The 115,343-nt window shown below is 56.9% G+C and carries 77 protein-coding genes and 1 tRNA gene (2 of these 78 cut by a window edge); 26 read left to right on the top strand and 52 right to left on the bottom strand.

What is annotated here, in order from left to right:
• From IPN69_11365 to IPN69_11320, 10 genes are all read right to left on the bottom strand, one after another.
• Positions 1 to 31, bottom strand: the 5' portion of a protein-coding gene (locus tag IPN69_11365) for a hypothetical protein (protein ID MBK8811314.1). 446 nt of this gene lie to the left of the window's left edge; 31 of the gene's 477 nt are visible here — the first part of the coding sequence; the start codon lies at positions 29 to 31; its stop codon lies beyond the left edge, outside the window.
• Between the two features lie 8 nt (positions 32 to 39).
• Positions 40 to 1,560 (bottom strand): outer membrane protein assembly factor BamD, encoded by a 1,521-nt coding sequence (gene bamD, locus IPN69_11360; protein MBK8811313.1) that lies wholly within the window; start codon positions 1,558 to 1,560, stop codon positions 40 to 42.
• A 34-nt stretch (positions 1,561 to 1,594) separates the two neighbouring features.
• Positions 1,595 to 2,284, bottom strand: a complete 690-nt coding sequence (locus tag IPN69_11355; protein MBK8811312.1) for a ribulose-phosphate 3-epimerase — start codon at positions 2,282 to 2,284, stop codon at positions 1,595 to 1,597.
• 50 nt (positions 2,285 to 2,334) lie between these two features.
• Positions 2,335 to 3,006: a PASTA domain-containing protein gene (locus tag IPN69_11350; GenBank protein MBK8811311.1), complete on the bottom strand. Its 672-nt coding sequence runs from the start codon at positions 3,004 to 3,006 to the stop codon at positions 2,335 to 2,337.
• Positions 3,007 to 3,092: 86 nt separating this feature from the next.
• The gene (gene rsmB, locus IPN69_11345) at positions 3,093 to 4,355 is read right to left on the bottom strand and encodes a 16S rRNA (cytosine(967)-C(5))-methyltransferase RsmB (GenBank protein MBK8811310.1); all 1,263 of its coding nucleotides are present in this window, start codon (positions 4,353 to 4,355) and stop codon (positions 3,093 to 3,095) included.
• A complete protein-coding gene (locus IPN69_11340; GenBank protein MBK8811309.1) occupies positions 4,352 to 5,101 on the bottom strand; it encodes a hypothetical protein in 750 nt (249 codons plus the stop codon). The genes rsmB and IPN69_11340 overlap by 4 nt, the downstream gene beginning before the upstream one ends.
• Entirely contained in the window at positions 5,098 to 6,024 is a 927-nt protein-coding gene (locus tag IPN69_11335) for a methionyl-tRNA formyltransferase (protein MBK8811308.1), read from the bottom strand. Before IPN69_11335 ends, IPN69_11340 begins: the two co-directional genes overlap by 4 nt.
• 78 nt (positions 6,025 to 6,102) lie before the next feature.
• Positions 6,103 to 6,999 (bottom strand): hypothetical protein, encoded by an 897-nt coding sequence (locus tag IPN69_11330; GenBank protein MBK8811307.1) that lies wholly within the window; start codon positions 6,997 to 6,999, stop codon positions 6,103 to 6,105.
• Positions 6,996 to 8,570, bottom strand: a complete 1,575-nt coding sequence (pruA, locus tag IPN69_11325; protein ID MBK8811306.1) for an L-glutamate gamma-semialdehyde dehydrogenase — start codon at positions 8,568 to 8,570, stop codon at positions 6,996 to 6,998. Before pruA ends, IPN69_11330 begins: the two co-directional genes overlap by 4 nt.
• 127 nt (positions 8,571 to 8,697) lie before the next feature.
• The gene (locus tag IPN69_11320; protein MBK8811305.1) at positions 8,698 to 11,280 is read right to left on the bottom strand and encodes a hypothetical protein; all 2,583 of its coding nucleotides are present in this window, start codon (positions 11,278 to 11,280) and stop codon (positions 8,698 to 8,700) included.
• A gap of 197 nt (positions 11,281 to 11,477) precedes the next feature.
• On the opposite strand from IPN69_11320, the gene ggt reads away from it, so the two are divergent.
• Positions 11,478 to 13,232 (top strand): gamma-glutamyltransferase, encoded by a 1,755-nt coding sequence (ggt, locus tag IPN69_11315; GenBank protein MBK8811304.1) that lies wholly within the window; start codon positions 11,478 to 11,480, stop codon positions 13,230 to 13,232.
• On the opposite strand, the gene IPN69_11310 is transcribed toward ggt, so the two are convergent.
• From IPN69_11310 to IPN69_11295, 4 genes are all read right to left on the bottom strand, one after another.
• A complete protein-coding gene (locus IPN69_11310; protein ID MBK8811303.1) occupies positions 13,229 to 13,783 on the bottom strand; it encodes a hypothetical protein in 555 nt (184 codons plus the stop codon). The two genes, ggt and IPN69_11310, sit on opposite strands and share 4 nt — an antisense overlap.
• An 18-nt stretch (positions 13,784 to 13,801) precedes the next feature.
• Complete coding sequence (locus tag IPN69_11305; GenBank protein ID MBK8811302.1) at positions 13,802 to 14,347, bottom strand: zinc ribbon domain-containing protein; 546 nt, start codon at positions 14,345 to 14,347, stop codon at positions 13,802 to 13,804.
• Between the two features lie 86 nt (positions 14,348 to 14,433).
• Positions 14,434 to 14,910: a hypothetical protein gene (locus IPN69_11300; GenBank protein MBK8811301.1), complete on the bottom strand. Its 477-nt coding sequence runs from the start codon at positions 14,908 to 14,910 to the stop codon at positions 14,434 to 14,436.
• Between the two features lie 61 nt (positions 14,911 to 14,971).
• Complete coding sequence (locus IPN69_11295) at positions 14,972 to 15,334, bottom strand: hypothetical protein (protein MBK8811300.1); 363 nt, start codon at positions 15,332 to 15,334, stop codon at positions 14,972 to 14,974.
• Between the two features lie 196 nt (positions 15,335 to 15,530).
• On the opposite strand from IPN69_11295, the gene IPN69_11290 reads away from it, so the two are divergent.
• Both IPN69_11290 and IPN69_11285 read left to right on the top strand, forming a co-directional pair.
• The gene (locus IPN69_11290; GenBank protein MBK8811299.1) at positions 15,531 to 16,463 is read left to right on the top strand and encodes a hypothetical protein; all 933 of its coding nucleotides are present in this window, start codon (positions 15,531 to 15,533) and stop codon (positions 16,461 to 16,463) included.
• Between the two features lie 17 nt (positions 16,464 to 16,480).
• Positions 16,481 to 17,551, top strand: coding sequence for a hypothetical protein (locus IPN69_11285; protein ID MBK8811298.1), 1,071 nt, complete (start codon positions 16,481 to 16,483; stop codon positions 17,549 to 17,551).
• 275 nt (positions 17,552 to 17,826) lie between these two features.
• Here the strand turns inward: IPN69_11285 and IPN69_11280 are convergent, their stop codons facing one another.
• From IPN69_11280 to acnA, 6 genes are all read right to left on the bottom strand, one after another.
• Entirely contained in the window at positions 17,827 to 18,147 is a 321-nt protein-coding gene (locus IPN69_11280) for a YbjQ family protein (GenBank protein MBK8811297.1), read from the bottom strand.
• Positions 18,148 to 18,211: 64 nt separating this feature from the next.
• Entirely contained in the window at positions 18,212 to 19,486 is a 1,275-nt protein-coding gene (locus tag IPN69_11275; GenBank protein MBK8811296.1) for an ABC transporter permease, read from the bottom strand.
• Positions 19,483 to 20,172: an ABC transporter ATP-binding protein gene (locus IPN69_11270; GenBank protein MBK8811295.1), complete on the bottom strand. Its 690-nt coding sequence runs from the start codon at positions 20,170 to 20,172 to the stop codon at positions 19,483 to 19,485. The genes IPN69_11275 and IPN69_11270 overlap by 4 nt, the downstream gene beginning before the upstream one ends.
• Before the next feature lie 81 nt (positions 20,173 to 20,253).
• Positions 20,254 to 20,952 carry an HAD family hydrolase gene (locus IPN69_11265; protein ID MBK8811294.1) on the bottom strand — a complete coding sequence of 233 codons (699 nt, stop codon included), beginning with the start codon at positions 20,950 to 20,952 and terminating at the stop codon, positions 20,254 to 20,256.
• Positions 20,953 to 21,390: 438 nt separating this feature from the next.
• On the bottom strand, positions 21,391 to 21,990 hold the full coding sequence (locus IPN69_11260; GenBank protein MBK8811293.1) for a DUF2059 domain-containing protein: 600 nt from the start codon (positions 21,988 to 21,990) through the stop codon (positions 21,391 to 21,393).
• 81 nt (positions 21,991 to 22,071) lie between these two features.
• Positions 22,072 to 24,825, bottom strand: a complete 2,754-nt coding sequence (acnA, locus tag IPN69_11255) for an aconitate hydratase AcnA (GenBank protein ID MBK8811292.1) — start codon at positions 24,823 to 24,825, stop codon at positions 22,072 to 22,074.
• A gap of 360 nt (positions 24,826 to 25,185) precedes the next feature.
• On the opposite strand from acnA, the gene IPN69_11250 reads away from it, so the two are divergent.
• Complete coding sequence (locus IPN69_11250; protein MBK8811291.1) at positions 25,186 to 26,493, top strand: divalent metal cation transporter; 1,308 nt, start codon at positions 25,186 to 25,188, stop codon at positions 26,491 to 26,493.
• 39 nt (positions 26,494 to 26,532) lie between these two features.
• A complete protein-coding gene (locus IPN69_11245; GenBank protein MBK8811290.1) occupies positions 26,533 to 28,023 on the top strand; it encodes a mechanosensitive ion channel family protein in 1,491 nt (496 codons plus the stop codon).
• A 32-nt stretch (positions 28,024 to 28,055) separates the two neighbouring features.
• On the opposite strand, the gene IPN69_11240 is transcribed toward IPN69_11245, so the two are convergent.
• On the bottom strand, positions 28,056 to 32,141 hold the full coding sequence (locus tag IPN69_11240; GenBank protein MBK8811289.1) for a carboxypeptidase regulatory-like domain-containing protein: 4,086 nt from the start codon (positions 32,139 to 32,141) through the stop codon (positions 28,056 to 28,058).
• A gap of 406 nt (positions 32,142 to 32,547) precedes the next feature.
• Here IPN69_11240 and IPN69_11235 point away from each other — a divergent pair, with 406 nt between their 5' ends.
• On the top strand, positions 32,548 to 33,051 hold the full coding sequence (locus IPN69_11235; protein MBK8811288.1) for a hypothetical protein: 504 nt from the start codon (positions 32,548 to 32,550) through the stop codon (positions 33,049 to 33,051).
• 198 nt (positions 33,052 to 33,249) lie between these two features.
• On the opposite strand, the gene IPN69_11230 is transcribed toward IPN69_11235, so the two are convergent.
• The 3 genes from IPN69_11230 to IPN69_11220 form a co-directional block, all read right to left on the bottom strand.
• On the bottom strand, positions 33,250 to 34,209 hold the full coding sequence (locus IPN69_11230) for a hypothetical protein (GenBank protein MBK8811287.1): 960 nt from the start codon (positions 34,207 to 34,209) through the stop codon (positions 33,250 to 33,252).
• A gap of 293 nt (positions 34,210 to 34,502) precedes the next feature.
• Entirely contained in the window at positions 34,503 to 38,279 is a 3,777-nt protein-coding gene (locus IPN69_11225) for a PKD domain-containing protein (GenBank protein MBK8811286.1), read from the bottom strand.
• A 435-nt stretch (positions 38,280 to 38,714) separates the two neighbouring features.
• Positions 38,715 to 45,899: an InlB B-repeat-containing protein gene (locus tag IPN69_11220; GenBank protein MBK8811285.1), complete on the bottom strand. Its 7,185-nt coding sequence runs from the start codon at positions 45,897 to 45,899 to the stop codon at positions 38,715 to 38,717.
• On the opposite strand from IPN69_11220, the gene IPN69_11215 reads away from it, so the two are divergent.
• The 4 genes from IPN69_11215 (at position 45,889) to IPN69_11200 (ending at position 47,817) form a co-directional block, all read left to right on the top strand.
• On the top strand, positions 45,889 to 46,227 hold the full coding sequence (locus IPN69_11215; GenBank protein MBK8811284.1) for a hypothetical protein: 339 nt from the start codon (positions 45,889 to 45,891) through the stop codon (positions 46,225 to 46,227). The two genes, IPN69_11220 and IPN69_11215, sit on opposite strands and share 11 nt — an antisense overlap.
• Before the next feature lie 9 nt (positions 46,228 to 46,236).
• Positions 46,237 to 46,539, top strand: coding sequence for a hypothetical protein (locus IPN69_11210; GenBank protein ID MBK8811283.1), 303 nt, complete (start codon positions 46,237 to 46,239; stop codon positions 46,537 to 46,539).
• Positions 46,540 to 47,106: 567 nt separating this feature from the next.
• Positions 47,107 to 47,244, top strand: a complete 138-nt coding sequence (locus IPN69_11205) for a hypothetical protein (GenBank protein ID MBK8811282.1) — start codon at positions 47,107 to 47,109, stop codon at positions 47,242 to 47,244.
• A 225-nt stretch (positions 47,245 to 47,469) separates the two neighbouring features.
• A complete protein-coding gene (locus tag IPN69_11200) occupies positions 47,470 to 47,817 on the top strand; it encodes a hypothetical protein (GenBank protein MBK8811281.1) in 348 nt (115 codons plus the stop codon).
• A gap of 625 nt (positions 47,818 to 48,442) precedes the next feature.
• Here IPN69_11200 and IPN69_11195 read toward each other — a convergent pair.
• The 6 genes from IPN69_11195 to IPN69_11170 all read right to left on the bottom strand — a co-directional run bounded on the left by IPN69_11195 (position 48,443) and on the right by IPN69_11170 (position 64,633).
• A complete protein-coding gene (locus IPN69_11195) occupies positions 48,443 to 59,524 on the bottom strand; it encodes a hypothetical protein (protein ID MBK8811280.1) in 11,082 nt (3,693 codons plus the stop codon).
• A 255-nt stretch (positions 59,525 to 59,779) separates the two neighbouring features.
• Complete coding sequence (locus tag IPN69_11190; GenBank protein ID MBK8811279.1) at positions 59,780 to 60,211, bottom strand: hypothetical protein; 432 nt, start codon at positions 60,209 to 60,211, stop codon at positions 59,780 to 59,782.
• 57 nt (positions 60,212 to 60,268) lie between these two features.
• Complete coding sequence (locus IPN69_11185) at positions 60,269 to 61,324, bottom strand: carboxypeptidase regulatory-like domain-containing protein (GenBank protein ID MBK8811278.1); 1,056 nt, start codon at positions 61,322 to 61,324, stop codon at positions 60,269 to 60,271.
• Between the two features lie 628 nt (positions 61,325 to 61,952).
• Positions 61,953 to 62,948: a carboxypeptidase regulatory-like domain-containing protein gene (locus IPN69_11180; GenBank protein ID MBK8811277.1), complete on the bottom strand. Its 996-nt coding sequence runs from the start codon at positions 62,946 to 62,948 to the stop codon at positions 61,953 to 61,955.
• Positions 62,949 to 63,776: 828 nt separating this feature from the next.
• On the bottom strand, positions 63,777 to 64,181 hold the full coding sequence (locus IPN69_11175) for a hypothetical protein (protein MBK8811276.1): 405 nt from the start codon (positions 64,179 to 64,181) through the stop codon (positions 63,777 to 63,779).
• 56 nt (positions 64,182 to 64,237) lie between these two features.
• Positions 64,238 to 64,633: a helix-turn-helix transcriptional regulator gene (locus IPN69_11170; protein ID MBK8811275.1), complete on the bottom strand. Its 396-nt coding sequence runs from the start codon at positions 64,631 to 64,633 to the stop codon at positions 64,238 to 64,240.
• A 204-nt stretch (positions 64,634 to 64,837) separates the two neighbouring features.
• Between IPN69_11170 and IPN69_11165 the strand changes: the two genes are divergently transcribed.
• Together IPN69_11165 and IPN69_11160 are read left to right on the top strand one after the other, a co-directional pair.
• Positions 64,838 to 65,707 carry a hypothetical protein gene (locus IPN69_11165; protein MBK8811274.1) on the top strand — a complete coding sequence of 290 codons (870 nt, stop codon included), beginning with the start codon at positions 64,838 to 64,840 and terminating at the stop codon, positions 65,705 to 65,707.
• 426 nt (positions 65,708 to 66,133) lie between these two features.
• Positions 66,134 to 66,472, top strand: coding sequence for a YegP family protein (locus IPN69_11160; protein ID MBK8811273.1), 339 nt, complete (start codon positions 66,134 to 66,136; stop codon positions 66,470 to 66,472).
• 389 nt (positions 66,473 to 66,861) lie between these two features.
• On the opposite strand, the gene IPN69_11155 is transcribed toward IPN69_11160, so the two are convergent.
• The 4 genes from IPN69_11155 to IPN69_11140 all read right to left on the bottom strand — a co-directional run bounded on the left by IPN69_11155 (position 66,862) and on the right by IPN69_11140 (position 71,890).
• Positions 66,862 to 68,571 (bottom strand): insulinase family protein, encoded by a 1,710-nt coding sequence (locus IPN69_11155; GenBank protein MBK8811272.1) that lies wholly within the window; start codon positions 68,569 to 68,571, stop codon positions 66,862 to 66,864.
• 353 nt (positions 68,572 to 68,924) lie between these two features.
• Positions 68,925 to 70,193 carry an insulinase family protein gene (locus tag IPN69_11150; protein MBK8811271.1) on the bottom strand — a complete coding sequence of 423 codons (1,269 nt, stop codon included), beginning with the start codon at positions 70,191 to 70,193 and terminating at the stop codon, positions 68,925 to 68,927.
• Between the two features lie 73 nt (positions 70,194 to 70,266).
• Positions 70,267 to 71,085: a S8 family serine peptidase gene (locus IPN69_11145; protein MBK8811270.1), complete on the bottom strand. Its 819-nt coding sequence runs from the start codon at positions 71,083 to 71,085 to the stop codon at positions 70,267 to 70,269.
• 31 nt (positions 71,086 to 71,116) lie between these two features.
• On the bottom strand, positions 71,117 to 71,890 hold the full coding sequence (locus IPN69_11140; protein ID MBK8811269.1) for a GAF domain-containing protein: 774 nt from the start codon (positions 71,888 to 71,890) through the stop codon (positions 71,117 to 71,119).
• Between the two features lie 228 nt (positions 71,891 to 72,118).
• On the opposite strand from IPN69_11140, the gene IPN69_11135 reads away from it, so the two are divergent.
• Positions 72,119 to 73,834, top strand: coding sequence for a S41 family peptidase (locus IPN69_11135; GenBank protein ID MBK8811268.1), 1,716 nt, complete (start codon positions 72,119 to 72,121; stop codon positions 73,832 to 73,834).
• Between the two features lie 354 nt (positions 73,835 to 74,188).
• Here IPN69_11135 and IPN69_11130 read toward each other — a convergent pair whose 3' ends face one another.
• The 5 genes from IPN69_11130 to IPN69_11110 form a co-directional block, all read right to left on the bottom strand.
• On the bottom strand, positions 74,189 to 77,869 hold the full coding sequence (locus tag IPN69_11130) for a carboxypeptidase regulatory-like domain-containing protein (GenBank protein ID MBK8811267.1): 3,681 nt from the start codon (positions 77,867 to 77,869) through the stop codon (positions 74,189 to 74,191).
• Between the two features lie 290 nt (positions 77,870 to 78,159).
• Positions 78,160 to 79,116, bottom strand: coding sequence for a hypothetical protein (locus IPN69_11125; protein MBK8811266.1), 957 nt, complete (start codon positions 79,114 to 79,116; stop codon positions 78,160 to 78,162).
• Between the two features lie 107 nt (positions 79,117 to 79,223).
• The gene (locus IPN69_11120; protein MBK8811265.1) at positions 79,224 to 81,461 is read right to left on the bottom strand and encodes a VWA domain-containing protein; all 2,238 of its coding nucleotides are present in this window, start codon (positions 81,459 to 81,461) and stop codon (positions 79,224 to 79,226) included.
• A 763-nt stretch (positions 81,462 to 82,224) separates the two neighbouring features.
• On the bottom strand, positions 82,225 to 82,950 hold the full coding sequence (locus IPN69_11115; protein ID MBK8811264.1) for a hypothetical protein: 726 nt from the start codon (positions 82,948 to 82,950) through the stop codon (positions 82,225 to 82,227).
• A gap of 4 nt (positions 82,951 to 82,954) precedes the next feature.
• Positions 82,955 to 83,257, bottom strand: a complete 303-nt coding sequence (locus tag IPN69_11110) for a hypothetical protein (GenBank protein MBK8811263.1) — start codon at positions 83,255 to 83,257, stop codon at positions 82,955 to 82,957.
• A gap of 91 nt (positions 83,258 to 83,348) precedes the next feature.
• Here IPN69_11110 and IPN69_11105 point away from each other — a divergent pair, with 91 nt between their 5' ends.
• Both IPN69_11105 and IPN69_11100 read left to right on the top strand, forming a co-directional pair.
• Positions 83,349 to 84,287 (top strand): TOBE domain-containing protein, encoded by a 939-nt coding sequence (locus IPN69_11105; protein ID MBK8811262.1) that lies wholly within the window; start codon positions 83,349 to 83,351, stop codon positions 84,285 to 84,287.
• Positions 84,288 to 84,434: 147 nt separating this feature from the next.
• On the top strand, positions 84,435 to 85,163 hold the full coding sequence (locus IPN69_11100) for a hypothetical protein (GenBank protein ID MBK8811261.1): 729 nt from the start codon (positions 84,435 to 84,437) through the stop codon (positions 85,161 to 85,163).
• 103 nt (positions 85,164 to 85,266) lie between these two features.
• Here the strand turns inward: IPN69_11100 and IPN69_11095 are convergent, their stop codons facing one another.
• Together IPN69_11095 and IPN69_11090 are read right to left on the bottom strand one after the other, a co-directional pair.
• The gene (locus IPN69_11095) at positions 85,267 to 88,446 is read right to left on the bottom strand and encodes a S8 family serine peptidase (GenBank protein MBK8811260.1); all 3,180 of its coding nucleotides are present in this window, start codon (positions 88,444 to 88,446) and stop codon (positions 85,267 to 85,269) included.
• Positions 88,447 to 88,523: 77 nt separating this feature from the next.
• Complete coding sequence (locus IPN69_11090; protein MBK8811259.1) at positions 88,524 to 90,074, bottom strand: OmpA family protein; 1,551 nt, start codon at positions 90,072 to 90,074, stop codon at positions 88,524 to 88,526.
• 34 nt (positions 90,075 to 90,108) lie between these two features.
• Here IPN69_11090 and IPN69_11085 point away from each other — a divergent pair, with 34 nt between their 5' ends.
• A complete protein-coding gene (locus IPN69_11085) occupies positions 90,109 to 92,001 on the top strand; it encodes an ABC transporter ATP-binding protein (GenBank protein ID MBK8811258.1) in 1,893 nt (630 codons plus the stop codon).
• A gap of 281 nt (positions 92,002 to 92,282) precedes the next feature.
• Here IPN69_11085 and IPN69_11080 read toward each other — a convergent pair whose 3' ends face one another.
• Complete coding sequence (locus IPN69_11080; GenBank protein ID MBK8811257.1) at positions 92,283 to 92,723, bottom strand: SRPBCC family protein; 441 nt, start codon at positions 92,721 to 92,723, stop codon at positions 92,283 to 92,285.
• A 141-nt stretch (positions 92,724 to 92,864) separates the two neighbouring features.
• Here IPN69_11080 and IPN69_11075 point away from each other — a divergent pair, with 141 nt between their 5' ends.
• From IPN69_11075 to rpoZ, 3 genes are all read left to right on the top strand, one after another.
• Positions 92,865 to 93,743: a YicC family protein gene (locus IPN69_11075; protein ID MBK8811256.1), complete on the top strand. Its 879-nt coding sequence runs from the start codon at positions 92,865 to 92,867 to the stop codon at positions 93,741 to 93,743.
• Positions 93,744 to 94,026: 283 nt separating this feature from the next.
• Positions 94,027 to 94,662, top strand: a complete 636-nt coding sequence (gmk, locus tag IPN69_11070) for a guanylate kinase (protein ID MBK8811255.1) — start codon at positions 94,027 to 94,029, stop codon at positions 94,660 to 94,662.
• 50 nt (positions 94,663 to 94,712) lie between these two features.
• On the top strand, positions 94,713 to 94,922 hold the full coding sequence (gene rpoZ / locus IPN69_11065) for a DNA-directed RNA polymerase subunit omega (protein MBK8811254.1): 210 nt from the start codon (positions 94,713 to 94,715) through the stop codon (positions 94,920 to 94,922).
• On the opposite strand, the gene IPN69_11060 is transcribed toward rpoZ, so the two are convergent.
• Positions 94,873 to 95,541, bottom strand: coding sequence for a DUF4157 domain-containing protein (locus tag IPN69_11060; GenBank protein ID MBK8811253.1), 669 nt, complete (start codon positions 95,539 to 95,541; stop codon positions 94,873 to 94,875). The genes rpoZ and IPN69_11060 overlap by 50 nt on opposite strands.
• A 27-nt stretch (positions 95,542 to 95,568) precedes the next feature.
• The gene (locus IPN69_11055; protein ID MBK8811252.1) at positions 95,569 to 97,263 is read right to left on the bottom strand and encodes an electron transfer flavoprotein-ubiquinone oxidoreductase; all 1,695 of its coding nucleotides are present in this window, start codon (positions 97,261 to 97,263) and stop codon (positions 95,569 to 95,571) included.
• Positions 97,264 to 97,574: 311 nt separating this feature from the next.
• Between IPN69_11055 and IPN69_11050 the strand changes: the two genes are divergently transcribed.
• From IPN69_11050 to IPN69_11035, 4 genes are all read left to right on the top strand, one after another.
• Complete coding sequence (locus tag IPN69_11050; GenBank protein MBK8811251.1) at positions 97,575 to 98,147, top strand: hypothetical protein; 573 nt, start codon at positions 97,575 to 97,577, stop codon at positions 98,145 to 98,147.
• Between the two features lie 37 nt (positions 98,148 to 98,184).
• Positions 98,185 to 98,973 carry a DUF3142 domain-containing protein gene (locus tag IPN69_11045; GenBank protein MBK8811250.1) on the top strand — a complete coding sequence of 263 codons (789 nt, stop codon included), beginning with the start codon at positions 98,185 to 98,187 and terminating at the stop codon, positions 98,971 to 98,973.
• Positions 98,970 to 101,819 (top strand): hypothetical protein, encoded by a 2,850-nt coding sequence (locus tag IPN69_11040; GenBank protein MBK8811249.1) that lies wholly within the window; start codon positions 98,970 to 98,972, stop codon positions 101,817 to 101,819. Before IPN69_11045 ends, IPN69_11040 begins: the two co-directional genes overlap by 4 nt.
• Positions 101,820 to 101,967: 148 nt before the next feature.
• Positions 101,968 to 104,601 (top strand): hypothetical protein, encoded by a 2,634-nt coding sequence (locus IPN69_11035; protein ID MBK8811248.1) that lies wholly within the window; start codon positions 101,968 to 101,970, stop codon positions 104,599 to 104,601.
• Between the two features lie 456 nt (positions 104,602 to 105,057).
• On the opposite strand, the gene sucC is transcribed toward IPN69_11035, so the two are convergent.
• From sucC to smpB, 5 genes are all read right to left on the bottom strand, one after another.
• Positions 105,058 to 106,224: an ADP-forming succinate--CoA ligase subunit beta gene (gene sucC, locus IPN69_11030; protein ID MBK8811247.1), complete on the bottom strand. Its 1,167-nt coding sequence runs from the start codon at positions 106,222 to 106,224 to the stop codon at positions 105,058 to 105,060.
• Positions 106,225 to 106,365: 141 nt separating this feature from the next.
• A complete protein-coding gene (locus tag IPN69_11025; GenBank protein MBK8811246.1) occupies positions 106,366 to 106,971 on the bottom strand; it encodes a hypothetical protein in 606 nt (201 codons plus the stop codon).
• A 28-nt stretch (positions 106,972 to 106,999) separates the two neighbouring features.
• Positions 107,000 to 107,896, bottom strand: coding sequence for a hypothetical protein (locus IPN69_11020; GenBank protein MBK8811245.1), 897 nt, complete (start codon positions 107,894 to 107,896; stop codon positions 107,000 to 107,002).
• A 103-nt stretch (positions 107,897 to 107,999) separates the two neighbouring features.
• Positions 108,000 to 109,499, bottom strand: a complete 1,500-nt coding sequence (locus tag IPN69_11015; GenBank protein MBK8811244.1) for a leucyl aminopeptidase — start codon at positions 109,497 to 109,499, stop codon at positions 108,000 to 108,002.
• Positions 109,500 to 109,550: 51 nt separating this feature from the next.
• Entirely contained in the window at positions 109,551 to 110,012 is a 462-nt protein-coding gene (smpB, locus tag IPN69_11010; GenBank protein ID MBK8811243.1) for an SsrA-binding protein SmpB, read from the bottom strand.
• 169 nt (positions 110,013 to 110,181) lie between these two features.
• On the opposite strand from smpB, the gene IPN69_11005 reads away from it, so the two are divergent.
• The 3 genes from IPN69_11005 to IPN69_10995 all read left to right on the top strand — a co-directional run bounded on the left by IPN69_11005 (position 110,182) and on the right by IPN69_10995 (position 111,012).
• Positions 110,182 to 110,255: transfer RNA gene (locus tag IPN69_11005), tRNA-Gln, on the top strand.
• 62 nt (positions 110,256 to 110,317) lie between these two features.
• A complete protein-coding gene (locus tag IPN69_11000; protein ID MBK8811242.1) occupies positions 110,318 to 110,725 on the top strand; it encodes an acyl-CoA thioesterase in 408 nt (135 codons plus the stop codon).
• Positions 110,726 to 110,754: 29 nt separating this feature from the next.
• Positions 110,755 to 111,012, top strand: coding sequence for a hypothetical protein (locus IPN69_10995; protein MBK8811241.1), 258 nt, complete (start codon positions 110,755 to 110,757; stop codon positions 111,010 to 111,012).
• Between the two features lie 66 nt (positions 111,013 to 111,078).
• Here the strand turns inward: IPN69_10995 and IPN69_10990 are convergent, their stop codons facing one another.
• The 3 genes in view from IPN69_10990 to IPN69_10980 are tightly spaced (at most 22 nt apart) and all read right to left on the bottom strand, a layout consistent with a single transcriptional unit that may run on beyond the window.
• A complete protein-coding gene (locus IPN69_10990) occupies positions 111,079 to 112,731 on the bottom strand; it encodes a SpoIIE family protein phosphatase (protein MBK8811240.1) in 1,653 nt (550 codons plus the stop codon).
• 22 nt (positions 112,732 to 112,753) lie between these two features.
• Positions 112,754 to 113,278, bottom strand: a complete 525-nt coding sequence (locus IPN69_10985) for an RDD family protein (GenBank protein MBK8811239.1) — start codon at positions 113,276 to 113,278, stop codon at positions 112,754 to 112,756.
• Between the two features lie 17 nt (positions 113,279 to 113,295).
• On the bottom strand, positions 113,296 to 115,343 hold the 3' portion of the coding sequence (locus IPN69_10980; GenBank protein ID MBK8811238.1) for a protein kinase. Its footprint extends 523 nt past the window's final position; only the last 2,048 of its 2,571 coding nucleotides appear in the window; its start codon lies off the right edge, out of view; its stop codon occupies positions 113,296 to 113,298.

Genomic DNA, 115,343 nt, shown 5'->3' with positions numbered 1-115,343 from the left:
CGATCTGATTCTCAGGCGAGATCCCGTTCATCGATTGACTTACTTCTGTTTCGGTGTTTCCGCCGGCTTCTTGTCTTCCGATTTCGCCTGTGTTTCACACGGTACGACGACCGCAGTGAGCGTCTTCGGAACTTCACTCGAAGCGATCTGACCGAGATTCTCGATCACCCGGTCGATCACTTCGAACTTGCACTTGTCGAAGTCGCGGGTCATCAGCACTCCGTCCTTGTCGATCGTCAAGGGGTAAACTCCGAAAAGCTGATTTCGGAAATTTGCAAAAAAGGAGACCTTTTCGGGCGGCAGAACGTCTTTTCTGTTCGGGTTGGCTTCGGGAATCGTCGCGCCGATCAGGTTGAGCTGCTCCTTTGCCTTGTCAACAAATTCACTGTTCGGAAAGTCGCTGACCAGCCGCTGAAAATACCTTGCCGCCTGATCTGTTTCTTCCTCGACGAGATAGGTGACCGCGATCTTGAACAGCGCCTCATCCATAAAACTGAAACTCGGATACTTGTCCAGGATTTCGCGATATCGCGACTGCGCGCCCTTCAGTCCGCCTTTCTTCTGGTCGACCGACATCTTGTAATAGTAGTTGGCGATATACAGGTTATGCAGACCTAAATTGTCCTGAACCTCGGCGAGACGCAGCTCGACAAGCGGCCTGAGCGGTGAATTCGGATAATTCTGAATGAACGCCTTAAGTTTCTGTTCTGCGCGGCGCGCGTTCGGAATCTCGCGGTCGGGCAATCCGATGCGGCGCATCTCGGATTCGGCGATCTTCAGCAGAACGCGGTCGGCGAGCGGATGGGTCGGGAAGAACGTCAGCCAATCCTGGTAGCCGGCCGCCGCCTGGACCAACGCGCTCGTCGTTCCTTCAAGATAGAACGAGTCGGCGACGGCAAGCTTCGACATTGCCAGATATGGCGAGTCCGGATAGGTCGTGATGATCGTCTGGAAAAGCAGCCGGCCGACCTCGAAATTGCTTTTGCGGATCTCGCGCGTCGCGACGATGAACAACTCGCGATCGCGACCCGGCTGGACCGAACCGATCAGTTCTTCGTATTCGTCACGTTCCTTCCCGATCGGAATCAGCCACAGCAGTTTCTTGGTCTTTCGCTTTACCTCGCGCGTCTGACCGACCGTCGATTGCGTCGTCGAGCGCAACGCCGCGGTCTCAACAAGTGCGGCGTCAGATCTGGCTTGCAGTTCTTTGACACGTTCTTCGAGCTGGTCGACGTCGCTGATCTCATACTTTTCAGCGCGGTCGATCTTTCCCTTAAGGCTGTTGGCTTCGGACTGGACCGACGCGGCTTCTTTTTCGAGCCCGACCAGGCGTCCGAAGGGCGTATCGAGTTTCGCTTTGTCGTCCTTTTTCGTCTTGTCGTCCTTGCTGCCGTCCTTCAATGCATTGGCCGCGCTGCTCAGCGAACGCCGCATCGTTTCGAGCTTCTGACGCATCAGGTCGAGTCGCTGCGTCGGCGTCAGATTGTCCTGCGCGAACGCCGACATCGACAGACAAAAAAGCAATCCGATCAAAATCACTTTGCTAACTTTTGAAACCATAAGAATTAAGAAGACGTGACAACGCACGTCGATATCAAATCCAATCCGTACCGATCCCGATCAACTCCCGCGCCGAAGCGGTCGGATCGCCGGCACCGAAAACGGCCGAGCCGGCGACAATTATTTCAGCTCCCGCATCGACTATCCTCCGGATATTACCGGTATCAACGCCGCCGTCTATCTCGATCCGGACGTCCAGATCGCGCTCCAATATCATCGCCTTCAGCCGGCGAAGCTTGTCGATCGACGTTTCGATGAATTTCTGCCCGCCAAATCCCGGGTTGACCGACATCAGAAGGACGAAGTCCGCGTAGGGCAGCGCTTCTTCGATCGAAACCAACGGCGTTGCGGGATTGATTGCTATTCCCGATTTGCCGCCGGCCTCGCGAATCGCCACCAACGTCCGTTGCAAATGGACATCCGCTTCAACGTGCACCGAAACCATATTCGCGCCGGCCTTGACGAACTCGACCGCGTAACGATTCGGTTCGACGATCATCAAGTGACAATCGATCGTCATCTTTGTGATCCGCCGGATGGACTTCACGACGGGAAGTCCGATCGTGATGTTCGGAACGAATCGGCCGTCCATTACATCGACGTGCAAAACGGTCGCGCCGCCGGCCTCGATCGCCGATATTTCTTCCGCCAGGCGGGCAAAATCCGCCGAAAGCAGCGATGGCGCGAGTTCGAAAGCCGATTCCAGCGATTTCGTGGCGATCATCGATTTAACTACCTACCTTTGTTGCGCTAAAAAAACCAACGGTTGCCCAATTAGTTGTTGGGACTCCTCCGATCACGCGTGTCACCGCCGCCGGGATTCTTCGGGGTGGTCGGTTTCGGGGAAGCTGAAGGGCTTCCCTGTTTGTTCCCGGCCGGATTCGGCTCGCTCTTGTCCTTGTTCGAGTTATTCTGATTGCCGCCCCCGCCGCCATCGGTTGAGGAGTTTGAAGAGGTATTCGAGCCCTTGATGACGTCGCGAGTCGACGAACCCTTCTTCTTGCCCGTATTGCTGTTCGAATTCGAATCGCGCTTCTTCGGCTTGTCCGATATCAGTTCCTCGATCGTTTCCGAATCATCCTGAGTCTGATTGCCCTTTTGGATCGTCGCCGGTTTTTCCTCGCCCTCGGCGTTCGGCTTGCTGGTCACGACGAGGATCAGCTGGCCGGTCTTGACGGTGTCGCCGGGACGCGGGATCTGCTCGAGAACCGTGTTCGGCGCCTCCTGGGAATAACGGTCTGCGCGCTTCTTGATCTTCAGGCCGAGACTTTCAAGCTCGCGTTCGCTGTCGGCGAAATTCTTGCCGACGATCTCCGGCACCCGGACCTCAGACCCCTGAAGCGACATATAGACGACGCCCGACAGGCCGGCGACAAAAGCCACGCCGAGCACGATCACAGTGATCAGTTTTCCTATCGCCGAAGCGCCTTTTTTGATTAAACCCACCGCGTTTTACTCCCAAAATCAAAACGAAAGTCTAACATTTTTTGATCGGACAGACGAATCCGAATCAGACCAAACACCGCCGCCAATCACTTCTTTCTGAACATCGCAACGAAAAAACCGTCGATCCTGTCTCGAACCGGAAAGGTGCGCGCATAGCCCTCGGCGGTAATGAACTCTTCGGGAACGTCCGGGGCGACACGCTCGAAATCGGTGTTGCGCATCTCAAATTCTCCGCAAACCGCCTCGTTCTCTTCCCTCTCCATCGAACAGGTCGAATAGACCAGTCGACCGTCGCTCTTGACTACTTTGGATGCGGATTCCATTATCGCGAGTTGTTTGGCCGCGAGCGCGGAGATTTCCGCCGCGTTGATGAGATAACGGATCTCCGGGTTGTGCCTGATCGTTCCGGTGCCCGAGCAAGGCGCGTCAACCAGCACGACGTCAAATGCGCCGTCCGCAAAGGGCAGCGCAGCGGCGGCGTCGAAGCGAACGATGTCAACGAACCCCGCGCCCTGATTGCGACAGTTCTCGGCGAGCGTCGCGATTCGCTTTGCGCTGAGATCGCCGGCCGCGATTTGGTTCCGTTTTCCTTTCGAGTTTAGCGCGACAAGAGTCGTCTTACCGCCGGGCGCTGCGCAGACATCGAGAAACCGTTCGCCATCGTTCAATTGAACGGCGCCGGCGACGAACTGCGAACCGCGTTCCTGAAAGTAGATCTTGCCGTTCGCCGCCAACTCGCGCAGATACTCTGAACGGTTGGGAACATCGGGCCGCTCCAACGATGTTCGAACGGCGTCCGTCGATTTCAAGGTCCAACGGAACTCGACATCCGGCGTTTCGTTATTGAATCGGGCAAACTGCCCGGCAACGCCTTCGCCGAATTCTCCGATCCAACGCTCGAGCAGCCAGCGCGGATGAGACGTTTCGACACTCAACCGATCGAGTTCGTCAGCGTACGCCAACTCCGGCGGTTCTTTCCGGAACTTCCTCAGAATCGCGTTGACAAAACCCTTGGCCGACGTCTTCTTGGCTTTCACCGCCAGATTCACGGCGTCATTGACCGCGGCATGGTCGGGAACGCGGTCGAGAAATGAAAGCTGATAGAGCGCGAGCCGCAAGATCAACCTGACCTCGATATCGATCTTTCTCGCACCTGTCAACGCATCGATCTGGCGGTCGAGCATAATCTGCTTGCGCAGAACCCCGAGCACAAGTTCGTGACAAAGCCCTCGGTCTTCCGGCCCGAGGGTCTCCTCGTAGATCGGCAATAGCGCCGACGAATGTGCCGTGCCGAGTTCGATCTGCAATAGAATTTCAAAAGCGGCGGACCTTGCCGGAGCGATCTTCATTTTGATTTCATCGCCGCGGAATGGTCCTCGGCTTTTCCTTTTCTTAGTTTCTCGTCGACCGAAATCCGCTCGTCGAACACGAAACACTCGCCGTTCCAAAGGCTTTCCGCGGCCGGGATCTCCTCAAGATACCTGAGTATTCCTCCTTCCAGTTGAAAAACGTTCTCGAAACCGAGCCCTTTAAGATACGGCGCGAATTTCTCGCACCTGATTCCGCCCGTGCAGAACATTGCGACCAGCTTTTGTTTTTGAGGATCGAGATTCGATTCGACGAACGCCGGAAGATCGCTGAATCTCCCGGTCGCCGGGTTCACCGCGCCGGCGAATGAACCGACCTGAAATTCGTAATCATTCCGCGTATCAAGCAAGTACACGTCGTCGCGGCGAATCAGTTCGTTCCAGTCGCGCGGACTGATATGTGTTCCGTTTCCGAGCGCGAAGTCGACCTCTTTCCTCAGCGTCACGATCTCGGGCTTGATCTTCACCAATCGGCGGCGGAATGGATTATCGGAAAAGAACGAACTCTTGTAAATGATCGAGGTTCCGAAGACCTCGCCGACACGCTCGACAAATTGCGGAATCTGATCGGCGGGCCCCGAAACCGTCGCATTGAAGCCTTCTTCGGCGATGATGATCGTTCCGAGGATCGAATGACCGCGCATCGCCTCCATCAATCGAACTTTGATCTCGGGCAGTCCCGAGAGCCGGCGAAACTCGTAAAAAGCAATGATCTGAACGTCCGTCATCCGAGCTTTTCCCCCGCGGCGAGCCGAATGCCGTTCAGAAAGTCCCGCACGTCCATCCGTTTCTTGCCCTCGATCTGAAGTTCGCCGATCTTGAGCTGCGACCCGCCGCCGCATTGGACAACCAGATCGCCGGCTTTCGCGAGCACTATCGTCCCTGGGTCAGAACCGTCGGTTTCGGCGACAGCTTCCGCCGACCAGATCGTCAGTTTCTTTCCTGCAAGCCCAGTAAAACTGGACGGAAAGGGCTGAAAACCGCGAATTCGATCGGCGATCTCGACCGCCGGACGTTGCCAGTCGATCCGGCCGTCGTCCTTCGTCATAATCGGAGCCAGCGTCGCCTGAGCGGCATCCTGCGGACGCGGCTGGATGTCCCCGAACCGGCGCAGCGTTTCCGAAAGCAGATCGGCGCCGTCGATCGCCAAACGGTTCATCAGGCTAACGGAATTCTCACGCGCGCCGATCTCTGTCTCGCGTTGAAGCAGGATATCGCCGGTGTCGAGCCCCTCGTCCATCAGCATCGTCGTCACGCCGGTGACCGTCTCGCCGTTGACGATCGCCCAATTCACCGGCGCCGCGCCGCGATACTTCGGCAGGAGCGAAAAATGAACATTGACCGCGCCCAGCGGAAAGGCGCCGAGGTACGCCGCCGGCAGGATGCGCCCGTACGCGACGACGACCGCGATGTCCGCGTCGAGCGCGCAAAAGGCCGCAACGGCTTCCGGCGTGCGGATCTTCGTCGGTTGACGCACGTCGAGTCCGTGAGCGATCGCGACATCCTTGACAGGCGGCGCGGTGAGCCGGTTGCCGCGTCCCGACGGCCGGTCGGGCTGAGTATAAACCGCGACCAGCTCGTGTCCGTCAGCGATCAGGCGCTCGAGACACGGCACCGCCGCGTGCGGCGTTCCCATAAAAACGATCTTCATTATTTTCTTCGCAAAAAGACCAAACCGTCAGAGAATGCGTCGGCTACATTCTCTGACGGTCGGTTGTTCGTGAATCGCTCAATACCCGCAATGATAGTTCGAGCCTTCGAAGACCCGTTCCCATTTGCCGTTCTTCTTCGCATACGCGCTGAAGCCGGCGCCTTCGAACGACTGAATATACGTGAACACCTCCGCGAATCCGTCGGCGTTGTAATCAAACGCATCAAGCAACAGTTCGTTATAGACGCCGCTATCGAGGGCGGTAATGTCTTCGCTCATCACCTCGGATTCTTTGATCGCCCTGAATTCACTGTAGCCGAATTCATACTTCCCTTCGGCGTTCTTTTCAGCGATGAAGAAGAGCAATGCACGCTCCTTGGCGGCCTTCTCGACCCAAAACGAACCGACCAGTTCGGCCTTCCCGTCCGAGTCAAGATCAAGCGCGGTGAGGTTGTGATATCTCAGATTCTTCGCAACGGCGGCGGGAATTTCGTTCTTCGCAAACTCGGCGCGCACCAGGGTTTCGGCCTCCGCTCGCTCGGCGGCCGTCGGAAGCCGGCGAACTCCGGATCCTTTGACGATGGCGTTCGTCGCGAGGCCCATCACCATTCCCTTGAGTTTTGCCCGCGTCGACGCGACCGTGACCTCAGCGAAGTTCCTGGAGCATTCGGCCTCCGGACTTGAACTCCTGACCGTTACGATACCGGCATCCGCGGCGCCGAAAACCAGCTTGTACTTGGTATTCAGTTTATAGTATGCGCCGACGAACTTCTTGATCGTCGGCGCATCGTCGCCGCCGTCCGATAGGGGTAGAAGCGTTCCGCGTTCGATCTTGGCGATCGGTTCGAGCGATTTACCGTCATTCAGGATGGCAAAGATCGCCGGTGCCGGTTTTGGAACCGGTTTCTTTCTCTGTGCCGTCGCCGGCACGATCAGTAATCCGATTAAAGCGGCGATGATAAATGTTCGTTTCATATCTTTTTTGCGATCGATTTGCCCTGCATAAACTGGAGCAAATACTCTCGTCCGCCAGCCTTCGAATCGGTTCCCGACATATTGAAGCCGCCGAACGGATGAACCCCGACGAGGGCGCCCGTACACTTTCGGTTGAGATACAGATTGCCGACGTGAAACTCGCGTTTCGCGCGCTCGAGGCGCGCCTCGTCGGCCGAATAAACCGAGCCGGTCAGGCCAAACTCCGTGTCGTTCGCGATCTCGAGCGCGTGATCGAAATCACGCGCCTTGATGATCGCCAGCACCGGCGCGAAAATCTCCTCCTGTTCGATGGTCGATCCCGCTTCGACGTTGTCGATGACGGTCGGCTCGATAAAGAAACCTGTCTCATCGTTGCCGTTTCCGCCGGCGAGGATCACGCCGCCTTCTTCGACTCCGATATCAATGTACTTGAGCGTCGCGTCGAACGATTTCTTGTTGATGACCGCGGCCATATTCGAGGCGCCGTCGGTCGGCTGCCCGACCTTCAGCAATTTTGTCTGTGCGACGACCTTGGCGACCAATTCGTCGTGGACCTTTTCATCGACGATCAGACGCGAGCAAGCCGAACATTTTTGTCCCTGGTAACCGAAGGCCGCCTGAACGGCGCCGGTCGCCGCCGCATCGATGTCAGCGTCATCCGCCACGACAATCGCGTCTTTTCCCCCCATCTCGGCGATGACGCGCTTGATCCAGATCTGCCCCGGCTGTGTCTTGGCGGCCAGTTCGTTGATGTGCAGACCGACCTGTTTCGAACCCGTAAAGGAAATGAACCGCGTCTTCGGGTGGGCCACCATCGCGTTGCCGGTGGCGGCGCTGCCCGTAACGAAATTCACGACGCCCGCCGGCAAACCGATCTCCTCGAGGACCTCGATGAATTTGGCGGCAATCGTCGGCGAATCGGAGGACGGCTTGAGGACGACGGTGTTGCCGGCGACGATCGCTGCCGACGTCATCCCGACCATGATCGCGAGCGGGAAATTCCACGGCGGAATGACCGCACCGACGCCGAGCGGAATATACTCGAACGAGTTCGTCTCGGGCAATGGCGACGGCGTGATCGGCTGCGGTTCGGCCCAGCGGATCATTTCACGTCCGTAAAACTCAAGGAAGTCGATCGCTTCGGCAGTATCGCCGTCGGCCTCGGCCCACGTCTTGCTGGTCTCGAAGGACATCCAGGCTGAAAAATAATGCTTCCGTTCGCGCAGAATCGCGGCCGCGCGGAAGAGATACTCGGCACGCTCGGCGGCCGGAACGTGACGCCAGGAATTGAAGGCTTCGGCAGCGGATTCGATCGCGCGCCCAACCAAGTTTTCGGCATCGACATCGACCACCGAGAACACTCCGACGACCTCCGTCTTGTTCGCGGGGTTGACGCTCCGGAATTTCTCGCTGAGCGTGATCTTCTCGCCATTGATCCGGAACTGATATTCGCGGCCGAGTTCGGCCCGCACCTGATCGATCGCCGCGCGCATCGCTTCGGCATTGGCCGGAACCGAAAAATCAGTGAACGGCTCATTCTTGAATTCATCCAAAACACGTTGTGTCTGCATACTTGAAATCTCCTCGATAAATTATGTTGATGATAGAAAGAGAAACGCCGTAAAGCAAGTGAGCCCCGAAAATAAAAAAGCGCCGATCGGCCTGGCGATCAGCGCTTTTCGAGTTCGAAGCGAACGGTTATCTGACCCGCATCGCCGGATCGCCGAACAACGTCCACGAAAGCCGAACGTCGCGTCCGCCGACAAGGCTTTGTTTCGCGTCCTTGACGAGATCGCCGACACGCGGAATCGCGCCGACGCCGATCTGATTATAGAAGCGCGTCGCCATGATCTCCTGAATATCCGGAGTTGTTTTGCCCGAAGACGCCCACGCCACCACCGCGCCGCCGTTCGGCGCCCTGATCGCCGTTTCAGCGAACGAATCGAATCCCGGAGCGGTAAAATAACCGTTGAGACAGGTCAGCAGCGTGAAGATCGTCAGATTGTTCTGATTCGTCAACAAAGGGATGTCGTTGCGATGGTAGAAATTTGATGCCGCCCAGAAAATGGTCGAGCCGTGGCCCGAGTAATTTACGAGATAACGGCCAAGATTCAGGTCGGCGAGCAACATATTCCGCGCATTCGGGTCCGATCGAGGGATGAAGTTCTTCGGCCACGACGGCGGCAGTTGCTGCGAAACGCGGTTGTTGACCCCTTCGAAGTCGTAACCGATCGGCAGGTCCGAAACGAACAAAGCGCCGCGGTTATACGCATTCGTCACGCTCCCTTCGAACTGCGTCACCTTGGCAAGCATCAGCGCCACGTCGGCCGAACTGCGCGCCGGGATACGGCCGACCGAGATTTCACTCAGACCGTCGTTGTTGAAGTCGCAGAGGGCTTCGTCGCTACCGGTTTCCTCATAAAGCGTTTCGACGAGTTTCGTCGGCACGTAGCTGTTGAACGCGGCGTTGCCGTAGTTCTTCGGATCGTAGGTCGCGTCCCCGAGAAGCATGATGTACTGCGGCGCAGCTGCCCAGTTGTCTTCGGCGTACTGAAAAAACTCCGTCATCGCGCCTGAACTTTGAGCGCCGTAACTGAATTCGTCAAAGATGTCGGCCACGTCGACGACCACGACATTCAGCCCTGAGGACGCCCGATAGGTCGCCCAGTTCTGCGCCTCCGCCATCCAGTCCCGATGCGTCACGATGATCATATCCGCGCTGCCCGACGGACTTGCAAGTTGTGACGGGAAGTTCTGAACGACGGAAAGCGGCGCACGAACGGCGGATTCTTCAACAGCGTACAAAACGCGGCCGCGATTCGAGGGGATCGCCACGTCGAACGTCGGCCCGTTGCCGACCACGCTGAGGCCGAGCACCGCGTCCGGGCTGTCCGGCGCGGTCAGATCGAAGACGCGGACGTTGGCTGAGGCAAATCCCGTGAGTCTGCTCGTCCGGTAGTTCGCCGTATAAAATGAAAGCTGGTTCTGGTCGGCCTCGAACCGACGGGAATAGTCCACGGCGACCGTGTTGATCACCGAATAATCGTTGACGCCCGCGAGACCTTTCATCTGAATGGTGTTCGTACCTTGAACAAGCAAGGCGGTATCGATCTCAAACTGCCCGTTTCCGGCGTCCTGGCCATTGAAACTTATCGTCGACGGCATCAACTGGCCGTTGATCGTGATCTCGACGTTGTGCGGATTGACCGTCAATCCCTGAAGGCTGATACGAACCGTGCTCCTCAGAACGCTGTAATCGATCGCCGAGATCGGAAGGCTGTACGAAAGCGCGGACGTATTGCCGACCAGTTGGGCGCTAAAAAAATTCTCGGCATCGCCGTTCAGGATACCGTTGAAGTACGAGGCGCGCTCCCGCCGCGTCAGGGTCTGCCCAAATCCGCTTGATGCGACCGGTGAACTGATCGGACGCATTACGCGTGTTCCCATTCTCTTTCCGCCGCTTGCACCGACGATCAGATAATACGTCTGCGTATCGCTTTCCAGCGTGTCCATTCCGACGCCATAAAATTCGATGAAAGAGTCGCCCGCGCCGACCGTTATCGCCTGCTCGCGGCCCTCAAGGAAAAGCTGCCAGTTGCCGCCCTGTGAATTTACGTCAAAACCCGCGTTCTGGAGTTGGGCACGCGTGACGCGGTAAAGTCCGTTTTGCTTGGTTACGATCTTGACTCCGGGCTGTGAAGCGACCCAGCGTTGCGTCGGCAGATCGGGCGGGAAGATATTTTCGGAAAACTGTTTTTGAAGGTCGCCCGGAACCAGATTCTCCCGCAATTCTACCGACCGACGCTTACCGATGGTCTCTCGCAGTTCCGCTTCCGAACGCCCGGCGATCGGAGCGATGTCAGGGACCACCTGCGGGGTTATCTTTCCATAACGCGTGCGTTTGCCGTTGAGCTCGACCGTTTCGACGATGTAAGAATTTGAGAGCCCGCCGTTCGGGTCAAAAAACGTATAGTCGCCGATGTAGTTATCGGCCAGCCGCGTGCGGAGGTAGCCGCCCGGTATGATCTCGGATTCGACCAACTCCGAACCGTTCTCGCCATTTCGGTAAACATAAAACCCGATGACGCCCCGTTCACCTTCGGTTGACCAACGCAGAAAAACCCCGTCGCCATCGGAAACCGCGACGACATTGTTGAATTTCAAAGCTGTTTCAGGCCGCACTGTTTTGGGTGCCGGACGCAGGGCTTTCTGACCGAAAACCACGCCCGACGAAACCGCCAGAACAAGAACCAGACACATCGGAAAAATTACCTTTTTCATAACCTCAATTCCCGGCACTAAAATGCCAACCCCCAAAATGTTCGATACAAGTGTTTAACAATTCAATTCCAATTTACTTAATTAGCATCCATTACGCAAGATTTTTGTTCCCGAAAGAAATGATCAATCCAACGAATACTTCAAAAACCTCCGTGTTTTTTGAAAGTCCCGGCAGTTTCCTTTAAGGTATTAGCATTATGAAACCAAGTCCCGTCAGCCGTTTTTTGAATTTGCGTTTCCCCGTCGCCGCACTGTTGATCGGTTTGCTTTTGGCTAACCTCGTCATTCTTCCGCAGAAAGCCGTCGCCGCATTCCGCGAGCCGGTTCGGGCGAAGCACGGGATCGTCGCGTCACAGCATCAGCTCGCTTCAAGGGTCGGGGTCGAGATCTTGAAAAAGGGCGGCAACGCCGTCGACGCCGCGATCGCCGTGGCATTGACACTGGCCGTCGTTTATCCGGAAGCCGGGAACATCGGCGGCGGGGGCTTTATGCTGATTCGATTCAAGGACGGCAAGACGCGTGCGATCGACTACCGCGAGATGGCCCCGCAGGCGGCCGATCGAAACATCTTCTTGAACGAAAAAGGAGAACTGATCGACGGCGAGGGCGGATCCGAGATCGGATACCGCGCCTCGGGTGTTCCGGGAACGCCCGCCGGACTCGATATGGCGTTTCAGAAATTCTCGTCGAAGAAACTTGCCTGGCGTGAACTCGTCGAACCGGCCCGACGGTTGGCGCTCGACGGCTACGTCCTGAGCCATCGGCTTGCCGAGCTTTTCGAAGCGTACAGTGAAAGCCTCTCCAAGTATGAGGACAGCCGAAAAATATTCCTGAATGGCGGAAAATACTTCAACGAGGGAGATATCCTGCGCCAGCCGGAACTGGCCGCGACGCTCGCCCGTATGCAGCGGTTCGGCGCCAGAGAGTTTTATACGGGCCAGACGGCAAAGCTGATCGCCGCGGATATGAAGCGCCACAACGGGCTCATCACCGCCGACGATCTGAAGAATTACCGTGCCGTCGAGCGCGAACCGCTGCGCGGCACATATCGCGGCCACGAGATCATTTCGATGCCGCCGCCAAGTTCCGGCGGCATCGTGATGCTCCAGATCCTGAACACGCTCGAACGCTATGATCTCGCTAAATTCGGCCATAACTCGGCGCAGAAGTATCACGTGTACGCGGAAGCCTCGAGGCGGGCCTTCGCCGACCGCGCCGTGCATATGGGCGATCCGGACTTCGCGAAGGTTCCGACGGCGCAGCTCATCGACAAGAATTACGCGCTGAAGCGCGGAGAAACCATCAATCTCACGCAAGCATCCAAAAGTTCGGAGATCGGGGCCGGCGAGGTGACCTTTTCCGAAGGAATGGACACGACGCATTTCACGGTCGTCGACGCCGGCGGCAACGTCGTCACGAACACCTATACCATCAACGATCTTTACGGTTCGGCGGTAACGATCAAGGGGACCGGGGTTTTGATGAACGACGAAATGGACGACTTCGCGGCGCGTCCGGGAAAACCGAATATGTTCGGTTTGATACAGGGTGAGAACAATTCGGTTCAGCCGAAAAAGCGTCCGTTGTCGTCGATGACGCCGACGATGGTGTTACGAAAGGACGGTTCGTTCTGGTTCGCCCTCGGTGCGCGCGGCGGACCGCGGATCATCTCGGCGGTAACGCAGACGGTGATCAACGTCATCGACTACGGGATGAACATACAGGCGGCGATCGATACCCCGCGGATCCATCACCAATGGTTTCCGGACGAGATCATCTACGAGCCTTTCGGGATGTCGCCGGACAGCGTCTCTCTGCTTTCGGGATTCGGGCACAAGTTCGCCGCGAAACCGATCAACATCGCTTCGGCGACGGGAATAATGGTCGATGAAGACGGTGTCAGACTCGGTGCGATCGACTCGCGAAGCGATGGCGAGGCTGTCGGCTATTAGTCTTTGATCTCTTTTTCGAGGAGTTTGGTCGTGGTTTCGGTGACGGGGTTCGTAACCAGATCGGCGGTTTCCTTCCATCGGCCCGGTCCTGCCGGTTCAAGTTCCGAAACCGGAACCGATGACTGCGGCGGCAGCGAACCGCGCGCGAATGAAGCATTCAGCTGTCCCGGCATCGCGAAGTCCGCCGATTCCACAAGCGAGTCCTGAGAAATCGGGGATTCGAACATTGCGGCGTAAATGATCCGCATCAGGCCGCCCATAAAACTCAAGATCGCGGTGATCGGAATGACGTACGGGGAAAGCCCGAACGCCGGTATCAGGATCGCGACGACGGGCAAGACAAGCAGACAACCGACGATCATCAACATTGCCCCTTGCTTGATTCCTTTCTTCCGTGGCGAATCGATCTTGTTCGATGTCTTGACAAGGTGGCGAACCGAAGCGCCGCCCGCGGCGACGACCTCAGCGACGCCTGTCAGCGAGAATCCGCAACCCGAACAAAACCGGATCAGATCGCTTGCCTGTTTCTTGCCGCATACGGGACAGAACATAGTGCTTTTGGTTCAGAGTCAGTTGGTTTCCTTGAAGATCTTGGTCGTGCCTTCGGTAACACTCGTCGGCTGCAGTTCGTTCGTATCGCGCCAGCTTCCGGGGGCCGGCGGAGCATAGGCGCTGACCGGGATCGATTGCTGCGGCGGCAGAGCATTCGGCGCCCGTTTGCCGCCGAGGAACTGCGCGGACGTCGCATCCGGTTGATAAGCCGGCACTCCGACGTTCAGTTTCATCTCCTTCGGCAAAAACATCCACGAAAGCAATATCAGCAGGAACGAGCCGAAAAATCCGAGGATCGCCAGCGAACCCGCAACTTCTTCCGGCGCGCCCGTGACGCCCGCCAAAGGAAGCAGGATCATCACCAGAACGACGAACCAGATCGCGGAGAACTTGAATCCGTTCTTGCGGCTTAACCACTTCGTGTTCGCGTTCAGGGCGCCCAGTTGCGGGAGCGTGCCGCCGTTGGCGACGACTTCGGCGACAAGATCAAGCGGCATTCCGCAGCGCGAGCAGAATCGCGTGTCTTCCGAAATCTGTTGTTGGCCACATCGTGGACAATGCATTGTTTTCTCCCGGGAATAGTTTTCTCTTGCCGAATCGCAGAAAAGCTTAACGCATTCTTGCACGAAAAAGTTTCGACTGCAAAGCACTAGCGCCGCGGCAGTTTGTCATCGGAAAAAAGGCGAAAAACGCCGTATGCGCGGCCAAGATAATGATCCGAACGGGCGATCGTGTCGAGCAGGATGTCGAATATCGAACGGAGTTTCTCGGGTGCGGGGATCAAACGCCGCAGGTCGGCGTCATCACCGAGAAAAGCAAAGCCCCGGACGCGCGTCGATTCGACCTCCGCGAGATACTCCAGGACCAGACCGTTTGTCGCGAGCATCTCCGGCAGCGTCCATTCGAACGGGTCGTCCCACAGTTTCGCGGTTATGCCGCCGAACGTCGATTCGACCGCCGCCGCGGAACGAAGGACGTATTCGCCGCACGAATTGATGGGAAACAAGGCTTCGGTCGCCCGCGGCTGCCAATAGAGTTTTCCTTCCGGAATCATCGAGACCAGATCGCAAGTCCGCAGGTGCAGTTCCCCGAAACGCCGTTCAAATGTATCCAGAAAATCGCGCATAAAAGAAAGAACGACAAGATTCTACCTTGCCGTTCTTCGTTTGTCATTGGAGTTCAGCGCGTTATCGCTTCCTGAAGCGCCGCTCGCTCTCGATGATTCCGAGGCCGTAGTTCTTTCCGTTCCAGTTCAAACCGTTCTGGAGTTTACCCTTGACGCCTACCTCGGTTCCCTTCGACGGCACACCGTTCTCGGTGAAGACCCAGATCGAACCGGTGCCGTCGTCGATCTTGTAAACGCCGCCACGGACCTTCGTAAAAGGAATGTTGATTCCGTACGCGTCGCGGACGACACCGGCGACGACCACTTCCTTGTTCTGGTACTTCGACGGATTCGCCTCGATGTCCGCAATGCTCTTTCGATCCGGACAGGCAACCGTCAGCAACCCGACCGCAAACAACAACCCGACGATCAATAGTTTTTTCATCTTTTCTCTCTCGTTCCCCTCAAAAATTCAACAGTTCACGGGATCGCTTTGTCCCGAAGATAAAGATTCGCAATCGCCGCAAAAGTTTGCCAACATTTTTGCGATGCACCGCATCTCAACCCGCGTTTTGAGAATATCGCGGGCTCTGCTATATTCCAGTTTTATTTAGACTTTCGAGGAGAATTTAAACGACATAATGAAGAAGTTCTACGGATTCGCGCTGACGGCGATTCTCGCCGCATCCTTTGCGGTTTCGGTCGCGGCCCAGAAGCCGCTTTCAAAAGACGAATCGTTTCAGCAGATCGCGAAACTATCAAATACGAAAAAGCCCGAAGACCGCGAAAAGGCGTATCAGATGGGCAAGGAATTCCTGACGCAATTCGGCAAGGACGCGGATGACAAGGTCAAGAAGATCAAGGCGTATGTCGAGAATTATCGCCTCGGCGAGTTCAACAAGGCCGTCGATGACGTCAAAATGGCAGACGCGCTGAAATACGGCAAGGACATTCTCGCCGACGAACCGGAAAACAGCTACGTCACGATGAATCTCGGTTATTGCGCACTGGATACGCTGACGAACAAGCAGGACAGATCCTTTGCGGCGGAAGGGATCGCGTATTCAAAACAGACGATCGCTTTGTTCGAGGCCGGCAAACTGCCGAAAGACTTCAAACCGTTCAAGGATCAGGCCGAAGTCACGGCATTGATGTATTACGCGATCGGAACGTTTTCGGTCGAGTCGGACCTGAAACAGGCGGCCCAGAGCTTCCAAAAGGCGACGACCTTCGAGTCACAGGTCAAAAGCAAGTCGTATCCGTATTACATCATCGCGTTTTATTACGAGCGGCTATATGAAGCGGCCGCGGCCGATTTTCAGAAGAAATTCGCCGGCAAACCCGAGGACGCGGCGATGAAGGCCGAACGCGCGGCGATCGATGTTTTGATCGACCGGATGATCGATGCTTACGCCCGAACCGTGAAACTCGCGGAAGCCGAGAACAATGCGAGCCTCGGAGTCTGGAAGGAGCGTTTGACCCAAATCTACAAATTCAGGAAAGGCGACGACAAAGGCCTCGCGGGATTCATCGGCGCGGTGCTTTCGACCCCGATGCCCGAGGTGATCCAATAACCGACAATCACGACGAAATGCACGCCGACGATAACATCGCGCTCGAAAAATTCCGCTTTTCGTCAAGCATCACCAACGACGTCTGGCATAAAAAGACTGACGCCAAAGCTTATGAATGGTGGTACTTCGACGCGTTGAGCGATGACGGGCGCGATGCAGTCGTCATTATTTTCCTCGACAACTTCATTTTTTCACCGCGCTACAATCGTTCGGACAACGACGGGAACCAGGCGCGGATTCCGGCGATCGCATTCTTTTATTATCGGGACGGAAAGATCCTTTACCGGGCCATCAATGAGTTCGAGCCGCACGAATTTGAAGCGGGCGACACCGAACCTCGCTGTCGGATCGGCGGAAGTTTCTTCGAATTAAGAACCGCCCCCTACGGCACCGGTTACCAGATCTCGATCAACGCCCAACTCTATAATAACTTCAAGCTTGAGGCCAACTTCGAGTGGCTGACCGTCGAGGGAGATTTCCGCCAGTCAGACAGCGTCGACGGCGCCCATCACTGGAACCTCGTCGCTCCGCGGGCAGACGTTTCAGGCAAGGTTTCGATAATCAGCGGGTCGGGAACACCGACCGACACGCTCCAGTTTCGCGGCACCGGCTACCACGACCACAATTACGACGACCGCTGGCTTCCGGCGACCGTTTCGGACTGGCAATGGGGTCGCGCGCATTTCAATGATGCGACGGCAGTCTTCTATCGCTACAACGAATGCCACAACGGCGGATGCGTCACAAAACTCCTGACGGTCCGGGACGGCGAACTTCGCGAGCGAAACGCCGAATTCAATGACTTCCATCAAAAACGCGACATCTTCGGGATCAAGTTCCCGCAGCGAATGACCTTTGTTACCGAGGACAGCGTGCGTTTGCGGGTCAAGCACATCAAAACCATCGACTCAAGCTTCTTCTATTTGCGGTTCCTGTCCGAAATGACGCTCACGCTGCGCGACGGGAAGCCGCGCAAGACGATCGGAATCACGGAGTTCCTGGCACCGAAGACCCTCAAGTACCGCTGGCTCGACTGGCTCGTCGATATGCGCATCGGCCGCGAAGGCAAAGGCGCGAAAATGGCCTGAAGGGATTGGGATTTGCGATTTGCGATTTGCGATTTGCGATTTGCGATTTGCGATTTCTGGGCTTTGATCTTTGGGCTTTGATCTTTGGGCTTTGGAATTTGGGCTTTGGAATTTGGAATTTGGAATTTGGGCTTTGGAATTTGGAATTTGGAATTTGGAATTTGGAATTTGGAATTTGGAATATCTGGAATCGCAAATCCCAAATCCCAAATCCCAAATCCCAAATCCCAAATCCCAAATCCCAAATCCCCAATCCCCAATCCCCAATCCCAAATCTATACCGGTTTGATCTTGACGGCGGTTCCGTAGGCGAGGACCTCGGTGCATCCCTGCGAGAACTCGGTCGAGTCAAAGCGCATTCCGATGATCGCGTCGGCCTCGATCTCGTGGGCGTGCTGAACCATCCGGCTCGTCGCTTCGCGGCGCGCGTTCTCGCAAACATGCGTGAACTCCTCGATGTTGCCGCCGACGATCGATTTCAGGCCGCCGACGATGCCGCGGCCGATTCCGGTGGCGCGAACGACGATCCCGCGCACGACGCCGCGATATTCGACGATCTCGTGGCCCGCGATCTCATTTCCGGTCGTAATGATCATTGTCTTGCCCTCCAATCCATATCCTGAATCTACATCTTCCAGACCGTCGCGGCAAGCCCGGAAACTATTCGTACCGCAACGCTTCGATCGGATCCAGGCGGCTTGCGCGATACGCCGGAACGACACCCGCGATGAAGGCGATGAAACCGATAAGAAGCATTATCAGGAGCAGCGACACCGGCCGGAACGCGACCAGATTGAATCCTTCGAATGACTCCAGAAAATACTTTGACGCGTATGCGTTGCCGGCCGTTCCGACGATCATCGCCCCGACGATTCCCGACGCCGCGCCCCAGAATCCGATCAGGATCGATTCCAGCGAAAAAAGAAAGAAAACCTTCGCGCGCCCCATCCCGAGCGCCTTCTGGAGACCGATCTCCTTTGTCCGTTCCATCACCGCGATGACGAGCGTGTTGATGATTCCGAATGAAGCCGCAAGCAGCGCGACGAAGGCAAAAAGGTTCATTCCGATCTGAAAGATGCCGATGGCGTCGTTCGTTCGTTTGCTCTGATCCGCGAATGTTTCTGCCTCATATCCTTTGGCGTCGAGTTTCTTCTTGATCTCTTCGATCTTGAGCGCGTCGGACGTGTTGAGTTGGAGCGTGAAATTGAAGATCCTGTTGTAGTTCGCCGAATCCTTTTGCTGCTCGTCGTAGATCGCCTTTTCCGTCTTCGAATCGATCGCCGAGAACATCGATGTCATCATTCCCTTGGTGGCAACGCCGACTATCTTCAGTTGCTTCGTTTTCATCGTCGCCGGATTCCCGGCCTTGTAACCGAGCGTGACCTCGCGGCCGATCAAACTGCCAAGGTCAGCCGACATCGCTTTCGCGATCCCGTACTGAAGAATTATCTGGTCGTCGCCACTGATCTGGCTGCCGGCCTCGATCTTTTGCACGATCCCGCGACCGAGCGCGTTGACGCTGGCCGCGTACTTCATCGAACCGTCAAGCGAAAGATATTCGGCCTGCACGCCAAAATTCGGCGACGCTGAACGGATCTCGGGAAATTCCTTCGCGAGCGCTTCGATCTGATCGACGCTGACGACCACAGAATTCGGGTCGAGTTCCTCGTTTTCCGGCTGCTGTTCGCGGTATTCTTTGACATCGCCTTCCGCCTTGTTCTTCGGCATTTCGAACTTACGCCGCACGAAAAGAATGTCGTTCCCTTCAAAATTCTTGATCTGTTTGTCGATATAGTCCTTGAGTCCGTCACCGAGCCCGTTCGTCAAGGTCAGAGTGAACGCCCCGACGAAGATCGCAAGAACCGTCAGGATGGTTCGCAGTTTGTTGCGCAAGAGATTGCGGTTCGCCGTGATTATGAGGTCTTTGAGTGTCATTTGGCGTCTCCCGAGCGCGTCTCGGCCATTATCCTGCCGTCTTTGAGTTCGATCTTTCGCGAGCATTTCGCCGCCAACTCCCCGTCGTGCGTGACGATCACGACGGCGATGCCGTTTTCCCGGTTGAGCCGAAACAGAATGCTCTCGACCATTTCGCCGGTCGCCGAATCGAGATTGCCGGTAGGTTCGTCCGCAAAGATCACGCGCGGTTCGGAAGCGAGCGCGCGGGCAATGCAGACGCGCTGTTTTTCACCGCCGGAGAGATCTTTTGCGGGCTTCTTCGCCTTGTCTTCGAGGCCGACTGCCCGGAGAAAGTCCATCCCGCTCGCTCGCCGTGCGTTCGTCCCGATTCCGCGTATCTTTAAGGGAAGCACGACATTTTCGAGGACCGAATCGCGGCCGTTGAGATAGAACTGCTGGAATATGAAACCGAACTTCTCGTTTCGAAACCGATTGAGCTTCCTTTCCGAAAACGTCGAGATCTCCTCGCCGTCGAACGTCAAGGATCCGCTTGTCGGGGAATCGAGACACGCGAGCAAATGCATCAGGGTCGATTTCCCGCTCCCGGATTTGCCGACGATCGCGAGACAGTCGTTGTCCGCGATCTCGACCGAAACGCCGTCAAGAGCGCGAAACTCGTCGTGTCCCTGGTGATAGATTTTTGTCAGATCTGTGGCTTTTAACATTTCATTGAACGATGATGCTCATACGTGAATGATTGAAGAAATGTTCGCCGCGCGTCCAACTTTCCGAAGTGACCAACGAAATCAGCCGGTTCGGCTGGTTATCCAATCAGGCAATTGCGCGATCCGTTCGAGCGTCGCGAAATTCTTGCCGCGAAGATCATTCTCCGCGACCCGGTCGTGAAACCACTCGGTCTCATAAGGAACGTGAACCGCAAGCCCGCCGATCTCGACAACCGGCAGAATATCGGAACGGAGCGAATTTCCGACCATCAGGAAGGCGGACGGAGCGATCCGGTGACGCGCCAGAATCCCGCTGTAGACCGCCGGGTGTTTTTCGGAGACGATCTCGACGGCGTCGAAAAAGTCTCCGAGTCCGGAGCGCGCGATCTTCGTCTCCTGGTCAAAAAGGTCGCCCTTAGTAATGACCATCAAACGATACTTTCCGGCCAAAGCCTCGACCGTCTCGCGGACGCCTTCGAGAACGTCGATCGGCGAGGCCATCATCGACCGTGCAAACCCGAGGATCTCGGTGATCTCGGATCCGGCGACGCGGCCTTCGGTCAGTTCGATCGCAGTTTCGATCATCGACAGCGTGAAGCCCTTGATCCCATAACCGAAGTGCGCGATGTTGCGCGACTCGGTATCGTCGAGGCGCTGCTCGATCCAATCAGGAGTGTGATACCGCCCCAAAAGCGTTTTGAATTTTTCCTTGGCTGAGATGAAGATCCGCTCGTTGTGCCAGAGCGTGTCGTCGGCGTCAAAGGCAATCGCAGTAATCATTTTTCTTGTTCCGGTTCGTCCATTCGGGCAATCATAACCGAACGAATTCTGCTAATCAAAGCAGTTGCAATGGTTTACCTAAATTGCCCGCGGCCGAAAAAAAAGTCTTGCCTTGGCCACCATATTTTGTGCTAAAATACTGAACGAACACAATACGTTAAGGAGGGCAAGCTTGATGTTTTGCTGGCATTGCAACCACGAATTAGAATTGAATTTTCAGACGACCGATCTTTCGTTCAAGTTTTATTATTGTTCGCATTGCGACAAATGGTATGAAATGAGAAAGGAAAAGGAAAGAGTAAACGGCGCGGTTCCGGTCAAGTTTTTCGAACTCGACTCGCGTCCGAACCTCCCGGTCGCGGCCTAGCCGCGGATCGCGTTTCAAATCAAAAAAGGTCAGACTGCCCGGTGCGTCTGACCTTTTCTTATTCTTGGCGGTCACTTTCGCCGTCTCGTGTCCTTTCGCATCGGTTTCAGCTGCTCAGCCGTCTTCCTAAGAGACTCTTCGCACTCTTCGTTTAGCTCACTGACTACTTCAAGAACCTTCGGGAGTATTATCTTCTGCGCCAACTCCATCGACTCGAGCATCAGTGGTTGCGCCGTTTTGAGGGTCTTAATTCCGGTCGGCGTGCCGTAAAACGCAATCAGGTCGCGAATCTCGTCCAATGTATAGAACTTGTCATAGGCGAGCATCGTGATCTCGTCGACCATTTCGTTGAAATTGACTCGTTCGATAAGGCGGTTCCTGAAAGTCTCGCGGTCCCTGCTCAGTTTTTCAAAGAGTATTTGCTCCAGTTTCTTCCGTTCGGACGCCGAAAGATCTTTTCGTTCGGCAACCACGGATTTGATGATCTCGTTTTCCGCCACATCCTGCTGGCGAAGGAAGGCCTGAATAAAATCGTTCGAATTTATGTGCGAATTGAGGATTTTAACAAGCTCTACAAGGTCGGCGCGTTTGTCCTCCGAAACCGTTGTTTGGGCGCCCGCCGCGATCGAACCGACGGCCAGCAACGCGATGATCAGAACTGTTCGTTTCATATAGCCCCTCCAAGCAAAGTCTTCTCGGATGATACCGCGTTTTCCACGATTTGTTGAGCAATGAGGCGCCGGCCTTCCGCCCTATGCCAGGAGTTGGCGCAGTACATACGGCAGGATCCCGCCGTTCTTGTAGTATTCGACCTCGATCGGCGTGTCGATGCGAAGCGTCAACGAAACGTCCTGCGTCGTCCCGTCCTCCCTGTGGATCCGCAGTGTCACGTCCTGGCGGGGCTTGACATCGGTTCCCTCGAGCCCAATGAGATCGAACGTCTCATCGCCGCCGATCCCGAGCGTTTGGGCGTTCTCGCCGTCTTTGAACTGCAGCGGCAAAACGCCCATTCCAACCAGATTCGAACGGTGGATGCGCTCAAACGACTGCGTGATCACGGCCTTAATGCCGAGGAGGCTGGTTCCCTTCGCCGCCCAGTCCCGCGAACTTCCGGTGCCGTATTCCTGGCCTCCGAAAATGATCATCGGCACCTTGTCCGAGGTGTACTTTTTCGCGATGTCGAAAAACGCCGCGACTCGCCCGCTTGGCCGATGGATCGCGTAGCCGCCTTCCTTCGGGGCGACCATCAGATTCTTGATCCGGACGTTGGCGAAAGTGCCGCGGAGCATAATATGGTCGTTGCCGCGTCGCGAACCGTAGGAATTGAAGTCGGGCGGCTGGACCCCGCGTTCCTGAAGATAACGGCCCGCCGGCGAATCAGGCTTGATCGCTCCGGCCGGCGAAATATGATCGGTTGTTACCGAATCGCCGAAAACCGCCAGGGCCCGGGCCCCGTGTACGTCTGCAAAATGACCGGTCTCCATCGAGAATCTCTTGAAAAACGGCGGTTCCTGAATATACGTCGAGTTTCTCTGCCATTCGTAGATCAACCCGACCGACGAAGGAATCGAATTCCAAAGCGGATTCTGCTCGGCAAAGTCGCTGTAGAGCCGGCGATAGGTTTCGGCATCGAACGCCGCCATCATTACTTCGGCAACCTCCTCGGACGTCGCCCAAATGTCGGCCAAATAGACGTCGTTGCCGTCCCGGTCCTTGCCGACCGGTTCCTTTGTAAGATCTTTGTTGACCGTTCCGGCGAGAGCATACGCCACCACGAGCGGCGGCGATGCAAGGAAGTTCGCCTTGATGTTCTGGTGAACGCGCGCTTCGAAATTGCGGTTTCCGGACAGAACCGACGCCGCGATCAGGTCGTTTTCGACGATCGCCCGCTCGATCGCCGGATGAAGCGGTCCCGAGTTGCCGATACAGGTCGTGCAGCCGTATCCGACGAGATTGAATCCGACCTCATCGAGATACTGCTGAAGCCCGGTCTTCTCGAGATACTCGGTGACAGCGCGCGATCCGGGTCCGAGCGATGTCTTGACCGCCGGCCCGACGCGCATTCCGCGCATCGCGGCTTTTTTGGCGACGATCCCGGCCGCGAGCATAACGCTCGGGTTCGACGTATTCGTGCAGGAGGTGATCGCGGCGATCAGCACGTCGCCGTTGCCGACCCCGACCTCCGTAGCCCGGATCTGCTTGTTGCCGTACATCGGCATTATGCGGTTGTCGTGATTCTCCCGGGTCATATCCACGTTGACCCGTTTGTTGAGTTCTTCCGCGGGTTTGGCGTAGCCGTTTTCGGCGACCGGTTTCGAGAACAGTTCGGCAAACTTCGAACTCAGGTTCGAAAGATCGATCCTGTCCTGCGGACGTTTCGGTCCGGCAACCGAAGGCACGATCGTCGCGAGATCGAGATCGAGCACGGCCGAGTAATCGACGTCGCCGGCGAGCGGGATCGCGAAGATCCCCTGCGCCTCGTAGTAATTCCTGATCGTCGCGATCTGTTCGTCAGTGCGTCCGGTCGCGCGAAAATAGTCGAGCGTCTTTTCGTCCGACGGGAAAAAGCCCATCGTCGCCCCATACTCAGGCGCCATATTGGCGATCGTCGCCCGGTCTGTGGCCGCCAGATTTCGCGCACCCTCGCCGTGAAACTCGACGAACTTCCCGACCACCTTCGCGGCGCGCAGCATTTCCGTGATGCTCAGGACGAGGTCCGTCGCCGTCACGCCTTCGTTGAGCTTTCCCGTAAGGTTAACGCCGACGACGTCCGGCGTCAGAAAATACACGGGTTGCCCGAGCATTCCGGCTTCGGCTTCGATGCCGCCGACACCCCAGCCGACGATCCCGAGCCCGTTGATCATCGTCGTGTGCGAGTCGGTTCCGACGAGCGTGTCGGGAAAGAAAACCCCGTCGCGTTCGAAAACGCCGCGCGCGAGATACTCCATATTGACCTGATGGACGATCCCGATTCCCGGCGGCACGACCTTGAACGAATCGAACGCCTGCGTTCCCCATTTGAGAAACCGGTAGCGCTCGGCGTTGCGATCGAATTCGATCTCAAGATTCACGCGATACGCGTCCTCGCTCGCGGTGAAGTCAACCTGGACGGAGTGATCGACGACGAGGTCGACCGGCACGAGAGGTTCGATCAATTCCGGATTCCGGCCCATTCTCGCAACCGCCGAACGCATCGCCGCGAGGTCAACGAGAAGCGGAACGCCGGTAAAATCCTGAAGCACGACGCGCGCGACGACGAACGGTATCTCCTCGGTCCGCTCGGACTTCGCCGCCCAGTTCGCCAACGCCCGGACGTTTTCTTCGCTGACCTTTCGCCCGTTGTCAAAATTCCGAAGAACCGATTCAAGGACGATTCGAATTGAGACCGGCAGCCGCGAGATTCGGCCGACGCCCTCGGCTTCGAGCTGCGGTAACGAGTAGTAAATGCCGTCGGCGCCTGATCCGGTTTTGAAGGTTCGCCGCGTGTTGAAGAGATTGTGTGTCATAGGTTTGAATCCGAGAAAAAAGTTGTCGTTCGTCAAACTGCAATTCTAGATTTCACTTAACGAAAACTCAAGCGTTAATTAGTTTTAGTAATTTTTTTCATCTGACCGACCGGACAGATTTCTCAGGCTAATTAATATCCCGGCAAGCCCTCGCCGGCGGCCGGGAATCCACGGATATCCGAAACCCAAGGCGTCCCGCGCAAAGCCGGAGACGGGCTTTGCGAATCGTTTGAAACAGGCTATAGTCAAAGTTCGGTCCGGGAATACTGACAAACTCAAGGCTTTTGGCCTGGCGACCTGAAACACGGTCGTTCCGCGGACTTTTCTTCAACATAATGAACGACGGCGATAGTAGTAAGAATGTTTCTGGCAAGGTTTTCTCCGCGAAAATTTGTCCAACGCCTGGCGCGCATTCCGGCGCGCATCCGTCGTAATCTCTCCAATTACAGGCTTGTCGCCTACATCGCCGTTCTCGGCCCCGGAATCATCGCCGCCAACGCCGGCAATGACGCGAGCGGCATCGCCACATATTCAACGGTCGGAGCCGGCTACGGTTACACGCTCCTTTGGGTCTTCATTCCGATGATGATCTCGCTGATCATCGTCCAGGAAATGTGCGTCCGGATGGGTGTGATCACCGGCCAGGGGCTCGCCGACCTCATTCGCGAGCAGTTCGGCGTTCGCTGGACGGCGCTGATCATGCTTGCGCTATTGATCGCGAATACGGGCGTCATCATCTCGGAATTCGTCGGCATCGCCCAAGCCTCGGAGCTTTTCGGAATTCCCCGCTACCTGACGATTCCGCTCACCGCCGGACTGATCTGGTGGCTCGTCGTAAAGGGAACCCAAAAACGCGTCGAACAGGTGTTCCTCGCGATGTCACTGGTCTTTCTCGGCTATGTAATCTCCGCCTTTCTCGCAAGACCCGTCTGGTCTGATGTCGGCACACAGCTTCTTGAACCGAATTTCGAAATGCATTCCGGTTATCTGTTCACCGTGATGGCGCTCATCGGCACGACGATCACGCCGTTTATGCAGGTCTATGTTCAGTCGTCGGTGGTCGAAAAAGCGCTCGACGAAGAAGATCTGCCGCTCGCCCGCGCAGATGTCGTCGTCGGAACGATCTTCGCCTGCCTGATCGCGGCGTTCATCGTCATCTGCACGGCCGCGACGCTCCATCTCCGCGGGGTGACGGAGATCGACTCCGCCGCGACCGCCGCCAACGCGCTCGCTCCGGTCGCTGGCGAATATGCACGATATCTCTTCGGAATCGGGCTTTTCGGTGCGGCGATGCTCGCAATGGGAGTCTTGCCGCTGGCGACCGCCTACAGCCTGAGCGAGGCACTCGGATTTGAAAAGGGACTCTCGCGTTCGTTTCGCGAGGCGCCGATATTTCTCGGGATTTTCACCGCGCTGATCGTCGTCGGGATGGTCGTCGCGATGATTCCGCATATCCCGCAGATCAAACTTCTTATTTTTACCCAAAGCATCAACGGCGTACTGCTGCCGTTCATTCTGGTCGCCATCGTCTCGCTCTCGTCGAATCGTGAGATCATGGGCGAACACGCGAATGGAGTCATCTTCAAGATCGTCGCCTGGCTCATCACGGCGGTCGTTTCCACCTTGTCGCTGATGTTGATTGGAAAAGTCATCGTTGATATGTTTTAATCCGTTTACCCAAAATCCGGCGCGAATTTTCAAATTTTTATGGCGATTTCCGAACTCCGAAAAAAGACCTTCGTTCTGATCTTCTACGCCGGGATCATCACGATCCTGCTGCTCCTGACACCGTCCGACGAGACGGCTCGAAGTTATCTCGGCGCGCAGTTCCCCGAAATGGAAAGCAGCGGCGCGATGGCGACGCAGGTCGGTCAGACGATCGTCAGCCTGGTTCTCAATGTCCTCCATATCGTCAAGATATTCTTCTGGATGGCGCTCGTCATTATGTTCGTGCGCTACGTCAACTTCTTTGTTTTCAACATTTTGCTTCGGAACTCGACGCAAAGCGAGGTGTCGTCGCTGATAAAGTCGGTTGTTTCGATCATCGTTTCGATCGTCGCCTTTTTCATCATCTTCCAATCGCAGTACCCGAAGGTCGAACTTGCGCCGCTGTTTACCGGATCGACGATTCTTGGGATCGTCGTCGGTCTCGCGTTGCAGGACACGCTCGGCAACCTCTTCGCCGGGATCGCGCTTCAGGCCGACCAGCCGTTTCAGGTCGGCGACGTCATCAACCTTCAGAACAACCGCTGGATGGGCGTCGTCGAGCAGGTTTCGTGGCGCGGCGTGAAGATCCGAACGTTCCAGAACAAGATCGTCGTCATCAGCAACGCGGTGCTCGGTCGTGAATTCATCGAGGTCGCGCCGAAGGACAATCTGAACGCCCGGCTCGTCTTCTTCAACACGCTTTATTCGAAATCGCCGACAAAGACCATCCATTTGATCAGGGATGTCGTGTCCCGTGCCGAGAACGTTTCGCCGAAGTTCCGGCCGATCGTGCGGATCAGGAATCTCGGCGACAACGGGATTGATTACGAAGTGAAATACTGGCTCGAGGACTACTCGAAGTTCAACGATACGGACGCGCTTGTCAGACAGCGCATTTGGTACGCGTTTCAGAGAGAGGGTATCCATTTCGCGTTTCCGACGCGGACGCTTCATTTTGAGAAACAACCCTTCGAGCCTGATTCCGCCGAAATGTTCAGCGAGATCTTTCTGCGGCTTAACGAAGTGACGCTTTTTGCGCCGCTGACCGACGACGAAACGCGTCGCATTGCCGAAAAGGTCGTCTCGAAGATCTTCTCGCCGGACGAACCGATCGTGCGCCGCGGCCAGGAAGGCAGTTCGATGTTCATCATCCATCGTGGCTCGGTCAAGATCCAGATCCGCGAAGAAGGCAAACCGAAGGAGGTAATGAGGCTCGCCGAAGGCGATTTCTTCGGCGAAATGGCGCTCTTTACGGGTGAACCGCGGGCGGCGACGGTGATCGCCCTCGAGGAAACGGAGGTCCTCGAGATCACGCACGACACTTTGAAGCCGATCCTTGAAGACGACCCGGAATTGGTCGAGCGCTTCAGCGAGATCATCGAAGCGCGTCGCGCCGAACTCCACGAGGCTTCGACAGCGATCACGCTGTCGGGCGAGGCCGGAAAGTCAGGGGTGTTCGAATCGATCCGAAAGTTCTTCGGCCTCAAATGATTTCGCAATCAGGGCCGGGCTGCCGCACGATATCATTCGGGCGGGCCGTTCGCCACGAAGTCGAGGTCCGTGACATCGTCTGCCGCGCCGACTACGCGGCTCGGCACGGCAAACACGAATCGCTTCGAACTTACCGAAACGACGTAGACCCCGCCCGCCTCGAGCCCCTCGAATTTGTAGTATCCGAACGAACCGGTCACGACCGTTATCGGCTCCGTGAGACCGCCGCCCGCGATCGTCACCGTCGCATTCCTGATTCCCTGTCCGGCGGATGTCAGGACGCGCCCCGCGATCGAAACGTTGGCCGCGGTCGGCACGAGCGGCCCGGCACCGGTCCAGCGTGAAAACGACGTTAAACCCGCGACCGGGCCGATCACGTGGTTCACGGCATCGACGCAAGGCGCGAGACACATATCCGTGTCAAATCCGTTGCCTTCGCGTCGCCAGACCCGATAATTCGCCTCATTGCCGACGGCATCGACGGCCGGGTAAAAGAACCTCAACGTCGCCGTCAGTTCACCCGTTTCATCGATCTGCCAGTTGCGCGTCAGAGACTCGAGCGGATCAAAGCCGGTGAGTCCGGCATCGAACGATCTGATCGTCAGGCTAGAAGGATTCGCGCCGAGATCCGTGACGATCACTTCGACCGGCGCGTATCCGTTCTCTCCGATCGGGAACTTGAAGGTTTCCGGGCTCGCGCAAAAAATCTTTTCCAAGCCGCCGTTCACGTATTTGCCCTCGTCGTCAGCGGGCGTGATCGTCGCCGGACAACCGATCGAGAGCGTATGCGCGCCGGTCGATATTACGCCGCCAAGTGCGAGATCCTCGATAACGAGCACATTGCCGCCGAGCCACGAACCGTTCGAAAGCGCGATGTGGGCGTAGGTTCCCTCGGGCACGCCCGCCGCGCCGACCGAATAAAGATTCGGGCTTGTCGGTCCGGTATCGGTCGTCAGATTTCCCGCCAGATCGCAGGCCTCGACATAATAGGCGACGGCACTTCCAACATCGTTTCCGGGGATCGCGCAGTTGTACGGACCGCTGCCCGAACACGGGCTCGATGCGAAAGCCCCGCCGTTGACCGAGTATTTCACCGAGACCCAATCGATCCCGAGATCATCGGTCGCCGTCACGATCAGCGGAATGTCATCGACGGACGGCGTGGACGCCAGCGGTGCATATGTGATCGAAGGCAATTCAGTATGGATCCGCCAATTGTGGAATGCGGGCGTCGGGTCGATGTTTCCCGCGTTGTCGATCGACCTGACCTCGAACGTGTAAACGCCATCGGCGAGTCCGACGTAAGTGACCGGTGAGGTGCACGGTACAAACGCATCGGTTCCGAGACGGCATTCGAACGACAACGGCGCGTCGAAATTGCCGGCGGCGAACGGGTCGGTACCGCTGAAGGTAAATGTCGGCGACGAATCGTTGCTCGGGTCGGGAGGATAAGAATCGATCGTCGTCGTCGGCGGCAGGTCGTTGTCGGCGATCGTCACCGTTCGTGAGGTCGGGGATCCGAGGACAATTCCGGATGACGGATCGGAGATCGTCAGCGTCGCCGTTTCGGTTCCCTCAACCAGGCCATCGTCGACGATCCCGAAAGTTGCGGTTCCGATGACCGCACCGTTCGGGATCGTGATCGTCTGGCCGCTCAGCGTGTAATCGCCGGCGGTGACGTTCATTCCCGAGACGCCGAGACTGACCGTTTGGTCGCCGACTACCGCGGCCGAAGAATTTGCGGTAACGGTTATTTGAGTCCCCGCCGCCTCGCTTCCGTTATCTGAGCTGACCGACAGACTGACCGCCGGCGGCGTGACAATCCAAACAAAATCGTCAGTCACAACCGCTCCCGGAATCGTCAACGGCCCGGCTCCCTTGAAACTCGCGAGCGTCATCGAGGCGCTGGTCGCGGTTCCGCCCCACGATTCGGTCGTTTCGAAACTCCCCGTCGCCGAAACCACCTTGTAGGCGAATTCGTGATAGTTCGCCGATGTGAGATACCTGAAACCGTTGGTCCAGGTGTTGCCGAAAGCGCGCGAACCGCCGAGGTGGAGACCCGCGATCAGAAGTTCGTCAGCCTGCGTCGTGACGGGTGTCGCGCCGCTCGAGATGCTCGAAGCGCTCGCAAGATTATTCGCCGCGCCCGTGTCAAAAACGCTCGCCTGTTCCGACTTCAGACCGGCATACTCGAAAAGCGTGAGGCTCATCGACGAGACGTTCCCGCTCGCGGTGAGGGTTACGCTTTGCGGCTCAGCCGCTCCGGCGATCTTGTAGAAAACCACCGCCCGCGGGCTGCTCGACAAGGTATTCGCGACCGCGAGCTGCCAGCCCGCGGGCATCGTCGGCGTCCTGCCGGTGCCGAAGCGGCCCTCCGCGATGAGCAGATTGCCGGGAGTCGGCGCATAGGTGTAGGCAAGCGTCACGGAATTGACCCCGCTCGGCGTGATGTTGTTGGTGATCGCCTGGATCTGCTTGATCGGAGCAGTCCGCGTCGAATCCGGGTCGCGCGCCGTGACCACCGCCGCATACGGGCTGCCGGTTCTCGCTCCGGCCGGGATCGTGCCGGTGATGAGTCCGGTCGCGGAGTCGATGCTGAGCCCCGCCGGCAAGCCCGTGGCGCTGTACGTCAGCGAGTCATTGTCGGCGTCGGTCGCGGCGGCCGAAACGCTGATCGCCGCGCCTTCGGGATATGAAAGGTCGGAAAGGTTCAGGACGGGCGCCGAATTCAGTATCGTGATCGCCGCGGACGTACGCGGCGTACTGCTCGCGGTCCCGTCGGATGCGGTCGCGCGAACCGAAATGATGTCGCCCTTGTCGCCGTTGCCCGGAACCGAAAGATCGAGCGTCGAGCCGGTTTCGCCGATGATCGCCGAGCCGTTCCTGAGCCACTGATACGCGAACGTCAACGGGTTGCCGTCATCGTCGCGGGCATTGACTGTCGCCGTCAGAACATCATTCGTTTTCGGATCCGTCGGGCCCGCCGCGACCGAGGTCACGACCGGCGGCGTGTTGCCGCCCGCCGGAACCGAGATCTCAAAGAGCTTGCCGTCGTTCTCGGTCGGGACGCTGTCGTTGTCGACGGCGCGGTCGACGATCCAAATGTTCCACCTGCCCGAGCCGTTGCTGGCCGGCGCCATCGTCATTCCCGAAAGATATCTCAGTCCGGCGATCCCGCTCGCGTCGATGATCCGGACGAGCGTTCCACCCTTGGTAAATTCGTAGATCTTCTTGTTGGAACTCGGCGAATTCAGCACGCCGACGAGCAGCGTGTCGCGCGCCTCATCGATCGTAAGTCCTTCGGCGTCGATCGCGCCGTTGCCGATATCGAAATGGGTTGCGACATCGTCGCCGTCACCGAAGATGCCGTTGACCGGATCGATCCGGAAGACCTGCGGGTTGACCGGCGTCGTCTGGCCGTTGAGAAAGAACAGATGCCCCGTCGCCGGATCGAAGACCGGATCTTCCGTGTCCGGTGACGAAGTTCCGATGATCGGGTTGGTGTTGATCGTCCGCAGGCCGTCGTCGGCCGTACCGAACCGTCCGTCGGCGCCGGGCTGCACGAGATAGATCCGGCAGGTCGCGCTCGGCTGGTCCGTCGAAACGAACAACGTGTTTGTCACCGGATCGTAGTCGGCTCCGGTCGGTTCGTCATTCGTGATACCGCCCCAGACGAGTGTCGTCCCGCTATCGGTGACAGCTCCGTTCCGCGTGATCTGCCACATATTCACGCCGTGATAGCCCGCGCCCGTTGTCTCGTCGACCTCGGAGTCGACGACGATCAGGCGGTCAAGAGTCGGGTTATAGGCGATGCCGGCCGGGTCGGGGCTCGCGGGTGAGAACAGTGACGTGTCGATGGTTTGAACGAGGCTCGCGGTTACCGTTTCGGCCTCGCCGCCGTAAACCGGCAGTTGATCCGGAACCGGCATCGCCGACAAACTGCCGGCGCGCCGTCCGGCCTCCGCGCCGGCCCGCCAAGATCCTTGATACGACGCCGCCACAAGCGTCGAGATGAACGCGAGAACCGAAAAACCGATAATGATCGCTCGCACACGAAATCGGGATGAATTCGTCTTCGAAGCAACGCGCCGTCCATCCGTACCCTTTTCACCGCACATAACGCCTCCTTTTCGGCGAAAACGCCGAAAAAACGATCCGTGAAACACTTTTACCGTTAACGGGGCAAGTCTTGTGCCTCTGCGGGTTGATCGCTAAATTGTGCGCTGACAGGTTTTAGGCGGTTTTGCTTTCTCGACGGCATAGCCGTAAGCGGGAGAATTCACCCATTTCTGTCGGAGGATTGCGCGTGCGGCGACGCAGAAACTGAAGGCAAAGGCATCAAATGCCGCTGTGATCGAGTCCGGGACGAGCGAAGCAATCGGGTTATCGGAACACGCGATCGAACCGGTCAGAGTGTTTTTGCGAAACCGTTTGAGCATTTCGCGTGTTTAGTGCTGACGAAACAAACTGCTTCGCGATCCGGCGGAGCGTCCGATGGCGCACCGGATTGAATTTCAGCCTCGAATGGCTGAAAACGAAAGAAGTCCTGTTCTTCGTGTATCTTCGAGCGCTTCGTGGTTTCAAGATACAAACACGCATAGATCGATGTTTCCGTGTCGCGAGACCGGAATGCCTTGGCGGGATCCGGCGGAGCGTCCGATGGCGCAACGGATCGAATCTCAGCCTCGAATGGCTGAAAACGAAAGAAGTCCTGTTCTTCGTGTATCTTCGATCGCTTCGTGGTTTCAAGATACCCAAACGCGGGTATCGATATTTCCGGGTCTTGGAACCGTAATGCCTTGGCGGGATCCGGCGGAGCGTCCGATGGCGCAACGGATCGAATTTCAGCCTCGAATGGCTAAAAGCGAAAAAACTCCTCTTCTTCGTGCCTCTTCGCGCGCTTCGTGGTTTCAATCCAAATTACGTAATAGAAAATTTCTTTCCGGCGAAACCCGCCAAAAACCCGAAAAATGGCATTTCTTATGTTGTTTTTCGCGTATTTCGCGGGAAATTGCTTTTTATGCGTAATCTGGGTTCAAGATACCCAAACGCACACATCAATGTTTCCGGGTCGGAGGACCGGAATGCCTGGGCGGGATCCGGCGGAGTTTCCGTTGACGAAACGGATTGAATTTCAGCCTCGAATGGCTAAAAGCGAAAAAACTCCTCTTCTTCGTGCCTCTTCGCGCGCTTCGTGGTTTCAAGATGGCACGATTCGGAGTGCCTTCAAACGACGTCGTTGAGGAGAATGGCGGCGAATAGCGGGATCATTATCTCGTGATGGCCGGTGATCGAAAATCCTTTGCCGGCGCCGTTCGCGGTCGGACGGCGAACGACGTTCGTCAGCGGGCGGTAATGCTGTATGAAATCGAAATTTGCGGTAGTGATGTCGTTGAGTTCGTTCCCGAGATTGCGGACAACGGTCACCGCTTTCAGGAATATCTCCGGCAAAGTCACCGCCGAACCGATGTTCAAGTAAACCCCGCCGCCGTCCAACTCGCGGACGATCGAACAAAATAGCCGGAAATCCGTGTGCGACGATCCGCCGAGCGAGGCACCGTCGGCGTTCGGATGGAAATGGCCGATGTCGGCGCCGATCGTCAGGTGCGCGGTGAACGGAACCTTGTTTTCGTAAGCCGCGCAAAGCAGCGACGCCTCGCGATTCGCAGGTTGGCGCGCCGACAGCTCCCGGCCGAGCGCCTCGCCGAGTCCGATGCCGTCCTCGACCGCCATTTTCGCCGCCGCGTTCAGGATCTCGCCGGTTTCCCGCGCCGCACCGAAATCACCTTCGCCGAGGCTCGCATCGACGTCTTCCGACGTGAATCCGGCGACCGCGATCTCGGTGTCGTGAACGAGCACGGAACCGTTTCCGGCGATCGCCGAAACATAACCTCGTTTCATCAGATCGATGATCACCGGCGCAAGTCCGGTCTTGACAACGTGCCCGCCGATACCCCAGATCACGGGCTTTCCGAGTTCCACCGCGCGCCTGACGCGGGACGCGACCTCGCGCAGCGATCGCACGGCAAGAATGTCGGGCAGGCCACCGAGAAACCCGCGCAGCGAATCGCCGTCGCCGAGCGGTTCTGCAAAATCCTTGACGGTTACCTTGCTCGGCCGCGATGCGAGTTCGTAAGTTCTTATTTCATCGAGGTTTATCGGTTCGAATCGATCGTAAATAGACATCGCCCGAAATTATACCAGATTCCGCAAGCCGACTGGAGCGACTGGAGCGCAAGCGTCCCCGCACTGGCGCGCAAGCGTCCCCGCTTGCAATGAGCGCCGGAGTGCGGCGGCGGCGGCCGCAAAAAAGACCGGGACACTCCGCTTTTGGAATGTCCCGGGTTGATCGGACTGCACTTGCGCGGCCGGCTTGAGTGACAACCGCGGCTTTTTCGCGCTCCGCGCTCAGGCAATCTGGGAAGCTTGCGCTCCAGTCGACGCTTGCGCTCCAGTCCCGCTTGCCCTCCAGTCCCGCTTTATCTCGGAACCGCTTCGAAATTGAAGTCGGTCACGTTGTCGTCAAGCGTAATGACGCGCGTCGGATTGGCGAAGACATACCGTCTTGAGACGACCGAGACGATGTATGTCTCGCCGACCGGCAGTTCGTCGAACCGGAACGCGCCGAAGCTGCCCGTCTGCACGTACCGAGGTTCGCTCAGACCGCCACCGGTGATCATCACCGTCGCGTTGCGGATTCCCTGTCCGTCGGCCGAACGCACGCGGCCTTCGATCGAAGCGTTCGCCGCGGTCGGTGCGGCGCCGATCGGCGGATTGGCCGGTCCGAGAATCTCGAAGTCGTCGATCATAAATCCGTCAACGGCATAACCGCTCGCGCTAAACCCCGGTGCGACAGACAAAACGAACCGGAACGTCACGTCCGGCTGACCGACCAGAGCTGGTGCGCCGGTCGTAATGTTGTATGTCGCCAGAGTGTTGTTGGATGTGACCGTCCAACCATAGCGATCGGGAAAGATGCTGGCGTCGACGGGACATCCGGTCGCGGGACCGCGGTTATACCAGTTCGTCGCCGCCGGATCGGCATTGACTCCGAGCCTCGTCCAGGTTTGGCCTTTGTCGGTCGAGTACTGCAACTGGACGGCGAACGGGCCGTTGCAGAAAGCGATCTCCATACTTCTTCTGAACCGCAACGTGTACGCACTTGCCGAGGACGTAAAATTGTAGCTCGGGGTCTGAAGAACGCTGATATAATCGCCCGATGTCAGATCCGCATCGAGGTCGGTTTTCCAGACGTTGACCGGTGAATTGACCGTTACCAGAAAATTGCCCGGCACGCCTCGTTCCCATTTGTTGACGCCGCCTTTGGTCGACTGCGAACCGAAATCATTCGGGTTGACTTCAAAGGTGCCGCCATCGGTTGCCACGACATACGGCGTTCCGCGGTTGGGCAAGATGTGAATGTACTGAGTCTTTGTCAAGGCCGCCGCGCCGCTGTTGATGGTCAGCGTAACATTGAACTTACCAGCTGTCAGATAGGTATGCGTCGGGTTCTCGGAAGTTGAAAGCGAAGAACCGTCGCCGAAATCCCACGACCACGAGGTAGCTTTGTAACTATCACTCGTAAATTGGATGGATTTGCCAATGTAGCTGACTTGCAGGTCGGAATTGAAGATCGCGGTCGGGTCGGTAAAAATATCGGACGCAAACAGTCCACGCCCGTGCGTTGCCGCGATCACGTACTTGTCGCTCTGGCGGGTCTGGAGCATATCCACCCGGACGTTGGCGAGTCCCGAATTGCTTGCCCCCCAAACGGTTGAGCCGCCGTTGAGATTGTCGGTGCTCCAGACGCCCAATTCGGTGGCAATTATCGCCTGATCGCTGTTGTTTGGATTGAACAGCGCCCAGCGAATCGGCATATCGGGCAAATTGCCTTCAACCGATGTCCAACTTGTCCCGCCGTTCGTGCTTTCCCAAACGCTGTTGACACCATAGTTGCTGAATGTCGCCAAGAGGTGATTGTCATTGCCCGTCTCGACTTCGACGCTCGAAACATATGCGACGGGAAGGCCCGTGCTGATATTTGTTCCGACGCCTGCTCCATTCGCGCTATCTACCCGGACGACCCTTCCGCCATCGGTTCCAAAGAAAACCCGATTGGCGGTATTCGGCGAAACCTTGACCGCCGACACGCCGCCGGCGCCGAATGCGGCAATGCTAACGGTCGTAAATGTCGCTCCCGTCTGAGGATCGTCCCAGCGAAGATACTGACCGGCGTTCTTGGCGGCGTACATCTTGTTGTTGACATCGTCGTAGTCCGAGGGATTGATAAACTGCCCGCCGGATGCGGTGACATTCGTCCAGCTGGCGCCGCCATCGGTCGAACGAAAGAAATCATTGAAGATATATTGTGTGAATTGAAATTGCGGCTGATCCTGGTCAATATGGCAAAAAGCCCCGTCACCGCCGGTCACTTCCGTGGTCGGCTGCAGTCCGCTGTTGACAAACTGATGCGTGCCGTTATCCTGGGCGCCGGCAAGATAGTAGGGCGTTTGGGCCGTGGGACGCACCGCGGCAGAATAGAACTGTGCGGTCCGGTAATTCCGGTTTCGGTCTTCGATCGTCGGTGTTGCAGCATTCGCATTCGTCGTCCGATAGACCCCGCCGTCGTTCACGAAATACGCGACCGTCGAACTGCCGTTTTGGAAAACGATATTGTGCTGGTCGGCGTGAACATACTGGAAACCAAACCCGCCATACCAGTGAGCGATCTGAGTCCAGGTGCCGGCACCATCCGAACTCTTAAACAAATCAATTCCGCCGACAAAGAGAATGTCTCTGTTATTCGGGTCAACCGCAATCGCAAGATCATACCAACCCTGACCATTTGAAAAATCCGCCGCCGGAACGCCGGGATCGGCATCCGCCGGTTCGGTTCTTGAGGTCCAGGTTGTTCCTCCGTTGGTAGTTCTTAAGATTCCGTTGACGGTAGTCCCTAACTCAACAAGCGCGTAGACATAATTGGCATCGTTGGGCGCGCAAGCAAGTTCGATCCTTGAAGCCGTGATCGGAAGAGTTTGGGCGGCGGAAAATGTCGCACCCGCGGTTGTTGATTTGTGAATTGACCCGTCGAGCGAACTATAGACGTCTCCGTTGGCGGCAATTTCAACGTCATATGAGAAATTGCTCGTGGCCCCGGTGATCAAGAGCCCCGTGCCCAAGACCTTTGTGAAGGTTGTGCCTCCATCGGTCGAACGGCGCAAACCTGTGGATGTTGCAACAAGAACAACACCGGTGCTGTTGACAACGACTTTCTGGCAAAATCTGAAGTTCGAGTTATTGGTCGCGGCTAATTGAGACCAGGTTGCACCGCCATCGGTGCTTTTCCAAACCCCAAGTCCCTGAACGGCATCCAGATTGAAATAACCTTCTCCGGTCGTAAAATACATAACCAACGTATTAGATGGGTCATATGCAATGGATGTTACGGCAAGGTTATCGGCAAGATCGTTGACAGGATTCCAATTGGGCGTGGCGGAGTTGATGTTCGTCGTCTTCCATAAACCGCCGCTGACGCTGCCCGCAAATACGGTGTTGCCCGTTACGTCATTCGGGTCGACCATCAGCGCGCGGGTGCGTCCGCCGAGATTGTGAGGGCCTTGCTCCTTCCAGCTGACACCGCTGATCGGCGCAATGTTGCCGCGCATCAACTGATCTTTGTATTCCTTGGCGGCAAGCAATCTGTCACTCGGGACATACCCCAGCGCCGGATCCCTCATCATCGCGATGTTGCGTTTAACCGCTTCCATCGGGCCGTTGCGCTTTTCCGTCGATCCGTTTTCCTCGCGGTCGGCCGTCGACTCCAAGCGCCTGTCGGACAAGCGATCGACGGAATCGTCGCCGAGCGGAAATGGTTGTTGGACCTCGGAAACTTCCGTGATCGGTATCTTAAGGCGTTCTGCGACGGTTCCGCCGCCGAACAAGTCTTGTAATCCGTCTTTCTCAGTCACGTGTTCGCGGGGTTCGCGTTCTCGAACCTTTTTCGGGGCGACGGTCGACCCGCTCGTCCGCGCGGGATCCGGGTCCGAGACGCCCGCGACCTCTTTTTCCGTGTTTGGAGACTCAGGGATCGCGGGCCGTTCAATCGGGGCAGTCATCGTGCCGGCAGAATTTTCCGTTTCTGTTCCCGGCCGGCCGATGAAAACGATACCGGCCGCGAGGCCGCCTGTCACGGTCAATACAATTGCGATCAACACCAGCCGCAACGAGTTTCGGTTCGTGGAAATTGGTTCTTTCATTGTCTGTACGTTTCTCCGCCCAAGCATTCTGATTGGCGGCGCATCGAGACCGCTGCGGCGCTCTTGAGACTTGAATTTGGATTTGAAGCTGGCACACAGAAAACGTGTCGCCGGTGATTACGGAAAATACTACATTCGATTTGCTTTTATTCCAAGCGCAGACAAGCGTCCCCGCACTGGAGCGCAAGCGTCCCCGCTTGCATTGAGCGCGGAGCGCGAACGGCGCCGGGGATAGATTACGTTCTGTTACGCCGCGGCTTCACGGCGTATCCGCCGTTGCAAGCGGGGACGCTTGCGCTCCAGTCCCGCTTGCGCTCCAGTCCCGCTTGCGCTCCAGTCCCGCTTGCGCTCCAGTCCCGCTTGCGCTCCAGTCAAAAAAAAAGGCTGCCCGGATCGCTCCGGGCAGCCGTTTGGATCAAATCGCTCCGATCCCATTTATCTCGGAACCGCTTCGAAATTGAAGTCGGTCACGTTGTCTTCAAGCGTGATGGCACGCGTCGGATTGGCGAAGACATACCGTCTTGAGACGACCGAGACGATATATGTCTCGCCGACCGGCAGTTCGTCGAACCGGAAAGCTCCGAAGCTGCCCGTCTGGACGTACCGCGGTTCGCTCAGACCGCCGCCGGTGATCATCACCGTCGCGTTGCGGATTCCCTGTCCGTCGGCTGAAATCACGCGGCCTTCGATCAATGCGTTCGCCGCCGTCGGCGCGAGCAAGCCCGCGCTCCACGAGGAGAACACGGTGACACCGGTGAGCGACGCCGTGTGGGTCATCGAATCAACCGTTCCGCCGCCGACCTCGACAGTCGTCGCGCCGGTGCGCTTCATCACCTTGAACAGGCTTTCCGTTCCGGTGACGTCCGCCAGGAGCCACTGGTACGTGATGTCCGCCGTCAGGTCGCCGGTTTCCGTCACGTCCCAGTAACGCGAGACCGACTGCAGCGGATCCGCGTTCGCCAAAGGCGCGCCGTCGACGACCGCAACGGTCAGCGATGACGGAACCGTTCCGAGCGCCGTGACGTTCGCCGTGAACGGCGTGTACTCGGCCGGTGCGCCGAGCGGCAACGGGCCGTTTGCCGTCGTTCCTACCGGATAGGTGAACGCACCCGTCGTGCAGTATTGCTTCTCGACAGTTCCGATGACGTAGTTCGAACCGCCCGCGCCGGCAATGTTGCCGTCGCAACCGATCGTCAACGTGAACGCGCCCGTGTCGAGCGTACCGCCGTTCGGGCCTCCGAGATTGACCGCGCCGCCCACCGAGACGTTGCCGCCGAGGGTCGAACCGCCGACAACTTCAAGCCCGGTATACGTCCCCGCCGGAATCGCCGCCGCGCCGACCGTGTAAAGGAACGGCACCGTTGAAAACGGCGAATTGCTCGCGTTGCCAATCGCGTCGAACGCCGCGACGTAGTATGCGACCGAATCGCCGATGGACGCTCCCGGAGTGCCGCACGTCCAGTCGTTTCCGCCCGCCGGAACGCAGGTGATCGTTCCCGGCGCGCCGCCGTTGACCGAGTAGTACGTCGTCACTGCAACGACTCCGACGTTGTCCGTTACCGAAACCGTAAACACTCGCGGGCTGGTGTTCGTCGTCGCCGAAAGCGGCACGTACGGCGCGATCACGGGAGCGATGCCGTCAACGTTGTTGATCGTCAAAACGGCCGTTGATTGCATTCCGAGAACCGCGCCGCCACCGGCTGCGGAAAGCTGCAGATTGACGGTTTCCGCGATGTCGTCAACCGCATCCGAGCAAAGCGAGACGTTGAACGTCTTGCTCGTTTCGCCAGAGGCAAAGTTGAACGTGCCCGAAGTCGAAACATAATCGCCGCCGCTGCCGCAGGTTCCGGCCGTTGCCGAACCTCCCGAAACGGTTGCGTAATTCACCGAAACGGCGTTTGCGGTGCCGCCCGTGCGCGTCACGGTGATCGTCGCCGACGTGCCTTCGTTGCCGTTATAGGTCGCCGAATTGAACTGCAGCGTCGGGACGGTTTCGTTATCGATGATGTTCAAAACCGCCGTGTTCTGCGCGCCGAGAATGACCGGTGCCGTCGGACTCGTAACGGCCAGATTGACCGTTTCATTGCCTTCGAAGAGCGAGTCGGTACAAACCGTGACATCGAACGTCTTGCTCGTATCGCCCGCCGCGAAACTGAGCGTTCCCGAAGTTGAAATATAATCAACACCGGTCGTACAGCTTGCGCCGGCCGTTGCCGAGCCGCCCGGGACGGTCGCGTAATTGACCGAGAAAGCATCACCCGCCGCGCCGGTCCGATTCACCGTAATGGTCGCGACTTGCGGCGCCAATTGATCGCCTTGAGCGTTTCCGCCACTCAGATCGTCGTTATTGTTATAGGTCGGAGCCGAGAACTGAACCGTCGGCTGACCGTCGTCATTCGTGATCGTCGCGATTGCCTGATTGTCCGAGATCGTGCAATCAGTGCAACCCGAACTGTTCATAAAGAACGTTTCGTTCGATTCGAACATCGTGTCGCCGTTGACCGAAACGACCAGTCCCGGATACGTAGTCGTCGTACGGTTGACGTCCGCCGGGGCGGAGATCGCCGTCGTGCCCAGCGACGAATAGTCAGTGGGCGCCGTCGCCGTGCCGTCCGCGGTTGCGACCGAGAAACCTGCCGATACCTCCGAAGCGCCGGTGACGGCGATTCCGAACCCGAAATTCGTCGTTCCCGAATCGCCTTCGTTCTGCGAGACGTCCGCGATCGCGATCGTCGGCGCCGAATCGTCGTTGTTGATCGTCACGGTCGCGGGATTCGGCGTGCCAAGCGTCGCGCCGCCCGAAGCGATCGAGAGAGTCGCGCCGAACGTCTGCGAGAGCTCATAAACCGCGTCGTTGCAGATCGTGACGTTGAACGTCTTGTCCGCGGCGTCGCCGTTGGCCCAAGAGACCGAACCGCCCGTATTGACGTAATCCTGTCCCGGAGTCCCGCAAGCCGCAGTCCCGGTCGCCGTTCCGCCGCCGAGGCTGTAGTTTGCCGTCACCGCGCCGGACGACCCGCCGGTGCGCGTCGCCGTCAACGTCACCGTTGCCGTTCCCTCGGTCACCGAATAGGTACCCGAACTGAACTGGACAGTACCCGTCGGCGCAAAGTTCGCCTGTATCGTTGCACTGCCGCTGGTGAGTTCAACGTCGGTGTTCGCGGCGTTTGCGTCGGCAAACGTCACTCCGGCATCCGAGCTTGTCCAGTTGACAAAGGCGTATCCCGGATTCGCAGTCGCGCTGATCGCCTTCGGCACATCGCGCGAAACCGTCGTTGCTCCGGACGGCGTGGTCGCGCCACCCGCAACCGGGTTTGCATTGACCGTCAGCGTATAGGTCGGCAGCGGACACTTGCCGGCCGTCGAAGCATTGTATATGCCGAGGATGTCACCGGCCGAAAGCGCACTGTGGAATATCTCGATCTCATCCAGCTTACCGTTGGCAAACTCGTAGACCGGGAAAGTAGTATTTCTACGGGCACCGATCACGAGGCCCGTGGTTCCGCCGTTGATCGTCGCGAGCGGCGGGCTGCTCGAACCTACGACCGTGCCATTGAGGTAGAAGGTGATCGTCGAGCCCGAGCGGACGACGGCAACGTGATACCACTGGTTCGGGTTAAGGGTAATCGCATTGGAGAAATAATCAACGTATCCGGAACCATTCCAGAATGCGAAGTTGAGCTTTGTTCCGCCGCCCCAGCCGTCGCCGTAGCCAAACGTCCACATGGTGGGCGAACCGGTCTCGATACCCGCTGAGACGATACGCTGAATTCCCGCCGTGTTGACAGGGCTGATCCACGCGTCGATCGATAAATTGCCCGTTCCGAAGTCAAAGTCCGGACTGTCGGGCGTACTCTCGTAGTACTGATTCGATCCGTTCAGGCTGAACGCCTGTCCGACCTTGCCCGCTCCGTAGCCAGCACCGTTGACCGCGACCGCGTTATGGCCGAAGACGTCGTCGCCGTTGTTCTCGCCCTTGAACCAACTGGTCATACCAATCGGCGGCGCGTAGCAGACATCCGCGGTAAAGTTCGCCGTAACCGAGATGTTTCCGGTGACATTCGTATCCGTTCTTGGATTTGCTGTCGAGCTGTCACTCCAGTTAACGAACTGATAACCGCTGTCGGGCACTGCCGTAACAGCCGTGCCGCTTCCACCATAATTCACATTCTGTGACGTATTGCCCGTGAGCGAACCATTCGCCCCCGCCGCATAGTTCAGCGTATAGGTATTGATCGTCCACTGCGCGTAGAGCGTAATGTCTGCGGTGAACGTGTAGTTCGCGCCGTCGGCATACGCCGTGCCGCCGCCGCCCGCCAGCGTGTTCCAGCCGGCGAACGTGTAGCCCGTCCGTGTAAAGCCGTTCGAGGTCAATGCCGCGACCGTGTTGTAGTTGTTGGTCTGCAAAGCCGTCGCGCCGCCGTCGCTGCCGTTGCCGTTGAACGTCACCGTGTACGAGTTGATCGTCCATTGGGCATAGAGCGTCGTGTTGGCCGCAATGCTGAACGTCGCCGACGGAGCATAGCTCGTGCCCGAACCGTTCGCAGCCGTATTCCAGTTCGCGAACGTGTAGCCGGTCCGAGCGATCGTTCCCGTCCCGAGCACCGTCACGGTCGACCCCGACGCATACGGACTGTTCGGATCCGTTTGCGATCCCGTACCGCCATTGGCGTCATACGCCACGGTGTAGGTAACGATCGGAGTAATTTCATCCGCGCCGATGTCATATGCCGCACCGAACGGACGAGATTGGCCGTCGAAGTCGTTCGTTACGGAAGCAATGGTTGCCCCGGTATCGATTTCGGCTGCGCCCGTGGAAACATGCAGATCGTTCGCCGATGTGAACGGAACCGCACCTGTCGAAGACAAGGACGCGTTGTCGTTGGTCGCCGCCGGTGACAAAGTGCTCGTGTATGCCGCGAGCGCTGACAATGTCGTATAGAAGTTCGTTCCGGCGGTCGTTCCCGCTTGTCCCGCGCCGGCTCTCGCCACATCGGTACCAAAATAGTAAGAGTTGTTGTTCCACGTCAGGTTCATCGCCGACGTACCGCCTGACGGCAAGTATGCAGAAACGTTCGCGATCGACGTTGTTCCTCCGGTGATGTTGTTCGCAAAGATGTTATTGCGAATATCCATACCGGTCGATGCTGTACTGACAACACCAATCGCGGCAGTCAGCAAACTTGTCGTCGCTGTTCCGGAGCGAGCACCATACAGATTGACCGAGTTGTTGTAGATCTGGTGTCCCGTTCCCGCACCGACCCTCAGTCCAAAGATTCCGAATGTCGTCGAGAAAGCTGCGCCGCCGGTCATATCGCCGCTGACATTGCTGACAAAGTTGTTTTTCACCACCGCGTTGTTACCGGCACTAATATTGATGCCGGTTGCTCCGTAAGTACCTGTGTTGCTTGCGACAATGCCCTGAACATTATTCCTTTGAATCGTCGTTCCGCCGCTTGAATTCTCAATACCAATGACCGTTGGTCCACTGGTCGGGGTACCGTTTGACGAAATGCCCGAAACGGTGTTTTGGCTAATACTGTTGCCCGAAACCGTTGCACCGCCGTTATCACGAATGCCATAGGTTGTGAAAGTACTTGTCCCTGTATAACCGAGAGTTGTCACCGTATTTCCGCTAATTGTTGAATTTACTGTGCCCGTTGCAAACCAGATACCTGTATCGTTTTCACCATCGGCCGTGTTGAAGTTACCGACGGAATTGTTGCTAACAGTCGCACCGTCCGCACCCTGAACATAGACACCGACGTTTCTGATCGCGGTCGCCCCCGAATTATCGAGCTTGTTGCCCGTCACCAAATAGCCCGAACCGTTGCCCGCCTGAACTATCGCGTTGGCAAAGATACCGACAAACGCTGTGCGGATATCGTTGTTCTGAATCGTCAAATTGGTGAAATAACCTGCCAACGATCCGGCCGTATCCAAAACGGTCACTGCCGACGACGTATTGACGCCGTTGATGATGATACAGTTTTTCAACGTGTCGTTGGTGATCGGCGTCGTTCCGATCGAACCGAACCTTACCACCGACGGAGAGGTCACACTCGTATTGGTGATCGTCAGACTCCGATCAGTGCCGCCGGAGGTTGAACCGTCGATCGTCACGCCGCTTGCGCCGTTGATCCGAATCAACGCTGTTGAAGCCGCCGCTCCCGTGATGCTTCGTGCAGCAACGCTCGGTCTGATGAGAATCGTATGCGGCGAAGTAAATTGGTTCAGCGCATTCGTTCCCAGTTCACCTGTCAAATCACTCGTAATATTGATGGTGATATTTCCGGTAACTTCATTGTTGTTAATATATTCAAAAATGCCGCCTGCGTTGGTCAACGAAGTATATGTTTCACCCGTGCCGACATTGAACGAACCGCTGATCGCGGCAACAATCGTGTATTGACTCGGCGTAGTCGGCGGAGTCGTGACGCTGTTGACATTAGTTGCCGTAAAGCCGCCACTTGGATTTGCGCCGACATTGCCCGCTACGTCCTGCGCGACGACAAAGTATTGAATTACATCGCCGCTCATGACCGTTCCGCCACCGACGAGCGAGTAATCAATCGTACAAGTGTAGGTCGGACTGCTACCGCTGCATTGGGTCGAAAAATACGCTTCGGCATTTTTACGGAAATAGATACGCGGCGCAAGTGCGCCACCCGCTACGCCGCTCGCATCGGTAATCGTTGTCGTCAAAACTCTGTTTGAGGTGCTTGAAGTATTCAACAATGCCGTATAAGAAATTGAAGGAGCAACCAGATCAAGCAATGTGAATGCGCCTTCATCCGCGCCGACATCCGGCGTTGAAACATTGCGCGTGTTACCGTCAAAGTCGTCCGTGATCCCCGCAACCGGAATGCCGCCGCTTTCGAGTTGGGTCGGCGTTGCCGGGTTGATGTGCAGGAAATTCGCGTTTGTGCCGACCGTGCTTAAGAACGGCGGATTTTCGCTGAATGATGCCGAATCACGCGACGCAACACGGGCTTTGTACGCCGCGATTGTCTGATCGGAATTTGTAGCGTCGTTGAAAATCAGATTGGTCGCGCTCGGTGTTCCCGCGTAAAAACCGTTGTTGTTTGAAGCTGCGTTATAAGTCGTCAGCGTCGCCGAACTTCGACGATAGGCAACGGTCAAACCTGTTCCGGCGGCGGTCGAGGTATTCACGAGAACATTGTTACGCAGCGTAACATTCGGCGTTGACGAAGCGTTAAGCGCGCTCGATCCGAAATTTGTGCCGACACTCGAAGCGTTCAGATGAACTGTATTGAAATCCGCCGTAACGGTCGTGCCGCCAAAAATATTGATACCGTTCAGCGAATTAGTCGCGTTCAGATTCGGCGCGGTGATATCGCCGACAATGTTGTTTTGAAGATTTGTGGTCGTGCCGGCTTGAATGAAAATACCGTTTGCCGAACCGCCCGCGTTCGTGTTCGAGATGCCATAAACTTTGTTTCTTGAAAATGTTTGTGTTGTACCGCCGGTTGAAGACATTCCGACGACACCACCTGTTCCCGAACCGGTCAAATTGTTAACCGTATTTTGTGTAAATGTCTGAATTCCCGAACTTGTGTTGATAGCCGTAATTGCTCCCGCGCCCGAAATGTTGCTCACCGTATTGCCTGAAACTGTCGCCGATCCGGAAAAACTAACTGTCAATGCTGTGACTGCACCTGTTCCTCCCACCCAGTTTGAAAAAGTGTTACCGGTAACTGTTTTGACCGGCGAACCGCCATCGGTGCTCGCCCAACCGGCGATTGTTGTAGCTCCGGTGACAGTAATATTCGAGAAATTGTTATTATTGTTCTGTTCAGTAACTGTTGCGGGCGAGCTTCCGTTATTTGTAAAAAGCGTAACAGTTCCGCCAGCCCCAGTTTTATTGAAACCTGTAACTATAGAATTCCCGTTAACATTTTGTGTGCCATTGGCGAGAATTGTGTAATTTGCTGAAATGAATGTTACCGAACCTGTCGTGTTAACCGATAAATTTGTGAAAGTGTTGTTGTTTATCGTCGTATTTTGGGGCGCAGTTGTTTTGGATAAAAGAGTAATCGCACCGCTGGAAGCAACCGTGTGGGTAGTGTTATTAAAATCGTTGTTACTAATCGTGACCGAAAGAGTAGAATTGCCTCCTTCGTCGAGAATTCCGAATATTGGACTACCTACTGCCGCACTTCTAACAGAAATATTGTTGTTATTGAAAGTTCTTGTAATCGTACCTGTTGTCGGGAGAGTTCCTGTCGTTTGCGAGTAAATACCTCGCTCTGTGAATGCTCCGGTAACGCCGCCGACAGAACTGGCAATACTGTTAAAAGAAACATTTGAATTCAGCTGATTGTTTGTGAGAATTCCGTTTACCGAGCCGGAAACTGACGGATAGCTAGAAAACGCTCCGGTTGTTCCATAATTGTTAATATTATTTCCAGTCGGTGCGCTTGTGCCACCGATGTCCAGACCAGTGTCCATATTGGCTCCAGTTAATGCCCCAATATAAACGATCCCCATATTCACGTCGGTAATTGTATTTCCATAGATTTTTGTCCCGCTGTTTGAACCGGTAGCAGCTGTAATTTCAGCAGTAGTCAACGATGTGGCAGTATGGCGCACCGTACTGTAAATCCCAAATGTATTTTGGTATGTTCGATTAAGGTCAATCGTGTTGTTCTGAATAGTATTGTTCTGTGCGCCGTCGGTGGCCGTAACATAAAATAAGGCGACGCCGAACTCGGTCATATTGTTCGTACCCGCCGCCGTAGTGGTGTTCGCGGCATTTTCCTGCATCGTAAATCCCGAAATCGTAATCCAGTCCGCGCCAACGAGCTTGAAAATCGCATCGTTTAATGCGCCGACGGTGTGTGTTGTCGGTGCGGTGATCGTGTTGCCGTTGCCCTGTATGGTGATGGTGTTGGTCACACTCGAGGTCGTCAAAACGAGCGAGCCTGTCCCGCCGACGACATAGCCGCCTGCCGGAGCGGTCTGCGGATTGCCCGCCACCAGATTAAGCGTCACCGCCCCGCCGACCCCTTGGAGATTAAGGTCAGTTATCGCAGCTGCCAGATCCGTGTAATCGCCGGGAATGTTATATGTTCCAACCAACGGCACAAGTGCTTCATTGTCGACGGTCTTCGGGCGTGGAGTTTCCGTCTGATCGTTTTGATTATCGGTTTGAACCGGCCTCAAACCCGTGCTGACTGATTGGGCGAAAGTCACCACGCTGTCCCATTTGGATGCAAGGACGATTGAGGAAACCAATGTCAATAAAAGACCAATGACGATGACTCGGGCTGACTTGGACGAACGGTTGACGATGCTCATAAGAATTCTCCTGAATGCGAAAGCGCTGGGGCCGGGCGGCAAAATGGTATTGTGGCAACGGTTTGTTCAAAACCGGGCGGACGAAACTCCTGATTATTTATTAGTCGGAACGGGGCAAAACTCACCCCAAACAACCGGTAAAAGAAAAACGGGGGGAAATCCTTTGTTGTCCGGGAATTTTTTAATGTGCGGCAAAATTAACGCGATACGGCGCTGATGTCAAGCCGAGAACCTCCGTCCGAGGCCTGTGACGCGGGCTCGAATAGGCGAACGATTTGACCTGAAACAGGGGTTATCGAATTCCCTTCTCGCGAAGCACTCCAAATACACGAAACACATCCTGTTTTTTGCTCGTTTCGCAGGCAATTTCGGCCCTTCGAGAAACAGGTGGCTTCGTTCCAAGCCGACCGGAGCTTAAGCTGACTGGAGCGCAAGCTTCCCTGACTGAAGCGCAAGCTTCCCAGCTTGCCTGAGCGCGGAGCGCGAAACGGCCTCTGACTTTTGACGCGCCGGAGTGCGGAGTCGGCGGCGGCCGAAAAAAAGACCGGGACACTCCGTTTTGGAATGTCCCGGGTTGGTTGGACTGCGTTTGCGCTCCGGCTTGCGTGACGCGGGAGGCTTTTTCGCGCTCCGCGCTCAGGCAAGCTGGGAAGCTTGCGCTCCAGTCCCACTTGCGCTCCAGTCGGCAGCCCGGCTTGCGTGACGCGCGCGGCTTTTTCGCGCTCCGCGCTCAGGCAAGCTGGGAAGCTTGCGCTCCAGTCGGGAAGCTTGCGCTCCAGTCGGGGAGCTTGCGCTCCAGTCGGGGACACTTGCGCTCCAGTCCCACTTGCGCTCCAGGGCTTTTACGGGGTTACCGTCGAGAACGGGATCGGAATGTCGGTTCCGAGTCCGAAGTTCGTCGTCGTGTAACTGTTGTCCCAACTCGAGAGCACGTACCAGACGCCGTCGCGGTAGATCGCGAAGTCGGTCTGGCCATCGCCGTCGTAGTCGGCCGGGACCGGCACGTCAGTCGCGATTCCCCATAGTTGGTACTGCGGCAGTCCGTTCGAACTGCGGAGCACATACCATTGACCCTCGGACGGACGGAAGACCGCCGCGTCGGTTCTGCCGTCGCCGTCGTAGTCTCCCGGTACGAGCTTGTCGCCCGTCGTTCCGAAGTTGATCGTCGTGACCGCGAACGAATCCGACAGGATCCACCACGTACCGGCGCGCCAGACTGCGAAGTCCGCCTTGCCGTTGCCGTTGAAGTCGCCGGACGTTGCCTTGTCGCCGGTCGTTCCCCACTGGATGAACGTCGTGTTGCCGCCCGGATTCGAGAGGCTGCCGCGATAGAAGAACGTGCCCTGCGCGGCGGCGCGGAAGACCGCGATGTCGGCCTTGCGGTCGCCGTCAAAGTCGCCCACGACCGTCGGATCGTCGCCCGTCTGCCCGAAGAGCTCCAGGCGAACCGTGTTGTTCGAGCTGTTCAGGATGAAGAACTGCGCGACGTTCGCCGCACCCGGACGCCAGACCGAAATGTCGGTCGTGCCGTCGCCGTCGTAGTCTGCCGGCGTCAGGACGTCGCCTTCAAGCCCCCATTCGTACGAAAGGAGATTGTTGTTAGTCGTCCGGCGCCACCACCACTGCGACGTGCCGCTCGGGATCGTCCGGTAGATCGCCAGTTCGGACTGGCCGTCACCGTCGAAATCGGTCCGGTTGCCGATGGCGTTAACGATCCTCACCGTCGCCGGATTCGGCGTGCCGATGACGGCGCCGCCGGTCGGCGCGCTCAGAGACAGACCGAACGACTCGTTGCCCTCGTACAGGAAGTCGAGACAGACCGTCAGAACGATCGGTTTCGTCGTTTCGCCGGCGGCGAAGCTGACCGTTCCCGATGCCGTGATGTAATCGACTCCGGCGGTGCAGCTCGCGCCCGCGGTCGCCGTTCCGGTGGTCGTCCCGAAGCTCGCGCCGACGGCGTTGCCGGTCGCCCCGCTGCGGGTCGCGTTGACCGTCAGAGTGAGCGCGTTCTCGCGGACGTAATACGATTCCGCGCTGAGCTGAATGCTCGGTTGGCTGTCGTTCTCGGTGATCGTCACCGTCGCCGGGTTCGGACTGCCGATGGTCGCGCCGCCGGTCGGCAACGAGAGCGTCGCGTCGAACGTTTCGCTGGTTTCGAACAGGACATCGTCGCAAACCGCGACGTTGAACGTCTTGCTCGCTTCGCCGTCGGCAAGCGAGACCGTGCCGCCGGTGTTGACATAATCGACCGCGCCGCCGCACGAAGCGCCGCCCGTGGCCGTTCCGCCGCCGAGCGCATACGTCGCGCCGACCGCGCCGTCGGTGCCGCCCGTGCGGTTGACCGTCAGCGTGACGGTTCCGGCACCTTCGCCGACCGAAAACGTCGCCGAGCTGAACGCGAGCGTTCCCGGAACGAGGACCTTTTCATCAGCGCCGATGTCCGGCGTCGCGTCGCGCGTCTGACCGTCGATGTCGTTGGTCACGCCGGCGACCGTCGTTCCCTGGCTGATCACCGGGCTAACCGCCTGGAGATGCAGGTCGGTGACCGGATTGACGAACGCCGGATCGACGAACAGCGAGTTCGCGTCGTCGGCCACGGCCGCCTGCCAGAGCGCGAGGGTCGCGTAATCGGTGCCGGCTCCAGCCGCCAGAGAACCGCTGCGGAAGAATCCGGCGTTGGCGCCCGAGGCGAAGAACGCGTTGTAGTTCGAATCGAGATTGGCGAACGTCGTTCCCAACGTGCCGATCGCGTAACTCTTGGCGTTGACGCCGCCGCCCGATGACGTCTGCGTCGTGTAGAAAACGTTGTCGCGAAGCTCGACCGGAACGTCGCCCGCAAGCGCAATGCCGAAGCTCGGCATTTGGCTCGCCACGGCACCGCGGTCGCCGGTCATCGAGACGGAGTTGAAGTAAACCTTCGTGTTCGATCCGGTGACGCCCGCGACGAATATGCCCGCCGTGATATCCGGCGACGTCGAAGGCGCCGAAATTCCGGAGATCATATTGTTGACGATCGTGTTCGCGCCCGCCGGATCGCCGGCGATGGCGATGCCCGCGGCCGAGAATCCGGTCGTGCTGGTGCTTGCGATGCCGCTGATCTTGTTGCGCGCGATGAGCGCGTTGAAGACGCCGCCGCTGGTCGTCGAAGTGCTCGTGACGTTCTGGATGCCGGCGATGATGCCGATCGCATCCGCACCCTCGTCGGCGACGATGCCGCCGATGCTGTTCATCGTTACCTGGATGCCGTCCTGGAAAAAGAAGAATATGCCTGCTCTTCTCATACGGTCGGCGCCCGTCGCGCTCAAATCGTTCATTGTGATCACGTTTCCGGTGTTCGGATTCGCGGCCGAGATCCCGTTGTTGAAGATTCCGATGAACGAACGTTTGAACGAGCAGTTCTCGATGCGGTTATTGTCGTTGTCGGTTCCGGAATTGCCCGGAGCGACCGCTCCCATATGGATGCCGATCAGGGTCTGCGTCGGATCCTGGCCGAGAACGTTGACGTTGCGAACCGTGTTGTTCTGCGCGCCGTTGACGCTCGAACCAAACGCGATGACCGCGCCGGCCGTCGCCGTCGTGCTCGTGTTCTGAACCGTCAGCTCGCGAAGGGCGGCGTTGCCGCCGACCTGATTCGCGGTACCGCCGGTCGTCGAACCGTCGATCGTGACGCGGTCGGCGTCGACGAACCGCAGCAGTCCCGAAGCGTTCGCGCCGCTGATCGTACGCGGACCGCCGAAAGGTTTGATCGTCAGCGTGTAGCCGCCGACGCCTTCTTCGGTCAGCTGGTTGAGCGCCACCGTTCCGGTCTCTGCCGTCAGATCGCTCGTGATGTTGATCGTCAGATTGCCGGTCGCGACGCCGGCGTTGAGCGCCTCGAAGAGTCCGCCCGGGTTGGTCAAAGACGTAAAGTTTCCGCCCGTGCCGACGGTGTACGTGCCGGTGTACGGAAGCGAAATGATGTACGAACTCGGCGGCGACGGCGGCGTCGTCACGGTGTTGACGTTGACGCCGACAAAGCCGATGCCCGGATTGGCCGCCAGATTGCCGACGGTGTCCTGCGCGACGACGAAATACTGGATCGTGTCGCCCGGCGACCCGCTTCCGCCGCCGACCAGACTGAGATCGATCAGACAGTTGTAGGCGCCGTTCTGCGGCGTGCCGCTCGAAAGCGTGCAAGCCGTCGAGACGTAGCTCATATCCGTCGATTTCTTGAAATAGATGCGCGGACTGTTGCCGCCCGAGGCGACGCCGGTAAAATCGCTGATGTTCACCGACAGCGTTCGATTGCCGGTTGTCGAGGCGTTCGCCAGCGGCGTATACGTGATCAAGGGAGCCACGCCGTCCAGGAAGACGCCGTCAAACTCGTCCGCGCCGATGTCCGGAGCGAACGCGCCGCCGTTGACCGAACCCGTCGGTCCCGGACGCGTCTGTCCGTCGATATCGGTCGTGATGCCCGGAACCGCGACGCCGCCCGATTCGATCGAGGTCGGTGTCAGGCCCATATTCAAATGGAGATCCGAAACGTTGTTGACGAACGTCACGGGGATTCCCGAATAGCTCGCGCCGTCGCTCGACGACGCCGCTTTCCAGCCGGCGAACGTCTGATCCGCCGTCCAGAAACCGACGGTCAACGGATTGGCGTTGAGAACGTTGTTGTTCGAAGCGCCCGCCGGCCAGCCGGTCGCGCTCGTCGTCGCGCCGAGGTTGTTGGCGATTGCATAGTGCTTGCCGGTTCCTCCCGAACGCGTGTTGTTGAAGATGTTGTTGCGAACATCGACGGTCATCGTCCGCGCGGTCGCCGTAAAGTCGCCGCGCATAAAGCCCATCGTCGAATACGCGCCCGACGTGACGGTGCCTTCGATGTTGACCGTATTGTAGTAAATGCGATCGACCGGGTCGGGCGTCGAACCGTGATTTCCCCAGATTCCGGCGAAGATCGTGTTCGTCGTCTGACCGTTGCCGATCGAGATCATATTGTTCTGGATCGTCAGGTTGCCGGTTCCCGAACGGATGGCGATGCCCGTGACGACCGCCGGGAGCGTCGCCGACGTCGTCGTGCTCGCGTTGCTGAGGCCGTAGATCACGTTGTTCGAGATGACGGTGTTCGTCGCCGAACCGTGCGTGATGCCCGCGACGACCGTCGCAACGGCACCGGCGTTGATCGCCGAGATGTTCGAGATCCGGTTGCCCGAGATCGTCGAATTGATGCCCGGCAGGAACTGGATTCCCTGCGCCGCCGCGTTCGCGCTCGAAATGCTCGAAACCGCGCCGCTCGTGATCAGGTTGTTGATGATGTTGTTCGAGATCGTCGCCGTCGCGGTCGCGCTCGACGTCGTTCCGGTCTGAATCCCGCGGACGAATCCGGAAGTGCTCGTGCCGTACGACGAGAAGTTCTGGATCGTGTTGTTCGAGTAATTCGAAATCGCCGGGATCGACCCCGAAGCCTGATTGATTCCGGACGCGAACGAAGCGCCGGTCGTCGTGCCGTTAATGCCGGCGCGCATATTCTCGGCGGTCGAGTTTCCGATCGTGTTGCCGGTGATCGTCATCGAAGCTGCCGAACCCGAGATCGTGATGCCGAAGACGCCGCCGGCGACGGTCGCCGTCGGGCTCGACGATCTGAAGGCGCCGAACGTGTTGTTGGCGATCAGGACCGTTCCGAGCGACGACGAATTGATGCCGACGACCGAACCGCCGGTCGTGGTCGGTGTCGCGACGAGCGAGTCGAGTCCGGTCGTCGCGCCGAAGGTGTTCGGCGTGACGTTTCCGACGTTGACGTTGCCCGAAGTTATGCTCAAGCCGCACAGGACGCCGTTCGACGTCGAAGCGCCGCTCGATGTCGCGAGGCTGATCGAGGCGACAGTGTTGCCCTGGACAGACGTCGCCGAGTTCGTGCCGACGCCGAGGTTGATGCCGACGAAACGCGTCGCGATCGTGCCGCCCATCGTGTAAACGCCCGTTCCGTTGGCGGCGGCGTAACCGATGGTGTTGCCGCTGACGGTGTAGCCGGAGCCCGACGTCACGTTGATGCCGTTATGCGTCGAGGCGGTCGTGTATGTGCGCGGCGCCGTCTGGAAGATCTTGTTGTTGCTGATCGTCCAGCCGTCGTTGTTGCTGTTGATGTTCAGACCGTTCGACGCGCTTGAAGCGTTGAAGAAGTCCGAAATGTTGTTGCCGGTGATCGCGTTGCCGCTGTTGTCGATCGACACGCTCGAACCGAACGAGTACACGCCGTTGAGCGGAAGATTCGCCCCGGCGGCGGTGATGTTCGAATCGGTTACCGCGTTGTTGTCGTTTCCGGTCGTCGTTCCGGTGCCGAAGTAGATGACGCCGAAAGAGGCGTCGCCCGACCCTTGGGCCGTGATCTTCGTGACGGTGTTTGCCGTCGCGTCGTTGGCGAACTTGATCGTGCTCGACGCGCCGAGTCCGGCATTGCTGAACGTCAGCGAGTTGCCGCCGGTGTTCAGACCGTCGATGGTGACATTGTCCGCGCCATTGAGATCGACGAGCGCGCCGACGAACGAGCCCGAAACGGTCCGCGCGCCGCCGCCTGACGGGTTGATCGCGACCGACGAATACGAGGCCGAACCCGTACCGCTGGCGTTAAGGACCGCCGACGCGGCTTCGGTCGTGTTGCCGCAGATGTTGATTTGAATGGCTCCGGTGTGCGTTCCGGCGTTGATCGCGTCGAACGCCGCCTTGAGCGTCGCATAACCGGTCAAAGGAGCCGTGATCTCGACCGGCTGCATCGTCGAGCAAAACGCCGGATCGTTTTCAGTGATCGTCAGAACGGCCGTGTCCTGCATTCCGAGCACGCCGCCCGTCGGGCTCGTGAGCGCGAGGTTGACCGTCTCGTTGCCCTCGAAGACGCTGTCGACGCAGGTCGTCACGCTGAACGTTTCGGAGACGTCGCCCGCGACGAAGTTCAGCGTTCCGCTGTTGTTGATGTAATCGACTCCGGCGGTGCAGCTCGCGCCGCCGGTGGCCGTGCCGCCGGAAACGGTCGCAAAATTGACCGACACCGCATTTTCAGTTGCGCCGCTGCGCGTGACGGTGATCGTCGCCGTCGGATTTGTCCCGAGGTTCTCGGCCAGGCCTTCGGTGATCGTGTAGGTCGCCGAACTGAATTCCATCGAAGGCTGCGCGTCGTTGTCGGTGATCGTCAGCGCCGCCGTTGTCTGCATTCCGAGCGTCGCGCCGCCGGTCGGGTTGGAAAGCGTCAGGTTGACGGTTTCGTTCCCTTCGAAGAGCGCGTCGTCGCACACGGTGACATCGAATGTCTTGCTCGTTTCGCCGTTCGCGAAGTTGAGCGTGCTCGACGCGTTGACGTAGTCGACGCCCGCGCCGCAGGCCGCCCCGCCGGTGGCCGTGCCGCCGCCGGTCGCGTAATCGACCGACACCGCGCCCGCCGACCCGAGTGTCCTTGAAACCGTGATCGTCACCGTCGGTCCCGCTTCGCCGACCGAGTAGGTCGGACCGCTGAACTCCAGAACGCCCGGCGAAGGAAGTTCGTCCGCCCCTATCTCGGGCGGTGACAATCTCGTTTCGCCGTCAAAATCGTCGGTGACCGCCGCGATCGTAATGCCGTCGTTGGCGACGCCGCTGCCGGCCTGCAGATGCAGATCGTTGAGCGGATTGACGAACGTCGGGTCGATCTCCTGCGAGTTGGCGTCGTCCGCGACCGCCGTCTGCCAGAGGGCGAGCGTCGCGTAGTCGGTTCCGGCTGCGGCAACCAAGGAACCGCTGCGGAAGAATCCGGCATTGGCGCCGGTCGAGAAAAAGTCGTTGTAGTTCGAATCGAGGTTCGCGAACGTCGTCGTGACCATTCCGATGGCGTACGACTTGGCGTTCACGCCGCCGCCGGATGCGATCTGCGACGTGTAGAAGTTGTTGTTCTTGAGTTCGACGGTCGGGTCCGCACCGGTGACGGCGATGCCAAAGCTCGGCATTTGAGTCGCAACCGCGCCGCGGTCGCCGGTCATCGCGACCGAGTTGTTGTAAACGCGAGTCGAAGATCCGGTCGCGCCGATTACGAAGACGCCGGCGACGAGATCCGGCGACGTCGACGGAGCGGTGACGCCGGTGATCATATTGTTGACGATCGTGTTGGCCGTTCCCGCGCCGCCCGCAACCGCGATACCCGCGGCCGAAAAACCGACCGTCGAAAGGCTTGCGATGCCGTTGATCTTGTTTCTAGCAACGAGCGCTCCGGTCACTGAACCGGAAGTCGTGACCGTCGAATCGACGCCCTGCGTGCCGACACCGATGCCGATCGCGTCGGCGGACTCATTCGTCTCGGTCGCGATGCTGTTGTCGGTGATCTGGGCTCCGTTGTCGTTGAAGATCACGATGCCAACGCGCCGGACGCGATCGGTCGTCGTCGCCGAAAGATCGTTGAACGTGATTACCGTGCCGGTATTTTGATTCGCGGCGCTCGCGCCAGCCGAATAAATCCCGTAAATCGAGCGCTTAACCGTGCAGTTCTCGACCCGATTGCCGTCGTTGTCCGTTCCGGCCGTACCCGGCGAGTTGCCGCCAAGCAAAATTCCGCCAAGCGTTGTCGTCGGGTCCTGTCCGAGGACATTGACGTTCTTGATCGTATTGTTCTGTGCGCCGTTCGTTCCCGACCCGACATTGATCACGACCGCCGATGTTCCGGTGTTCGTGTTTTGGATCGTCAGTTCGCGAAGCGCAGGGTTCCCGCCCGCGACCTCTTCTTCAGCGAACATTGCGGCCGTCGATCCGTCGATGCGGACGCGGTCGGCGCCGTTCAGTTTGATCAAAGCGCCGGTGTTGGTTCCGGAGACCGTCCGCGGCGCGCCGCTCGGTTTGATGAGCAGCGTGTAGTTCCCGGCGCCGTCTTCGGCCCATTGATTGAGCGCGACGGTCCCGGTTTCAGCGGTCAGATCACTCGTCAGGTTGACGGTCACGTTGCCGGTCAAGACGCCGTTGTTGACCGCCTCGAAAAGTCCGCCGACATTTGTCAGCGAAGTAATCGTTTCGCTTGCGCCGACATTGATCGAACCCGAGTAGGCGACGGAAATCAAATACTGGTTCGGCGACGTCGGCGGAGTTGTGACCGTATTGACGTTGGTGCCGCTAAAGCCCGAGCTCGGATTCGCCGTGAGATTGCCGAGCGTGTCCTGCGCGACGACAAAGTAGCGGACCGTGTCGGTCGCGACGACGCCGCCGACCAGCGAATTGTCGATCGTACAGTCCCAGACACCGTTGTTGACCGTTCCGGTCGAAAGCGCGCATCCGGTCGAGGAATACGCTCCCGCGTTCTTGTTGAAATAGACGCGCGGCGCGTTTCCGCCGGTTGCAACGCCGGTGACATCTGTCAGTGTGACCGAAAGAACCCTATTGCCGGTTGAGGCGGTATTCGCCAAAGCCGAGTAGGAAATGCCCGGTCCGGCCAAATCGATGCCGCTATAGTTGCCCGCATCGGCGCCGATATCGACGGGCGTCAGCGATGCCCGCGTTTGACCGTCGAAGTCGTCAATTACGCCGACGTCGGCGCCGTTGCCTTCGGCGACCGTCGGATTGGTCGGGTGCAAATGAAGGTCGGGAGTCGGGGCGGTCGCGGCATTGAACTGCGGATCGACCGAAAAACTGTTCGCGTCGTTCCCGGTCGCTGACTGCCAGTTCGCCAAGGTCAGCTGGTCGATCAAGTTGAATCGACCGACGAATCCGCCTGTCCCGTTGGCAAACAGGATATTGTTATTTGACGTCAACCCGCCCGGAGCCGGCGCCGTTCCGCCGACCTGGATGGCATAGTGTTTGGAGGTAGCCGCACCGTTGCTGCGGGCGTTGAAAAAGATATTGTTCCGGAAATTACGCGTGTTCAGCGTGATCGAACTTTGAAAGGCAAAGGAATTCGCGGTTCCGGCGGCTACACCCGTTCCGCCGATGTAAACGCTGTTGTGATAGAAATTATCCGTCCCCGCGATCGTCTCGGCGATGCCGTTGATCTGCGGGCTGTTGGCGGTCATATTGCCGCCGAGCGCGACCATATTGTTCTGGTACGTCGTCAGGCCGCCCTGCACGTTGATGCCGTTGACAGTCGCCGTGGCGCTCGTCGTGTTCGGCGCCGAAATCGTGTGAATGAAGTTTCGCTGGACGTTATGTGTTCCGGTCGTCGCTCCGTTGTACTGCATCCCCGTCACCCAAACCGCCGCGGCCGGATCATTGTTGGCGAGGGAACGAACCGTATTCTGCGCGACGTTGTTGCCGATCGTCGCGCTGCTGTTGTCGATCCAGAGGCCGATCACCGAGGCCGCAGACCCGGTTCCGACGTTCGCCGCGCTCATCGATAAATTGCCGATCGTGTTGCCGGTCGCAACGCAGGCGCCGCTTTGGCAATAGAGACCGATCGTTCGGGACGAAGTCGACGCCGTGGTGTTCGTGATCGGTGCCGCCGCCGAACCGATCGTGTTGTTCAGAATCGTGTTCGTAACGGCGCTGGCGGTGAACGCGCGGATTCCGTAAAAGACGACGCTGCCTACGCCGCTGTTGTTCGAGACGATGCCGCCGACGTTGTTGTTGGAAACATTGGCAACGGCCGACGGGAAGTAATAGATGCCGAAGATCTCCGATGCAGAACCGTTGTTGTTGGTGATCGAAACCGACCCAGCGCTCGTCAAACTCCCGATAGTGTTGCCGGTCACGTTTCCGATGTTCGCGACGCCTGAATTGATGCTGATGCCGACAAAGGACGCGGTCGTCGACGTGCCGCCGACAATGCCAGACATATTGATCCCGGCGATCGTGTTGCCCTGAATGCTCGAAGGGGTCAGCGTTGACGCCGACGAGATGTAAATCCCCAAGAACTTGGATCCGGTACTGCTGCCGACGAAATTGGTCGTCCCGGTTCCGGCGGAGTTGGCGAAGCCGATGACGTTGCCGCTGATCGTATGTCCATCGTTTCCGGTCGAGCTGGCAGCCTGGATTCCGGCGAGGATCGCGCCGGTCGTTTGGGTGCGCGTGGCGGTTTGATAAATGCGGTTGTTGCTGATCGTCCAGCCGGTATTGCCGCCCCCGAGATAAACTGCGTTGGCCTGCGCCGCTACGTTGAAATAATCGAACAGATTGTTGCCCGTGATCTGGTTGCCGCTATTGTAAACGGCGGTAGTTGTCGTCGAGCCGTTGCCGTAGATCAATTTGGTCGGCAAATTCGCTCCGGCCGGGCCGATGTTGTTGTTGGAAATGATGTTGTTGTCGTTGCCCGTCGCGACGGCACCCGCGCCGAACCAAATGTTGCCGCCGTTGGTGGTCGTCGCCATCGTTGACGACCCGAGGATCGAGCTGTTGGTGATCGTGTTGTTCGTGGCGTCCGCCTGTAATCGTATCGTCGAGGTTCCCGATGAGGCTGAGACGGTCGTGTTGGCGATCGTCAGAGAATTGCCGCCGGTGTTCAATCCGTTGATCGTGACATTGTCGGCGCCGTTTAAATCGATCAGCGGACTGCCCGCCACCGTCGCGCCGGTGATCGTCCGCGCGGACCCGCCGGCCGGCGATATGGCGATGGAAGTGTATGAAGCCGCGCCCGAACCGCTCGCATTCAGTATGGCGCTCACGGTCGTTTCATCGGTATCCCCGCAGACGTCGATGCCGATCGTCCCGGTATGCGTTCCGAGATTGATCGCGTCGAACGCCGCTTTGAGCGTCGCGTACGCCGTCGGCGTCGTCGTGCCGCCGGATGATTCGATCTCGATCGGACCCGCCGTGTCGCAGGTTCCGATGGTCATCAGCGGCCCCGGATTGACCGGCAGTTCGACGCGTTCAGACGCACCGAAAAAGGCGGCAAAGCCCGAAAAGGCGCTGATCCGCGTCAAATTCGAGGCGAGCGCGACGGTCGCGATGATGGCCAGACAGATAGCGGTCGCAACATAGCGACGTGAATTCAAGAACGACGGCTTACGCATATAGAAAATTCTCCAAAGGCAACTACTTGTCGAAAAAAAGGACGGTTTCCGGCTCGAATCAACGGCCGGAGCAAAAAAACTGCGAACGGACTGTTCCGGAATCACCTCGTGCGGTTCAGGAAGAACGCGGCGGCTACCCGATTTTGATGACGATGCACAAAAGATAAGTTCAAATCCTAAGCGATGTCAAGCGGGTATCAGGACCTTTTAGCATCTCAAATGCAATGTTGGATTAAGTGCGTGGGATTTTCGATTTTAGATTTTGGATTTTGGATTTTGGATCTTGGATTTTGGATTTTGGATCTTGGATTTTGGAATTTGAAATTCTTGGAATTTGGAATCTGGAATCTGGAATCTGGAATCTGGAATCTGGAATTCTTGGAATTTGAAATTCTTGGAATTTGGAATCTGGAATTCTTGGAATCTGGAATTCTTGGAATCTGGAATTTGAAATTCTTGGAATCTGGAATTCTTGGAATCTGGAATTCTTGGAATTTGGAATCTGGAATTCTTGGAATCTGGAATTCGTGGAATCTGGAATTCTTGGAATCTGGAATTCTTGGAATTTGGGACGGCCTTGAACGGGCCGCCCGGGTCAGTGACATTGAATTGGCCGTCGGTTACAGGGTTACCTTCGAGAACGGGATCGGAATGTCGGTTCCGATCCCGAAGTCCTTCGTCGTGCAAAAGTTGTTACAACTAAAGAGCACGTACCAGATGCCATCGCGCAAACTCGCGAAGTTGTCACCGCTCTGAGTCAGCGGTGACATCAAGTCCGGTTACCTCGTCCTGGATCTCAAGGGTGCGCGGTGTGAAACTGTACCGCTTTGATTCGACACCCAAAACGTAAGTTTCGCCGACCCGAACGTCCTCGAACCTGAAATAACCGAAGGTCGTCGAACGCGCCGTTTGTGTAACACCTTGCGAGTCGGTCAACGTCACGGTCGCGTTTCTCACGCCGGCGCCGCCGGGCGTCAAAACGCGACCGGAAACCGCTGCGCCCGCCGCCGTCACGACGTCATTTCCGGTCAAAATTACACTCACCGAAGCGGAACCGCTGCCTGGGATGACGAGATCCCACTGAAATCCTCCGGTATAATCAACGTTGGTCGCCGGAATCCCCGAATTGTCAAAATTGTTAACAACCGCGTTGCCCAGCAAGCCGAACACGTCGGTGGTTGCGCCGAACGGCCTAACCAGGGTCGCGGTAGCGGCTGGATTGAATGCTCTGTACTGCGCAAAACCGGCGGTTGTGTCCGTAATGCTGTGGTGGGTGTTCGGGAACAGCAAAGTCGCGTTGTCGGTGCCGGCCGAACCGTTCACGTCAAAGTCCGCCCCATGGAAAAGGCTTATCGTGAGCGGGTTGACCGCGCTCAAGTTCGTGATCGACATCGTCAAAGTGAGCTTCCCGGTATTGACGGCTGCGCTTGTCAGATTCAGCGTATTTGTCGCGCTGAACAGGCCACGTGAACTAACGTTCGACCACGTGATGGTGCCGTTGGCACCGGCGCAAGTCGTTGTCGTGGGAGCGGGAAAAAAGAACTCCTGCGTGTCTCCCGATACCCGGAACCACCAGCCATCCTCAAACAGATAGTCCCCGGTGCCGACTCCGGTGAAGTTTGAGGTTTGCGTGGCGTCATAGTGCGACACCGTCGGGATGGTGTAGGTTGCACCACCCGCTGTGAGTGTACAGAGTTGGGCGTTGGCAACGCCGCCAAAAATCGCCAGGCACAGCAAAACGCCAAGCGAAAAGATCACTCCGCGACAAAACGTAACAAACGACCAAATACTTCTACTCATCATATTTCTTAACCCTCCCAAACCTACTGAATCGTGCTCCAAAAGGCTTACTCTGAACATATCAGCTGTTGAAACTCTGAAACAATTGAGTGGAATTATGTTCCAAAAAGCCTGAATGAGTCAATAATAAGTTCTCAATATAGTGCCTGGCCAAATGTTTGCCGGCTCGGTATCAATTCCGCAAAAAAGACGGCTCAGGACAGCCACGGTCAACCAAATCCCTCGATACGGACGCTCCGCGCCGCTCACAGACGGAAGCACTGACTTCACACCTGCAAAACAAAAAGCCCTCATCCCGAAAGATGATGGCTCTCTTGACTCCATCGCCAACGCAATCGCGCGGGTCGTGTGGACCGGAAAGGTCCCGAAATCGGCGACCGTGAGATTTCCCGGAGCGTCAACAACCTGCTCGGGAAGGCGCGCCGTGACCGAACGGTTATGATGTGCGTTTCGCCATCCTCCAGGTCCTTGAACGACTAATGACCGAACAACCCCGCAAGAGCGCGGCGCCGCCAAATTGCTGCCGGGTTCGACGTCGCTTCGATTACACGCCGAACGCGACCCAAAAAACAAGGCCGGACAGAAGACATCCGGCCTCACGCACACCGATGAAGTTGAACACCTTGCGTCAATCCACGACGAAGTCCAGATTTTCGATCGCTTGGTTGACCGTTATCAACTGCGGATCCGTCGCAAACCCCTTACCGACAACGCGGACGGTGTAGGTCTCGCCGGCAGGAACGCTGTCGAACCTGTAGTATCCGAACGCATTCGTCCGAACCGAAATCTGGCCGCCGTACTCGTCCGTGATAAGAACGGTCGCGCGCGAAACTCCCTGTGACTTGCCGCGAACGACGCGGCCGCCGACCGGGACGCTTGCAGAGGTCGGCGCGAAACACCCGATCGAGATGTCGTCGATCCCGACCCATTCGTCGTTGCCCGCGGCGTTGGCGGTCATAATCCGCAAAAAGATCAGATCCTGTCCGAGCGGAATATGCGGCAACGTTGCATATACGGAAGTTTCCTTGGTCGCCGTGTTCGGATCGGTCGCGTCTGGGATGAAGGCCTCGGGCAAGTTGATAAAACTCCCGGTGTCGCCGACCCGGTAGTGAAGAGCGACCGGTTGAACGGCGTTGTCGGCGGAACCGTCAATGTCCCGGACCTTGTAGCTGATCGAGACGAATTTCGTGTCCGGACAACTCTTCTTGTTGAGGCGGATGACGAGATGCGGAGCATCGGCCGTTCCCGAACCCTGAAGCGCAACGGTCGGATTCGCGATGCCGTCAAATTCCGCGACTCCGCCGGTGTTGTTGGTGTTCGGATTTGACTGATTGGCAATAACATCGACCGGCGTCGCGGCCCCGTCGGCAAGGATTGTCTGCGGGTCGGTTCCCGTCGATGCCGTAAGGTCGTCGCCGCGGTAACCGATGATCGACATCACATTGTCCCAATTGTCGTCGGTCGTGATCGAACTCGTGATCGACCAGTTCTGGTTGAACGGGTCGCTCGGCGACAAGAACCAGGAGATATTGTTCGCCAGCGTTCCGTTTGAAAACAAAAGAAACGCCGAGGCTGAAACGAGAACTGCCGCAAAAAACTTCAAACTCTTTTTAAACACACGCATAAAACACTCCCTATTCTGAAATCAAAGGGGCAAACGGGCAACAACTTCGAAAACTCTGTCCACTCGATAAAGTCCTAATTGTGCTGATCTTTCACAAAATACATTAGTTCGCCGCGGTTGTCGATTGTCGCGCCCCGAGGGTTTTGGATTCGAGAGTTCCGATTCCGGATTCGGGAGCTTTGGAAAACCGGGTTGAAGGAAAACTATCATCGTTCTTTAACGGATGGACACGGGCAGACGGGATACAGCGGTTTCGAAAGCCGTGTTCATTCGCAGACTAACAACTACGGGGTGCCGCTCAGCCCGCCGGCCTCGTCGATGGTTAGGGATACTTCGGGTTTTCGCGTCGTGCGGCCGCGGCAACGCGCCAACGCGACGATCAGCGAGTCAGTACCGCCTGCGTCAGCGGGCGGGCAACCGCGGCCGCACGACGCCTAAATCCCAACTCGGGAGCTTTGAAAAACCGGCCTGACGGTGGTCCCGGCGTTTCTGACACAGATGGACACCGATAAAACGGATGCAAGAGGATACTTCTAACTCAACTTTTCTTGAGATCCTTTTCAGACTCTCAAACTCTATTGATTGAAACAAATCCGCTCCATCCAACCAATCTGTGTTCTGCAGGAAATGCGATTTGCTTGCTTCAAGTCGGTTCTTCAAAGCTTCCAACCCGCAAAATCCGGTCTTTTCGTCCTTATCGGAAAAAGAAATGGTTCCTGCAAACCGTTTGCGGCCCGGGATTCGGAACAGGCCAGGACAAAAAAAGATCCGCGAACCGTCCAGCGGTTCGCGGATTCTTTCGACCGACCTCACGCAGCAGCCTTTTGCCTATTTTGCCGTGCGAAGTCTGAGTAAACCGTAGAACTGAAGATAACAGCTCATCAAAGCGGTCAGAATAAGGAGCGTCATCGGCAGGAAGCGAAGTGTTTCGGGGATCAGCGTACCGAGCGACAACTTGAAGAGCGAGCCCGTGACCAATCCAAAGCCCGCGATGAACGTCCGACCGACGACCCAGGTGCCGAAATCGATCTTATCCTCGGCCGGCAGGAAATAAGGGAGCACGACGAGCATCATCATCGTGATCGCGAAAAGGACCGCGTCAAGGCTGAATTGCCCGGCTATCCGGCCTAATTCGACCGCCAGAAAGAAAAGGACAAATGTCGTATCGACCGCGAAATGTTTATTGCCGGTCGTTTCGATATCGATATTTGCCGTCTGCGAAAGTTCCTTCATGATTCTTCTCCAAATCCAAGGTTGATGTCAGGTCCTTAATTCTTGTCCGGCGAAACTCAATCGCGTTGCTTGCTGAACTGCGAATATGCGACGCGAAAGAGTTCCGACAGCGCGTTTGCGGTTTCGGGCGTCAGATTCTTGTCGGCGCGCAGATGCGCTTCAACGATCTCGGGCGTCGCCTCGTGCGGGTAATAGACGACCGCCTCGACCTCGTCGCCGTTTCCCTGCTTTTTCATCACGCGGTCGACCGGCATATCGAGCCAGCCCGTGAGCCGCGCGATGTTGTCGGCGTCGGGTTTGCCCGTTCCGTTTTCGATTCGCGAAAGCGTCGAGGCCGAGACCGCGGTCACGTCGGCGACGTCGCGAAGGCTCAATCCGAGTTCTTCACGCCGGCGTTTGATCGCGCGTCCGAGCTCGATCGTGTTGATCATACTGTCGTTTTTGAATGCCATAACTTTTCTCTCCAACTGCAAAGCTCGAAATGCGTTTTGTTGCATCCGTCTCAAGTCTGTTGCAACGATAGCACAAGAGAAATTTATTTGCAACACTATGTTTCACGCTTGCAACAGAAATATTTCTTTGATACATTGTTTCACAGATGCAACACTCATTTGTTTGAGCCTGTTTGTCGGAAGCATTTTGGGAGAGAGATTGATATGACGACTGAACTCAAAACCGCAAAAACTCCGGTAGATCGCGCGATGGCGATCGCCGATCTAGGACTTGTAACGCGTGAGGGCGACCGATTCGTTGTTTCGGTCCCGCAGTTCTCCGACGCCGCCAGCGATTTCTACGTCTGGCGCGACGCCGATGCCCGGATACGTTGTTCGTGCCGGGCGGCTCAGGACTGCACCGATCTCCAGTTTCGGTGCGAACATATGCTGGCAGTGAAGTTCGCGATCAAGAACCGCAATTCTGAACCGACCTCAAAAAGGAGCCGTGCGGCATCCGGCGGCAACGTCGTCGACATCGCTTCCGGCAAAGCGCGCCGCGAGGAACGGCGGCCGCATTCCGCCGCGCCGGTCCCGGAGGAACTTTCGGATCTGTCCGCATTGCTCGCCCGAATGGATCCGGCGTGGTCGCACGCGATCCGCGAGGTTCGCCGGATCGGCAACTTTTTTGTCGTGACCGCGGCTGTGACGGTGAACGGGGTGACGCGCGAGGGTATCGGGACCGGCACCGTCAATGACGCGCACGGCGTCGAGACCGCCGAACGAATCGCACTCAAGCACGCGATCGTGAAGTTCGAGGCGTCGCTTCCGGGCATCCCCGAGATTCCGCCGGCGGCGATCCGCGTCTTCCCTTCGAATCCGATCGCGCGTTCGCTGTTTGACCTCGTGACCGCTAAACAGCTCGGAATGATCCGCGCGATGTCCCGCGAACTCGGCATCAAGGCCGACGAGGAATGCGAAAAGCTTATGGATTGCCGAACCGATGAACTCTCGAAACGCGCGGCTTCACGCCTCATCGAACATCTTCAGGAATTGCGAGATGCCGAAATGATGCCGATCCGCCGCGCGGGATAGGAAACAGATTCGCCGGACGCATTCCAAAATGCGTCCGGCGAGGCGGCTGATTGAGTTGTGAAAAACCGTCCGCTTTCTCCAAGAAGCTCTTGCCTCACTCACAACTCAATCGCCGCCAAGTTGATATTGGCGAGATCTGAGATTCCGGGATTCCGGAAGTTTGAAAAATCTTCCGCTTTGCCGCCCGGAGCGGCAAGTCCAGCGTCGCCTTGTCCGGTCGTCGAGGCACAACTTCGCGCGTTTTTCAAAACTCCCGAATCCCGATCGTACGTGAGCGTGCTCCGAAACCCTGAATCGGTTTGCTCCGACTGGCTCCAAGATTTGGATTTCCATTGAAAAATGTTATATTTGCTACGATTTGGGACGTTAAGAGCAGTTCCCGGATCTGCCCCTAAGTTCTAGATTACAAATTGGGAGAAGATTAATATGGCAGGAAAATTTGAGATCAAGCAATCAGCAAACGGAAAGTTTCACTTCAACCTGAAGGCCGGAAACGGTCAGGTCATTTTGTCGAGCGAAATGTATGAATCGAAATCGGCTTGCACGAACGGCATCGAATCCATTCGCAAAAACGGCGGCGACGCCAGCCGCTTCGAAAAGCGCAACAATTCGAAGGGAGAGCCGTATTTCATCCTGAAATCGGGCAATCATCAGGAAATCGGGCGCAGCGAATACTATTCATCCGATTCGGCTTGCCAGAACGGCATCGATTCGGTGATGAAGAACGCTCCCGACGCCGAAGTCGTGGACACCACCGTCGCTTAACGCTTCAAACACAATGGAACGAGGGCTCGGGATTTCAGCTTCCGGGCCTTTTTTCTTTGTCTACTCGACCGTTTCATATTCGGAACGGTCTCGCGTGCCACACGAAAGAATCGGCCGACCTAACGTATAGGCCGAGCCCAGAACATCCGTCGAAACCCCGAACGATCAGATCAATGTGCCGCCGGCCGCTTCGCTACGAACGATCTGAGCAAGGCGATGGCGTTGATGACCGACTTCGTGTCGCGCCTTGGGCGCGTATCCGCCGGCGGCGAAGAAAAGGATTTCGATGATCGCTCTCATATGAATTATTCGAGCTTTGAGCTATGAGCGATGGGCTGCGAGTCTGGATTAGTGCCCAAACTCGCCGATGGTCTGTTGCATCAGTATAACTAAGCGCGAACACCGATGAAACTCAGCGCATCCGGCATCATCGGCACATTCAGACTTCCGGTCAGTTTTTCATCTTCAAGAATACCGCTGATCGCCATCTCAACCGACCGGCCCTGCATCGCGGCGACGGCCACCGCCGAGAACGAACTGCCGGCTACCTTGCCGCCTTCGATCTTCCCTTCGCCGAGCATCGATTCGAGCTTTCCGCTGATCGCCGCGCCATCTTGCTGAAGAACGAGATCGACCGGAAACTTCTGCCCTTGAAAATCGACCGAAAGCGTCCATTTTCCGCTCAGGTCGGCCGCCGGCGCCTCGACTGGACGACCGTAATTCTCGACCGGCACCGATTGGCCTTCGGTGTCGAAGATCTCGACCTCGTCGGCGTACCCGCGAACCTGCGGCAGAATCGCTTCCGCGTCACCAACGACGACGATCGCGATCTCGTCCGGACGGATATGCGTTCGCGCAACGCGTTCGACGTCATCCACCGTCACCGACGCGACGTTCTCGCGATAGGTCTGCAGGTAGTCATCCGGAAGGCCATAGATCTTCTGCTGGACAATCAGATTCGTCAGCCCCTCCTGCGTTTCGGCACGGATCGGGAAGACTCCCGTCAGGTAGTTGACCGCATCGCGAAGTTCTACCTCGGCGACGCGCTCGTCGCGAATGCGGTTTAGTTCAAAGAAAAACTCGCGCAGAGAATCGCCGGTGACCGCCGTGCGCACCTCGGCCGTCGCCTCGAACTCGCCGCCGAGCCGTTTCATATCAAACTTCGAATAGGCGCCGTACGTGTAGCCTTTTTCCTCGCGGAGATTCATAAAGATCCGCGAGGAAGCGCCGGAACCGAGTATCTGGTTCATCACCAGAACCGGGAAAAAGTCCGGATGGTCGCGCTTGATCCCGGGCAACGCGAGCACGATATTGGCCTGCGTCGAGCCTTTGCGGTCGACGATCGTCAACGTCCGCGAATCGCGTTTCGGAACTGCCGGAAATTCGTTCGACGGTCTCTCGCCTTCCGTCCACGATCCGAACCGCTCGTTTATTTGCGCCAGAAAATCTTCGCGCTCGACGTCGCCGACAACGATCAGAATTGCGTTGTTCGGTATAAGGATCCTCGCGTGATGCTCGGCCAACGCGTTGCGGTCGATCTTCTCGATATCCTCGGCTGACGGAGAAACGATCGAATACGGGTGCCGGCCGTAGATGATCCGCGCGACCTGCTCCATCGCCAGAAACGATGCCTGTGAGCGCTGAAACTTCAGCCCCTCGATGGAGTTCTGCTTGAAAAGATCGAGCTCGCTCTGGGGAAACGAGGGTTTCAGGACGACCTCTTCCATCAGGCGCAGGATGTCCGGCAGATACGGCGAAAGGCACGACGCCGAAACCCGCGTATTGTCCGACCCCGAACTCGCTACGAGACTCGCTCCGAGGCGTTCGACCTCTTCGGCAAGCGAGCGGCTGGAATGCGACTCGGTTCCCTCGGTGAGCATCGACGCAACGGCCGAATTGAGCCCGATCGCATCCTTCGGTTCGTAGGCGTCGCCGGCGAGAAAGACGAGCCTCAAACTGACGAGCGGCAACCGCCGGTCTTCGAAGATGACTACCCGCAGACCGTTCGGCAGAACCGTCTCGAACGGCTGCGCAATATTAAAGGACCTCGGCGCCAGCGGCGCGGGAGCGGTTTTTCGAAATTCTTCTGAATCTTGCATTATGGAATTTGGACGTTGAGCTTGGAACTTGGAACTTGGAACTTAGAACTTAGAACTGAGAACTTAGAACTGAGAACTGAGAACTGAGAACTGAGAACTTTGATTTTTGATCTTTGAGCTTCGATCTTTGCACTTTGAACTCCGTTCGCTGTTCTCCGTTTTCACTTCTCCGTTTTCACTTCTCCGTTTTCACTTCTCCGTTCTCACTTCTCAGTTCTCAGTTCTCACTTCTCAGCTCTCACTTCTCAGCTCTCACTTCTCAGCACTCACTTCTCAGCTCTCACTTCTCAGCTCTCACTTCTCAGCTCTCACTTCTCAGCTCTCACTTCTCAGCTCTCACTTCTCACTTCTTCTCACTTGGCCTTAGTCAAGACGTCGAGCAGCGTTCGATTTTCGGTTTCGAGATATTTGGCGACCGCGTCGCGGATCTGATCGGCGGATACTGCGAGAAGTTCGTCGAGCTCCGAATTGATCAGTTCGGGGCTGCCGTCGTACAGCGCGAACTCGGCGATCTGCTGCGCGCGCGCCATTGAAGACTGTCTCACGCGGATCGTGTCGTTGATCAGTTGGTTTGCCAGCTTCTGCATTTCGGCGGCCGACGGAGCGTTGCGCGCAAGATCCTGGATCTCCTCCATAATGATCTCGCGGATCTGCGAAAGGTCGCGCTCCGGTTTCGGGATCGCACCGATGAAGATCGATGACGGTCCGCGTCGTTCGTCGGTAAAGCCGAACAACTGGATCACAGACTCGTCGCCCTTCACGAGTTTCTGATAGAGCCTCGAACTCTCGCCGTCGTAAAGCAGCTTGCCCGCGAGAAAAAGCGCGAAGAACTCGGGCGTGCGCCGTGGCGGGATCTTCCATCCGAACAAGAACGCCGGCAGCGGCGCGAGTTGATCTTCATATTCGCGATAATTCTCGGCGACGCCTTCCGGTTCGCTGACATCCACCGGCACCGGCTTCTCCTGCGCGGGTATCGAACCGAAGAATTTCTCGATCAGCGATTTTGCCTCATCGGTCTTGAACGCGCCTGAAAGCACAAGCACGGCGTTGTTCGGTGCATAATACGTTCGGAAAAATTCCTGGACATCCTCGACCGTCGCCTCGTCGAGATCCTCCATCGATCCGATCGTCGAATGTGAATTCGAAAAGTTCCGAAAGACCATCGTGTTGATCAGATCGAAGACCTCGCCGTACGGTTGATTGTCGTAGCGGAGACGTTTTTCTTCCTTGACCGCTTCGCGTTGGTTGTCAAGGTTCTCCTGCGTCACCGCGAGGGAGCGCATCCGGTCCGATTCGAGCCACAGCGCCAACGGCAATTCGCTTGCCGGCAGCGTTTCGTAATAATTCGTACGCTCCGAAGACGTCGTCCCGTTCATCGTTCCCCCGACCTTCATAATGTACTGAAAATGCGCCGCTTTCGGGACGTTCTCGGAACCCTGGAACATCATATGTTCGAAGAGATGCGCAAACCCCGTGCGGCCCTCGCGTTCATTTCGTGAGCCGACGTCATAGTACACCGCGACGGAAACCACCGGGATCGCGTCGTCCTTGTTGAAAACGACGCGCAGACCGTTTGGGAGTTTGTATTCTTCGAGGTCAAGAGGCTGAAGCCGAAAATTCATTGACATAATTTGTTCGCTAATTCGTAAGAATCATCAAAGCATTTTGGATGTGAAAACGCAAAGACCGGCCGATTCAGGAGTTTTCAGCGGCAACCGGAGCCGCATTCGCCTGATTTTCTTCGGCGATCGCGTATAGGGCCGATTTTACCTGAAACGGCGTCAGGTTCGGATATGTCTCGACGAGCAGTGCGATGATCGCGACGATATGCGGACAGGCGAAGCTGTTTCCCGTAAGGCTCTTATGCGCGCCGCCCGGCCAGGCCGTCCTGATATTGACGCCCGGCGCCGTCAGCTCGATGATCTCACCGTACTTGAATCCGAAATGGAACGGATCCGTGTCGGTCGACTTCGACACCGAGATCAGCGACGACGAAAAAACCGACGGAAACGAAGGCTGCGGCAGATTGTTGGCGGCGGCAACGACGATGCAGCCCGCCTGATAAGCGCGGTCCAAAAGATCGTGAAGCGGCGCGAAAAACTGCGGTTTCGTCGTGCCGAGACTCAGGTTGATGATGCGGCAGCGCATCTTGATCGCGTATTCGAGTCCGGCGAGAAACGATTGGCCGTCGCCCAGTCCGCCGGCTCCGAGGACCTTGATGCTGTAAAGTTCCGCATCCGGCGCGATCTTCGAAATTATCCCCGCGCACGCGGTGCCGTGGCCGGCCGAGTCGCCGGAATCGGTCGGCTCGAAGACAACGCGTTTGTTGTCGGCCCGCGCGATCACGGATTCCTTCACCTTTCCGACCAGTTCCGGGTGCGTTTCATCGATCCCGCTGTCGATAATCGCGACCGACACACCCCGACCGCTGCGCGACTTCCACGCATCGTCGATCTGAAAATACGTCGTGATCGAACCGAACCGGTTTGTTTCAAATCCCGTGACTGCGGTCATAACATAGCGACGGATGAAGGATGAAGGCCCGTCAGTAACTCAAGAAACTTGTATCGGCTTTCTGATCCGAGAACTTCAGCACGGCTTCGAGGATCTCGCGGCACATCACGCGTTCGCCGTCGCCGCGCGAGGCGACCTCGCCGATCAACACGGCGAGGTCGAGCATTTCGCGGTGTTCCCGGGTTTCGCGGGTTCCGGCAAGCCAATCCCTGACTTCCTGATATCCCATTTCATCGTCGTCTGCGAGCATCGCGCGGCCGAGATCCCGCAGCGATTTCGCCGATTCATAGGCATTGACAAGCGATGCGACGGCATCGGCGAAAAGCGCGGCCCGGTCCATTTCGTCCGGCGTGAATGCCGCGAACGGCGGTTCGCCAATGCGGTTTACATATTCCAATACGCCGATCACGTCGCCGTTGTAACGCAAAGGCGTCGCGAGGATCGTCTGCGTCGAATAGCCGGTCTGTTTGTCGACCTCCGCATAAAACGTCTCCTCGCCGCCCGCGTCGGCAACAGCCATCGGCTGCCCCGACGAAAACACGAAGCCGGCGATTCCCTTACCCGCCGGAACCGTCATATTCAGCAGGTGCCCGGCAACCTTCCCAATCGCCGACAAGAATCGCAGGTCGCCTTCCTCGCCCTCGCGGATCAGCACCGACGCCTCTTCGGAGTTGAGCTGCGCCGCCGTGGCCTTCAAAAGGTCCTCGATCGATCGCGTCAGCGGTCCGGTCATCGCGTTCGCAACATCTACCGTTGCCACCAGTCTTCGGAGTTTCGCTTCGAACATTCCAGGCGCATCAGACATAGCCGTAATTTTCGCTGAAAACTCGCGATCAATCAATCAATTTCGGACATCGGAAGAAATAACTTCCGGATTCGATGGAAAGTGCGCGTGATTGCGAGTATTCTGAGGCATACAAAAATTTGTCGGTTCGCGATGGAGATCGGCTTGCTTCGGGCCGCGATGTTTGATGAACATCGCGCAAATCACGTTTTCCCGTTTGCTTTCCGTGGTCCGTCCTTCAGGAGAATTATGCGGAGATTTGTCTCGTTGTTGCTGATCCTTTCGGTTTGCGGTTTGTCCGCTCTGCCGCAGACCAAGCCGCGCGCCATCAAACGGGTTCCGGAAATTGAGCCGTTCCGGATCGAACGCGGGACATCGTTTTCCGCCTCGACATCGAAAAGCGAACCGGTCAAACAGGCCAAACCGTTCGCGCCGGACAGGATAACTTCGGACGTGGCCGAAGCGATCGAGATCATTCGGCAAAACTACGTCGATCCGCGCAAATCGGATTACGATTCGCTCGTCAAATCTTCGATCGAGGAGATGCTCCACACGCTCGACCCGCATTCGAACTATTACGACGGAGCCGAGTTTCAAGAACTCCTGACCGACCAGCAGAGCGAGTATTTCGGAATCGGCGCGACGATCTCCAACTACACGAAAAACGGGTCGACGGACACCTTCGTCGTCGCGACATTTCCCGATTCGCCGGCTAACCGCGCCGGTTTGCGATTCGGCGATCGGATCGTTCTGGTCAACGGAGAAAATGTCAGCGGAAAGGATTCATCGTACGTCCGCGACAAGGTTCGCGGACGGAAAGGCACGATCGCGCGTGTGACCGTCGAGCGTTCCGAAACCGGCCGGCTCGAGACGTTCGAACTCCGCCGCAACCGTGTCCCGCAACCGTCGATCCCGGATGCGTACATCCTGCGTCCCGGCGTCGGCTACGTCGATATGTCGGAGGGATTCAATTACACGACGGCCGAAGAACTCGGGGTCGCACTTGCCGAACTCAAGAAACAAGGGATGACGTCGCTCGTCCTCGATCTTCGCGACAACACGGGCGGAATCCTCGATCAGGCCGTCAAGGTCGCCGAAAAGTTCCTGCCGTTCGGAAGCGTCGTCGTCACCCAGCGAGGGCGTTTCGCGATCGACAATCGAACCTGGAAGGCCGCCGACCGGGCTCCGGAAACGATGCCGCTGGTCGTCCTCGTCGACGAACAGACCGCCTCGGCTTCCGAGATCGTCTCCGGTGCGCTTCAGGATTATGATCGCGCGCTGATAATCGGCGAGAACACTTTTGGCAAGGGACTCGTGCAAAGCATCCTGAGTTTGCCGTTCGGATCCGGACTGACGCTGACGACCGCCAAATACTATACGCCTTCCGGCCGTTCGATCCAGCGCGATTACTCGCACGCCGGACTCTATGATTATTTCAATCACAAGACTACCGAGCCGAGGGCCAAGCGCGTCGAGGCGAGAACACTGACCGGGCGCAGCGTTTTCAGCGGCGACGGCATCGCGCCGGATGAGGTCGTCAAGGCCGAAACGCTCGATCGTGCGCAGGTCTCGCTGCTCGATCCGATATTCTTCTTTTCAAAGGAACTCGCTCGCGGCAACGTCGCCGGTTTGGAGAACTTCCGCATATCCGGTCCGCCGAAGTACGGCCAGCGCGTGCGTCCGATCGACCTCACGGTTGACGACGCCGTGTTCGAATCTTTCTCGCGGTTTATCGAGTCGAATCCCGAATGGCGCCAGTTGCTTCCGACCGTGCGCGGCGATCGCGCATACGTCAAACTGCGCATCCGTTACAACCTGATCACGGCCGCCTTCGGAACCGTCTCGGCGAAACAGATCCTCATCGAGAACGACAATCAGGTCGGAAAGGCGATCGAGAACCTTCCACGCGCCCAGCAGCTTGCACAGCTCGCCGAACGAACGAGGCAAAAACGCGGGAGGCAATGAGCAGTGCAGAGTGCAAAGTGCTTAGTGCAAAGTGAGGGATGCGACTACGCTTCAACCACGTACTTCGCACTCGGCACTTTGCACTCGGTACTTTGCACTCTGCACTCTGCACTCTGCACTGTAAAAAAAACCTCGCCGGTATGAAAAAGACCGGCGAGGAAAAAGAAACAGGAGGAACCTGAGACTCAAAGTCGCGCCCAAAAATGCAGAAAACAAAAACGCGCCCGACAATGGGTCTGTATTTCAAGATGCGGCAATCGAAAATCCGGTTGCTCGGCTAAACGAATTTTTCACAAAAAAATCTCCGCCCCGGTAATCCGCGGCGGAGATTTCCATTACGTCGCGGATAAAGCCCTAGAAGTTGATCTTCACCGAAAGCTGGATGCGTCGTGCGGTGCTGTTGACAGCATCGCGGATGCGTCCGAAGGTCGTCGAGTTTTGCGTCGCCGTCGGGAATCCGAAGTGCTTGATGTTGAAAACGTTCTTCGCGTCGGCCCGAAGGTCGAAGTTGAAGCGCTCCGATATGCGGATGTTCTTCGAAATCGACATATCCATTTCAAAGCGCCTTGGTCCGACGAAGAAGTTTCTGCCCGTATTTCCGAGAGAACCCGCGGCCGGCATCGAGAACTGCGCACGGTCGGCCGAATTGAACCAATAGTTCGTTCCGTTTTCCTGCACAAGAACGCCTAGATAACGCGTGCACCCGTTGCAATTCGCGGTCGACTGAACGACGTTTCCGAAGGTATTCGAACCCGAATAAACCGTGAACGGACGCCCCGAAGCGATGTTCACCGTTCCCGAAAGCTGCCAGCCGCCGACCAGATAATCGAGTCCCTTTCCGATTTCCTTGCCGAATTTTCGGCCGCGACCGAACGGAAGTTCGATCACGTAAAGCCCCTGGAACGCGTCGCGCCGGTCGAAATCCGACCAAGCGTAGTTGAACGAGCGGTTGTTGTTGTCAAACGGCGTACTCGATGCCGATTGGTTGTTGGCTCGCGAGACCGTCGTGAACGTCGGGTCGAACGAACGCGTGTCTTTCGACTTCGAGTACGTATAGCTGAACTGGAAGCTGATCCCCGCCTTCATCCGGCGCTTGATGATGATCTCGAGCGCGTTGTACATCGACTTATCGTTGCTGTCGAGGACGTTCATACCACCGGTAAACTGCGGATAGCGCATCAGGAAGAACGGGCTGAATCCGTTGCCCGTCAGCGATGTCGTTCCGGTACGTCCGGCAAGCGTTTGCGCGACGGCGCCGACCGAGTTGTTCGCCAACTGCGACGAGAAGGTCGAACGAAATGCAGCGAGCGTGCTCGGCGTACCGTTCGTTCCGTTAAGCAGCGTCATCAGGCAGTTCGTCGTCGTCGCCGTATTCTGCGCTTCGACAAATGCGCTCAGGAACGTTTGTCCCGGACAGCGCGGATCGGTCGCACCGAGATTCACCTGATTGGCATCGTAGCCGCCGAACAAATGGACTCCGCGTTTGCCGATATAGTTGACCTCAAGCAGATTGCCGCCCGGAAGTTCGCGTTGGAACCCGAGGAACCACGAGTAAACTTCGGGATACTGGAAGTCGGCGTCAAGCACCGTGATGCTGTTCGACGAAAGCGCAACCGGCGTTCGAAGAACGTCAGGCGACGATGTCGGCGTCAACGACGGCAATCCGTTTCGGAGCAACGCGCCGGCCTGAGAAAAGGCCGTATTGACGACGCCGGTATTATTGCCCGGTGCGCTCTGGAAAATGCTGTTCGCAAAAACCTGCGACGGGAGACGGTCGTAGGCGACGCGTACATTCGCGCGGATCGAAGTCTTTCCATCCTTGAGCGGATCCCAGGCCGCGCCGATCGACGGCGAGAAGTTGTCGAAATCGTTCTTGAACAACTTCCCTTCGGTCCAGCGAAGCGTGTTCGACGGCGTCGAACCGTAGCTGATCTGGCCATCGGGACGGAGCGTCGGTAGTCCGTCTGATGACGGCGACAGCTTGACTTCCCAACGCATTCCGAGGTCGAGTGTGAGGTTCGTCATCGCCTTCCACGAATCCTGGAAATAGAAATCGTATTCCGGATAATAATGCGTGAATCCCCAACGCGACCCGGCCGCTGCGAACTGGCTCGGGTTGCTCGGATCAGCGACAAACGCTTGCGAAACGTTGCCGAGCCGGCCGAGTTGGTCGTTGATCAAGCTCAGCAATCTCGAACGGTCGTTGGCGTTGATTCCGGTCGAACTCGCCGCCGGAATCGCAAACTGAGTAATGAAAGACGTTCCCCAGTTGTTCGCGGTGCCGAAGAACACACGCGGTGTAATGTCGGCGCCCGAAACCGATGAACGATCGTCTATCTGGCGGCCGAAACGGAAATTGAGACCACCCTTGAAAGTGTGGTTGCCCTTGACCCACGTCAGATTGTCCACGAACTGGTACGTGCGGAGTTTGCGCGCGTTGTAGGTGAAATTATCGAACGGGTCGGTAACGATGTTGAAAATGAACGGATAGTTGTCATTCGGCGTCGGGTTGGCGAAGCTGAATGCAAACCGGTTGATTCCGAAGACGAATTCGTTGGTCAGATTCGCTCTCGGCGACCAGCGCCAGTTGATGGCGAGGCCCTTCGGATTGCGCGCCGTCGTGACCTTGCACGGCGTATCCGGGAATGCCTGAAGCCCGCCATTGACGCTGTCGCATACCGTGTCTTGCTGGCCTTGCGAATAACGACCGTAAAGAACGTTGCTTTCCGAGAACTTGTAGTCGATCTTGAACGAGAGATCGTACTGTTTTTCGGTTTGCGGCGCGGCGAAGTTGAAGCCCGCGGTGTTCAGGCCGTCACCGACGAAATAGTTGTTCGCCTGCGGCATCGCATTCATAAAAGCCATCAGGGTCGTATCGAGCCCGACCGTCGTCGGATTGCCGTTCGTCGCCTGATTCGCGTTGATGTTGTATGTCTGGATGCACGGAGTCACCGGAACCGCGGCACAGATCGGGCGAACGACATTGCCGTTCGAATCGACCGAGGGCGTGGTCGTACCGGCCGCGGCGTTCTGTCCGCCGAGCACGTAACGGAAAAGCCCTTGCCGCGCTGACGGCGTTAGGACCGTGCGGGTTACGAGACGTGATTCCGAGGCTCGGAGAAATTGAATGTTTGCAAAAAAGAACATCTTGTCCTTGATGATCGGACCGCCGAAACTGCCGCCGAAAATGTGCTGGACGAACTGCCCCCGTTTGAGTCCGTTCAGGTTGTTCTCATACTCATTGGCGTTGAGATCCGGCGTTTGATAGTACTCGAACGCGCTTCCCTTGAAACGGTTCGTCCCGCTGCGCGTCACGAACGTCACCTGAGCGCCGGTCGAACGTCCGAGTTCGGCCGTAAAATTGCTGGAGACGAACTGGAATTCCTGCACCGAATCCGGATTCGGGCGCAGTGGCGTGAAGTTCGAACCGCCTGCGCTCGACTCGTTGATGTCGATTCCGTCGAGCGTGAAGTTGAACGAACGGTCGCGCGAACCGTGAACGTGGTTACCGCCGCCGGTGTTCGCGCCGACCACGAAGCCGGGCTGGAAATTCAAGAGATCGAGCGGATTGCGGCCGCGAAGACCGACGATCGGAAGACTCTCGAGCGACCTTTGGTCGACCGTTCCGCCGACGTTGCCCGACGTGCTCGTTTGCACGAGTTCGGCCGAACCTTCGACGTTGACGGTTGCCGAAACGTCGCCGATCTCGAGCTTGACGTTGATCGTCGCGGGTTGATTGACGAGAACCTGGTTGTTCGACGAAACGAACTTCTTGAAGCCGGCTTTTTCAACCGTGACCCTGTAGTCACCGGGCTGAACAAGGTCGAAAACGTAAACTCCGCTGCCGCTGGTTTGCGTCGTCAGGGAACTGTTTGTGCCCTGATTCGTGAGCGTCACGGTCGCGCCGGCGACCGCCCCACCGGAATTGTCTTCGACCGTTCCGGTGACGCGCGAAGTTGTCCCCTGTCCGAAAACGTTCGCGCCAAACGACAAGATCGAAAGCGAAAGTGCCATCAAAAACAGCTTTTTGCCCATTTTTCCTCCAGAAAAAGTCTAATTTGCGATAAATATGCCTGATGAAAACTCGGCGATTGAAAAAAAAAGATGCCGTACGATAACACAAAACGTTACGCAAGTGTTAACTCGATTCGGCAAGTTTCCGAACTTTTGGGTGTTTGTGAAATTTGGCGAGTTTTCGGGTGTCAGAACGGCCGCGACGATTGAGAAGGGCCCGGGCGATCGAGGAATTCCGATGTGCGCGATCCAAGCGCATTGAGCAGCCTTGTGGCCGTGGCCGAAACCAGGCCGGCTTTCAACTTCGAGGACTATCTTTCGTATTGAATGACCGTTCCTTTCGCGCCAACGGCCCATCCGTATTTCTTTACAAAAAACAGACCGTAGAGATGCTCGCCGGTGCGGCTCTGAATCTTCGACCAATTGCGTCCCTTGTCGCTCGAACGAAGGATCGTGCCGTCGTAGCCGACGACCACGCCGTTCTTGTCATCGGCGAAATCGACCCGCATCAGCGTCATTGGAAACGCCGTCTTGACGCTTTCCCAGTTCGCGCCGCCGGTTTCGGTACGCAGGATCGTTCCTTTAGAGCCAACGATGTAGCCTTCGTTCTCGTCCCGGAAATCCACATTGTAAAGATCCCCGAGCGTTCCCGAACGCTGAACCGAAAAACTCGCTCCGCCGTTGTCGGAACTGAGGATCAATCCGTCGTCGCCAACGATCCAGCAACGCGAACTGCCGACAAAATCAAGATGGAACAGTTCTTTCTTGGACGGAACGATGATCCGCTGCCACGATTCCCCGCCGTTCTCGGTCCGCATAACGAGCGAATCGACGACACGCTCCTGTTTGTTCAAGAGTGAACCGACGACGATCCCGCGCTTCTTGTCGGCGAACTTGATGCTCAGAAACTCCGGAGTCAGCCCGCGAAACTCGGTCGCTTTTCCGATCTGGGTTCCCTGCCAGGAACTGCCGCCGTCGCGCGTGATGAACATTTGCCGGCCGGCAACGAGATATCCGTTGTCATCATTGCGGAAGTACACCTCGTTGATCGTTGCCGACGAGCCGATTTCCTTCTTTGTCCAATTCCGGCCACCGTCTAGGGTGACCGCAAGATAGCCGTCGTCGCCGGCGATCCAGCCCTTATCGGATGATGTGAAATGGACCGTCACCAGATCCGGTCCGCCGTTCGAACGGTTGACCTTCCAGTTCGTTTGCGCAAACGAAACCTGCGCGGCCAGCAATAGCGTCAAAATGATGGCAATTCTCATAACATCGAATACAAGTACAAAAAAGAAAGGTGAAATTCAATCATAAACACGATTCGAACAAATTTCACCTTTCAGATGGCCAAACCCGCCGAGGGGTTCGTCGCGATCTACTTCGTGATCCGATAAAGTCTGCCTTTCCAGACAACGACGACCTCTTCGCCCAGTGACAGATACTGCGCCAACTCCTTGTCTGAAGCGAGCAGATCGAAATACTCGGCCGACATAAACCTGAGCTTCGTCTCCGGGAGACGAGCCGATTCCTTGAACTCGCCGTCGGTCCAAACGCCGTTCTCGAGATAGAACGTCTTGACGCTGACCTTTTTCATCGTCCGACGCGATTCACGACTAACCTTGTCTTCATCGTCGATCACCGAGACGGCTTCCTGTTTCTCCTTCGCGTCCTTGCTTGCAAGCACCGCGCCGCGACCGGACGAGTCCGCGATGCGGGTCTTGGCGGTCGGCGTCGGCACCTGCTGTTGTCTGACCAGAGTCTGATTCTCGCTGCCGTCCGTCGCCAAATAAGACGTGTACGGCGTAACGATCCCGAAACGCGTGCCGAGATCAACGATCTCGTCGCGCAATTCCTTGTTGTCGCCGTTCGCTCGGATCTGCTCGATCAGCCAACCGACACGACGTGTCGCCCAGAGACGCGGCAAGAAGTCGTTCTTGTCGGCGCGGACCGGAAAATCAAGGTTCCGATATTCGAACGTACGCGTTTCCCGACCCGCTTTGCCGCGCAGTTTCAGCACGATATTGTTGAGATCATTGACGTTTCGGTAACGCCCGATGACCGTCAGCTGCGTTCCCTTGAAGATATCCGTCAACTTGCGGGGATACATCAGGTCGGTCTGGACTCCGCCGAAATCGAGTTCCAGATCGGTCAGGACCGGCGAACTCACCTTGGCGAAAAAGTTCGAGACCTTGACCTCAAGATCCTCGCTCGGTTCGACGTAGTCGGCGGTCCCGCCGTTTTGCGCTGCCAGTTTGTCGAGCAAAGTCGTGTTGACGTCGTAGCCGACGCCGAAGTTGAAAAGCCGCAAACCGTCGACCTTGATCTCCGCCGCATTCTTAATGATCTGATCGACGTTCTGCTCGCCGATCGTCGGCAGTCCGTCGGTCATAAACACAAGCATTTTCGGGCGATCCGACGAGTCGAACTGACGCATCGCGGCGCGCAGCGCGTCGTTGATGTTCGTCCCGCCGTTCGGCGTGAGCCGATTAACGAACTCGGCGCCGCGCCGCTTGCCTTCGGCGTTGGCAGCGATCAACCCGCTTTCCATAAGATGTTCTTCGCCCGCAAAGTTGATGACGTTGAACCGGTCGCCTTCGCGCAGGGTCTGGATTCCGAAATTGAGAGCGTTGCGCGCCTTTTCGAGCTTTGTTCCGCCCTTTGCGCCCGTTCCCGCGTTATCGGCCATCGAACCCGAAGTGTCGAGTACGAATATGATGTCCTTGTTGATCAGCTCGCGCTCCGAGAGGTTGTCCTTCGGCGAAAGCTGAAGCAGGAAAAATCCGTCTTTGCCGGGTTCGCGATACGTCAGAAGCGAAAGACCGAAATCGTTCGACGAGAGCCCGTAGAAAAGCTGGAAGTCATTGTCGTTGTTCGACGTTTCGAAAGATACTGTCGCCGACGTCTCGCCGCGGCGTTTGACGTCCACCTGATGCGACGGTGAATAGATGTTCCGCAGCGCCTCGCGGCCGACGATCTCGATCTTCCCCGAAACGGTCCCGAACTTCTGTGTCGGCATATTGCGGCGGCTGACTTCGTCCGGGCTCTGACGCCATAGGTTGCGGCCCGTTCCGAGCGGATAACGATAAGCGACCGTTCCCGATTCGGCCTTGAGAACCTGCGAATACTTCAATTCGAGCTTCTTGTCGGAGTTCGGCGGAATCGGAAAGATGGATGCCTGGAAAAGGTCCTTGCCGGCATACTCGAGAAGGCCGGGGTCGCGTTGCCGGCGCACGATCTCGTCGTAGATCCGCCTGGCTTCTTCGCGTGAGCGAACTTCGCCGACGAGTTTCTTGCCGTTTTCCCAGATCGCGAACTCGATTATCGAGGCGGACTCGGGTATCGGAAAGAAGTACGTTCCTTCGAGCGTGTAAGGCGTGTCGTTTCGAAATACCTGGACGAGGTGCGTCGTCGCGATCTGCCCTTCGATCCGCGTGTCGAGTTCGATCGATTTCACCGGCAGCGCGTTCGGCAGCGGTACGGGCATCGGTCTCGGTATCGGCCGGCACGGACGGAATTCGCAGATGATCGGTACGACCACGCCCTGCGCGCGGATGCCGCCCGAAAACACAAAAATCGCCGCCGTCGCGACGATCAGACTCGCAAAATACTTCATTTTCATAAATCCTCCGTGTACGGTATATCCCGTTTGACGTTAAGAGGAACGCGCGGCGTTGCCGATTCTTGCATAAAATAGGAGTTTTCTTTAAAACTTTCGGGAAATCCGAAATCATAATCCGGAATCGGGAGCTTTGAAAAACCTTTTTAACGGCGGTCCCGGCGCCGATTCTGACAGGACACAGATAGATCGGATGCAAGATGATACTTCGAACTCAGCGTTTCTTGAGAACTTTTTCTATCTTTAGTGGTCGAAACGAATCCGCTCCACCCCGCCAATCTGTGTTCTGGAAAAACGCGATTTGCTTCCTTTATGTCGGTTTTTCCGAGCGCCCGAGTTGGGGTTTAGCTATCGTGCTGCCGCGGTTGCCCGCCCGCCGACGCAGGCGGTACTGACTCGTTGATCGTCGGGTTGGCGCGTTGCCGCCGCCGCACGACGCGTCCCGGCCCCGAATACAAAGATCCCTTGGGGCTTTTCAAAGCTCCCGAATCTGCGATTGCACTTGCGATTCGTGATCGTCGGCGAGTCAGTAGCGGCTGCGTCAGGGCAAAACAAGGAGACTTGCGATTTTTGATTTGCGATTTGCGATCGCACGCGTAATCAGGGGTCTTCGGCGAATCAGTACCGCCTGCGTCAGGACAACCACGAGGGGTGGAATTCGAGCCGCGAGCTATGAGCTTCGAGATGTGGGCTGTGAGGCTTCATCGGCCAATGAAAAGGTCGAAAATTCGCAAATCGAAAATCGCAAATCGAGAATCCCTTACGGTTCCTTCGGGGTATCGCTAAGCGCGTCGTCGATCTCTTTTTCGAGTTTGGCGCGAAGGCGCTCGACGAGTTGGTCGGCTTTTTGAACGTTGGCCTCGAGGTTCGAACGCGTCGACTGTATCTCCGTCAGCAGTGCCTGCAGGTTGCTTCGCTCGACCTCGATGTTCTTCCGGCGCATATCCCGCAGCTCTTCCGGCCGGAGCGTGCCGGCGAAGGCGACCTGCCGGTCGATCATTTCGGGACGCATATCGAATTCGAGCTGTTCGAGGCGGGTCTTAACGGAATTCTGTTTCTCGATCATATCGAAAAGCTGCTTCCGAAGCGTTTCGCTGCGTTGCTCCGCGCGTGTCAGGATATCGAGATTCATCAGCAGGCGCTTCTGCTTTTCGTCATAATCGTTCTGCCGGTTCGACTCCATCGTTTTCATACGCTGGCCGAGTTCCGACAGGCGCTTGCTGATCTTGTCGAGCTTCTCGTCCGTCGTTTCCGGCGTCGTCGGCGTTTCGGTCGGTTGGACCGACGGATTGGTCGTGCCTTCGATTATCTGTTGGCTCTGATTCTTGTAAACTTCGTCCTGAGTGATAACCGTCGGCTGCGCCACGGGCTTAACCGGTGTCGGCTTGCGCGTCGGTTTCTTTTTTGTTTGCGCGAGCACGGGACCGGCGATCAGCAAACCGATCAAAAGACAAAGCGGGATCAGATACTTTCGAAGGCAGTTCATAACTTCATTTCACCTTTTTCTCTTCGTCCGGCGACTCCGGCAGGCGCAGGTCGGCCTCTTTCTTGTCGGGGATCAGGTCGCCGGTAAAAAACTCGATCGCGTTCTTTCCGAGTCCGACGAACGGAATCGCGTCGAGCCCGGAATTGAGCAACCCTTTGAGGACGCCCTTGCGTTTGATGTCGTAGCCGACGAGCCCGAGCGCGACTACTGTTCCGACATAAGGAACCGCCCGCGCCGCACGTCTCGCCGCCATCCAACCGCCGGCCTCGGCGGCCTTTCTCTTGATGCTTTTCTTGTTTTCAGTCATCGATCTGAGAATTCGAACTTACTTGATTTTTTTGATGATAAAAGCATACTCTACCTTTGCACGCTGCATCTAGCATAAAGTTTCATTTCTTATGCCTCTCAAGATCGAGAAAATATCCAAACGATTCGATAACAACTGGGTCCTCCGGGACGTCGCGTTCGAAGCCTCGGACGGCGAGATCTTCGGCCTTTTCGGTGCGAACGGCGCCGGAAAGTCGGTGCTTCTTCAGATCATCGGCGGCAGCGAATCGTCGAACGGAGGCACCGTCTCGGGGACGCAGAACGGAGTTTCGATCTTTGAGATGCCGAAGCCCTCGATCCTCGGTTCGGTCTTCGGCCGAACGCCGAAAGCCGTCGAGCACGCCGAACGCGCAAGGCGCTTCAGTGCGTTTGTCGAAAGCGGGGCCGGCATCCTGGTTCTCGACGAACCGTTCGAAGGTCTCGACGGCCCGGTCAGACGGGAATGCGTCGAGCATCTCCGTGCCGCGACAAGGGGACGCGGACTGACGGTGGTTCTCGCAACACGCGATCCGGAAATTGTCTTTGAGGCGTGCGACCGTGCGGCGCTTCTTTTTGACAAAGAAGTAGTTCAAACCGGCACGCCGCGCGAACTCTACGAACATCCGGATTCGGTTGCGGCGGCGCGGGCCCTCGGCCTCATCAATCTTATCGAAGCGCGCCGGGTCACCAAATCAAACTCGGACATTCCCGAGTTTCATACGATCGAAGGCGGTCACCGGCTGTTTGCCCAGAAGACGGAAAAGCGCCTGCTCGGAGCGATCAATCAGAACGTCTCGCTCGCGATCCGTCCGGAACACGTATCCATTTCGTTTGGCGCGTCGTTTCCGGAAGACAACCTTCTCCGCGCGACGGTCACTGCGGTCAACTACCGCGGCGCGACGACGCTCGTCACGCTCGACGCGGAAGGCCTCAAGCTCGAAGCCCGCGTCCTGCGCCTCGTCGGCCTTAGCATTGGCGAAGAATGTATGGTCGGATTGCCGCCGGATCGAATTATAGTTCTTCGATCGTAGGTTGAAGCCGGGCCCAAGGATATGACCCGGTAGGATTTTGGCATCCCCGAACTTGGAATCGCGCATCCACAACAAGTGAGGTCGACATTGGATCTCAAAAAGCAGTCTTAGAAAATCAAGAATAATCAAAAAGAGAGGACTTAAAAGTTGAACAAGAAGATAATACTTGGAGCCGCGGCGTGCGCCGTTTTCGCAATTCTTACGGCCTTCCCGGCTCCGTCTTTTGGGCAGGAAGAAGAAACCAATTTCGATTCCTCGAAAATACCGTCGACGGCTGAATCAATTGAAGGTTTTGTTCCCGAAGGATGGAACCTGGAAGAGAAAGTCACCGGAGACGTCAACGGCGACGGCGTTGCGGACCACCTTCTCAAAATCATCGATTCCAAACCCGAGACCGCCGATGAGGGCGAAATGAGCGCCGGCAATCGCGTTCTGATCATCGTCTTTGCGGACAAAGAAGGCAATCTTCGCCGGGCGGCCGTCGCCCCGAGCGTCCTGCAGTGCGCGAGTTGCGGCGGTGCGTTTTACGGGGCCGGAAATGCTCCGGCCAATGTTTCGATCAAGAACGGCGTGATAATCGTCGAACAGGATTACGGTTCGCGCTGGGTCTCGGAAATGACGTTTCGCTTTCGCTACGACGCGCAGCCGGAGAAATTCATCCTGATCGGCTTTGACTACACGAGCCGCGACCGCGCGGAGGGCAACATTACCTCGGAAAGCACGAACTACCTTACCGGCAAACGGATCACGAGCGTCTCGAAGGTCGGTCGAAAGGCGGTTTCAACGACCACGAACGTTGCCAAGGACCGGATGAGCATCGAGGAGGTCGACCGGGACAAGTTTGATGAAGACGCAAACGTGCGGTTGGGTTTGTAAACGCCTTGCGAATTCCTGAATGCCGCCGGGGCCGTGAACCCGGCGGCTTTTTCTGTTTGATCTCGTCAGAATCCGAAACGCGCTCGAAATTCCGGAATCAAAATCACGGAACGAACGCGCTCGGCACGGAGACGTCCCCGTTCGCGCCGAAGCCGGCGATCTGAATTCCGGCGGTCGACCGCTGGATGTACCACGTCGAGTTGCCCGGCCGGAAAACGGCGAAGTCAAATTTTCCGTCGCCATCGTAATCGCCCGGCGACGGAACGTCGGTGCTCAATCCGAAGGGCGCCGAAAAGAACGTGAAATTCTCGCTGCGAAGCACATACCACGTTCCGTCCGACGGCCTGAAGAACGCCCCGTCGGCCTTTCCGTCGCCGGTGTAGTCACCCTGCACGATCTTGTCATTAGCCGAACCGAACGAGAACGCGAAGACCGAATTGTCGCCGCTTCGCTGTATCCACCATTGGCCGAGACTCGGGCGGTAGATCGCGATGTCGGCCTTGCCGTCGCCGTCATAATCTCCGACCGCCGGAATGTCGGTCGCAAGTCCGAACTGCTGGATCGTCGTTCCGCCGGACGACTTCGATACGTACCAGGTCGCGTTCGACGGGCGGAATATCCCGGCGTCCGCTTTGCCGTCGCCGTCGAAATCATACGGCAGCGGAACGTCGTTCGCCGCGCCGAACGGGAATGAATAGAAAGTCGAATTCTCGCTCCGGAGAACGTACCAGTTCGCGTTCGACGGCCGCCAGAACGCAATGTCGGTCTTGCCGTCGCCCGTAAAATCGCCCGGGACCAGTTTGTCGTTCGACGTTCCGAACTGGAATGCGCGGTTGCCGCCGTCAACGCTTCTCAGGTACCACCATTCGCCGACCGACGGACGAAAGATCGAAATGTCCGTCTTGTCGTCGCCGTCGAAATCGACCGGTGCCGGTCGGTTCACCGCGGCTTCGCTGAAGTTGTAGGCAACGAGCGCAAAATGCTGGTCGGTGGCGTCGGCGTTTCCGAGAATTCCGTTGCCGTTGAGCGCCGCCGCCGAGACGGTTATCGTCACCGCGGTTCCCGCGGGAATGCCCGCCGGCAGAAAAACGTTCTCGACGTTGTCGATCGTGCTGTTCGCGCCGCCGGTCGTCGAACTTCCGCCGCTGAAAACGTTGCCGCGATACGTGCTCGCGCCGATCTGAACCGTCAGATCGAGATTGTTGATCAGCGCCGGAGTGGTGGCCGCCGGCGGATCGGTCCAGACGAGACTGATCCGAACGGGTTTTGAAGCGCTCGCGACAGTTCCCGCGTAAACGACAGTCTCACCGGCGTTCGAGAAGTTGACCGTTTGATTGACGCGTTTGATCGGCACCGTCGAATCGAACATATTCTTGAGGTTTATCCGCCCCCAGCCCTCGTTGCCGTTGGGGACCGTCGCCGTGTTCGTCGTCGCGCCGTTCATTTCCTGCCCGGTGTTGATGACTGACGCCTTGATCAGCGCCGGACTCGGATTCACGCCGCTGTTGTTGTTCTTCCAAAATTGGGTAAACAGCGCGGCGGCGCCGGCAACCTGCGGCGCGGCGTGCGACGTTCCGGTGCTGTAGGCGTGATTCGCGTCGAAGCAGCTCGAGACCGAGCCGCAGGTCCCGGCACGCGAACCCGTGATGACCGTTCCGGGGGCGACGATGTCGGGTTTGACGCGCCCGTCGGAGGTCGGGCCGCGGCTCGACGAACTGCGCAGGTCGTCCATATTGTCGGCGCCGGTCGAACCAAGTTCGGTTCGGATATTCTCCGAATTTCCGACGACGATCGAGTTCTTCGACGCCTTCGGACGCGTCAGCGACAGTGTCCCGGGGCCGGAGTTGCCGGCCGAAAAAACCAGTGTTATCGGGTCGATCGAGGCGCCGGTCGAAGTGTCCTGGACGAATCCGTCGAACTGCGCCGTATACGAATCGTAGACGTTGCCGTTCGTGCCGTTGCCCCAGCTGTTGTTGGAAATGCTGCCGAAAATTCCGTTCGGTCCGGCCGTCGTGACCGTGTCGTTGTAGGTATCGAGTTCGGTTCCCGTGTAACCCGAGACCAACAGCGGGATGTTGAGGATATTCGCGTTCGGCGAGACTCCGAGCCCGTAATTGTAGCCGGTCGGGTCAAGCGCGCCGAACGGCGTGCTGCCGGCGATGATGCTCGCGTTGATGTGTCCGTGACCGCCGGTCGCGCCCGACGCCGCGCCGCGGAGCGGGCCGTTGACGGTGTTGCCCGACGTCACGTAGAATCCGCCGTTGCCGGGGACGTTGACGCCGTCATCGACAACGGAAACGGTGACGTTTGAGCCATTGACCCCGAATTGCGCCAGCGGATTGTAGCCCGGCGCCGAAATCACGGTCGTGCTCGAATAGTTGCCGGCGACGATCTGGGCCGCGCGCTCGTCCTCGATCCGCGGCCGTTCATACTGATCGATTCGGACAACGTCGGGTATCGCGGCCAGCGAGTCGAGCGAGTCCACAGGCGCTTCGATCCGCAGGACGTTGAAGAAGTTGGACGGGAGTTTGATCGAGTTCACGATCTTCGCGCCGCCGTTTTCGATCGTACCGGCGACGCTCTCAAGATTCGCCCGCTTGAAAACCGCGACGTCGAACGTCGCGCGGCCGTTGACGGCGTTCGCTGCAAAATTCCGGACTTCGGGCGCGAGTTTGTCGCCCGGAAGATATCTGCCGACCCAGCGGACGCGCGAGTGTTCGGCGATGCGCACGATCGCGGAATTTTCCGCATAAACGAAAAACGACTGATGCGGCAAATACTGCAAAACTTCCCCGCCGGCGTCTTCGATGCTTTCAAGCCATTCGTCGGTCACCGTCGCGGCGAATTGAACGATGAAGTAACCGCCACCGGGAATTTCCGAAACCGAACGGTCGCCGGGTTTGACAGTCTCGAACCGGTCGTCTTCTAGCGGGTCGAATCGCGCGTTCGGTAGATTGACCGTTGTTTCAAGTTGCTGAACGTCGGGGCCGGCGAGTTTCGCCGACCGCGAGGCGACGATCACGAAAGATCCGTAATCCTCCACGATGCGTCCGAGTCCGGCGGCGGCGGCGCGCTTGCCGAAATCGCCCGTGGAAACCCGGTAGAGCGACGATTCCCGGCTACGTATGGCGTCCGTCACATCGTCGGGCGTCGCGAACTTCGCGAAGCGATCCGGTATATCCGATTGCGCCTTGACCTTCGGCCCCATCGACAGGACAATGCCCAAAACGGCGACCGCCGAAACGATTACAAACACGACACCTACACGAACGGATAACTTCATTGATCTCAAAGACTCCTGATTTGCGATTTTCAATTTGCGATTTGCGATTACTGCAATCCTGATTCTCGAATCCTCGATTACTTGATCAGGTTAAGAATAATGTCAACGCGGCGGTTCTTCGCACGGTTTGCGGCGGTATTATTGCTCGCGATCGGGATCGTCGCGCCATAGCCGCGGACCTCGATCCGCTGGGCTTCGGTTCCGAGACTGACGAGCTTGTCGGAGATCGCCTGAGCGCGTTCCTGAGTCAGCGTCAGCAATTCTTCGGCCGTTCCCTGGCTGTCTGTGTGCGATTCGATCAGTATCCTGTAATCCGGATTGCCCGCGAGAATCGCGGCGAGATCGTTCATTTTCGTGATCGACGCGGCCTTGACCGAACTCACGCGCGGACCGAACCAAAAGGTCTCAGGAAGCGTCACGACGATTCCGCGTTCCGTCTGCCGAACCGTTCCGACGCGCTTCAGCGATTCGACGAGAAGCGGTTGATTCGAAAGGATTTGCTGGGTCCGATTGTCTTTTTCCTGCTGCTCGCGGATCAGCTGTTTTTCCGCTTCGGCGTCGGCCAGGCGTTTTTTGTAGCCATCGTTCTCCACTTTCAGCTTACCGATCTCTTCGCGAAGCCTTCCATTCTCTTCGCGCAGGTCCTTGATCTGATCCGAGACATTCGACACGTCGCGTTCGCTCAGTTCGCGGTTGCGCAACTCGCGCGCCAACTCGTCCTTGAGCCGCGTGATCTCGTTCTGGGCTTCGAGGTATTTGTCTTCGGCTTGGCGGATCTCCGCATCCTGACGAATCCGTTCGTTGCGCTTTTCGCGCGCGTCCTTGCGGGCGATCGCTGTCTGCTCGGCTTTGACGCCTGCCGACACCGCCTGCCGTGCGGCAATGTCGACGGATTCCTCGGGACGCTCCGCCTGCCAGGCCTTCTCGGCGTTCTGAAGCAGCGTTTCGGCCGCTTGAAGTTCTTCGACTGCATCGCGCGAGGCGCCCGAGAACTTTGCCAGTGCAACGGCTTGCCGCGCCTGGAGTATCGTTGAAGGCGTCTTCTGATAATCGACTTCGGCGATCTCGGGAGTGCGCGCGTCACGGAAATAGTCGCTCGTGTTGCCGAAATACTGTACGGAGCGTGTCGTCGAGATCGTCACGCCGGTCAAGGTATACGGACTCAAATTCTCGAGCATGATCGCCTGGCTCGGCCGCCGGACGAGAAAATGCGGTTCGGCGGTGATGATCAAAGCGAACGTCTGCATCGGCGTCGTCACCGAGATCTTCGAATCAAACTCAAAGGTCCCACGGCGCCGGATCTCACCGAGATTGTCGATCTGCCCGTCCGGCGAAACCGCCCACAGGACGTAGGTCGCATAACCCGCGCCGAGTTCGAAGGGGCGCGGCATCTTCGACACCGAGAGCTCGATCTCGGTGCCGTTCTTGCTCGTCCGTTTCACTTTCGCCTCGCCCTTCATCCGCGGAAAACGCGTTGTCCCGCGAAACTGAACATAAACGATCTCGTCGAGCGGGTACGTGATCGCCGTCGTCTGACGTGCGACATCGACCTGTCCGAGGACCGAGACCGATCCGATCAAAAACGACGCGACGGCGACGATCAGCTGCAAGCTCTTTAGTTTTCTCATTTACAATTCTCCGGAGCGCAATGCCTTTAGAAAGATGCCACAAACCAATTTGACGTTGCAAACCGATGTTCTCGCGCGCCGCGTTGATTTGAGTTTTGTGACCGGCAAAAGTATAGTCAAGTTTTTGCCGACGATGAGCGATTTCAAGCGACTTCTAAGATATCTCAAGCCGTACTGGCTGACGTTCGTCGTCGCGATCATCGCGATGGTCTTCGCCGCCGCGTTCGAAACCGCGATCGGCGCACTGCTCGTTCCGATCTTCGACCAGTTCCTTACGAACTCGGCGCAAAAATCGAAAACGCTCTTCGATCTTCACAGCCTGATTCCCAAGAACGACTGGTTTCGGGCGTGGATAATGATCTCGATCCTGCTCTTCAGTTTTACGATCCTGAAAGGCATTGCCGAGTATTCATCTTCGTATTTAATGGCGAAGATCGGGCAGTCGGCCGTTCTTAATCTTCGCCGGGAACTCTATGATCATCTACTGCGGCAATCGACGGATTTCTTTGAGAAACACCGGACCAACTATCTCGTTTCGCGACTCGCGAACAGTTGCGCGTCGATCGAATGGGCGGTCTCGGCGAATCTGCGCGACGTTCTGCGCGAGAGCTTTATGCTCATCTTCTTCATCACGGCGGCGTTCTTCTTCAATTGGCGTCTGATGCTCGGAGCGCTCGTCATCGGTCCGATCGTTGGCGGATTGACCTCGAAATTCAGCAAGAAGCTTCGAAAATTGGCGGAAGAAACGTTTGAAGGGACCAAACTCCTGACCGACACCGCGCAGGAAACCCTCGCGAATCAAACGATCGTCAAGGCTTACCGGGCGGATGAGCGGGAAAAAGCCCGATTTACGCGGATTGCAGCCGTCATCGCGCGCGCCAATCTCCATTCGGCGAGGCTTTCGGCGCTCTCGCCGCCGACGATCGAGATCATCGGCATCGCCGCGATGATCGTCCTTTTCTATTTCGGCTTGCGCGAAATCAACGCCGGACGGCTCGAAGCGTCGCAGTTTTTTACGTTTTTGTTCTTTTTGTTCAGAAGTTACGATCCGATGCGCAAGATCTCGCGGCAGCATAATGAGATCACGAAGGCGTTCGCGGCCGCGAAAGACGTTTGGGACGTTCTCGACGAAAACGAAATTCTTCCGGAGAAGAAAAACGCCGTAAAACTGGCGGCGCTAACGGACAAGATCGAACTTCGCTCGCTTTCGTTCAATTATCGAAACTCGGAAAAGCAGATACTGGATGATGTGTCCTTGTCGATCCCCAAAGGACAGATGATCGCGTTCGTCGGCGAAAGCGGCGGCGGGAAATCCTCGCTCATTAAACTCGTCCAGCGCCTGTACGACCCGACCGACGGGGCGATCACCTGGGACGGCATCGATCTCCGGGACGCGAGCCTGGAGAGCCTTCGACGGCAGATCGCCCTCGTCACCCAGGAAACAGTCCTTTTCAACGACACGATCCGCTACAACATCACCTACGGCCGCCCGGACGCGACCGATGAGGAACTTCGAGAGGCCGCGCGCGTCGCATTCGCCGCGGATTTTATCGACGAATTGCCGCAGAAGTACGACACTATCGTCGGCGAACGCGGGATCTTTCTTTCCGGCGGCCAGCGCCAGCGGATCGCGATCGCTCGCGCCGTGATGACCCAAGCGCCGGTGCTGATCCTCGACGAAGCAACCTCCGCGCTCGACGCCGAAAGCGAACGGCTGGTACAGAAGGCGCTCGCGAATCTGATGGAGAACAAGACCTCGATCGTCATCGCGCACCGGCTTTCAACGATCCGCCGCGCGAACCGGATCGTCGTGATGGAACGCGGCCGGATCAAGGAATCGGGGACGCACGCCGAACTGCTTGCGAAAGGCGGCATTTACAAGAAACTATACGAGCTGCAGTTCGCGGAAGAAGACGAAGATCTTTGATTTGGGAATTGGGATTTGGGAATTGGGATTTGGGATTTGGGAGCTTTGAAAAACCGACATGAAGGAAGCAAATCGCGTTTCCTCCAGAACACAGATTGGCTGGATGGAGCGGATTTGGTTCAATCGATACAGAAACGCTGAGTTCGAAGTATCATTTTGCATCCGATCTATCTGGGTCCTGTCAGAAACGGCGCCGGGATCGCCGTTAAGCAGGTTTTTCGAAGTTACCGATTGGGGATTTTCAATTTTCGATGGTTTCATCGTCCTGCAGAGGCATATTTTCAATCGCCCTCTTCAAGCCGTTTTTTGAGCCGCTTTGCTTCCTCGGTCAGTTTCTCGTCGACAGCCTTCTTGAACATCGGGATCGGAAGACTGTACCGCAGTTCGCCGAACGATTGGATCCGCAATCGGACGCGTGTCGCGCCTTCGCCTTCGTCAGCAAGCTCGTACCTGAATTTCATCTCGAAAGGCTCGTCGGTCGTCATCTCGACGAATTTCCCTTCTTCTGCGTCCGTCACGAAATAGACCGCTGAAAACTGCCGGTTAAGAAACGCGCCGATACGCTCGACCTTGGCGCCTTTCACGAGCGGCCCGGACTGCATCGGAAACACTTTTGAAAATCCCGTCATCCATAAACGATCGCTTTTCGGATCGAACATAAAGCCGGCGACAACTTCGCGCGGCCGGGCGATGACTACTTCCGCTTGAACATCAACTGACATTCTTCTTATCTCCGTGTTATTTTTTTGGATGGAAAAATCGAATTGCGGCGATGATAACAAGAACCCCAAGCGGTGTAAAGCAGTGCCCGCCGCACGCCGGTTATGTTAAACTGTCGGTAACTTGTACACTGAGCGACCTTTATGAAATCAATGACCGGATTCGGCCGCGGCTTTGAATCGAGCGACGATTTTGCCGTGACAGTCGAGATAAAAACCGTAAACAACCGTTTTCTAGATATCAATCTGCGGCTTGGAACCGAACTGCAGGCGCTCGAATCGACGATCAAGCGCCAGATCGGCAATCGGCTCTCGCGCGGCCGCGTGGACGTCAACCTGACCTACGAACGCACGTCGCAGATCAATTACGAATTGAACCGACCGATGATCGCCGGGTTTCTTGCGGCAATGAAGCAGATGCAGGACGAGTTCGCGCTTTCGGGAGAGCCCGACATCAACGTCGTCGCGCGTCTCCCCAACGTGCTCGTGCCGAAAAAGGACGACCTCGATGAACATTTCATCGTCGGAGTCGAACGCGCGGTAAATTTTGCGATCGACGATCTCGAGAAGATGCGCCGGAACGAGGGCGGAATGCTCAAAAACGAACTCGCTTTTCGACTCTCGGAGATCGAAAACCGGATCCCGGCGATCGAGACCGAAGCGGGCGGGGTCGCCGAGGAATTTCGTCAGCGGCTGACAAAAAAGATCACCGAAATGCTGGCGCGAACCGAATCGCAGATCGACATCGATCAGGGACGCCTGGCGCAGGAAATCGCTTTTATGGCAGACCGTAGCGATATCTCCGAAGAGATCCAACGCCTGCGAAGCCATATCGAGCAGTTTCGGCAGATCGTCGATGAAGAAACCGAGGTCGGCAAGCGGCTCGACTTTCTGACGCAGGAACTAAACCGCGAAGCGAACACGATCGCTTCGAAGACCAACAATCTCGTCGTCAAGGAGAATGCCCTGGCGATCAAGAGCGAGATCGAGAAGATTCGCGAACAGGTTCAGAATGTCGAATGAGAATCTTGGAATTTTGATCTTGGAGCTTTGATCTTGGTGCTTTGATCTTGGAGCTTTGATCTTTGATCTTTGATCCTTGGACTTTGATCTTGGAATTTTGATCTTGGAACTTCGAACTTGGCTCACGTTCAACAATCAAAGATCAAAGTCCAAAGATCAAAGTCCAAAGATCAAAGTCCAAAGATCAAAGTCCAAAGATCAAAGTCCAAAGTTCAAAGTCCAAAGATCAAAGTCCAAAGTCCAAAGAAAGATCAAAGATCAAAGTTCAAAGCCCACGAATTTAATGAAAGGAACGCTTATCATCATCAGTTCGCCGTCGGGAGGCGGAAAGGGAACACTGATCAAGGAGATTCAGGCCCGGGTTCCGAACATCGGGTATTCGGTCTCGTACACGACGCGCGCGATGCGCGATGGCGAAGCCGACGGCCGTGATTACCATTTCGTTTCGAGGGAGGAATTCCTGCGCCGCATCGATGCGGGCGAGTTTCTTGAATACGCCGAGGTTCACGGCAATTTCTACGGCACGTCGCAGACGCAGGTCGCGCGCGAGACCGAACTGGGCCGCGACGTAATCCTCGAGATCGACGTCCAGGGCGCGGCGCTCGTTCTTGAGCGATTTCCGGAGGCCGTCAGCATCTTCATACTTCCGCCGTCGTATGTCGTCTTGAGCGAACGGCTCGCGTCGCGCGGAACGGAGTCCGAGGAGACGCTCGAACTTCGTCTGCGGAATTCGCGCCGTGAGGTCGAGGAATTCGGACTTTTTCAGTATGCAGTGATCAACGACAATCTGGTTGATGCGACGCGCGACCTCGAAACGATAATTTTGGCAGAACGGCTCAAATCCATTAGACAAACCGAACGCGTACAAGATATTCTTGATAGTTTCGATGCGTCGAAAATCAATACAGCGGGAGATTAAGGAAGTAAATGGCTGAACAAGAAGAAAATCTGATCGACGAAACCGCGGAAATGGCCGCCGAAACCGAAGTGACCGAAAAGGTCATTCCCGAGATCGATTCGAAGTATCGAATGATCATCCTCGCCGCACAACGCGCCAAGCAGTTGCAGCGAGGTGCGAACGCTCGTGTCGACCTCGACCCGCGCAAGCACAAGAACACTCGCATCGCGCTCAAGGAACTTGACCAGAAGAAAGTTCACTTCGACATTCTTGAGCAGTAAGCCCTGAATTTCGCCTCTTCGCGAACCAGCGGACGAATTCATACGCGGTTTGCCTCGCTTCGATCTCAAAAGGGATAGCGAGGTAGGCCGCGTGTCTCGATTTTGCCGACCAATTTCCCTGTTTGCGGATGTTCCGCAGATAATCGCCGAAGTACTTCCACAAGAACCCGAAAAAGCCGTGCCGGCGATATTGAACGACGTGGGCGATCTCGTGGACGACAAGATCGCGCGGCAGAGTAATCCTTCCGCCGGTCCTTTCAAGCAACGCCGGAGCGATAAAGACAAAGGGCCCGATCGTTATCCCCTGTATCCGCAGCGCCGCCGCCGCGACGCGCGCGACTCTCCCCGCCGCGATGTAGGTCTTGGGCAATTCGAACATTGCATCGCCCAGATGCTCGCGAAAAAAAGCTTCAATCAGCTGATGGGATGTTGAAGAAAGAGAACGCATGGCGATTTCGGATTGGGGATTTGGGATTTCGGATTTGGGATTTCGGAATCTGGAATCTCGGAATCCTGGAATCTCGGAACCTGGAATCTCGGAATCTGGAATCTCGGAATCCTGGAATCTGGAATCTGGAATTTTGGATCCAAATCCGAAATCCCAAATCCCGAATCCCAAATCCGAAATCCCAAATCCCCAATCGTCTCACATTCCCTTGTAATCGGGGCCGCCGCCGCCTTCAGGCGTGACCCAATTGATGATCTGGTACGGATCGGCGATGTCGCACGTCTTGCAATGGACGCAGTTCGAGAAGTTGACCTTGATCTCGCGGCGCCCGGTCGCTTCGCTCTGCTCCATCTCGTAAACCGATGCCGGGCAGAAACGCTGGCACGGATTGCCGTATTCCTCGGCGCAGCGCGTCGCGCAGATCTCTGTGTCGAGAATATGCAGATGCGCCGGCTGATCCTCGTCGTGCGCGACCGCCGCATAAAAAACGTCGGTCACCTTGTTGAAGGTTAGTTCTTTGTCGAACTTGAGATTTTCGTAACGCTTTTCGTCCGCCGCGCCGAGCTTCTCCATTCGCTCGTGCCCGGCGACGTGATGCTCCTTCGGCATAAAGCCCCAAGCGAGCCCTCCGGTGAGGAACTGGAATCCGCTGTTGATGAGCGCCGACCAGCGTCCCGACTGGAACGACGCGTGGAAATTGCGCACCGGATAGAGTTCGTCGTAGATCCAACTGTGATCGACCTTCTCCGCGAAATGGCGGAGCGTGTTCGAAGTGAAATCCGCGTGTTCGAATGCGCCGACGATCGTTTCGGCAGCCAGCATTCCCGACTTCATCGCAAGATGAATGCCCTTGATGCGCTGGCCGTTAAGAAACGCCGCGCATTCGCCGACGAGGAGCACGCCGTCCGCGTACAATTTCGGCATCGTCCAGTATCCGCCGGCGTTGATCGTCTTCGCACCGTATTTCAGCATCTTGCCGCCCTTTAGGACCTCGGCGATGGCTGGGTGCGACTTGAACTTCTGAAACTCCGCGTGTGGATCGATCAGGGGATCCTTGTAATCGAGCCCGGTGACGTAGCCGATGCTGATCTTGTTGTCTTTCATCCCGTAGATCCAGCCGCCGCCGTAGGTTTGGGTATCGGTCGGAAATCCGAGCGTGTGGACGACCTTTCCCTCCTCAAAATTGCCGGCCGGAACTTCCCAAATCTCTTTGACACCGAGACTGAAGACCTGCGGATCTTCTTCCTTTTCAAGCCCGAGGCGCTTTGTCAACTGTTTCGTCAGCGAACCGCGCGAGCCCTCACCGAGAACGGTCACCTTCGCCAGAATATCGACGCCCGCCTCGAAGTTTCCTTTCGGCTTGCCTTCCTTGTCGATTCCCTTGTCGCCGGTACGGATTCCGATCACGCGCTCGTTTTCGTCATACAATATTTCGGAAGCGGGAAACTCCGGAAAGATGTTGATTCCGGCCGCCTCGCATTTCTCGCCGAGCCATTCGCAAACGCGCGACAGACTGACGATGTATTTGCCCTTGTTCTTGAGCGGCGGAGGAATCACGGGCGCATTGATCCGGCGCCCTTCGGTCAGGTACCAGAAGGCGTCGCTCGTGACCGCCGAATCGACCGGACAACCCTGTTCGAGAAAATCGGGCATAAGTTCGCGAATCGCGATCGGATCCATCACCGCGCCGGACAGGATATGCGCACCGACGAAGGATCCTTTCTCGACGATCCCGATCTCGAGATCGCCGATCTTGTTGCCTTTCTTGATGCCTTTGTCGATGAATTCGTCGTGCTCTTTGATCTTGCTCTTCAAATGAAGCGCCGCGGCAAGATTGGCCGGGCCGGCACCGACGAAAATGACGTCCATTTCGAGTTGTTCGCGTTCGATCATATGATTTGTACTTCCCTTCCGATGAATGGCGATTCAGTTTCATCAAATATAACAAAACGCAGACCTTTCATCTAGTCCGGGGCGATCGCGAACCACGAAGGACACAAAGGCACACGAAGAATCGTTGTATGTTCTTTTCGTGCGGCTTCGTGAACTTAGCAGATTCAAGAAACTTCCCCAAGTATGCCGAGCGGGAGCGTCTCGCGAATCCGAACACGATTGGCACCGAATCGTGATCCGGGCGATTTCAACTCTTCCAGAATCGGTATAAGATTAGGATAGCCATCCAGCTTGGTGGGGAGGATTTCGTGATGGACCTAACCAGATTATCCGATCGCATTCGACGACTCGCGCGGGCGATGCTGTTGGCGAGCGCAGGAGTTGCGATCATTTTCGTTCCGTCCTGCGCTTTTCAGGACAAGGAAAAGGAACAGCTCAGAAAAGAAGCCGAATTGGCGAAGAAAGAGGCCGAACTCGCAAAGAAAGAGGTCGATCTGGCCAAACGCGGCAACGGGTCTTCGGGACCGGCCGCAATCGATGCCACGCCTTCGGAAATTCCGACGCCTTCCCAAACCGAGACGCCCGAAGCCGTCGATGTCACCGGAAGTTGGTCGGTTTCATATAAATTCGATGACGGCGGCGGCGGCACGATGGACTGGAAACTCAAGCAACAGGGAAAATCGCTGGCCGTGTCGACCTATTCCAACGTCGGCGGGAACTCCGGCGTCTGGGTGAACGAACCCAGCGGCAGAATGAACGGCAGCAAGATCACCGTTTTTATGACTGAAAAAGGCGAGACGGTTTCCTACAACGGTTCGGTTTCCGGAGACACGATGAGCGGCACGATGAGTTTCGGCGGCAGTTGGCGGGCCAAGCGAAAATAGCGCGCCGGTTCCGGCGAAATGACGCAGTTTGAGAATTATGCCGCATACGGAATTTCGTCGAAACTCCCGCCGAACAGTCGCAGGCATTCTGCTGACGTTCGCCGTGGTCTGTCTGGTCGGCTGCGCCGGCCGCCGCACGGTCAACCCGGAATTGGGTAGGACGATGCCACCGCGTATGCTCTGGGCCTGGGAACGGAAGGAAGACCTTCGGTTTCTCGATCCGGCAAAATTCGGCGTCGCGTTTCACGCGCAAACGCTGAAGCTTACGAAGAACGAAGTCTTGTTCCAACCGCGCCGTCAGCCCCTCGAAACAGCCCCCGGGACGTACATCATTGCGGTTACGCGCATCGAAACCGAGAAGAAAGCGGAGTCGCGCGCGCTTCTGTCGGCCGATCAACGAGCGAAACTCGTCGGATTGGTCAAACGAACGCTCGAGTTGCCGAACGTGAGAGCGGTTCAGATCGATTATGACGCGGCTGTTTCGGAGCGTCGGTTCTATCGCGAGTTTATGAACGATCTGCGCACCGATCTGCCCGACGAGATCCCTTTAACGATGACGGCGCTCGCCTCCTGGTGCATCGGCGACGCGTGGTTCAACGATCTTCCGGTCGACGAAGCCGTCCCGATGGCCTTCGTGATGGGCGCGGATTCCGACCGCGTCCGCGACTTTCTCGCGAAGGGCAACGACTGGCGCGAGCCGCTCTGCCGCGGGAGTTACGGATTCGCCGTCGAAGAGCCGATCAACGCGCCGCTCAGACCGGAACGCCGGATATACTATTTCAAATCGAGCGCCTGGGAACGGGCCGATATCGATAAACTCAGATGAATCGGAGACTTGTCGCAATTTCGTTACTGGTAGTTCTGCTGCTCTCGCAAGTCAGCTTTCCCTGCGCCGATAATTATGTGCATCCGGTCTTCAGCTATCAGCACGCGCCTGAAAACCCTTACGAGAACTTCGCTGCGGGTCGAATCGGAATCGTTAAACCGACATATCGTAGGGTCGTTTTATACGCCGCATATCGCTATCTCAATGGCGGAGGCTTTTCGTCCGCGGAGCAGCAAACGCTCGTCAGTATCTGGAACGCGGAGTTTCGCAACGAGGAACCGGATTCGACCTTGAAGCTTGAGACGATCCGCCGGTGGCTTAGCCTGCGCGGCGAAATCGCAAAAGATTTCCCCGTTTCGCCAACAATCGCAACCGATCGACGCTGGGGCGCGGACAATTTCAACGCTTTCCCGAATTGTTCATTAAATGCGTTCGAAACGGCGGTCGAAACGCTTTCCAACAGAATAATGCGGTACGGCGGCGACGACCCGTTTGTTCTCGAATGGGTACGAGCGCAGGATCTGGTGTTTTCGAACTGCTCCGGCGGGCGGAGTATTCCTCTTGCGGTTGGCGACGCGGCCCCCGTTTGGCTACGAAAGGACCGTGATTATCAGATCGCTGCCGCCTATTTCTACGCCACCGATTTCGAGGAAGCGCAACAGAGGTTCGATGCGATCTCGAACGACTCCGATTCCCCCTGGCGCGAGATCTGCGACTACCTCGTTGCGCGTACCCTCGTTCGACGCGCTCATTTTACGAAAGACCCAGAGCAGCGATCTGGATTCTATTCTTCGGCGGAAAAACGCCTTGCCCGGCTCTCCGGCGGCAGATTCTTTGCCGATGGCGCAAGGTTACTCAATTTGATAAAACTTCGACAGCGGCCGGCCGAGCGTCTGGCCGAACTGGAGCAGAATCTCCATCAATTTGGCGGCGACGATTTCCGTCAAGATCTGATCGATTACACTTGGCTGTTAGACAAGTTTGAGACGCAGGTCCTTGCGGCTGAAGAAAAGCGAAAAAGCGAGGAGGAGGCCGCGAAGTTCGCTGAATCCGACAAGGATCTTCGCGATCGCATCGTCGCGAATCTTATCGCGGCAGGCGGAAAGACCCAGGTAATCGTCGAAAAAGGACGAGCGATGATTCAAGGCTGGGTGCCACTTGGAAAGTTGCCGGAGGCGCTTCGATTGGCGCAATTGGCCAAGCCGAACAAAATCGATAACCAACTCATCGAACTTGCTGAGGACGATCCCTTTGGTCAACTTTCGATAGAGAGCTTCTTGAAATCACCGGTTGCACGACCAACCTATGAGCCGGTTCGCAACACGGCTTTGTTCTCCGAAAGTACGTTACGCGTTTGGGTTCCGAATTTTTTGAAACGAACCGACGCCTTTCTCCTCGTGCCGCCGTCGACACCCGACACGCAGATCATCGAGATGATTCAGAGCCAACAAGACGGCCTCACCGACGATAACCTCCAAGAAATCCGCGATGCGATTCGTGAAGCACGGGCCGATCAGATCCGGAAAGCGTGGTCGTCCCGTCCTCAAAGAGATTACGAGGGCGGTTACTCCGGAGAGGAACGGATTTCATTTGGTTTGCTGCCGGAATTCTTGCTGTCCGGTGAACTTACGGATTGGCTTTTTTCGATGCAGGCCGGCGAATCCGCTTATCGCCATTCACTCGGTCGTTGGCGCGATACCAATTCGAAAGCCTGGTTAGTTGCGGCCCTGACTAATTCGACAAGCGACTCGGCTGAGATTGATGAGTTGATTCAGGCTGCGCAGAAGCTCGCGCCAAACGACGCCGCATTTCCAACCTGCGCGTATCATTCCGCGAGGATTCTGATCGCGAAACGGCAATCGGCAAGAGCCGCCCGAATTCTCGACGAACTGATGGTGAATACAAACGACCTTCCCGTTTCTTCAAGAAACGAGATCGCACGGCTTCGTTTCACGATTTGCGACGATCTCTCGTCATTTCTCAAGAGCGCGCTTCGAAAACCGTTTACATTTTTGGATTACGCGGAAAGCACAACAATCAACGAGGTCATCGCAAAACAAAAAGCTTGGTGGAGTCCCGAATCTTCGCAGTCAAAGTCCGAATGGGACGCCTACACCGAGAGTCTTTATGCCGAACACAAACGGTGGGAAGAACGCCTAATGTTCGATGTCGACTCGACGACAATCATCAACGAACGCTTTCCAATTTCGCTCCTTTTGGAGGCGCAGGAGAGTCCTGAGCTTCCGGTTTATCTGCGCGAACGGCTGGCGATCGTCATTTGGACCCGCGCTGTCTTGCTTAAGAACGATGCCGTGCTGAGGCGAATTGCGCCACAGCTCCTGGAAACGGTACCGGAGGTTCGGGATTATCTGTCAGCTCCCAATACGGTCGAACGCCGAATCGCTTCACTTTTCGTGATCTATCGACACCCAAATTTACTGCCTTATCTTCAGTCGGGATTTGATACGCCGCATTTCAGTTACCAAACGCCGGCAGGTTGGTGGTGCGAACCGGATTATTCGGAGTACACATCGACCGGCGAGTCGGTACGTATTCGAATCCCAAGCGGACCTCCGTTTTTGAGCCGTTCGCAAATTGCCGCTGCCGCCGCGGAAAGCGCTGCGCTGAAAGCAATCGGCTCCGCGCCCGGCTTTCTTGCCGAAACGGCGATTGAACTACAGCGGCTGCGCCCGGACGACAGCCGAATACCGGAAATGCTCTTAATCGCATCAAATGCCAACGTTTCGTTCATCGGCAATTGCAATAGTTTCGCTGGACGCGAAAAGGCCATTGAGTTGCTGAAGCGTCGCTATCCGAAATGGGCCAAGAAAATCGATAATCAATAAGAACTGCGACGATTTTTAGTCGAATCGGCAAATTACACCGTGAATTGAGGTGATGATGTTTGTTAATTTCACCCCGGTTGAATGAGAATAGACCGACGAACTTATCACGAGACGATTTGGTGAATTCGGAGCAGTTATCACGTGTCATATGAAGAGATTCAGAATTTCGATCGCAACAGTTCTCCTGGCCTTGTTGGCCGTCACTTCGGTCTTTCCCTGCGGCCCGGGTTATGTGACCCCCGTTTTCGACAACGAGCGCGCGCCTGAGACTCCGTACAGGGATTTCGCGGCCGGCAATCTCGGGATCGTCAAGCCCTCGTACCGGCGTATGGTCCTGATCGCCGCCTATCGATATCTGACCGGCGGCGGTTTCTCCGATCCCGAACAGCGGGCGTTGGTCGAGTTTTGGGAGGCCGAGATAAACAACAAGAGCTACGACCGCACGGACGAGCTTGAAACGGCTGTCAAGGCCTGGGTCGAACAACGAAAAGCGGTCGTCGGAACCGAAGAAAAGACGCCCGAGATCTATGTCGAGCGCTCTTGGGGCGGTTACGATTTCTTCCCGAATTGTACAAAGAACGCCTTTGAGACCGCCGCGAAGACCCTCGCCGACCGCGCGATGTCCCACGGTTCGGACGACAAGGATGTGAAGAATTGGCTGCGGGCCCAGGATCAGGTTTTCAACAACTGTGCGAACGGCAAATCGATCCCGGCCGAACCTTCCGCCGAAATGGCGGAATGGTTGCTGAAGGACCGCGCGTATCAGATCGCCGCCGCGCAGTTTTATTCGCTCGACTACGGGTCCGCCCGCCGCAAATTCGAGGAGATCGCCCAAGACCCGCAGTCGCCGTGGCAGGAAACTGCCGAGTATCTCATCGGGCGCACACTGATCCGGCAGGCAAGTCTCAACAACGACAAGAACAGTTCGGAAGCGTTTTATTATCAGGCAGATCAGGCTCTGCAAACGGTTGTTTCAAAAGGCGGGAGGTTTTCCGAAGACGCCGAGCGCTTGCTCGGGGTGGTGAAATACCGTTTGCGTCCGCAGGAGCGTGTTCACGAACTGGCCAACACCGTCGCGTATCAGGGCAACGCGAACTTTCGGCAGGATCTGATCGACTACACCTGGCTCCTCGACAAATACGAGAAAGAAGCGCTCGAAACCGAGGAAAAGCGAAAAGCCGAGATCGAGGCGCGCAACAATCCGAACGCCAACACCAGCACCGTCACCGAAACGCCGACGCCGGAACCGGCCAGCGACAAGCTGACGCTTTACATCTACACCGAAGATACCCAGCAAAGCTACACGATCGAGGTGAGCGTCGACGCAACCGACGAGGATGCGTTCGCCGCGGCTGAGAGAATCATCGGAAAAAGCCTGACAAAGGATCAGAAGGAAGCGCTTCGAACCCAAAGACAGTCGGCGTTCGCATCCCGTTTCACCGATCGGCGCGACAGCGGCTACCAAGGCGGCTACTGGGGCAACGAAACGATGAGCGTCGGACTCCTGCCCGAGTTCCTGCGGCAGGACGAGATATCAGACTGGCTTTTTACCTACCAGATCCAGAGCCCCGAGGCATACAACTACGCGCTTTCCAAGTATCGGCAAACCGGTTCGGACCTGTGGCTGATGACGGCGATTTCGAAAGCGGATTCGACATCCGCGGAACTTCCGATGATTGTCGACAAGGCGCGGCGAACGCCGACAACTTCGCCGGCTTTCGCGACCATCTTCTATCACCTCGCACGGATCGACCTCGCGCAGGGCAAGACGGCCGAGGCCCGTGAACTGCTCGATGAACTGATCGCCTCGCCGGTCAATTTCCCCGTTTCGACTCGGAATCAGTTTCTCAAGCTTCGTATGACGCTGAGCGAAACGCTCGATGAGTTTCTCAAGACCGCGCTTCGCAAGCCGTATGCGTTCGATTTTGACGGCTCGATCGGATCCATCGACGAGCAGCTTGCGGAGCAGAAGACCTGGTGGTCGCCTGAAGCCTATCCTGACCAGACGCGCGAACAGTATGAGAAGGAGCTTGACGAGAGGTTCGCCGAGTATCGGACGTTCGAGTCCGAAAAGACGTTCGACGACGATGCGCTTTCCTCATTCAACCGCTATTTCCCGACCGACGCAATGATCGCGGCGGAAAGGTCCGAGGCGATACCGACGCATCTCCGGCGAAGATTGGCGCTTGCGATCTGGATGCGCGCGGTGCTGCTCGACAATGAACCGGCAGCGAAACAGATCACGCCGCGACTGCTCGCGCAGTTTCCGGATCTGGCCGATGATTTTATTCCGTATCAGAAGGCCCTGACTCCGGTCGCGCGTAAACGTTCGGCGATTTTCATTATCCTGAAAAACCCGATCCTGACGCCCGCAATTCAGTCCGGCTTCGGCGCCGACAACGTTTTTGGCGAATGGGACGACGACAATTGGTGGTGCTCGTGGTACTTCGACAGCGAGAACGAAGATCCGGCGGTTATCGGGAAGCCCCCGGTTTTCCTGACCCGCGCACAGATCGCGGCAGCAAAGCTTGAAAGAAGCCGCTTGTCGAGGATCGGTGACGCGCCGAAATACTTCGCCGAACAAACGCTTGAATGGGCACGGCTGGCCCCGGCGGACAAACGAGTTCCCGAGGCGCTCTACATCGCGTGGGCGTCGAACGGCTGGACGAAATACGGATGCGGGAACGGGCCGGAAACCCAGGAAGAGATCGCGGCGGTAATGCGCAAACGCTATCCGAACAGCGACTGGACGAAGAAGTTGGACGAAAACCAGGAACAGTGAGGGGATTTGCGATTTGCGATTTGCGATTTGGGATTTGGGATTTGGGATTTGGGATTTGGGATTTGGGATTGCGGATTTGGGATTGCGGATTTGGGATTGGGGATTTGGGATTTGCGATTTGCGATTTGGGATTTGAAACACGCGGACCTATTGCAAAGAGGAGGGTTACGCGTGTTACACACGCTCGTTGGAGTCGTTCGTAGTGGACACCACGTTCCGCTCCGCTTCACGTGGTGCTATCGTACGTGCGTGTGCTCCGCACACTGAATCGATTTTTCCGACAGACTCATTGAATCTTGAATCCAGATTCGTGATCTGCGATTTTGGGAACCTCGTTGGTTCTTGAATCCTGGAATTTCGGGTTTTGGAATTTGGAATTTTGGAATCTGGAATTTGGAATTTGGAATTCGGAATCGCGCAATCCGCAATCCCAAATCCCGAATCCGAAATCCCTAATCAGCGTCCGCCGGCTGCGGCGACGACCTTTGACGCGGCGTCGCTCATTCCGTCGGCGGAAATGATGCCGATACCGGATTCATTCAGGACGCGCTTCCCTTCTTCGACATTGGTTCCTTCGAGCCGCGCAACGATCGGGATCGAAACCCCAAGATTCTTCGCCGCCGCGACGACGCCGCTGGCGACCATATCGCAACGGACGATGCCGCCGAAGATATTGATCAATACCGCCTTCACATGCTCGTCTGCAAGGAGGATCCGAAAGGCGTTCTCGACGCGTTCCTGCGACGCACCGCCGCCGACATCCAGAAAGTTCGCCGGTTCGCCGCCGTGCAGTTTGATGATATCCATCGTCGCCATCGCGAGTCCGGCGCCATTGACCATACATCCGATGTTGCCGTCAAGCTTGATGTAATTCAGATCGAATTTGGAGGCTTCGATCTCAAGCGGCTCTTCCTCGTTGAGGTCGCGGAGTTCCGAATATTCCTTGTGACGATAAAGCGCGTTGTCGTCAAAATTTACCTTTGCATCGAGCGCGATCAGTCGATTGTCTTTGGTCAGCAGAAACGGGTTGATCTCGAGGAGCGACGCGTCCATCTTGACGTAAGCGTCATAGAGCGAGAGCATAAACTTCGCCGCCTGCCCGATCAGTTCGTTCGGAATGCCGAGTCCGAATGCGAGTTTCCGCGCCTGAAACGCACGCAACCCGACGCTCGGATCGATCGACTCCTTCAGGATCAGTTCGGGAGTCTCTTCAGCAACCTTTTCGATATCCATACCGCCGGCGGCCGAGGCCATCAGCGTGTTGCGACCGGTGATCCGGTCGAGTGTGATGCCGAGATAGAACTCGCGGTCGATCGGAAGACCTTCTTCGATCAAGAGCGTCTGGACAATTCGTCCTTCCGGCCCCGTCTGGTGCGTGACGAGCGTCATCCCGAGCATCTGTTTGGCGATCTCGTGGGCTTCTTCCCGCGACTTCGCGAGTTTGACACCGCCGCCTTTCCCGCGTCCGCCGGCGTGGATCTGAGCCTTGACGACGACCACGTCGGTTCCGAGTTCGCGCGCCGCCGCTTCGGCTTCGTCCGGGGTCCTGGCGACGATCCCTCGCGGCACCGGCACCCCGTAATTACGCAGCAATTCTTTTCCCTGATATTCGTGTATTTTCATAAAGATGAGATTCTAACTTTCCGGAAATGCAAAAGCAAAGACTCGGCGGTCATCTCGTGCAAGACCCCGAAGTCACGCGAACGAAAACCCGATCGCGCGCATTCGTTCAGGCGCGGTCGGGTTTCGCGATCTTCAGCCGGCCTACTTACGTTTGACCGCCGTCCGAACCTGGATGCCGAACAGTTTCCAGTCCTTGCTTTCCGGAATGTACTGGAGTTCGAATTCGGTCTTGATGCCCGACGTATCGTAACTGCCTTCGACCATCAATTTACGGAGACTTCCTTCGCGCTCGATCTCGCCGGCGCGCTTGAAGTCGGCCGTCATATTCTTGATCGGGCTCAAATCCGCACCGCCGTCGATCAGGTTCTGGAAACTCGACTTGAACTTTTCCGGAGTCACCTGTTTCGCCCAGTACTTTGAGATCGTTCCGTGAAAATCCGTAAAATCCTCATCCTGAAGTGCGTCATTGAAATCAAGTAGCGTTTTCTTGACGATGACCTGAAGCTCGTCGTCCGAAGGTATCTCGTATTTGGAAGCGTCGGCCTTCTTGTACTCCTTCGTCGCCGACGGGCTCGGCGACGAACTGGACGACGGCGTCGGGCTGTCCTTCGACCCGCTCTTGCCAAGGTCGAACTTGTCCTTGTTGCAAAAACATCCGAGTCCGATCATCGCGATGATTGCGAGCGCGACCGTTCCGTTGACGATCGAATTGTTTCTAACGATCAGATTATTCAACAAATTTTTCATTTTTCCTCGTGTTTCCGAAATTTTCGACCTACTTGTCCTTTCGCCACGGCGCCAGCAAATTGACCCAACTGTCGACGGTTCGCGAATACTCCTGCGGACAGCGTACGGCACGCTCCTCAGGCAGATAGCCGTCGGTCACGAAATACTCATACTTGTCCGGTTTCGCCCCGTAGATCATACAGAGCGAGTTATAGAATCGCTGTTCCTGCAAAAGATGCTCGTCGGCGAGGTCGCGTTTCGAGCGCTTTTCGCTGCGCGACTCGATCCGGAATCCGTCCGCAGCGGCGAGCACCGCGCGGACCCCGTTCTCGCCAAGCTCTTCGATATTGATATACGACGAACAACGATCGGCGGCATCTTCCTCGTTCCCGACGACCGGCAACTTGTAATTGTAGATCAAAGCGTGTCCGACCTCATGCAGAAAAACGAACCGGATCGCATCGAACATCTTTTTGTCGGCATCCGTTGCATTCATCCCGTCCGAACGATAAAGATCGACGAAATGCTCCATCAATTCATAACAAATGGTGATCGACTGATCGTTCGGGTCAAACAGCGCATTTCGTTCGCCGCACTCCTTCGCGGTGACGAAGATATCTTCCGGCAAGATCAGCGCGCGACTCAGGTCGGCGGCCGCATTCTCGAGAAGTTTCTCGTTCTTGACCCGGCGGTCGAGGTCGGCGTAGCGAGAACTCTTCACGCTCGCCTCCTTGACCTTGAAATCACCCTTGTCGTCGTTCTTTTTCGACGATTTCGCGTCTTTCTTTTCCTTTTCCGGAGAGCCTTGGGCGGTCGGCGAAGCCGCCGGCGACTTATCCGGCCCCGCATCGCGATCGGAACTGAAGATGCACGCCGTCGTCAGCAAAAGTGCAAAAACGGCGATCAGCAAGTTGAACGGATTGTCTGACTTTCCAGACTTAGGCATAAACGGTTAGAACTTGAAAAACTGCCGTGTATTCTACACAAAAAACAGGCCGGTTAGAAGTTCCAACCGGCCGTATTTGTCTAAATGTTGGTCAAGTCGCAAATTACTGCGATTTTTCGACCAGTTTCAAAAGGGTTCGAATCGCGACTCCGGTCGGGCCCTTCGCCTGATGCGGACGCTCCGTGTCGCACCAAGCGGTGCCGGCGATGTCGAGATGGGCCCACTTCGCCTTGTCGACGAACTCCTGAATGAACACCGCGCCAATGATCGTTCCGGCTTTCCGCGCCGGCCCGATGTTCTTGATGTCGGCGATGTCGGACTTGATGCTCTTGCTGTATTCGCGGCCGAGAGGAAGCTGCCAGAAGTTCTCTCCGGCTTCCTTTCCGCACGCGATGACCTCATCGACCAATCCCTGATCGTTGCCCATAATGCCGGTGTTGACATCGCCGAGAGCAATGATCACGGCTCCGGTCAGAGTCGCCATATCGACGATCCGCGTTGCGCCCTGTTTTTCGGCATACGCGACCGCGTCGGCGAGAACAAGGCGTCCCTCGGCGTCGGTATTGAGAATCTCGATCGTTTTGCCGTTCATCGCGGTAACGACGTCGCTCGGGCGGCTCGCTTTGCCGTCGGGCATATTCTCGACCGCCGCGACAACGCCAAGTACCGGAATCGACGGCTTGAGCAACGCGATCGCACGCATCGCGCCGATTACGGTCGCGCCGCCGGACATATCGTATTTCATCGCGTCCATTCCCTCGCCCGGTTTGAGCGAGATGCCGCCCGTGTCGAAGGTGATCCCCTTGCCGACGAGTGCCAGCAGTTCGCCTTTTTTCGCTGTCGATTTCTTCGGCTCGTATTTGAGAACGATCAATCTCGCGGGCTGTTCGGAACCGTAGGTGACGCTCAGCAAAGATCCCATTCCGAGTTTCTGCATCTTCGCTTCGTCAAGGATCTCGCATTTCAGGCCGGTTTCCTTCGCCATCGCCTGCGCGCGCTTCGCCATTTCCGTCGGATGCAGGATGTTCGGCGGCTCATTGGCCAGATCGCGCGCGAAATTCATCGACTCGCCGATCTGCTGCCCGCGCGTCAATCCTGTTTTCAACGCTCCGGCGTCGGCGCCGTCAACAAACAGAACGAACGAATCGACCGATTTCGTGTTCTTGTCCTTTGTCCGGTATTTGTCGAGTTCAAACTGACTCGTCGCGAATCCCTGCCCGGCGCTCTGCGCGATATCCGCGGCATCGCCTTCGCATCGCGGCATCAGCGCGACGCTCTTCAAATTGCGCTTGCGAACGAAACGGGTCGCCGTGCCGGCGACGTTCGCGACGCTCGAAACGAGATACTCGGACTTGTCGCCGACTCCGATCAGCACCAGCCTTGAAGCTTTGACCTTGCCTTTCGGCGCGAACCTGATCAGCGCCGTTTCACCGACATCGCCCTTGAATTCTTCCGTCTTGATGACCGAAGCGATCAATCCGCCGGTAAGCTTGTCAAGTTCTTTCAAAGTCGGGCTTGTCGCCTTTTCATCCTTGAAGACCGCAACTGCCAGCGCATCGACGTTGGCCTCCGAAAAACTCGCATTGATTCCCTGACTTTTCATAATGACCTCTAAGAATAACGTTGTTGCCGTAAACTTCTTTAATTCTATAACTTACTTTAACTTTTCTTTCAACTCCTGACGAGTTTCGCGCTCGATCGTGCGTTTCATTTCCGTTTCGCGTTTGTCGTACAGTTTCTTGCCGCGGGCGACGCCGATCTCGAACTTGATATGCCGATTCTTCAGATAGATCCGCGTGACCACGAGCGTCATCCCCTTAACCGTAGTTTCCTTTTCGAGGCGCTCGATCTCGCGGCGATGCAAAAGAAGTTTTCGACTCCGCATCGGATCGTGATTCTCGCGATTACCGTGGGAATACGGGGAAATATGCGCGTTGAGCAGCCACACTTCTCCGTCGCGCACGGAAACATAGGAATCCTTGAGCTGAATTCGCCCGCTGATCACGCTTTTGACCTCGGTGCCCTGCAGCACGATTCCGGTTTCGTATGTATCGTTGATGTGATATTCGTGAAACGCGTGGCGGTTGTTGACGATTTCCTTTTCGCCGGCCGACATTAACTCCTATTCTGCCCTTCAATTCCGGTTCAGGCAAGTGACGCCCCGGCAAATCGCCGCCGCGCCCGCAACCGCAAGTCACTGAGAAGGTTGCGAATCCGCGACCGCGTCGTTTCGAAAACCGGATTTGACAATCGCCGCTTCGATTCATAAATTAGAGAACAGCCGTTGGGAGATCGTCTAATGGTAGGACTGCAGTCTCTGGATCTGCCTATCGGGGTTCGAATCCCTGTCTCCCAGCCAAACTTTTCGAGGCCGTGAACGGAATCCGCAAGGGGTTGATCGATCACGGCCTTTGAGTTTTTATGAACGATTGGCACGAAACCGAGGTCCGCGTCCGCTACGCGGAGACCGATCAGATGGGCATCGTCCATCATTCGAATTACTTCGTCTGGTTCGAACTCGGACGCAGCGAGTTTTGCCGTGCGCGCGGATTCTCGTACAAGGAAATGGAAGAAAAGGACAATGCCCTGATGGTCGTCGCCGAGGTTTACTGCCGTTACAAGTCTCCGGCCTTTTACGAGGACCTTCTGACTATCCGGACAAAGGTTGCCGAGATCCGCAGCCGCAGCATTCAGTTTGTTTACGAGATCTTCAGGGAATCCGATCAAGCGCTTCTGGCCGAAGGCGAAACTCTCCATCTGGTGACGGACAATAACAAAAAGGTCCGATCGCTACCGCAAATCTACAAGGAAAAACTCAGCCAGGTCTAGATTGGGATTTGGGATTTGCGATTTGCGATTTGCGATTTGCGATTTGCGATTTGCGATTCCAGGATTCCAACATTCCAGGATTCCAACATTCCAGGATTTCAAAATTCCAGGATTTCAACATTCCAGGATTCCAGGATTCCAACATTCCAGGATTTCAAAATTTCCAGGATTCCAGGATTCCATTTGGAATTGTTGGAATTGTTGGAATTGTTGGAATTGTTGGAATTGTTGGAATTGTTGGAATTGTTGGAATAGTTGGAATCTGGAATAGTTGGAATCTGGAATAGTTGGAATCTGGATTCCGGAATCTCTTCGAATTAGAATCGAAAATCGAAAATCGAAAATCCAAGAGGTTATTTGCGTTTGACGATGACGAGAGTGATGTCGTCGCCGGCCGGGGCGCTTTGGGTGAACGAAGACAACGCTGACTCGACCTTGTCCCGCAATCCCGACGCCGAGGCGGTCAGGTTTTTGGCGACCACCTCCGACAAGCGCTCGAGCCCGAATTCGTCGCCCTTGAGATTGGCCGCCTCCGATACCCCGTCAGAATAAATGACCAACACATCACCGCTCGCCAACCGTGTCTGACCCAGTTCATACTCGGCCATCGGCATAATCCCGAGCGGAAACCCGCCCGACTCGAGTTGCTCTATGCGCCCGTCCGCACGCCCGATGAGCGGCGGGTTGTGGCCGGCATTGATGTACTTCAACTCCCCGGAGGCCGGATCGAGTTCGGCGATGAAAAGCGTCACAAAGCGGTTCGTCGGCGTGTTGTGAGCGAGATATTGGTTGACCGACGTGACCGTGTCCGAGAGACTGTTCCGAGCCGAAACCTGCCCGTGGATCGAGGCGTGCAGCGAAGACATCAGAAGCGCCGCCGCCGTGCCTTTGCCGGAAACATCGCCGAGCGCGATAAGCATCTTTCCATCGTCGCGCGCTATGAAATCATAGTAATCGCCGCCGATCTCGTAACAGGAAAACGAAATCCCCTGAAACTCGTAACCGTCCATTACCGGCGGACCGGACGGTTGGAATCGCTGTTGGATTTCGGTCGCAAGTTCGAGTTCGCGTTCCATACGTTCGCGCTCGAAGCGCTCTTCGAGGAGGCGCGCATTCTCGACCCGGATCGACGCGACGGACGCGAGCGTCGTCAGAATGTTCAGATGCTCCTCGGAAAACGTCGCTTCGTACGTCGGCGAGTCGGCGTAAACGAGCCCGAAGACCTCCATTTCATTGACACTGAGCGGGACGGCCAGGACCGAACGAATTCCGAGCAGCGACATCGTGTGACTGGCGTAACGCGGATCGTGCTGGGCATCCGATGTCAAAACCGACTTCCCGTTCTTCAGGACCTCGTCCATCACCGTCCGGCTGATCCGGACCTCGGCAATGGTCTCCTCTTTGCCGCGGACCCGTGCGGCGACGATCTTCGTCCCGCTTTCGGATGTCTCATCGCGCAGCATAATCACGCAGCGTTCCGCCGGGACAGCTTCAAAAACCAGCGATGCGACCTGGTTTAGCGTCTCTTCGAGTCCGCTCGATGAAAGCAGCGCGATCCCGACCTTGCTGATCAGTCCAACGAGGTCGTTGCGCGTCGTGTACTGCGCCTGCAGAAATTCGGAGGTCGGATTCCGGCGCGTGAAAGCGATCGTCTTCGATGGGTCGAGCGCTTCGGTATGATCGGCAATGAGCGTTGCGTTGCGGTTGGTCGGCAGCGCGTCGTCTTGAAAAACGATCGTCGTTTCGCCGATCTGGATCTCGCCGCCGGGCATCAGCGGCAACGGCAACGAAACCAGCGAACCGTTATATCGCGTACCGTTAGCCGAACCCAGATCGTGCAGCCAGAACGCGTCACCTTCTTTTCGGATCTCGGCGTGGAGCCGCGAAGCAAACGCATCGGGAATACAAACATCGCTTCGAGCCGAGCGTCCGATGGTTGTTCGCAGCCGCGAGATCACGTAGTTTTCGCTGTTCCGGTCAGATGTCCTGATGATCAAATGGGGCATTCTCGTGTTCCTTCCAAAGTCCTTAGGCGTTCGACTCGGTTCGAATGGTTCGCCGGCCGTAAATAACGACCGTTCTGGCGAGATAATCGTGCAGAGCCCTGCCGCGCGGGGTGATCGACGAAACGACGAATCCGAGTCCGCCCGTAATGACCGTCAAAACATATCCGATCGTATGCCGCAACAGCAGTGTTGCAAGTGATGCCGGACGACCGTCGATCTTTACGATCCTCAGACCGGTGAGCATTTTTCCCAGGCTCTGACCGCTAAAAAGCGGAAAGATCACAAAATTCGTGAGTCCGAGCAAGACCGTTATGAGCCACCCCGTGTTGCTGATCTCGCTCGTCAGCAGTTTCGTGCCGTCGATCCCGAAAATCCGTCCGGCGATCAGACTCAGTACAGGCACCGCGAGCAAGAGGATATAGTCGATAAAAAACGCTCCGCAACGCAACAGAAACGGTGCCTGCAGAAGTTCGGCGTCAAAATCCACGATTACTTCCTCCGGCCGTAGTCTCGGCGCGGCCAAATTCTTTTCAACGTTTGCGCTCATAATAAGAAATCGCCGTCCTAGGCCATCGAAAACTGCAGCGTCGTGTCGCCGACCCTGAAACGATCCCCGTTCGTCAGGAGCCGCGACTGGTGCGGCAGCAATCGCGACGAATCGCCGCCGGTCATCAGAATCGTTCCGTTCGATGATCCGAGGTCCTCGAGCATAAAGTTCGAACCCTCGCGACGGATGCGGGCGTGACGGCGGGAGATCTTCGTCTGCGGGTCATATTTCGAAAGATCGACCTCGGGAAAGATGTTCGACATCGGATCGCGTCGTCCGATCAGATTGTCGTCTTTCTCGATCGTGAATCCGGCGCTTTCGAGATCGTTGGTCAGCACCACGTAGAGTTTCGCCGTTGTCGACGGCGCAAGCACCGGCGCCTGATGGAAACTCTGTTGCGCGATCGGCTGCTGCGAACCGCAAAAGGCGCAGAACACGTCGCTCGCGACGATCTGTTTGCCGCAGAATCCGCAAAACACCAGCTGCTCCGAGAAACTGACCGCCGACGGAACCGCTTTGACGCCGAACGAAACCTTTCCGGCTTGCAGATTGACCAAATGCTCTTCGAGCGAGCGTTTCAGTTCAAACGCCGATGTGAACCTCAAGTCTGCGCTGTACTCGACGGAACGCATCAGGATCTGCTCGATCTGATCGGACAATTGCGGGTTGATCTGCCGGGGCCGCGGGTTCTTTTGGAAATCAAAGATCAGCAGCGGATTGCTCTGCGGGTCCGCGCCGGTCAGAAGATGGAACATCGTCGAACCCAACGAATAGATATCCGACCGCGGTTCGACGTTGCCGCTGAACAGTTCCGGCGGCGCGTAACCCATCGTTCCGACCGCCGTCACGCCCTTTTCTTCCTTGTTGATCGAACGCGCGATGCCGAAATCGATGAGCATCAAACGCCCGGTGTTGCCGTCGATCATAATGTTCGCCGGCTTCAGGTCGCGATATACGATCACCGGATCCTGTCGATGCAGATACCCAAGCACGTCTGCGACCTGGATCGCCCATTCCGTAACCGTTTTCTCATCAAGTCGGCCTTCCGGATTCGCGCGAAGCCGGGCCGCGAGATCGCCGCCCGAAATGTACTTCATCACCAGATAGAAACGGCCTTCCGTTTCGTCGAAGAAATAATCGTAGATCGTCGGGATCGCCGGATGCTCAAGATTCGTCAGGATCATCGCCTCGCGCTGGAAGTCAGCGACCGCCTTTTCCTGCTGCTCGGATTCGATGTAGCTCTGAACCATTTCCTTGACGGCGCGCAGAACTCCGCCGAGGTTGCGGTCGTTGGCGAGGTAAACCGCGCCCATTCCGCCGCCGCCGATCTTGCGCACGATCTCGTAACGATTATTGAGCAACGTCCCCTCGTCGAGCGGTTTGAGTTTGGCGGCACGGCGTCCGTCGGTGTCGCCGTTTCCGATATTCGGCTTGGTCGACGGTCGAACTTCGCCTGATGGCGCGATCTCGGCCGCCGCGACGACCGGAACGACAGCCGCGGCCGGCGTTTCGGGGAACTCCGCCGCGGGCGCTTCAAGCGTCACGACACTGTCCTGATCCCGGACAGCCCCGGGCTCAGCCGGTTCGGACGATTCGACGACCGCGATGTTTGGCGATTCGGGGATCGGCAACGAAACCGCCTCGAGCGAAGGAACTTCCTTTGGCTCGACCGATTCAAACACTTCATCCGATCGACTGTCGAACTCGTGTTTGCTGATCGGGACTTGCGCAGGTTCCGTTTCAACCGGAATTTCCGGCGAGGCCAGCTCCCTTTCGGGTGCAGTCTCGACGGGTTCGGAGTCAGCGACGATCGGCGCCTCGAAAAGCGGACTCTCCGGAGCGAAAGCGGCAACCGGCAAATCGATCACCGGCAACGCAGTCTCCTCCGCGGGCGACGGTTCGACAAGATCTGATTCAGCCTGCCAGTGGGCGATCGGCGCTTCAACGACCGGCGCTTCGGACGTCGCGGCCGGCATTTCGATCACTTCCGGAACCGCGGCTTCTGATCCGATCTCGCTCGCTTTCGGAGGGTTTTCCGCCGCAAGGTCCAGAATGACCTGCGGAA

The sequence above is a fragment of the Acidobacteriota bacterium genome (genome assembly GCA_016715115.1).
In the GTDB taxonomy this organism is placed as follows: Bacteria; Acidobacteriota; Blastocatellia; order Pyrinomonadales; family Pyrinomonadaceae; genus JAFDVJ01.
Note: the sequence above shows the minus strand (reverse complement) of the source record. Positions and strands in the feature narration are given on the sequence as shown.

Coding starts and splice junctions, on each gene's coding strand:
- IPN69_11165 (MBK8811274.1), top strand. CDS start 64,838: ATGACGACTGAACTCAAAACCGCAAAAACTCCGGTAGATCGCGCGATG.
- IPN69_11135 (MBK8811268.1), top strand. CDS start 72,119: ATGCGGAGATTTGTCTCGTTGTTGCTGATCCTTTCGGTTTGCGGTTTG.
- IPN69_10985 (MBK8811239.1), bottom strand. CDS start 113,278: ATGAGCGCAAACGTTGAAAAGAATTTGGCCGCGCCGAGACTACGGCCG.
- IPN69_11280 (MBK8811297.1), bottom strand. CDS start 18,147: ATGATCATTACGACCGGAAATGAGATCGCGGGCCACGAGATCGTCGAA.
- IPN69_11230 (MBK8811287.1), bottom strand. CDS start 34,209: ATGTCTATTTACGATCGATTCGAACCGATAAACCTCGATGAAATAAGA.
- IPN69_11140 (MBK8811269.1), bottom strand. CDS start 71,890: ATGTCTGATGCGCCTGGAATGTTCGAAGCGAAACTCCGAAGACTGGTG.
- IPN69_11050 (MBK8811251.1), top strand. CDS start 97,575: ATGGACCTAACCAGATTATCCGATCGCATTCGACGACTCGCGCGGGCG.
- IPN69_11035 (MBK8811248.1), top strand. CDS start 101,968: ATGAAGAGATTCAGAATTTCGATCGCAACAGTTCTCCTGGCCTTGTTG.
- IPN69_11145 (MBK8811270.1), bottom strand. CDS start 71,085: ATGACCGCAGTCACGGGATTTGAAACAAACCGGTTCGGTTCGATCACG.
- bamD (MBK8811313.1), bottom strand. CDS start 1,560: ATGGTTTCAAAAGTTAGCAAAGTGATTTTGATCGGATTGCTTTTTTGT.
- IPN69_11045 (MBK8811250.1), top strand. CDS start 98,185: ATGCCGCATACGGAATTTCGTCGAAACTCCCGCCGAACAGTCGCAGGC.
- IPN69_11355 (MBK8811312.1), bottom strand. CDS start 2,284: ATGATCGCCACGAAATCGCTGGAATCGGCTTTCGAACTCGCGCCATCG.
- IPN69_11115 (MBK8811264.1), bottom strand. CDS start 82,950: ATGAACTGCCTTCGAAAGTATCTGATCCCGCTTTGTCTTTTGATCGGT.
- IPN69_11340 (MBK8811309.1), bottom strand. CDS start 5,101: ATGACGGACGTTCAGATCATTGCTTTTTACGAGTTTCGCCGGCTCTCG.
- IPN69_11300 (MBK8811301.1), bottom strand. CDS start 14,910: ATGCGCGATTTTCTGGATACATTTGAACGGCGTTTCGGGGAACTGCAC.
- IPN69_11150 (MBK8811271.1), bottom strand. CDS start 70,193: ATGAATTTTCGGCTTCAGCCTCTTGACCTCGAAGAATACAAACTCCCA.
- IPN69_11095 (MBK8811260.1), bottom strand. CDS start 88,446: ATGAAGTTATCCGTTCGTGTAGGTGTCGTGTTTGTAATCGTTTCGGCG.
- rsmB (MBK8811310.1), bottom strand. CDS start 4,355: ATGAAGATCGCTCCGGCAAGGTCCGCCGCTTTTGAAATTCTATTGCAG.
- IPN69_11120 (MBK8811265.1), bottom strand. CDS start 81,461: ATGAAGTATTTTGCGAGTCTGATCGTCGCGACGGCGGCGATTTTTGTG.
- acnA (MBK8811292.1), bottom strand. CDS start 24,825: ATGACACACAATCTCTTCAACACGCGGCGAACCTTCAAAACCGGATCA.
- IPN69_11225 (MBK8811286.1), bottom strand. CDS start 38,279: ATGAAAGAACCAATTTCCACGAACCGAAACTCGTTGCGGCTGGTGTTG.
- IPN69_11305 (MBK8811302.1), bottom strand. CDS start 14,347: ATGCATTGTCCACGATGTGGCCAACAACAGATTTCGGAAGACACGCGA.
- IPN69_11320 (MBK8811305.1), bottom strand. CDS start 11,280: ATGAAAAAGGTAATTTTTCCGATGTGTCTGGTTCTTGTTCTGGCGGTT.
- IPN69_11110 (MBK8811263.1), bottom strand. CDS start 83,257: ATGACTGAAAACAAGAAAAGCATCAAGAGAAAGGCCGCCGAGGCCGGC.
- IPN69_11335 (MBK8811308.1), bottom strand. CDS start 6,024: ATGAAGATCGTTTTTATGGGAACGCCGCACGCGGCGGTGCCGTGTCTC.
- IPN69_11260 (MBK8811293.1), bottom strand. CDS start 21,990: ATGAAACGAACAGTTCTGATCATCGCGTTGCTGGCCGTCGGTTCGATC.
- IPN69_11270 (MBK8811295.1), bottom strand. CDS start 20,172: ATGTTAAAAGCCACAGATCTGACAAAAATCTATCACCAGGGACACGAC.
- IPN69_11180 (MBK8811277.1), bottom strand. CDS start 62,948: ATGCGTGTGTTTAAAAAGAGTTTGAAGTTTTTTGCGGCAGTTCTCGTT.
- IPN69_11170 (MBK8811275.1), bottom strand. CDS start 64,633: ATGGCATTCAAAAACGACAGTATGATCAACACGATCGAGCTCGGACGC.
- IPN69_11235 (MBK8811288.1), top strand. CDS start 32,548: ATGGCTGAAAACGAAAGAAGTCCTGTTCTTCGTGTATCTTCGAGCGCT.
- IPN69_10990 (MBK8811240.1), bottom strand. CDS start 112,731: ATGCCCCATTTGATCATCAGGACATCTGACCGGAACAGCGAAAACTAC.
- IPN69_11000 (MBK8811242.1), top strand. CDS start 110,318: ATGAACGATTGGCACGAAACCGAGGTCCGCGTCCGCTACGCGGAGACC.
- IPN69_11085 (MBK8811258.1), top strand. CDS start 90,109: ATGCCACAAACCAATTTGACGTTGCAAACCGATGTTCTCGCGCGCCGC.
- IPN69_11215 (MBK8811284.1), top strand. CDS start 45,889: ATGTTGCTCACCGTATTGCCTGAAACTGTCGCCGATCCGGAAAAACTA.
- IPN69_11195 (MBK8811280.1), bottom strand. CDS start 59,524: ATGCGTAAGCCGTCGTTCTTGAATTCACGTCGCTATGTTGCGACCGCT.
- IPN69_11025 (MBK8811246.1), bottom strand. CDS start 106,971: ATGAAAAATTTGTTGAATAATCTGATCGTTAGAAACAATTCGATCGTC.
- IPN69_11245 (MBK8811290.1), top strand. CDS start 26,533: ATGGCGATTTCCGAACTCCGAAAAAAGACCTTCGTTCTGATCTTCTAC.
- IPN69_11160 (MBK8811273.1), top strand. CDS start 66,134: ATGGCAGGAAAATTTGAGATCAAGCAATCAGCAAACGGAAAGTTTCAC.
- IPN69_11185 (MBK8811278.1), bottom strand. CDS start 61,324: ATGAGTAGAAGTATTTGGTCGTTTGTTACGTTTTGTCGCGGAGTGATC.
- IPN69_11015 (MBK8811244.1), bottom strand. CDS start 109,499: ATGAAAAGTCAGGGAATCAATGCGAGTTTTTCGGAGGCCAACGTCGAT.
- IPN69_11210 (MBK8811283.1), top strand. CDS start 46,237: ATGAATGTTACCGAACCTGTCGTGTTAACCGATAAATTTGTGAAAGTG.
- IPN69_11275 (MBK8811296.1), bottom strand. CDS start 19,486: ATGACACTCAAAGACCTCATAATCACGGCGAACCGCAATCTCTTGCGC.
- sucC (MBK8811247.1), bottom strand. CDS start 106,224: ATGAAAATACACGAATATCAGGGAAAAGAATTGCTGCGTAATTACGGG.
- IPN69_11285 (MBK8811298.1), top strand. CDS start 16,481: ATGCACGCCGACGATAACATCGCGCTCGAAAAATTCCGCTTTTCGTCA.
- IPN69_11130 (MBK8811267.1), bottom strand. CDS start 77,869: ATGGGCAAAAAGCTGTTTTTGATGGCACTTTCGCTTTCGATCTTGTCG.
- IPN69_11155 (MBK8811272.1), bottom strand. CDS start 68,571: ATGCAAGATTCAGAAGAATTTCGAAAAACCGCTCCCGCGCCGCTGGCG.
- IPN69_11105 (MBK8811262.1), top strand. CDS start 83,349: ATGCCTCTCAAGATCGAGAAAATATCCAAACGATTCGATAACAACTGG.
- IPN69_11075 (MBK8811256.1), top strand. CDS start 92,865: ATGAAATCAATGACCGGATTCGGCCGCGGCTTTGAATCGAGCGACGAT.
- IPN69_11040 (MBK8811249.1), top strand. CDS start 98,970: ATGAATCGGAGACTTGTCGCAATTTCGTTACTGGTAGTTCTGCTGCTC.
- IPN69_11330 (MBK8811307.1), bottom strand. CDS start 6,999: ATGAAACGAACATTTATCATCGCCGCTTTAATCGGATTACTGATCGTG.
- IPN69_11240 (MBK8811289.1), bottom strand. CDS start 32,141: ATGTGCGGTGAAAAGGGTACGGATGGACGGCGCGTTGCTTCGAAGACG.
- IPN69_11125 (MBK8811266.1), bottom strand. CDS start 79,116: ATGAGAATTGCCATCATTTTGACGCTATTGCTGGCCGCGCAGGTTTCG.
- IPN69_11175 (MBK8811276.1), bottom strand. CDS start 64,181: ATGAAGGAACTTTCGCAGACGGCAAATATCGATATCGAAACGACCGGC.
- IPN69_11250 (MBK8811291.1), top strand. CDS start 25,186: ATGTTTCTGGCAAGGTTTTCTCCGCGAAAATTTGTCCAACGCCTGGCG.
- smpB (MBK8811243.1), bottom strand. CDS start 110,012: ATGTCGGCCGGCGAAAAGGAAATCGTCAACAACCGCCACGCGTTTCAC.
- IPN69_11080 (MBK8811257.1), bottom strand. CDS start 92,723: ATGTCAGTTGATGTTCAAGCGGAAGTAGTCATCGCCCGGCCGCGCGAA.
- IPN69_11265 (MBK8811294.1), bottom strand. CDS start 20,952: ATGATTACTGCGATTGCCTTTGACGCCGACGACACGCTCTGGCACAAC.
- IPN69_11020 (MBK8811245.1), bottom strand. CDS start 107,896: ATGCCTAAGTCTGGAAAGTCAGACAATCCGTTCAACTTGCTGATCGCC.
- pruA (MBK8811306.1), bottom strand. CDS start 8,570: ATGCAGACACAACGTGTTTTGGATGAATTCAAGAATGAGCCGTTCACT.
- IPN69_11055 (MBK8811252.1), bottom strand. CDS start 97,263: ATGATCGAACGCGAACAACTCGAAATGGACGTCATTTTCGTCGGTGCC.
- IPN69_11310 (MBK8811303.1), bottom strand. CDS start 13,783: ATGTTCTGTCCCGTATGCGGCAAGAAACAGGCAAGCGATCTGATCCGG.
- IPN69_11295 (MBK8811300.1), bottom strand. CDS start 15,334: ATGAAAAAACTATTGATCGTCGGGTTGTTGTTTGCGGTCGGGTTGCTG.
- IPN69_11090 (MBK8811259.1), bottom strand. CDS start 90,074: ATGAGAAAACTAAAGAGCTTGCAGCTGATCGTCGCCGTCGCGTCGTTT.
- IPN69_11290 (MBK8811299.1), top strand. CDS start 15,531: ATGAAGAAGTTCTACGGATTCGCGCTGACGGCGATTCTCGCCGCATCC.
- ggt (MBK8811304.1), top strand. CDS start 11,478: ATGAAACCAAGTCCCGTCAGCCGTTTTTTGAATTTGCGTTTCCCCGTC.
- rpoZ (MBK8811254.1), top strand. CDS start 94,713: ATGGCCGCCGAAACCGAAGTGACCGAAAAGGTCATTCCCGAGATCGAT.
- gmk (MBK8811255.1), top strand. CDS start 94,027: ATGAAAGGAACGCTTATCATCATCAGTTCGCCGTCGGGAGGCGGAAAG.